An 83,044-nucleotide genomic window follows, 5' to 3' on the forward strand; every position below is an offset into this window, starting at 1 on the left:
GAATGGCCTCCGGGGGGTGTCAAGGACGGGAGGAACACCCGTGAGCCCGAACCCGCCGCCACCCGACCAGCCGTCCGGCCCGCCCGAGGGCCCGGCCGGGCCGCCGTCCGGACCGCTCTCCGGCCCTCCCTCCAGCCCGCCGCCGTCCGGCGGCCGACCGGGCGATTCCAGTCCGACCTCCTACCCCTCGGGCCCGCCGTCCGGACCGACCTCCGGCCCGGGCGCCCACCCGGGCGGGGCCGGTGGCACCGGGGGGCCGCCCAGCGGTCCGCGGACGGTGGTCACGGGCGGCGGAGGCGGCGGCGAGCACCGGCGCACTCCGTGGTGGCGCAACCCGCGCACCGTCCTGCCGGCCGGTATCGCGGCGGTGGTGCTCGGCGTCGTCCTCGGCCTGGTGCTCAGCGCCGGGTCCGGCGGCACGGCGGCGGCCCAGCCGGTCGCGCTGCAGCCGGCCGGCTCCGCCGGGCAGGACCCGTTCACCGGCTCGGTCGCCCAACAGGGCGCGAGCCCGAGCGCCGGCTACAGCTCGGCCGCAGCGCCCACAGGCGGCACCCGCAGCGGCGGCGACGCGGGCCTCTACGGCGGCACCATGAACGTCTCCAGCTGCGACGTCCCCAAACTGAGCGGATTCCTCTCCGCCAACCCGGACAAGGCCAAGGCCTGGGCCGGGGTCGAGGGCATCCAGCCCAACGAGATCGACGCCTACCTGAAGAGCCTCACCCCGGTGCTGCTGCGGGCCGACACCCGGGTCACCAACCACGGCTTCAGCAACGGCCAGGCCACCGCGTACCAGGCCGTCCTGCAGACCGGCACCGCCGTGCTGATCGATTCGCACGGTGTGCCGCGAGTCCGCTGCGCCTGCGGCAACCCGCTGACGCCGCCGACCGGCGCGCCCGCCTCGTACCAGGGGCAGCCCTGGTCCGGCTTCAACGGGCAGCAGGTGGTCACGGTGACGCCCGCCCCGGCGCCGATCGAGGTGGTCGTGCTGGTGGACGCGAACGGCACCCCGTTCGGCCGGCCGACCGGCGGCACGGGCGGCGACACCACCCACGTGCCGACGATGCCGCCCTCCTCGCCGTCCTCGGGTTCGACCTCCGGCTCGCCGTCCAGCGGCTCGCCGTCCTCGGGGACACCGTCGAGCGGCACCCCGTCGAGCGGCACCCCGTCCTCCGGCAGCCCGAGCTCGGGGCCGTCGGGCTCGGAGTCCGGCTCGCCCTCGGCCCCGTCCTCGGCCCCGTCGGGCTCGGAGCCCGGCTCGCCCTCGGCCCCGTCCTCGGCTCCCTCCTCGGCCCCGTCCTCGGTGTACTCCTCCGCCCCGCAGAGCGCCCAGTCGGCACCGGCCTCCGCCCCGGTGTCCTGACCGCGACGACCCCGCCGGGCACCGACCGCCGTGTCGGTGCCCGGCGGTAGGTTCCGCGGCATGGGATTCACCGGAAACCTCACCGTCGCCCGCTCGCACACCCCGCTGGCCGAGAGCTCCGCCGTCCGCGCGAGCGGGGCCCTCCCGCAGCAGTCGGCGCAGGCCGGGGCATGGCAGTTCCTGGCGACGTCCGGGGAGGACGTGCGGGCCGCAGCCCTCGCGGCGGAGACGGCCGGGCCGGTGGTGAGTGCGTTCGTCCTCGAGCCGAAGGGCCCGCCGGTGCCGAAAGGGAGGAGCGAGGGAGCGCAGCGACGGAACGACGACCGTCGGCGCCGGGTACAGAGGGCCCGGAGGCGAGCAGACAAATCAGACAGCGACTTCGCCGTGGTCGAGGCGTTCGACGCCGACGGGCCGACCTGGACGTGCGTGCTCTCGCCCGAGACGGCGCTGGACTACGACTGCCCTCAGGACTGGATCGGCGAGCCCGCCGAGACCGCCCGCACCGCGGCCGACTGGGCCGCCGCCCACGGCCTGACGGCCGACCACGCAGCCCTCGCCGCCGTCCTCGCCGCCGAGAGCGACCCGTTCGCCGAGGACCTCGTCCTGGAGCTGTTCGCCGCCCTCGGCCTCCCTTTCGGTACTCCCGCCGCCACCTGACCGTCGGCGCGCCCCGCGGGGGCGACCGGCTGGTAGCTTCGGGGCGCATGGAGAGCACGCAGAGTACGCAGGGCACCGCAGAGTCCGTCCGAGCCGCGCTGGACGGCTGGGGAGTGCCCTACGGGTGGGTGGAGATCGACCCGGAGTTCGCCGACACCGCGCAGTTCTGCGAGCGGTACGGCTTCACCCTGGAGGACTCGGTCAACTGCATCCTCGTGGTGGGCAAGACCGAGCCGCGCCGCTACGCCGCCTGCCTCGTCCAGGCCACCCGGCGGCTGGACGTCAACCGGGCCGTCAAGAAGCTGCTCGGCGCCCGCCGGGTGTCCTTCGCGAGCGCCGAGGAGACCGTCGAGCTGACCGGTATGCAGGTCGGCGGGGTGACGCCGGTGGCGCTGCCGCCGGGGATGCCGGTGTACGTGGACGCGCCGGTGCTGGAGCGCGCCGAGATCGTCCTCGGCGGCGGTGACCGGGCCGGCAAGCTGCTCGTCGCCCCGGAGGCCCTGCTCGCCCACCTCCCGGGCGCCGAGGTCGTCGACGGACTGTCCACCGCCCCGCCGGTCTGACACCGGGCCGGACGCCGCGGCCGGGGGACGGGGGGAACCTGGACGGAACGTCCAGCGCGGCCCCCTTGCGCCACTCCATTTCGTCTCCTGCCAAACCGCGGTTCGGGCGCACAGAATGTGCGTCACGCCGAACGAAGGAAGTGCAGATGGGGACGGAACCGACGGAATCGGGCGCCGGTGCGCCGTTCCCGGGTGCGCCGCTCGCCGGAGTGCTCGTCGCGGACTTCGGGCGGGTGCTCGCGGCCCCGTACGCCACGATGCTGCTCGCCGACCTCGGCGCGGACGTGGTCAAGGTCGAACGCCCCGACGGCGGCGACGACACCCGCGCCTGGGGCCCGCCCTACGCTCCGGACGGGCAGGCCACCTACTACCTGTCGGTCAACCGCAACAAGCGCTCACTCACCCTCGACCTGCGCGAGGAGGCCGGTCGCCGCCGGGCCCTCGAACTCGCCCGCCGCGCCGACGTGGTGGTGGAGAACTTCCGCCCCGGCACCATGGCCCGGCACGGCCTCGCGTACGAGGACGTGCACGCCGTCAACCCGCGCGCCGTGTACTGCTCGATCACCGGCTTCGGCACCGGCGAGGGCGCCGCGCTGCCCGGCTACGACCTGCTGATCCAGGCCGTCGGCGGGTTGATGAGCGTCACCGGACCGGGGCCCGGCCAGCCCGTGAAGGCCGGGGTCGCCCTGGTCGACGTCCTCACCGGCCTGCACGCCGCCGTCGGCATCCTCGCCGCCCTGCGCGAGCGCGACACCACCGGCCGCGGCCAGCTCGTCGAGGTCAACCTGCTCTCCACGCTGCTGTCCAGCCTGGTCAACCAGTCCGCCGGCTACACCCTGGCCGGCGCCGTCCCCGGCATCCTCGGCAACCGCCACCCGTCCATCGCCCCGTACGAGGTGTTCCGCGCCGCCGACCGGCCGCTGGTGGTCGCGGTCGGCAACGACCGCCAGTTCGGCGCGCTGTGCCGCGGCGTGGACGCCCCAGACCTCGCCGACGACCCGCGCTTCACCACCAACGCCGACCGGGTCGCGCACGTCGACGAACTCGCCGAGGAGATCGGCCGGCGGCTCAAGGAGCGCACCGCCGCCGCCTGGTTCGAGCACCTCACCCCGCTCGGCGTCCCCTGCGGCCCGGTCAACGACGTCGCCGGCGCCTTCGGACTCGCCGAACGCCTCGGACTCGCCCCGCGCACCGACCAGGGCCTGCCCGCCAACCCGATCGGCCTCTCCCGCACCCCGCCCGCCTACCGCCTGGCCCCGCCGCGGCTCGGCGAGCACACCGACGAACTCCTCGCCTGGCTCGACGCACCCCACCACCCCACGAACGGAGACACCCCGTGACCGGCCCGATGAAGGACCCGCTCGACCTGCTCGACATCCCGTCGCTGCTCACCGACGAGGAGCGCGAGATCCAGGCCACCGTGGCCCGCTTCCTCGCCGACCACGTCCGCCCCAACCTCGCCGAATGGTTCGAGAACGCGCACTTCCCGCGGGAGATCGCCCCCGAACTCGGCAAGCTCGGCGTCCTCGGCATGCATCTGGAGGGCTACGGCTGCGCCGGCACGAACGCGGTCGCCTACGGCCTGGCCTGCCTGGAGCTGGAGGCCGCCGACTCCGGCTTCCGCAGCTTCGTCTCCGTCCAGGGCTCGCTCGCCATGTACTCCATCCACCGCTACGGCTCCGAGGAGCAGAAGCGGGAGTGGCTGCCGCGGATGGCCGCCGGCGAGGCGATCGGCTGCTTCGGCCTGACCGAGCCGGACTTCGGCTCCAACCCGGCCGGCATGCGCACCAAGGCCGTCCGCGACGGCGACGACTGGATCCTCAACGGCGCCAAGATGTGGATCACCAACGGCGCCATCGCGGACATCGCCACCGTCTGGGCCTCGACCGAGGAGGGCATCCGCGGCTTCCTCGTCCCGCGCGGCACCCCCGGCTTCGAGACCCGCGAGATCAAGCAGAAGCTCTCGCTGCGCGCCTCCACCACCGCCGAGCTGAGCTTCGCGGACGTCCGGCTGCCCGCCTCCGCGCAGCTGCCCGGGGCACGCGGGCTCGGCGCCCCGCTGGGCTGCCTCAACGAGGCGCGTTTCGGCATCCTCTTCGGCGCGGTCGGTGCCGCCCGCGACTGCCTGCAGACCGCGCTGGCGTACGGCGCCGACCGGATCCAGTTCGACCGGCCGATCAGCGGCTTCCAGCTCACCCAGCAGAAGTTCGCCGACATGGCCGTCTCGCTCAACAACGCAGCCCTGCTCGCCGTCCACCTCGGCCGGCTCAAGGAGCAGGGCCGGATCCGCCCAGAGCAGGTCAGCACCGGCAAGCTCAACAACGTCCGCGAGGCGATCGCCATCGCCCGCGAGTGCCGCACGATCCTCGGCGCCAACGGCATCTCGCTGGACTACTCGCCGCTGCGCCACGCCAACAACCTGGAGTCCGTCCTCACCTACGAGGGCACCAGCGAGATCCACACCCTCGTCATCGGCCAGGCCCTCACCGGCATCCCCGCCTACCGCTGACGCCGCCCCCATGTGCCGGTAGGTCTCAGCCCAGGAAGGCGCGCAGCAGGGCGGCCGTGGCGGCCAGGTGCTCCTCGGTCGCCCGCCGCGCGCCGTCGGCGTCACCTGCCAGGATCGCGTCCACCATGCCGCGGTGCTGGTGGGCGGCGTGGTCGATGTTCCGCTCCAGCATCGGGATGGCGTTGAGCAGGTCGTTCAGCCGCATCCGGGCCTCGGCGATCGCGGTGGCCAGCGAGCGCGAGCCGGTGAGTTCGGCGATCGCCAGGTGGAAGCGGGAATCCAGGCGCCGGTACTCCTCCGGCGGGGCCTGCTCCAGCTCGGTCAGCCGCCGCTGCAGGTAGGCGCGCTGCTCGGCGGTGAGGCTGCGGCGGGCGGCCGTCTCCGCGGCGCCGGCCTCCAGGACGAGCCGGTAGGTGAGTGCGTCCTCGAGCTCCTCGCCGAGGTCGCTGGCGGCCCGGCGCAGCTCGGCGACGTCCGGCGGCGGCATCCGGTAGGTGACGAAGGTGCCGCCGTAGCGGCCGCGGCGGGACTCCACGGCGCCCGCCTGCTGCAGGGAACGGATCGCCTCGCGCAGGGTCTCGCGGCCGACGCCGAGCCGGGCGGCGAGGTCGCGTTCGGCGGGCAGCCGGTCGCCGTGGCCGAAGACGCCCAGCTTGATGGCCTGCAGCAGCCGTTCGACGGTCTCCTCGAAGGCGTTGCCCGTCCGGACGGGCCGGAAGATCGCCCCCGCCTGCCAGTCGATCCCTGCCTCGTCCACGCGGGCATCGTACCCACGGCCCTCCGCCCGGAGGTGAGCGGGCGACAGAACAGCCCGGAGGTGAGCGGGCGACAGAACTGCGCGCCCCTCTTGACGTGCCCCGAACCCAGGGTGAACGATGCTGCCCACTCAATGGTCTGTTTCCGGGCCATTGAGCGTTCGGAGGGCGCACCCACACCGCTGTGGCTGCGCGCGCGTCCAGGCCCGCCTCACTCCCCAGGGGTGCCCATGTCCGCCGACCCCACACCCGACCCCGCCGCGCACCACACTCCCGCACCCGTGTTTCCGGCGCCGTCCGAGTCGGTTTCGGCCGACGAACAGCGGCTGCACGAGCTCGGCTACGCCCAGGAGCTGGCCCGCTCGATGTCCGGCTTCTCCAACTTCGCCGTCTCCTTCTCCATCGTCTCGATCCTCTCCGGCTGCCTGACCCTGTACGGGATGGGCATGAACACCGGCGGCCCCGCGATGATCGTCTGGGGCTGGCCGCTGGTCGGCCTGCTCACCCTGTGCGTGGGCCTGGCGATGGCCGAGATCTGTTCCAGCTACCCGACCGCCGGCGGCCTCTACTACTGGTCCGCCAAGCTGGCCCGCAGCCGGGCCGCCGCCTGGTCCTGGTTCACCGGCTGGTTCAACTTCCTCGGCCAGGTCGCGGTGACCGCCGGCGTCGACTACGGCGCCGCGTTCTTCACCAACGCCTTCCTCGCCCTGCAGTTCGGCTTCGAGGCCACGCCGGTGCACACCGTGGAGATCTTCGCGGTGATCCTGCTGCTGCACGGCCTGCTCAACACCCTCGGCGTGAAGCTGGTCGCCCGCCTCAACGACATCTCGGTCTGGTGGCACCTGATCGGCGTCACCGTCATCGTCGGCGCGCTCGCCGTCCTGCCCTCGAAGCACGCCTCCGCGTCCTTCGTCTTCACCGAGTTCGTCAACAAGACCGGTTTCACCAGCAACTTCTACGTCGCCATGCTGGGCCTGCTGCTCGCCCAGTACACCCTCACCGGCTACGACGCCTCCGCGCACATGACCGAGGAGACCCACGACGCCGCCCGCTCCGGGCCGCGCGGCATCGTCAACGCGATCACCGTCTCGCTGGTCGCCGGCTGGGTGCTGCTGCTCGGCATCACCTTCGCCATCCGCGACTACGAGGGCGCGCTCGGCGGCCCGACCGGCGTCCCGCCCGCGCAGATCTTCATCGACGCCATCGGCACCACCGGCGCCAAGGCGCTGCTGCTGATCGTCATCGGCGCCCAGTTCTTCTGCGGCATGGCCTCCGTCACCGCCAACTCCCGGATGATCTACGCCTTCTCCCGGGACGGCGCACTGCCGGGCTCCGCCCTCTGGCACCGCATCTCGCCGCGCACCCACACCCCCGTCAACGCGGTCTGGCTCGCCACCGGCAGCGCCCTGCTGCTCGGCCTGCCCGCGCTGTGGAACTCCACCGCCTACACCGCGGTCACCTCCATCTCGGTGATCGGCCTGTACATCTCGTACGTCATCCCGACATTCCTCAGACTGCGCCAGGGTGACGCCTTCCAGCGCGGCCCCTGGCATCTGGGCCGCTGGAGCAGGATCATCGGGACCGTCGCGGTCGGCTGGACGGCCGTGATCACCGTGCTGTTCATGCTGCCCACCGTCAGCCCCGTCACCGCCGTCAGCTTCAACTACACGCCCGTCGCGGTCAGCGTCGTCCTCGGCTTCGCAGGCCTGTGGTGGCTGGTCTCCGCCAGGCACTGGTTCACCGGCCCCAAGGTCCACGGCACGCCCGAGGAACTCGCCGCCCTCGAAGCCGAACTGGAGATCCGATGAGCAGCCCCCGGCTCACCCTCGACCGGCTGCGCGAGCTGGTCGCCGACGGCAGCGTGGACACCGTCGTCCTCGCCATCACCGACATGCAGGGCCGCCTGCAGGGCAAGCGCCTCGCCGCCGAGTACTTCCTCACCGACGTCGTCCCCGGCGCCGCCGAGGGCTGCGGCTACCTGCTCGCCGTCGACACCGACATGAACACCGTGGACGGCTACGCCGTCTCCTCCTGGGAGAGCGGCTACGGCGACCTCGTCCTCGCCCCCGACCTCGCCACCCTGCGCATGGTGCCCTGGCACCCGGCCACCGCCATGGTCCAGTGCGACGTCCGGCACCACGACGGCCGCCCGGTCACCGTCTCCCCGCGGCAGGTGCTGCGCCGCCAGCTGGAACGCCTCGCCGGCTACGGCTGGCAGGCGTACGCCGGCACCGAACTCGAGTTCATCGTCTTCCGCGACAGCTACGAACAGGCCTGGGAGCGTGCCTACCACGGCCTCACCCCGGCCAACCAGTACAACGTCGACTACTCGATCCTCGGCACCGCCCGCATCGAACCCCTGCTGCGCCGGCTGCGCAACGAGATGGCCGGCGCCGGCCTCACCGTGGAGTCCGCCAAGGGCGAGTGCAACCTCGGCCAGCACGAGATCGCCTTCAAGTACGCCGACGCCCTCACCACCTGCGACAACCACGCCGTCTACAAGACCGGTGCCAAGGAGATCGCCGCCCAGGAGGGCTGCAGCCTCACCTTCATGGCCAAGTACGACGAGCGCGAGGGCAACTCCTGCCACATCCACCTCAGCCTGCGCGACGCGGCCGGCACCCCGGTGATGGCCGGCGACGGCCCGTACGGCTTCTCCCGCACCATGGAGCACTTCCTCGCCGGGCAGCTCGCGTGCCTGCGCGAGTTCGCGCTGCTGCTCGCACCCACCGTCAACTCCTACAAGCGGTACGTGCCGGGCAGCTTCGCGCCCACCGCGATCGCCTGGGGCCGCGACAACCGCACCTGCGCGCTGCGGGTGGTCGGCCACGGCTCCTCGCTCCGCTTCGAGAACCGCGTCCCCGGCGGCGACGTCAATCCCTACCTGGCGGTCGCCGCACTGATCGCCGCCGGCCTGCACGGCATCGAGCACCAGCTCGAACTGGAGCCGGAGTTCACCGGCAACGCGTACGCCTCCGACGCCCCCCGGGTGCCCGCCACGCTGCGCGACGCGGTGGACGCCTTCGAGGGCAGCGAGGCCGCCACCGAGGCCTTCGGCAAGGACGTCGTCCGGCACTACGCCCACGCCGGCCGGGTCGAACTCGCCGCCTACGACCGGGCGGTGACCGACTGGGAGCGGCGCCGCGGATTCGAGCGGCTGTGAGCACCCTGCACCACCGCCCGCTGATCGGCATCACCAGCTACCAGGAGGAGGCCGCCTGGTCGGTGTGGCAGCAGCGCGCCTCGCTCGTCCCGCAGACCTACGTCGACGCGGTCTCCCGGGCCGGCGGCACACCCGTCCTGCTGCCCCCGCAGCCCGGCGGCGCCGGCCGGCTGGTCGACGCGCTCGACGGGCTGGTCCTCGCCGGCGGCTCCGACATCGACCCGGCCCGGTACGGCGCCGCCGCCGACCCGCGCACGGGGGAGCCCCACCGGCCCCGCGACGCCTGGGAGTCCGAGGTGCTGGAGGCGGCCCTGGAGCGGGACCTGCCGCTGCTCGGCGTCTGCCGCGGCATGCAGCTGCTCAACGTGGCGCTCGGCGGCACCCTCCTCCAGCACCTCCCCGACGGCAGCCACCAGCACGTCCCGGCGGAGTACGTGCGGCAGCCCGTCCGCATCCGGCCGGGCAGCCGGACGGCCGCCGTCCTCGGCGACCACACCAAGGTCAACTGCTACCACCACCAGGCCGTCGCCCGCCTCGGCACCGGCCTGCACCCCACCGCCTGGAGCGCCGACGAGACCGTCGAGGCCGTCGAACTCCCCGGCCACCGCTTCGCGCTGGGCGTCCAGTGGCACCCCGAGACCGACCCCGACGACCTCCGCCTCTTCGAGGCACTCGTGCACGCGGCGGGCGGCGCCCCCGGAGGCGCGGGCAGCACCCCGAGCATTGTTCCTCCACCGGACAAGGAGCCCTTCTGATGACCGACCCCGACCGCTACCAGGTGGTCAACCCGGCGACGGAGGAGGTGATCACCACCGTCGACATGGCCGGCCTCGCGGAGACGGACGCCGCGATCGCGAGGGCCAGGGCGGCGTTCGAGCCGTGGCGGCGCCTCGCCCCGGCGGACCGGGCCCGCCTGCTGCGGGCGTTCGCCGCGGCGGTGGACGCCGACCGCGAGCACCTGGCCGCCCTGGAGGTCGCCAACGCCGGGCACACCATCGGCAACGCCCGCTGGGAGGCGGGCAACGCCCGCGACGTCATCGAGTACTACGCCGCCGCGCCCGAGCGGCTGTTCGGCCGGCAGATCCCGGTGGCCGGCGGCATCGACGTGACGTTCAAGGAGCCGCTGGGCGTCGTCGGCATCATCGTGCCGTGGAACTTCCCGATGCCGATCGCCGCCTGGGGCCTCGCCCCGGCCCTCGCGGCGGGCAACACGGTCGTCCTGAAGCCCGCCGAGCTCACCCCGCTGACCGCGCTGCGGCTCGGTGAACTCGCCCTGCAGGCCGGCATTCCGGAGGGCGTGCTGGAGGTCCTGCCCGGCCGCGGCCCGGTGGTCGGGCAGCGCTTCGTGACCCACCCGGACGTCCGCAAGGTGGTGTTCACCGGTTCCACCCGGGTCGGCAAGGAGATCATGGCGGGCTGCGCGGCCCAGGTGAAGCCGGTGACCCTGGAGCTGGGCGGCAAGAGCGCCAACATCGTCTTCGCCGACGCCGATCTGGCGAAGGCCGCCGCCACCGCGCCGTACGCAGTGTTCGACAACGCGGGGCAGGACTGCTGCGCGCGCTCCCGGATCCTGGTCGAGGAGTCCGCGTACGAGGACTTCCTGGCGCTGCTGGAGCCGGCCGTCCGCGGGGTGCGGGTCGGCGACCCGGCGGACGAGAAGACCGAGATGGGGCCGCTGATCTCGGCCGCGCACCGCGAGCGGGTGGCCTCGTACGTGACGGCGGCGGCGTTCACCGGCAGCGCGCCGGAGGGGCCGGGCTTCTGGTACCCGCCGACGGTGCTGGCGCCCGTGCGGCACGACGACCGGGCCTTCACCGAGGAGATCTTCGGCCCGGTGGTGGCGGTGGTGCCGTTCCGCGGCGAGGCGGACGCGGTGCGGATCGCCAACGCCACCGACTACGGGCTGTCCGGCTCGATCTGGACGAGGGACGTGGGCCGGGCCCTGCGGGTCGCCCGCGGCGTGGAGGCGGGCAACCTGTCCGTCAACTCGCACTCCTCGGTGCGCTACTCGACGCCGTTCGGCGGATTCAAGCAGTCCGGCCTGGGCCGCGAGCTCGGCCCGGACGCCCTCGACGCTTTCACCGAGACCAAGAACGTCTTCATCTCCACGGAGGAGTGACCAGCATGACCAAGCGACTGGACGGCCGGGTGGCGGTCATCACCGGAGCGGGCAGCGGCATCGGCCTGGCCACCGCGCGGCGCTTCGCCGCGGAGGGCGCCAAGGTCGTCTGCGTGGACCTCGACGAGGAGACCGGCGCCAAGGCCGCCAACGAGGTCGGCGGCCTCTTCGTGCGGGCCGACGTCACCGACGAGGACGCGGTGCGCGGCATGTACGAGCGGGCGGTCGAGGAGTACGGCAGCCTGGACATCGCCTTCAACAACGCGGGCATCTCCCCGCCGGACGACGACTCCATCCTCACCACCGGCCTGGAGGCGTGGAAGCGCGTCCAGGACGTCAACCTGACCAGCGTCTACCTGTGCTGCAAGTACGCGATCCCGCACATGCAGCGGCAGGGCAAGGGCTCGATCATCAACACCGCCTCCTTCGTGGCGGTGATGGGCGCGGCGACCTCGCAGATCTCCTACTCCGCGTCCAAGGGCGGGGTGCTGGCGATGTCCCGGGAGCTGGGCGTGCAGTTCGCCCGCGAGGGCATCCGGATCAACGCGCTCTGCCCGGGGCCGGTCAACACCCCGCTGCTGCAGGAGCTGTTCGCCAAGGACCCGGAGCGGGCCGCCCGCCGCCTGGTGCACATCCCGCTCGGCCGGTTCGCCGAGCCGGAGGAGATCGCCGCCGCGGTGGCCTTCCTGGCCAGCGACGACTCCTCGTTCATGACCGCCAACACCTTCCTGGTGGACGGCGGCATCTCCGGCGCCTACGTCACCCCGCAGTAGACCGACCACGGCGGCGGCCGGGCGGCCCGAGGAGAGGGGTGCCGCCCGGCCGCCGCCGCATCCACGGGTCGGTACGGGGTCAGGAGGACGACTCCCCGCCGACCGCGAGGCCGAGGCCGTAGCCGGCGGCGTCGCCGCCCACCGCGAAGGCCGCACCCTCGGCGGAGTACGCGTCGCCGCCCACCGCGAGGGCGCCCTCGACGAGCGCCTCGGCGTCGCCGCCGACCGCGAGGGCGCCGCCCTCGACGGCGCTGGCGTCGCCGCCGACGGACAGTGCGCCGTGGGCGGAGGCCGTTCCGGCGGCACCGAGGACGGCGAGGCCGGAGATGAGTGCGGCGGTGGTGAACCTGGCAAGGCTGGAGCGCATGAGTCCTCCTGGTCGGAAAGCCGGACGGCACCGATCGTCCGTCCCGCCACCGCCCGCGTACGAACCGACACGGCTCTGTCACCCGCCCGCCTCACCTCGACGGAGCAGCCCTTCGCCCGACCGGGGGAAGGGCTGCGAAGGCACTCGGGCGCCCCTATCGGCCCGCCGAGTGCCGGTGGCGACGGATGCGGGGGAGGTGGAGCGACGGGCGCCGGATCAGCGGCCGGCGCCCGGGGGCAGTTCCAGCTCGAACCACACCACCTTGCCGTCCTTGGTGGCCCGGACTCCCCAGCGGTGCGCCAGTTCGTTGACCAGGTGCATGCCGCGGCCGCCCTCGTCCTCGGCGCGGGCCCGCCGCAGCCGCGGCTCCTGCCGGTCCCGGTCGGCGACCTCCACGGTGAGCACCTGGTTGCGGAACATCCGCAGTTGCACGGGGGCTCCCGCGTGCACCAGGGCGTTGGTGATGAGTTCGCTGGTCAGCAGCTCGACCATGTCGGTGAGCCCGGTCAGCCCCCACTCGGTGAGCGTCTCGCGGGCGAAGCGCCGGGCGTGCCGGACCATGGCGCGGTCCCCGGCGAGGGTGAGGGTGGCGAGCCGGTCGCCGCCGATCGGCCGGGAGTGCGCCATGATCACGGCGATGTCGTCCTGCCCGGCGGCGGCGCCGAGGGCGGCCAGTACGGCGTCGCAGGTCTGCTCCAGCGAGTCGCGGCGTTCGGCGACGGTGCGGCGCAGCAGTTCGATGCCCTCGTCGAGGTCGCGGCCGCGGCGCTCGACGAGTCCGTCGGTGTAGAGGACCAGGATGGCGTCCTCGTCGAGGGTGGTGTGCACGGATTCGAAGGGCACGCCGCCGACGCCGAGCGGGGCGCCCGGGGGCAGCTCCAGCAGTTCGGTGGAGCCGTCGGAGCGGGCGATCACCGGCGGCAGGTGGCCGGCGGTGGCGGCGGTGCAGATCCGGTCGACCGGGTCGAAGAGCACGCAGACGCAGGTGGCGAACTGGCTCTCGCCGATCGCCGCGGCCGCGTCGTCGAGGCGGCGCAGCACCCGGGCCGGGTCCATCTCCAAGGTGATCAGGGTGCGGGCGACGGTGCGCAGCTGGCCCATGGTGGCGGCGGCCCGGATGCCGTGGCCCATCACGTCGCCGACGATCAGGGCGACCCGGCCGCCGCTGAGCGGCACCACGTCGAACCAGTCGCCGCCGACCTCGCTGATGACGCTGCTGGGCAGGTAGCGGTGGGCGATCTCCAGGCCGGGGGTGCGGTGCACGTCCTGCGGGAGGAGGCTGCGCTGCAGGGTGAGCGCGGTGTCCCGCTCGCGCCGGTAGATCCGGGCGTTGTCGATGCAGACGGCGGCCCGGGCGGCGAGTTCCTCGGCGAGCGCCACGTCGGCGTGGGTGAAGGCCTCCGGGTTGCGGGTGCGGACGAACTCGACGCCGCCGAGCACGGTGCCGCGGGCCAGCAGCGGCACCATCAGGTACGAGTGGACACCGGCGTCCAGGCTGGGGGCGATCCGGTCGGGGTGGGCGACGATCCGGCGCAGTGCCTGCTCGTCGACGTGCGGGACGAGGATGGAGCGGCCGGTGCGCAGGCTCTGCGCGTACAGCTGCGCGGAGCGGGAGCCGCCGCCGACCGGGTCCGCGGCGCCGATCATCTTGCCTTCCTCGTCGATCTCGCCGACGGCGACGGCCCGCAGCATCACCGAGCCGTCCCGCGGCACCGGTTCCGGCTCGTCGCCCTCCAGGACGGACTCCAGCAGGTCGACGGTGACGAAGTCGGCGAACCGGGGGAGCACCACGTCGATCAGCTCCTGCGCGGTGCGCTGCAGGTCGAGGGTGGTGCCGATCCGGGTGGAGGCCTCGTTCAGCAGGGCGAGGCGGGCCTGGGCGGCGCCGGCCGCCTCCAGGGCCCGCTGCCGCTGCTCGGCGGCGTCCCGCTCGCGGGTGTACAGCAGGGCGTTGTCGATGGAGACGGCGGCGCGGGCGGCGAGCTCCCCGGCGAGGCGTAGGTCCTCCTCGTCGTAGGGGCGTTCGGTGACGCTGCGGTAGAAGGTGGCGATGCCGACGGCGGCCCCGCGGGCGATCAGCGGCACCACCATGACCGAGCGGACCCGCTGTTCGCGGACGGCGGCGGCCCGCTCCGGGTCGTCGTTGAACCAGTTGAGCGTCGGCTCGTCGAGGTGCGGCAGCAGCACCGGGCGGCGGTGGGCGAGCACCCAGGCGTACGGCGTCGACGGGTGGAAGCGGTGCACGCTGCCGACCGGGGAGACCGGGCTCATGCCGCTGCCGGGCACGGTGTGGAAGGCCATCCGGCGCAGCACGGCGGAGCGGTCCGCGCGGCCGGGGCCGCCGGTCTCGGCGCCGCGCACCAGGGCGTCCAGGACTTCGACGACGACGGTGTCGGCGAGCCGGGGGCTGGCGGTCTCGGCGAGTTCGCGGGCGGTCTGGGTGAGGTCGAGGGTGGTGCCGATCCGCGCCGAGGCGGCGTTGACCAGGGCGAGCCGCTCCTGGGCGGCCCGGGCCTCGGTGAGGGCCTGCTCGCGGGCCTGCGCGGTCTGCTGCTGGCGCAGGTAGAGCCGGGCGTTGTCGATGGCGACGGCGGCCCGGGAGGCGAGTTCGTCGCCGAGGGTGCTGTCCTCCGGGCCGAAGCCCTCCCGGTCGGGGCTGCGGGAGTACACCACCATGCCGAGGACGGTGCCGCGGGCGACCAGCGGGGCGACCCGCACCGGCCGCGGGCGGTCGTCGAGGTAGCTGCGGACGCGTTCGGTCAGCGCCTCGTCGGCGAGCAGCGGCAGGTCCCAGTTGGGGGCGACGACCGTCCGGCCGGAGGTGAGGACCTGCTCGTAGACCGAGCCGGGCGGCACCCGGTAGACGGCCTCGGTGGGCAGGTCGGCGATCGGGTGCTCCGGGTCGGCGGTGGCGACGGCGAGGCGGCGCACCCGCAGCCCGTCGTCCACGGCGGCCGCGTCGGTGCCGGAGACGAGGTGTTCCAGGGCGAAGACGCCGACCGCGTCGGCGAGCCTCGGCACGATCACCTCGGCGAGCTCCCGGGCGGTCTGGCGCAGGTCCAGGGTGGTGCCGATGGAGGCGGTGGCGTCGGCGAGCACGGTGAGGCGTTCGCGGGCGAGGGCGGCGGCGTGCTCGGCCCGGTAGCGCTCGGTGACGTCGACGATGGTCGAGCTGACGCCGAGCACGTGCCCGCCGGGCTCCTCCAGCCGGAAGTACGAGGCGGACCAGGCGTGGTCGTGGGTGGGGTCGCCGGGGGTGCGGCCGTGCGAGCGGGAGTCGACGACCGGCGGGCCGCCCTCCAGCACCTTGCGCATGACGGCCTCGACCTCGCGGCCGTTGATGCCGGGCAGCACCTCGGTGACCCGCCTCCCCAGGTGCTCGGCGACCGGGAGGCCGTTGATCCGGGCGAGGGCGTCGTTCAGCCGGACGAAGCGCAGCTCCGGGTCGTAGACGGCCATGCCGACCGGGGACTGGGTGAAGAAGCCGTCCAAGACGGCGAGGTCGGCCTGCAGCCGGCGCAGCGTGGTCACGTCGGAGGCGACGGCCAGCACCAGGGGATGCCCGTCGGGGCCGTTGATCGGGTGGGTGCGGAACTCGAGGTTCACGTGGTGGCCCTCGCGGTGCTTGACCGGGAACACCCCGGACCAGGCGCGGCCGCTGAGGATGTGATCGAACAGGACCAGCACGTCCTCGCGCTGCTCCTCGGTGATCAGCAGGTTCGCCGCGAACTCGCCGACGGCCTCCTCGGTGCTGTAACCGAGCAGCGTCTCGGCGTCCCGGCTCCAGTGCAGGATGCGCCCGTCGTCGGCGATGAGTGCGGTGGCGATCGGCACCATGAGCAGCCCGTCCTGGGCAGGCCGGACGGGCCCCTCCGAAGCCGTTTCCCGGCGGTTCGGCGGGCTCGTGCCCTGCTCGGGATCGTCCATGCCAGGCACCGTCCAGGAGATCGGCGTTCCGCCCTGCCATCCTCCCATGGCTGCCGGAGCCCGCACAGAGGAGCGCACGGGGCCGGGGCACGCCCCGGGCCGCCCGGGGGTACGGGCGGGGCCGATAGGGTTCGCACGGTGAGACGCAGGTCAGGCATCCCGGCGAGCCCGCTGCCGCAGCGGGACGGCATCGACGCGGTCCGGCTCCGGCTGCCCCCGGACGGGCCGTGGCCGACCGTCCGCGGCTACCTCCTGGAGCGTTACGGCCGGGCGATCGGCCCCGCGCGGGTCGAGACGATGCTGCGCGAGGGCGTCTTCGTCACCACCGGGGGCCCGCTCACCGCGGACACGGCCTACCGGCCGGGGGAGTTCGTCTGGTTCCACCGCGAGCTGGAGCCGGAGACGCCGGTGCCCTTCGAGGTGGAGGTGCTGTACCGGGACGAGCGGATCGTGGTCGTCGACAAGCCGCACTTCCTGTCCACCACCCCGCGCGGCCGCCATGTCACCGAGACGGCCCTCGCCCGGCTGCGCCGCGACCTCGGTCTGCCAGGCCTCGGCCCGGCGCACCGCCTGGACCGGCTGACCGCCGGGCTGGTGCTGTTCGTCGCCCGCCCCGAGCTGCGCGGCGCCTACCAGGGGCTGTTCGAGCGCCGCGCGGTCCGCAAGGAGTACGAGGCGATCGCCGGGTACGACCCGCAGCGGCCGCTGCCCGCCACCGTCCGCAGCCGGATCGTCAAGGAGCGGGGCGAGCTCGCCGCCCGCGAGGTCGAGGGCGAACCCAACAGCGAGAGCCGGATCGAACTCGCGGAGCACCGCGACGGGCTCGGCCGCTACCGCCTCCACCCGCACACCGGCCGCACCCACCAGCTGCGGCTGCACATGGCCTCGCTCGGCCTGCCGATCCTCGGCGACCCGCTCTACCCGCAGGTGCTCGCCGAGCCCGCCCCGGACGACTTCCGCCGTCCGCTCCAACTGCTGGGCGCAGTGCTGGAGTTCACCGACCCGGTGAGCAAGCGTCCGCTGCGCTTCGACAGCCGCCGCACCCTCCGCGCCTGGACGTCCCGCCCCTCCTGGGAGGCCGGAGCCTAGCGCAGGGCGCTCGACCGGTCGCGCCCCCGGGTGAACCGCTGTCAGAGATCCTCTGCGGCGAGCGCCCGCACCGTCGCGACGGTGTCCGCCTCGGCCGCGGTCTTGTCCTCCCGGTAGCGGATCACCCGGGCGAAGCGCAGGGCCAGCCCCGCCGGGTACCGCGGGCTGCGCTGCAGCCCGTCGAAGGCGACCTCCACCACCAGCTCCGGCCGCACCCGCACGTCGTACGCGCCGCGGCCGGTCTCCCGGGCCAGCAGCTCTCGGGTCTGCCAGGCCAGCAGTTCGTCGGTGAGGCCCTTGAAGGTCTTGCCGAGCATCACCCACTCCGGCAGCCCCTCCTCGCCGCCGGAACGCGCCCCCAGGTGCAGGTTGCTCAGGTAGCCCTGCCGCCGCCCGGTGCCCCATTCGGCGGCGAGCACCACCAGGTCCAGGGTGTGGTGCGGCTTCACCTTGATCCACCCCGCGCCGCGCCGGCCGGCCTCGTACGCCGCCGCCGGGTCCTTGACCACCACGCCCTCGTGGCCGTGGCCGAGGGCACCGTCCAGGAAGGCGGCGGCCTCCGCGGGGTCGGCGGTGACCAGCCGCGGCACCCGCAGGGCGCCGTCCACCAGGCCGGCCAGTGCGGCCCAGCGCCGCTCACCCGGCTCGTCGATCAGGTCGGTGCCGTCCAGGTGCAGCAGGTCGAAGAAGTACGGGTGCAGCGGCACCTCGGCGCGCAGCCGCTGCGGGTCCTGCCGGGAGGCGGTGCGGGCGGCCGTCACCTGGAAGGGCCGCGGCCGCCCGTCCGGGCCCAGGGCGATCGCCTCGCCGTCCAGGACGGCCGAGCGGACGGGCAGCGCCAGTGCGGCCTCGACGAGCTCCGGGACGCGCGCGGTGATGTCGTCCAGGCTGCGGGTGAACACCCCGACCTCGCCGCCGTCCCGGTGCACCTGCACCCTGATGCCGTCCAGCTTCCACTCCAGGACCGCCGGGGAGACCTTCGCCAGCGCCTCCGCGACGCCCGGCGCGGAGGAGGCCAGCATCGGCCGCACCGGCCGGCCCACCTCCAGCCCGAACGCGGCCAGCGCCGAGGCACCGCCGGTCAGCGCGGCCTCCGTGACGGCCCGCGCCGAGCCGCGGAACATCAGCGCCCGCCGCACCGCGGCCGCGGGCACCCCGGCGGCCTTCGCCACCGCCTCGGCCATCACGCCGTCCAGCGCGCCCTGCCGCAGCTCGCCGACCAGCACCCCGCGCAGCAGCCGCTGCTCCGCCCCGGTGGCCCGCCCGAACAGGCCGTCCAGCAGCTCCCGCCGGGCGGTCTGCGCACCGCGCCCGTGCACCGCGGCCAGCTCCGCCAGCAGCCCCTCCGTCTCGGCGACGCCGAGCGAGGGCCCGGCGGCCGGGTCCGGCAGCTCGCGCAGCGCCGCGTACCCGACGCCGACCCGCATCCGGCGGGACTCACCGGACAGCAGGGCGGCGGCGGCCGGGCCGTCCTGCGGACCCAGCTCCCGCAGGCAGTCGGCCAGCAGGGCGATCTTCGCGGTCCGGCCGGGCTCGGCGGCGACCGCCTCCGACACCCGGGCGACTCGTTCCAGCACGGCGGGCTCCCGTCCCGAGGGGGCGACTGCCTGCCATCCTGCCCCGGTCAGCCGCCCAGCGGCACGGTGACGCCGGTCAGGGTGTCGTGGCTGCGGGCCGCGTCGAAGACGCCCGTGAGGTCCGGGTGCCGGCCGACCACGGTGTGCGCCAGTGCCAGCTCCGCGGGCTCCAGACGGCGGGTCAGCCCGACGTGCGGGGCCCAGCGGCCCGGCAGGTAGTGCGGGTCGGGCTGCTCGGCGCCGTCCAGCAGCAGCCACACCCGGCGGTGCAGGTCGACCAGCTCGAAGGTCGGCACCAGCGACCAGCTCAGCACCCGCCGCCGGCTGCGCGCCGAGAACGACAGCAGCCCGGTCAGCCGCACCGGCAGCGGCAGCGCCTCGGCCATCAGCTCGCCCACCGCGTCCAGCGCGCCGTCGGGCGCGGCCCCGCAGGCGGCCAGCGTCAGGTGCGGCCGGTGCCCGGGGTGGGTGTTGCGGGCCAGGCTCGGCACCCCGGCCCCGGAGAGCTGCTGCCAGACCTCCCGCACCGCCGCGTCGAGGGCGGGCGCGCAGGTCAGCTCGACGGTCTGCATGCGCCCACGCTACGGGCCGGCCCGCACGCCCCCGCCGACGGGGGTTCACCGCGGCGGCCGCCCAACGCGGGCGTCCCGCGGCCCGCCGGGCGACCATGCGAGGGTGACCACCAGCGAGACCAGCCCGCCGGCCGCGGCCGCCGCGCCGCCCGTCCTGGACCGGCGGCAGCGCAACGTCGTCTTCGTCACGATCATGCTCGGCATGCTGCTCGCCGCGCTCGACCAGACCATCGTCGGCACCGCGCTGCCGACCATCGTCTCGGACCTGGGCGGCGCCGAGCACATGTCCTGGGTGGTCACCTCCTACCTGCTCGCCGAGACCGTGACCACGGCGCTGGTCGGCAAGTTCGGCGACCTGTTCGGCCGCAAGCTGGTCTTCCAGGTCTCCGCGATCGTCTTCATCACCGGCTCCTTCCTGTGCGGCCTGGCGACGAACATGTCGCTGCTGATCGCCTGGCGGGCCATGCAGGGCGTCGGCGCCGGCGGTCTGATGGTCACCTCGATGGCGCTGATCGCCGACGTCATCCCGCTGCGCGAGCGCGGCAAGTACCAGGGCGCGATCGGCGCCGTGTTCGGCGTCGCCACCGTGGTCGGGCCGCTGCTCGGCGGCCTGTTCACCGACCACCTGACCTGGCGCTGGGCGTTCTACGTCAACGTGCCGATCGCGATCGTCGTGGTCGTGGCCGCCGCCCGGACGATCCCCTCCGTCCGCTCCGCCGGCCGCCCGGTCATCGACTACCTCGGCATCGGGCTGGTCGCCGTCGGCTCCAGCGCCGTGATCCTGGCGACCAGCTGGGGCGGCAACGAGTACGCCTGGAGCTCGCCGGTGATCATCGGCCTGTTCGCGGGCGGCGCCGTCGCGCTCGGGCTGTTCTGCTGGGCGGAGACCCGCGCGGCCGAACCGATGCTGCCGATGCGGCTGTTCCGCAACCCGGTGTTCTCGGTCTGCTCGGTGCTCAGCTTCATCGTCGGCTTCGCCATGCTCGGCGCGATGACCTTCCTGCCGACCTTCCTGCAGTACGTCGACGGCGACTCGGCGACCGTCTCCGGCGTGCGGACCCTCCCGATGGTCTTCGGTCTGCTGGTCGCCTCGGTCTTCAGCGGCACCGTGGTCAGCCGCACCGGCCGCTACCGGATCTTCCCGATCGTCGGCTCCGCCGTCATGGCCGTCGGCCTCTACCTGCTGTCGCTGATGGACGCCGACACCCTGAGCTGGCTGCAGTCGCTGTACATGCTCGTCCTCGGCGCCGGCATCGGCCTGTGCATGCAGGTGCTCACCATCGCCGTCCAGAACACCGTCGACTACGCCGACCTCGGCACCGCCACCTCCGGCGTCACCTTCTTCCGCACCCTCGGCAGCTCCTTCGGCACCGCCGTCTTCGGCACCATCTACACCAACACCCTCGGCGACCGCCTCGCCGAGGGGATCGCCGCCTCGGCGAGCCTCACCGGAGCCGACCCGGCCGCCCTGGCGCGCGCCGCCGAGAACCCGAAGGCGCTGCACGAACTGCCCGCCGACCAGGCCGCCCCGATCGTCGACGCGTACGCCGACGCCCTGCACACCGTCTTCCTGTGGACGGTGCCGGTCGCCGCGATCGGCTTCGTCGTCGCGCTCTTCCTCAAGCAGGTGAAGCTCCGCGACTCCACCCGCGCCACCTCCACCGACATGGGGGAGGGCTTCGCCCAGCCGGTCTCCGGGGACTCCGCGCGGGTGCTCGAACTCTCCGTCGCCACCATCATCCGCAGCACCGACCTGGAGACCGCCCGGCGGATCGTCGACGGGTCCGGGACGCGGCTGGACATGGCCCAGGCCTGGGCGGTCATGCAGGTCGAACTCTTCACCCGCACCGTCGGCCACTCCTCCCTGGCGCTGATCGCGGCCCGCCGGAGGCTCCCGCCGGAGGTGCTCGAACCGGTCTTCACCCGTGCCGTCACCGAGGGCTGGCTCTCCCGGGTCAACGGCTACTACATGCACACCGAGGCCGGGCAGGTGGAGGCCGGGAAGATCAGCCACGCCTGGGCCCGGTGGCTCTACGAACAGCTGGAACGGGAGGCCGGCCGCCCCCGCAGCGCCGAATTCCGCGCTGCTGTCGACACCATCGCCAAACGCCTCATCGCCGAAGACCTCACCGAAGGCCTCCCCGCCCGCCAACTGAACCGGTAGGGGAAGCCGACAGGCCGCGGGTCGCCCTACGGGTCAACCCACACCCCTGTGGGAACCACCCCGGCTCAACGGAGGGTCGCGGCGAGGAGGGCGACGTCGTCGTCGGCGGTGGGGGAGAGGCCAGTGAGGACGGCGTCCAGGAGTTGTTCGCCGCCGGCGTCGCGGGGCAGCCGCAGGCGGGTCAGGCGGGCCAGCGAGGCGTCGATGGGTTCGCTGCGGCGTTCGACCAGGCCGTCGGTGTAGAGCAGCAGGTGGTGGCCGGGCGGGCACTGGGCGGTGACCTCGGGGAAGCCGCCGAAGCCGGTGGCCAGGGGTGGTCCGGGTTCGACCGCGAGCAGTCGGACGGAGCCGTCCGGGGCGATCAGGGCGGGCGGCAGGTGTCCGGCGCTGGCGAAGGTGCAGACGCCGGTCTCCGGGGACATCACCACCGCCAGGCAGGTGGCGGGGCGGCCGGCGGCCAGCGGTGCGGTCAGCCGGTCCATCCGGTCGAGGATGCGGCCGGGCGGCAGGTTGCCGGAGGCGATCATCCGCAGCATGGCCTGGTAGTGGCTCATCTCGACGGCGGCTTCCAGGCTGTGCCCCATCACGTCGCCGATCGCCAGCAGCGTGGTGCCGTCGGGCCGCGCCACGGTCTCGTACCAGTCGCCGCCGACCAGGGCGCTGGCGCCGGCCGGCCGGTAGCGGAAGGCGACCTCCAGGCCGGGGTGCGGGGCACCCGGTTCGGCGAGCAGGGCCCGCTGCAGGTCCAGGGCGATGCCGTGTTCGCGGGTGAAGCGGCGGGCGTTGTCGATGCTGACGGCGGCCCGCAGCGCGAGGTCGGCGACCACCACCGCGTCCTCCTGGGTGAACAGCGGCGAGGAGCCGGCCCGGATCAGGGTGACGGTGCCGAGCGGACGGCCGCGGGCCACCAGCGGCGCGACCATGCCGGAGTGGACGCCTGCGCGGCGCAGTGCCGCCAGCCGGTCGGGGCTCGCCGCGGCCCGGCCGAGCCGGGCGTCGGAGGGGAGGTTCTCCACCACGGGCCGGCCGGTCTCCAGGGCCCGCCGGGTGGCGGAGCCGGGCTGGTGGTCGATGTACTCGCCGGCCTTGCCGAGGGCCCGTGCACACTCCTCCAGTTCCGGGACGGAGACCAGCGAGGCCCGGCGCAGTCGCAGGTGCCGGCGCGAGGCGTGCAGGGCGGGTGCGTCCTCGGAGGGCGGCAGGACGTCCACCGAGGCGATGTCGCCGAGTTCGGGGACGAGGAAGCGGGCGAGTTCCACGCAGGTGGTGTCCATATCGAGGGTGGTGCCGATCATGGTGGAGGCGCTGTCCAACATGGCGAGCCGCTCGCGGGCGCGTTCCAGTTCGTGCTGCTGCTGCCGGGAGGCGGTGACCTCGAGCACGATCCCCGCGAGGCCGACGATCCGGCCGTCGACCTCCAGCCGGTGGTAGGCGCCGTGGAAGTAGCGGCGGGCGAGCGGCGAGGGCACCCGGGTCTGCCCGCTGGAGGTGGTCTCCCGCGGGATGCCGTCCGCGAGGACGGCCCGCAGCACGTCGGTGCGCGCGTCGATGCCCGGCACGATCTCGGCGATGGTGCGGCCGATGTGCTCCTCGGCGGGCACGCCGTTCATCCGGGCGAGGGAGGAGTTGACGTACAGGTACCGCAGGTCGGTGTCGAGGACGCCGACCGCGCCCGGGGTGCCCTCCAGCAGTTCACGGAGCGGGGACGGCAGGCTGCGCCACACACCGTCGTCGGCCATGGCGTCACCGCCTTCCCGCAGCACGTCCGCCCTCCATCGTCGCGGGCGCGGCAGGCGGCTGCATCCGCACGGGCGTCGGACCGCGCACCGATTGCCCCGGCGGCTGTGCCCCGCCGCCGCGGGCCCCGGCCGACTTGCCGCCCGCCCGTGCGCTGACAAGGTGGGAGAGCGAGCCCTTGCCCGAGAGGGGAGCACCCGTGCAGGCGAACGACCGCGACCGCACCGACGCCGCGCTGCTGGAGGCGCTGTTCACCCGCGCCCCGGCCGGGCTGTTCGTACTCGACCCGGAGCTGCGCGTGGTGCGTTTCAACACCGCGGCCCGCGGCATGCGCGGCCTGCCCCCGGACGCCGTGGTGGGCCGGACGGTCGAGGAGTTCGCCCCCGGCTTCCCGCACGAGAAGCTGACCGAGATCGCCCGGGCCGTCCTGGCCACCGGCAACTCGGTGCGCCGCCTCGAGGTCTCCGGGACCGTCCCGCACGACCCGGAGCGCCGGATGGTGGCCTCGCTGTCGATGTTCCGGCTGAGTGCTCCCGGCGGGCGGGTGCTCGGCCTCGCCGTGATGGCCGAGGACATCACCGAACAGCAGGCCAACGCCGAACGGCTGGCGATCCTGAACGACGCGCAGCGGCTGATCGGCTCCACCCTGGACGCCACCGCGACGGCGGGCGAACTCGCCGAGGTGGCGGTCGGCCGCTTCGCGAACACCGTGATCGTCGACCTGCTGGACGACGTCCTGCGCGGCCGGCGCCTGCCGCCGGGCCCGGTGCCCGCCGACATGCCGCTGCGCCGGGCCGTGCTCCGCTCCACACAGGAGTTCAGCAGTTCGGTGCCGACCGGGTCGCTCACCTCGCTGATCTTCCCGACCGTGCTCACCCAGAGCATGCACGACCACCGGCCACGGCTGATCGCCCGCCTCGCCGCCGACGACCCGCTGATGGTCGCCGACCCGGCGCGCGCCCGCCGGCTGGCCGAGGCAGGCGCCCGCTCGCTGGTCGTCGTGCCGCTCACCGTGCACGGCACCGCGCTCGGCCTCGCCGTCTTCATCCGCTCCGTCGCCGAGGCCCCCTTCGACGAGAAGGACCTCGAACTCGCGACCGAGCTGGCCGACCGGACGGCGCTCAGTGTCCACCGGGCCTGGCAGTACCTGCACGAGCGGAACATCGCCACCGCGCTGCAGCGCCGCCTGCTGCCCGTCCGGCCGCCCGAGCTGCCCGCCGTCGACACCGCCTACCTGCACCTGTCCGGGGACGCCGACGCCGACTGGTTCGACGTCGTCCCGCTCTCCGGCGGCCGGGTCGCCCTCGTCTGCGGAACGGTCACCGGACGCGGCGTGGAGGCGGCCGCCACCATGGGCCAGCTGCGCACCGTGGTGCAGACCCTGGCCCGCCAGGACCTGCCGGCCGACGAACTGCTCGGCGTCCTCGACGAGACGGTGCGCCGGCTGGCCGAGGAGACCGTGCCCGAACCGGGCGAGCCGCAGGTCGCCGCGAGCTGCCTCTACCTCGTCTACGACCCGGTCACCGGCCGCTGCAGCGCGGCCGCCGCCGGCCACCCGCCGCTGATGCCGATCGCCCGCAACGGCGGCCTGCTCGACTTCGACGTGCCGGTCGGCCCCGCGCTCGGCCGCGGTGGCGGGGAGGGCTACGAGGCCGTCGCCGTCGAACTGCCGGAGGGCAGCCTGCTGGCGCTGTACACCCGTGGCCTGACGGCGGGCGCCGACGGCACCGGCCAGGGCGACCGGGACCGGCTGCGGAGGCTGCTCGCCCATCCTGACCGCAGCCTGCGCGAACTGTGCGACGACGTCGCGTACGCCGCCGTGCCGCACCGGCTCGACGAGGACGCCCTGCTGCTGCTCGCCCGCACCAGGATCTTCGGCAGTGACCGGGTCGCGATCTGGACGCTCCCGGCCGACCCCGCGGTGGTCTCCACCGCCCGCACCCTGGTCTCCCAGCAGCTCGCCGCCTGGGGGCTGCACGGGGTCGCCGACGACACCGAACTGATCGTCAGCGAGCTCGTCACCAACGCCATCCGGTACGGCAAGGGCCCCGTCCGGCTGCGGCTGATCCGCGACCGCGGCCTGCTCTGCGAGGTCACCGACAGCAACTCCGCCGCGCCCCACATGCGGCTGGCCCGGACCGGCGACGAGGGCGGCCGCGGCCTCTTCCTGGTGATGCACCTGAGCCGTCGCTGGGGCACCCGGTACGGGGAGCGCGGCAAGACCGTGTGGGCCGAGCAGCCCCTGGTGGCAGGGGTTGAGCGAGCCGCAACCATCGCATGATCGACTCGTTGGATGATCAGCAGTCCAACCGGGCTGCCGACCGTACCGACAGCCACCGGAGCCCCCGCCCATGGACCGCCAGACCCCGCGCCGCCGCGCGTCGCGGCCCGCCGACCGCCGCACCGCCGCAGCGCCCGAGGGCGGCGTGCAGAGCGACGCGGAGGAGGTCCTGGTCGTCAACTACCGTCGCCTCGCCCGGATCGCCTACCTGGTGCTGCCCGCCGGGGCGGACCGGCGGCGGCGCCTGCTGCGCGCCCACGCCGTCACCCAACGCGCCCTGTCCGGCCCGCCCTGGAGCGCCGCCGGGCGCCGCCCCGCCGAGGAGCTCTACGAGGACCTGCGGGACCGCGTGGTGCGGCGCGCCCTGGCCGCCGCCCGCCGCCCCGGCGACCGCGCCCTGCGGGTCCTGCCCCAGGTCCGGGGCCTGCGCCTGACCACCGCGGACGGCGACCTCGCCGCCCTCGCCCTCGACCGGACGCTCGCCGCGCTCACCCCCGCCGGCCGGGCCGCCTACGCCCTGCACGCCGTCGACGGACTGCGGCCCTCCGAGGTCGCCGCGGTGCTCGTCCGCGCCGGCGAGACCAGACCCGACCGGGCCCGGCGGGAGGCCGCCGCCGTCCCGGACGACCTCGCCGGGCACTGGGACGGCGAACGCTTCGACCCGTGCCTCGTCCGCGTCCGGCCCGGCGACCTGATCCGCCGCCGCCGGGCCGCCCGGCTGGCCGCCGCCGCCCTGCTGCTCCTGCCCGTCGCCGCCGGGGCCGGCCTGGTGGTCCGGGAGTCCCGGGCGCCCGCACTCCGGCTGCCCTCCCCGGACGGCACAGCGGCCACCACCGACCCCGCCGGACCGGTCCGGGTGGACGCCGCACCGTCCGGCTGACCGTCCGCGCCGGGCACGCGGCCGCCGACCGCTCGGTGCAGGACCGGACCCTGGCCGTCGACCGCCCGGGCCCGGAGCGTCCCTCGGTCGGGGGCGTCCGCGGCGACGGCACGGTGGTCCGCCCGCTGCCCTGATCCCGCCCCGGGTGCCGGCCTCACCCGCCCGGCCGCCACGGCGGGCCGCCGCTCCCCGCCCCGCGTACGGTCGTCGCGACACCGGCGGACCGACGACGGGAGGCGCACGTGGCGACCACCGGCCTGCCGGACCGGGCACCTCCGGCGGTCCCGCCCGGCCGGACGGAGACCCGCGGCGGCCCCGTACACGCCGCACTCACCGGCGCCGGCGCCGGGCTGCTGGTGGTGCTCGCGATCACCGTCGGCAGCCGCGGGCTGCGCGGCCTGGACTCCGACCTGGTGCCCTACGCGGTCGTCACCGTCGTCCTCGCCTGGGTCCTGGCGCACCGCGGCGCGGACCGCATCGCCGCCGGCGCGGGCCGGCTGCTGCGGTGGGCCCGGCACCCGTCCCGCCCGCGCCTCCGCCTCCACCGGCGCCCCGGACCACGACCCTCGCCGGCCGGCCGGCTGGTGATCTGGGGCTCCGCGGCGGCCGCAGCCGTCGCTCTCCCGCTCGGCTGGGGCTGGTTCGCCGTCGGCGCCGTCGGCACGTACGGGCCGGGTCAGCGGCTGCGGCTGCACGGCCGGGACGTCCTCGGCTACACCCGGGACGGCCTCCCCGGCCTGCTCGTCCGCCACTGGCTCGACCTGGCCGCCCTCGTGGTGCTCGCCGGCTGCGCAGGGCTCCTGCAGTGGCGGCGCGAGGGGCGGGACGACCCGGGACGGCGCAGCGCCCGCGACGTGGTGCTGCTCGCGGCACCGGCCGCCGTCGCCGCCACCGGCCTGCTGCTCACCGCCTCGGAGGTGGTCCTCGGCGGCGGCGGCCACCGGTTCCTGTCGGTGCTCCACCTGGTCTCCCTGGTGGCCGCAGTGGCGCTGCTGCCGTACGGCGGGTACCGCCGGATCCTCCGCGGCCGGGCCCGTACGGCCGAGGAGCGTCCCGCTCGCGAGGCGGAGGTGCCGAGCCCGTGGTGACCGGCAAGGACCTCCCCACCCGCCGCGACTGCCTGCGCGTCGCCGCCACCGTCTCCGGCGGACTCGCCACCGGCACCGCCCTGGTCGCCGCCGGCGCCCTGCCGCGTCGCGGCGACGGCACCGCCGTCCCCGTCCGGATCGCCGACCGGATCGCCCGCGGCCAGGCCGTCGCCTTCGCCTACCCCGGCCCCGAGGACCGCGCCCTGGCCGTCCGGCTCGCCGACGGCACACTCGTCGGCCGCTCCGCCGTCTGCACCCACCTCGCCTGCGCCCTGGTGCACCGCCCCGGGCACGGGCCCGACGGCGACCTCCACTGCCCGTGCCACGGCGGCGGGTTCGACGTCCGGACGGGTGAGGTCACCGGCGGGCCGCCGCCCCGCGCGCTGCCGAAGGTCCTGCTCACCGAGGACGCTCGCGGCGCGGTCTGGGCGGTCGGCACCGCACGCCCCGGCGAGGACGAGCGGGCGGGCCTCTGCCGCGGCCTGCGCGCACGCGACCCGGACACCGCAGACCGGATCGGCTGCGAGCCGTGAGCGCGCCCGGGGAGAGCGGCGGGACCGGACCGGAGCCGCCGCGGCCCGCCCGGCGCCGGGTGGTGCTCGCCGGCGTCCTGGTGGCCTTCCAGGTCTGGGCGCTGGCCGCAGCCGCCGACGCCCGGGCGGAGGGCGGCACCACGGCCGTCCGGTGGTGGACCGGCCTCTCCGCGCTCGCCTTCCTCGCCGTCCTGGCGTCCTGGCGCAGGGCCGGGCGCCGTTGGAGCCGGGCGGTGCAGGGGCGCGGGGATAGGCTGATCACGGCCCGGCAGCCACCGGAGAGGAGCGGACGGCCGTGCAGATCACCAAGGACACCCGCCTGTGCATGTCGCTCGCGGCCCGGCCCGGCAACTTCGGGACGCGTTTCCACAACTACCTGTACGGCGAACTCGGCCTGGACTACGTCTACAAGGCCTTCACCACCGACGACCTGCCCGCCGCCATCGGCGGAGTGCGGGCGCTCGGCATCCGCGGCTGCGCGATCTCCATGCCCTTCAAGGAGGACGTGATCCCGCTCGTGGACGAGGTGGCGCCGTCCGCCGCCGCCCTCCGCTCGGTGAACACCCTGGTCAACGACGGCGGCCGGCTGACCGCCCACAACACCGACTACACCGCGATCCGGCTGCTGCTGGAGAGCCGGAAGGTGCCGGCCGGGGCCGACTTCGTCCTGCGCGGCAGCGGTGGCATGGCGAAGGCCGTCGCCGGTGCCCTGCACGACGCCGGCTTCCGGCAGGGCACGGTCGTCGCCCGCAACCCGCAGGCCGGGCGGGAGCTCGCCGACCGGTACGGGTTCGACTGGCGGCCGGACGCCGGCGGCCTGCAGGCGGCGCTGCTGGTGAACGCGACGCCGATCGGCATGGCGGGCGGGCCCGAGGCCGAGGACCTGGCCTTCGCGGAGGAGGCCGTCCGCGCCGCCGGCACCGTCTTCGAGGTGGTCGCGCTGCCGGTGGAGACCCCGCTCGTCCGCGCCGCCCGGGCGGCGGGCACACCCGTGATCACGGGGGTCGAGGTGCTGGTGCTGCAGGCCCTGGAGCAGTTCGAGCTGTACACCGGCATCCGCCCGGACGAGGAGCTGGTGGCTCGCGCCGCCGCGCACGCCCGCGGCTGATCGCGCCGGGCCGCCTGCCGGGTCGGGCCGGGTCCGGGGCGCGGGTTCGGGAGGCGGGGGCGGGTGGCGGTCCCCCTCGGGGTATAACTGCAGCGTGACCACCGATCTGCCACCGTCGACCAGACCCGTGACGCTGGAACACGTCGCGAAGGTGGCCGGCGTGTCCCGAGCGACCGTGTCCCGCGTGGTGAACGGCAAGTCCACCGTCGATCCCGAGCTCCGCCGGATCGTCGAGGAGGCCGTCGCCGCCACCAACTACGTGCCGAACTCCGCCGCCCGCTCGCTCGTCACCCGGCGCACCAACTCGGTGGCCCTGGTGGTCTCCGAGGCGGAGCGGCGCAACCAGCCGCTGGACCCGTTCGTCGGGCGGATGTTCACCGACCCGCACTTCGGCCGGGTGGTGAGCGGCGTCATCCAGGTGCTGCGCCCGCAGGGCATGCAGATGGTGCTGATGCTGGCGGACGACGCCGAGTCGCGCAGCCAACTGCTCGGCTACCTGCGGCAGGGCCACGTCGACGGCGTCATCCTGATCTCCTCCAACGCCGCCGACCCGCTGCCGGCCTGGCTCACCGAGGCCCGCATCCCGGCGGTGCAGGCGTCCAGGCCCGCCTCGTCCAGCTCGATCGCGTACGTGGACGTGGACCAGCGGGAGGGCGTCCGGCTGGCGGTCGACCACCTGGTGGGGCTGGGGCGGAAGCGGATCGCGACGATCACCGGCCCGCTGGACATGCCCGCCAGCCAGGAGCGGCTGACCGGCTTCCGCGAGGCGCTGGCCGCGCACGGCCACGGCGAGGGCGTGTACGTGGAGGGCGACTTCACGCAGGACGGCGGCGCGGCGGCGATGCGGGTGCTGCTGGAGCGGGCGCCCGACCTGGACGCGGTGTTCATCGCCTCGGACCTGATGGCCCTCGGCGCGTTGCCGGTGCTCTCGCGCAGCGGGCGGCGGGTGCCCGAGGACGTCGCGGTGGTGGGCTTCGACGACAGCAGTGCGGCGCTCGCCTGCGACCCGCAGCTGACCACGGTGCGGCAGCCGGTCGAGGACATGGCGGCCGAGATGGCGCGGCTGGTGCTGCGTCAGATCGCGGAGCCGGCCAAGACGATGCCGATGGTGGTCTTCCGGCCGTCACTGGTGATCCGCCAGTCCGCCTGAGCCGAGGCAGCCCGCGTAAGGGCGTGTGGGGGTACCTCCGCACGCCCTGTCGGCCTGCGCGTGGAGAGCGTTTTCTCATCTGGGCGTAGCTGGCAGGCGCACGCCCATTGACACGGAGGACGTCGCCGAGCGTGCCGGGGTCTCCCGGGCCACCGCCTCCCGGGTGGTCAGCGGCTCCCACCCGGTCAGTGAGCGGCGCCGGTCCGCCGTGCTGCGCGCCGTCGCCGACCTGCGGTACGTGCCCAACCAGGCCGCCCGCTCCCTGGTGAGCCGCCGCACCGGCTCGTACGCCCTGGTGTTGCCGGAGGGGATGGGGCAGGTCTTCTCGGAGGGCTTCTTCCCCACCCTGATCCGCGGTGCCACGGCCGAACTCGAGGAGTCCGACGAACAGTTGGTCATCCTGCTGGCCGGCTCCGCGGCCGGCCGGCGGCGGATCGAGCAGTACGCGCGGGGCGGGCACGTGGACGGCGTGGTGCTCGCCTCGGTGCACGACCGCGATCCGCTGCCCGGCCTGCTGGCAGGCACCGGCATCCCCGTGGTGTGCAGCGAACGCTCCTACGGTGGGCTGCAGTTGCCCTACATCGGGGTGGACAACGCGGGCGGTGCGGCTGCCGCCGTCCGGTACCTGAAGAAGATCGGCCGGACCCGGATCGCCACCGTCGCCGGGCCCTCCTCCGCCCCGGCGGGGCAGGACCGGCTGGCCGCCTACCTGCGCGAGATCTCCCGGGTGCACCGCCGTCCGCTGGTCGCCGAGGCCGACTTCACCGTCGAAGGCGGCCGGGCGGCGGCCGCCCGGCTGCTGGCGGAGGAGCCGCGGATCGACGGCCTGTTCGCCGCCTCCGACCAGATGGCGCTGGGCGCGCTCGACGCCCTTCGGCGGGCCGGCCGCCGGGTGCCCGAGGACGTGGCCGTGGTCGGCTTCGACGACGTCGACTGCGCCCGCCTCGCCGAGCCCGCGCTCACCACCGTGCACCAGCCGATCGAGCAGCTCGGCCGCCAACTCGTCCGCCTGGTGCAGCGGTTGGCAGCCGGGGAGGAGGCCGGACCGGCGCTGGTGCTGCCCACCGCCCTGGTCGTGCGCGATTCCGCCTGACCGGCCACCCGACCCCCGCCCGAGGACGGCCATGGACCACCCCCGGCCCCGCAGGCCGACGGCGCGCGGACCGCCGTGCGCGGGCCCGCCCCCACCGATGCACCGTCGTTCAGACTCCGCACCACCCCACCCAGCTGGAGTTCCCCATGACAACGGCACCACCGCACGTCCTGTCGCGCGTGCCGCGCCCCCGGCGGGCGCTGCCCTGGCTGCTGACGGCCCTGCTGCTCGCCGTCGGCGCCCTGCTCGTCCCGTTCGCCCCCGCGGCCCCCGCGGCGGAGAGCCTGCTCTCCCAGGGCAAGGCCGTCACCGCCTCCTCCACCGAGAACGGCGTGGCCTTCCCCGCCTGGGCCGCCGTCGACGGCAATGCCGGCACCCGCTGGTCGAGCGCCTTCGCCGATCCGCAGTGGCTCCAGGTCGACCTGGGCGCCACCGCCACCGTCAGCCGTGTCGTCCTGCAGTGGGAGGCCGCCTACGCGACCGGCTTCAAGCTGCAGACCTCCGCCGACGGCACCACCTGGACGGACGTCTACAGCACCGCCGCAGGCACCGGCGGCACCCAGAACCTCACCGTAAACGGCACCGGCCGCTACGTCCGGATGTACGGCACCGCCCGGGCCACCCAGTACGGCTACTCGCTCTGGGAGTTCCAGGTGTACGGCACCCCCGGCGGCGGCACGGGCGGCGGCGATGTCCAACTCTCGTACAACAAACCGGCCGTGGCCTCCAGCAGCCAGAACGACGGCGGCTGCGGCAACTGCACGCCGGGGAAGGCCGTGGACCAGGACCCGGCCACCCGCTGGGCCACCGCCGCCTGGAGCGACCCGGCCTGGATCTACATCGACCTCGGCGCCACCGCCACCGTCCACAAGGTGATCCTGCAGTGGGACCCGGCCTACGCCACCGCGTACAGGCTGCAGGTCTCCAGCGACGCCGCCAACTGGACGGACATCTACTCCACCACCACCGGCAAGGGCTTCAAGGAGACCATCACCAACCTGAACGGCACCGGCCGCTACGTCCGGATGTACGGCACCGCCCGGGCCACCCAGTACGGCTACTCGCTCTGGGAGTTCCAGGTGTTCGGCACCGGCGGCAACCCCGTCACCCCGCCGCCGCTGCCGCCGAACCCGACCTTCCCGGCCGGCCGGCTGGTCTTCAGCGACGAGTTCAACGGCCCGAACGGCACCGCGCCGGACGCCGGCAAGTGGACCACCGACCCCGGCCCGGGCGTCAACAACGAGCTGGAGTACTACACCACCGGCAACAAGAACCTCTTCCAGGACGGCACCGGCAACCTGGTGATCGAGGCCCGCAAGGAGGTCACCCCCGGCTCGTCCTGCCCGCGGGACCCGCTCTCCGGCAGCACCACCTGCCAGTACACCTCCGGCCGGATCAACACCTCCGGCCACTTCGACTTCACCTACGGCCACGCCGAGGCCCGGATCAAGGTGACCGGTACCCAGGGCCTCTGGCCGGCCTTCTGGATGCTCGGCTCCAACTTCAAGTCCGGTACCCCGTGGCCGTACTCGGGTGAGATCGACATCATGGAGCACGTGGGCAAGGTCGCCGACACGGTGTACTCCACGCTGCACGCGCCCGCCTACAACGGCGCGGGCGGGTACGGCTCGCCGTACACCCTGGCGGGCACCGACTTCGCCGGCGCCTTCCACACCTACGCGGTGGACTGGGACTCCGCCCACATGACGTTCTACGTGGACGGCAACGCCTTCTTCACCGTGGACCGCACCGCCCTGGAGGCGACCCGCGGCCCGTGGGTGTACGACCACCCGTTCTACCTGATCCTCAACAACGCGGTGGGCGGCGACTGGCCGGGCGCCCCGGACGCCTCGACCGTGTTCCCGCAGAAGATGCTCGTGGACTACGTCCGCGTCTACCAGTAGCGGGAGTCGCCGCCGGCCGGGTGCCCCGTGCGGAGCACCCGGCCGGCGGTACCGCTGTGCGCGCCGGTCGGGGTGGTCAGGGCCGGTAGACGCGGCCCGGCTCCGGGGCCGCGGGGGCGAGGAGCTGGGAGACCGTCACCACCGTGTAGCCGCGGCGGTGGAGTTCGGCGAGGATGCCCGGGACGGCCGGGACGGTGCCCGGGTAGATGTCGTGCAGCAGGATGATCCCGTCGCGGCGGACCTGGTCGAGGACGCGCTGCTGGATCAGCGCGGAGTCGTCGGTGTCGTAGTCCTTGGCGGTGACGCTCCACAGCACCTGGGCGACGCCGAGTTCGGCGCAGATCCGGGACACCTCGTCGTCGGTGCGGCCCTGCGGCGGGCGCATCAGGACGGGCCGCCTGCCGGTGATCCGCTCCACCGCGTCCTGGGTGCGGGATATCTCGGCGCGCGCCTCCGCGGACGGGATCTCGGTGAGGATGCGGTGCGTCCAGGTGTGGTTGGCCGGTTCGTGGCCCTCGGCGACGATGCGGCGGACGGTGTCGGGGTGCTCCACCACGTGGTTCTTGCCGAGCATGAAGAAGGTCGCGTGCGCGTTCTCCCGCTTGAGGATGTCGAGCAGCCCCGGCGTGTACTCGCTCGGCCCGGCGTCGAAGGTGAGGGCCACACAGGTGGCCTTGCGGCAGTCGACGCCCTGGACGGCGGTGTCCTGGGAGACCGCCGACGCCCGGTCGCGGGCCGCCCGCGGGGCGGTGGTCTCGTACGAGGCGCAGCCGCCCAGCGACAGGGCCATGGCGGCCGCCATGGCGAGCGCTGGTGCGGTACGCCTACGAACCATGCTGCTGCCGAACGGCATCGAGCCCCCTCCCCGTGGCCACGCCGCCGGTCGGAGGCGTGTTCGAGGAGACTCTAAACGACCTTGCATACCTGGTATGCGGCAGGGTCGTTGTGCTCAGGCCATCCAGAAGAAGACCGCGGTCATCCGCTTGTCCTCCGTCGTGCTGCCCCAGTAGCCGGTCGCCGTGTGGATGATGTTGGCGCTGTACAGCAGCAGCCGGTTGAAGCGGTGCGGGACGCGGACGTCCTCGACGAAGGCGTCGGCGGGCACGAAGCGGGTGCCGAGCGCATCGACCAGGTTGTTGTGCGGGGCGGCCACGATGTTGCCGCCCAGCGCCCCGCCCGGGAGCTGCTGGCGGTAGAAGCTGGTGCCGCAGTCCTTCGGCGCCTCGGGGTTGAGGTAGAGCACCGCGGCGTAGCGGCACACCGCGCGCGAGTCGGTGTGCGGGCGCGGCTCGCACTCGTCCTTGCCGACCACCTGGATGCAGTTGTGGTTCACGGTGGCGCCGGCCGGCCCGGTCTCCGCCCAGATCCGGCGTGCACCGGTCGCCTTCGTCACCAGGCCCTCGACGTGGGCGAGTTCGTCCGGTGTCAGGCCCGGCATGGTGCGCATGCCCGGCCAGGTCTCGGGCTTGTGCGGGTAGCCCCGGCTCCAGTCGTCGCGGGCCAGGCAGCGGGCCCGGACGGCTTCGGCGTCGGGGAGCACGTCGTCGATGACCCAGTAGTCGCGGCCGCGGGTCGGCTTGCGATAGGGCAGGACCGGGAGCACCGGCGTCCGGGGGAGGGGTGACATGGCCCCGACGGTAGCCAGGCCGGTCGGTGCCTCTCGCCCGTGATCAGGTCAATTGTGCGTCAAGGCATGGCCAAGGCGGCCGGTGCCGGTGCCGGTGCCGGGCTCGTGGCCTGCGGCGCGCCGAAGTGCGCGACGTAGTGCCAGACCCGCTTGAGGTCCTGCGGGTGGTACCGGCCGCTGCGCTCGGCGTCGCCGATGATCCGTGCGTCCAGCAGGCCGTCCTCGGCGATCTCCTCGCCCAGGGCGACGAACTCCGGTCCGCGGAAGTCCGGACGGCGGCGCAGCACGTCGACGGTGATCCGGAACCCCGGGTGCCACTCGAGCGGGCAGGGCAGCCGGCGGGCGTCCTCCTCGACCTGCGTGCCGCGGTAGCAGGAGTCCAGGACGAGGGCCTCCACGTCGCGGTCCAGCCGGACCGGGCCGTGCAGGTGCGCCTCGATGTGGCCGTCCAGCGGGCCGAGATCCTCGCGTTCGGCCAGGGGCAGCAGGGCGAAGCGGCCGGCGACGCCGAAGTCCTCCGGCTCGGTGCAGCTGTCGGGGTAGCAGAAGGTGGCCCGCTCGACCGTGTCCGCGGTCAGCCGGAGGTAGGAGGAGCCGAACCGGGGTGCGCCGCCGCCGGGCAGGCCGCGGAAGTCCACGGCGCCGTAGACCGGGCGCTCGTGGCCCGGGGCGTCGTCGTAGGCGCCGCCGAACATCCGGCTCTCCCAGCGCCATCGGTCGCCTCCGGGGTGGGCGGAGAGGCTGCCGGCCCCCGTGCCGGTGACGAACTGCGAGCGGTAGAGGCCCTCTTCGGCCAGCCCGTGCAGGACGGGCCGGCCGCGCGCCGTCCGGTCCGGGTGGAAGTTCAGCGTCAGGCGCAGCCGGGGGTCGATCGGGCCGCCCGTCGAGCGCGCCGTGACATGGCGCAGGGCACGTTGCTGCGGGGTGTCCTCGATGTCGGGGCTCATCGCCGCAGTCTGCCGGAGCCGCAGGCGGCAGCGCATCCGGATTCGGGCGGGGTGACCCCGAGCGTCGGCGGCCGGCACGGCGTTGCGTCAGAACAGCCAGCGGGCGAAGACGACGGAGCCGAGGACGGTGAGGCCGAGGAGGGCCAGGACGGCGAGCACGGCCACCGTGGCGCAGGAGAAGAACACGAGGTCGAAGGACCCGTCCTCCTCCAGGACGGTGCCGTCCGCGTCGCGGAGTTCGTCGCGGGCCTCCTTGGCGTCGTACCAGCCGACCGGGTAGCCCGCCAGGGCGGTGGCGGCTTCGCGGACCTCGATCAGCCGGGTGCGGGCGGTCTCCGTCGGGGCGTCGGACTCCGGGCCGCGCCAGGCAAGGGCGATCATCCGGGCGAGCGGGTCGGCGTAGCGCTCCTCGAAGGCCGCGGTCTCCGCCGGGTCGCGGTCCTCGTCCAGGTACGTCCAGCGGCCGGCCTCGGCGGGCTCGCCGTACAGCCGGTACACCTCGGCCAGCCGGCGGCGCGCCGTCAGGTCGGCGGGGCGGCTCCCGACCAGGCCGCGCAGGCGCTGGCGGGCGACGGGTATCCGGCCGGCGCGGAGGTCCGCGTCGGCCCTGGTGAGGGCGGTTTCGACGGTCATCGGAGCATGGTCGGGGCTGCCGCAACCGCAGGTCAAGGCGGTTTCCGCCGGGGGAGGGGCCGCTCAGGCGCCCGCGGACGGGAGGAAGCCCTCCAGCAGCGGGACGAGCAGCCGGGTCCTCCGCATGACGTCCATGTGGGTGGTGCGCGGCAGGACGGCCAGCCGGGCGTCCGGGATCAGCTCGTACATCTCCACCGCGTGGTCGAGGCGGACGAAGTCGTGGTCGCCGACGACCAGCAGGGTGGGTGCCGCCAGGCGGCGCAGCGCCTCGGCCGGCCAGCCCTCGAAGGCGCCGACCGCGCCCGAGGCCTTGGCGGCGAAGTCGTCGAAGTGGTCCGGCTCGGGGGAGACCGCGAGGTGGGCCTCGCGCATCTCGGCGAAGTCCCGTTCGGTGGGCATCCGGGTGGAGCCGGGGTGGAGTTCGGAGCGGCGGATCTCGTCGTGGTAGCCGTCGGGGCGGTAGTTGGTGGAGGCGAGGACGAGGTGGTCCACCCGGGCCGGGTGGCTGATCGCCAGCTCCAGTGCGACGTAGCCGCCGAGGCTGAAGCCGAGCAGGTCGGCCCGTTCGATGCCGAGGTGGTCGAGCAGCCCGAGGACGTCCTCGGCGAGGTGGCCGATGCGGAACTCGCGGTCGCTGTCGGCGGTGTGTCCGTGGCCCTGGAGCTCGGGTGCGATCACCCGGCGGCCGGGCGGGAGCGCCGTGATCAGGGCGCCGAAGGCCATCTCGGCGGTCAGCAGGCCGCCGTGCAGGGCGACCAGCGGCCGCCCGTCGGCGGGGCCGTGCTCCTCGTAGTACAGGTCGATCCCGTTGACGTGCAGGTGGCGGCCGGCGGTCACGAGTCCTCCTGGCTGGGGCGGCGTTCCGCTCCAGTCTGGGCCGCCGGACCGCCGCCGCCCGGGAGGAGCGACGGCCCGGCGAGCCGCGGGTGGGCCGGGTACCCCCGGCGCCCCCGAACCGGACCCGGTCACTCCGAATGTCAGTGGCGGTCGAGATGATGTTCGACATGAAGGACGCAGCCGCCCTGGCCACCCATGCCGCCTATGCCGATGCCGTCGCCACCGCCGTGCAGGCGGCCGCGGCCTACTACGCCGACGGCGCCACGCCGCTGGGCGACGACGAGTACGACGCGCTGCTGCGCTCGATCGAGGCCTACGAGCAGGCCAACCCCGGTGAGGCGCTGCCCGACTCGCCGACCGGCAAGGTCGCCGGCGGCGCCGCGGTCGGCGACGTCCCGCACTCGGTGCCCATGCTCAGCCTGGACAACGTCTTCTCCGGCGAGGAGCTGGAGGCCTGGGCGGCCGGCCTGGAGCGCCGGCTCGGCCGGCCGGTCGACGGCTGGTGCGTCGAGCCCAAGCTCGACGGCCTGGCCGTGGCCGCCCGCTACCGCGCAGGCCGCCTCGTCCGCCTGATCACCCGCGGCGACGGCCTGGCCGGCGAGGACATCGGCCACGCCGCCGACGCCGTCCTCGGCCTTCCGCAGACCCTCGCCGAGCCGCTCGACATCGAACTGCGCGGCGAAGTCCTCCTGACGCAGAGCCAGTTCGAGAAGGCCAACGAGGTGCGGACGGCGCACGGCGCCACCCCCTTCGCCAACCCCCGCAACGGCGCCGCCGGCACCCTGCGGGCCAAGGACCGCCCGTACCGGATCGAGCTCACCTTCTTCGCCTACGGCGCGATCGGTCTCGACGGCCTCGGCCACAGCGAGATCCTCGAGCGGCTCGCCGCCCTCGGCGCCAACACCGCCGCCAGCACTGCCGCCATCCCCGCCCGCTGCGCCGGCGTCGCCGAGGTGCAGCAGCGGATCGACGCGATCGCCGCCCTGCGTGCCGCCCTGCCCTTCGGCATCGACGGCATCGTGGTGAAGGCCGACGCCGCCGCCGACCAGGAGCAGGCCGGCGCGGGCTCCCGGGCGCCGCGTTGGGCCGTCGCCTACAAGCTGCCCGCCGTGCACAAGGTCACCCGGCTGCTCGGCGTCGAGTGGAACGTCGGCCGCACCGGCGTGATCGCCCCGCGCGCCGTCCTGGAGCCGGTCGAGGTCGACGGCGTCACCATCACCTACGCCACCCTGCACAACCCGGCCGACATCACCCGTCGCGGCCTGCTGATCGGCGACCAGGTCTTCGTCCACCGCGCCGGGGACGTCATCCCGCGGGTCGAGGCGCCGCTCGTCGACCAGCGCACCGGCGACGAGCAGCCGATCGAGTTCCCCGCCGCCTGCCCGCGCTGCGGCGACGCCATCGACACCTCGCAGCAGCGGTGGCGCTGCGTCCGCGGCCGGGGCTGCCAGGCCGTCGCCTCCATCCGGTACGCCGTCGGGCGCGACCAGCTCGACGTCGAGGGCCTCGGCGGCACCCGCGCCGTCCAGCTGGTCGAGGCCGGCCTGGTCGTCGACCCCGCCGACCTGTTCGCGCTGACCCGCGAGCAGCTGCTCACCCTCGACCGGATGGGCGACACCAGCGCCGACAACCTGATCGCCGCCATCGAGGAGGCCAGGACGCGCCCGCTCAACCGGGTGTTCTGCGCACTCGGCGTGCTCGGCACCGGCCGCTCCATGTCCCGCCGCATCGCCGCCCACTTCGGCAGCATGGCCGCCATCCGCGCCGCCGACGCCGAGGCCCTCGCCGAGGTCGACGGCATCGGCCCCGACAAGGCCGCCGTGATCGTCACCGAACTCGTCGAACTCGCCCCCGTCCTGGACAAGCTGGCGGCCCACGGCGTCGGCACCGCCGAGACCCCGCCCGCCGCCGCAGTCGCCGCCACCGGGGAGGCCGCAGGCCCGCTCGCCGGCGAAGCCGTCGTGGTCACCGGCAGCATGACCGGGCCGCTCGCCGAGCTCAGCCGCAACCAGATCAACGAACTGATCGAGCGGGCCGGTGGCAAGGCCTCGTCCTCCGTCTCCAAGCGGACCACCCTGCTGGTGGCCGGGGAGAAGGCGGGCTCCAAGCGGGCGAAGGCCGAGGAGCTGGGCATCCGGGTGCTGTCGCCGGAGGGCCTGGCGGAGCTGGTGGGGGCGCTGCTGGTGTGAGGGTGCGGCGTGGCCGCGGGCTGTTGGCTCCGGGCCCGGGCCGCCTGGAAGCCTGAGTCCCGGGGCCCCGGGTCCTGTGAATCCTGAGGCCGAACGGGTGGCCGGGCCGGCCGATGGCGGACACGGCAGGGTGAGGAAGCAGGGGTGGGCGGCCGGCGTGCACAGGGTGCAGGTCGGCGGCCCTGCGCGGCTGATGTTCGGCTCGGGTTGGCCGGTCTGCACCCTGGCCGCCCCTACGACGAAGTCCTCACCCTCACCGTGGAGTTGATCGCGCACCTTGCCTCGGCGGAACGGCAGGCGGTGCTCGCCGGGGCAGCCGTCCGCAGCTACCGGCTCGGCGGCGGTTCCCTGTCGCACTGAAGGCGCCGCCCACCCTTCGGGGACGCCGCCGTTCCGCCGTACGGAGCAGCCGCCGGGGTGGTGCCCGCCGCCAGCCCGGCCGGCTCGCGCCGTGGGGTATGACCCGTACTCAGACCGCGCTGCTGTGCGCGGCCACGCTGTTCGCAGCCACGCTGCAGACCACCGCCGGGGCTGCCACCGCCGCACCCTCCGGCGGCCGCGACCGGCAGACCTGCGAGGCCACCCCCGGACCGCTCCGCGGCCCGGCCCGCCGGATCGACCGCATCGTGCGCGAGACGATGGAGGAGTTCGACCTCAAGTCCGTGCTGTTCAAGGTGACGGAGGACGGCCGCGAGATCGTCACCGGCGCCCGCGGGGAGTCGATGACGAGCGTCCCCGCCGAGCCCGGCATGCACTTCCGTTCCGGTCCGGTGGCCATCGCCGTGTCGGCCACCAAGGGGCCCGGCTCGCCGGACCAGAACAACGCGCAGGTCGCCGCCGAGCGCATCTCCGAACTGCTCGCCCCGGAGAACCCGTTGGTCCTCGCCTGATTCCTCCCGTCCCCGCACCGCCCCCTGCTGCCCGTGCACTGCCCCGCCACCCCGTCCGCACCGGCCGGCCCCGTCGAAGGGGTCGGCCGGAGGCGGTTCAGGACCCGTACCGATGGGTAACCCGGCTCTGCCGACGCCTCGTTGGCATGCATCCGCCACTCTCGAACCCCGGGCAGGCCCGATGATCCGGCACCTCCTCCGCACCGCGCTGCTGCTCCCCCTGGTCGCCGCCCTGGCGACCGCACCGGCCGGCCCCGCCGGTGCTGCGCCCGCAGCGTCCGAACTGCCCGCCGCCACCGCACAGTCGGCCGGCTGGGCGGCCCCGCTCTCCACCCGCGGCCGCGACATCGTCGACGCCGACGGCCGGAAGTTCCAGCTCCGGGCCGGCAACTGGGACGGCGCACAGGGCTCGTGGAACGGATCGGGCGACAAGGCGGACCCGGCCAACCACCACAGCGGACAGGACTCCCACGGCATCCCGCTCGGCCTCGACCGCACACCCCTGCCCGCGCTGCTCGCCGACTTCCACCGGCTCGGCCTCAACAGCATCCGGCTGCCCTTCTCCAACGAGATGATCCGCACCACCGCACCGGTGCCGGACGCGGCCGTCGCCGCCAACCCCGCGCTGCGCGGCCTCACCCCGCTCGGGGTCTACGACGCCGTGGTGCGCGCCCTCACCGCCGACGGATTCGCCGTGATCCTCAACAACCACACCAACACCACCCGTTGGTGCTGCGGCCTGGACGGCAACGAGCGCTGGAACAGCAGCCAGTCCACCCGCCAGTGGGAGGACGACTGGGTGTTCATGGCCCGCCGCTACCGCGACGACAAGCGGGTGGTCGGCGCCGACCTCTACAACGAGGTCCGCCGTGACTACCTCGACGACCCCAACTGGGGCCTCGGCGACGCCCACGACTGGTACACCGCCGCCCAGCGCGCCGGCGACCGCATCCTCACCGAGGGCAGCCCCGACCTGCTGATCGTGGTCGAGGGCATCAACTGGACGGGCATCCCCGCCGACGGCCTGCCGCACGGCCGCCCCACCCTCGCACCCGTCCGCACCCTCTCGCACACCCTGGTCGCCTCGCACAAACTCGTCTACTCCGCCCACTTCTACGGCTACACCGGCCCGCACCACAGCGGCGCCACCGGCCTCGGCGAGACCCACGACGCCCGCTACCAGGACCTCACCCGCGACGAGCTGTACCGCGTCCTCGACGAACAGGCCCTCTACGTCGCCGCCGGGACCGGACAGCACTTCACCGCCCCCGTCTGGATCAGCGAGTTCGGCATCGGCGCCGACGAGGGCGCGGCCGCACCGCGCGCCTGGTTCGGCAACTTCACCGACCGGCTCGCCGCCCTCGGCACCGACTTCGCCTACTGGCCCCTCGTCGGCTGGAACGACCCCGGACGCGGCGACAGTTGGGCCCTGCTCCGGTACGACTCCGCAGGCCGCCGCTCGGGCGTGCTGGACGGCACCGACTGGCGCGCCGCCGGCTGGAACCGCCTCACCGCCGCACCCGCCCCGAACGGGCCGGTACCGCCCGCCGACGCCTGGCACATGCTGAGCACCGACCACGCCGACGCCGTGCAGTCCCTGCGCGTCCGCGCCGTGGGCGACTGGGACGGCGGAGCCCGCAAGGCCGTCTGCCCCGACGGCGAACGCCTCACCGGCCTCGCCCACACCGGCGGACGCGGCCTGTGCACCGACACCGCCACCGCCGGCGACCTCCGGGCCGCCACCGGGGAGGCCGTCGTCGTCCGCGACGAACGCAACGTCCCCGCCGGCGGCGACTGGGCCTCCGGATACACCAAGTTCCAGTGCGCCCAGGGCCAGTTCCTGATCGGCTACAGCCTCCGCGGCGCCCGCGTCTCCGCCGCCCTCTGCGCCCAGGCCCGCAGTCCCCTCGGCACCGCCGGGCGCACCGTCTGGTTCGACCGCGGCGACAACCGCCCCGCCGGCAACCCCGGCGGCGAGTACGCGTACGGTGCCTACAAGGGCCAGTGCAGCCCCGGCGAATACGCCGCCGGCATCGCCTTCACCACCCGCATCGGTTCCTCCGGCACCCCCGACGCCCTCCTCTGCCGCCCCCTGGCCTGAGCATCCCGCGCCTCGAGCACAATGCAGGGGCAGGGGCGGACGGACTTCGGAAAGGTGCGGTGTGGTCCGGGAGAGCGACATCGGATGGCTGTGCGGCCTCGTCGGCCGGGCGGAGCCGGACGAGGGCTGGGAGCGGGACGAGCACGTCCGGTACCGGCTGTACCAGGAGTGCCTGGCGGCCTGCACGGCCGGGACCGAGGCGGCGATCGTGGAGATCGTCGTGCGGGACCCGGACCGCGGGATGGCCGAGTCCACTCTGGTCCGGTACGTCGACGGGCTGGCGCCCGACTGCGGATCGGCCGACTCCTTCGCCGACCGGGTGCAGGGGATCGCGGCGCGGGCCGGGGGATTCGACTTCCTGCAGACGCGGATCGCGCACTGGAAGCTCGTCAAGCGGGCCGACACCGACCCCGCCGGTGTGCTCCCCGAGATCCTGGCGGGCACCCACTGGCTCCAGCGGAAGACCGTGGAGACCTCGCGGTCGCGCCGGGTCCTGACCGCCTTGGCCGAGGACGGGGGCAGCAGGAAGGTCAGGAACGCGGCCGCCGAGCGGCTCCGCAGGGAGTCCCCCGACGGGTGGGTGCCGTAGGGCCCGGCCCACCCCGGTCCGGTCAGGTGGGGAAGCCGAGGTGGACGTGGTCGTGGTGGGCGTCGTCGGTGAAGTACTGGCGGGGTGCGGTGCCGCCGCCGAGTTGGCGGGGGCCGCCGATGTTGTAGGCGCCGAGGGCGGCGGCGTCCCGCATGAAGCCGTCCACCAGGGCGTGCGGGGTGGCAGGGTCGACCACGGCGTGGTCGTCGATCTGCCAGACGTCGACGGCCCGGCCCCGGGTGTGGTCGCTCGTGCGGGAGGTCTCGAACACATTGACCGGGTGGCCGCTGCGGAGCACCGTCACCGCGAAGGTGTACTTCGCCGCGAGCGCCAGCATCGCCTCGAGCACGCTGTCGTGGACGGCGCCGCCGCGGACGTCGGCGATCGCCGCGAACGGCAGCCGGATGCGCGGCTCGGCCAGCACCCGCTGCGCCGCGTCGGAGATCCGTGCCGCGGGCGGCACGGGCTCGGCCGGGTGCAGGGCGGTGACGTTCCACCGGGGCTGGGCCCGGACGAGGCGGACGTCGACCGTGGTGCCGCCGGCCGCGGCCGTGGTCCACTGCCGGCAGACGACCATGACGCTCGCGGAGTCGGGCTGGTAGCCGCCCCACTGCGCGTTCACGATCTGCAGGGCGGCCGCCGCGCCGGGCCCGAGCAGCGGTCCGGCCTGTTCGACCAGCGAGGGGTCGAGGCCGAGCGCCGCGACCCGCTTGCGGGCGGCGTCCGTGCCCTGTTCGCCGGGCGGCCAGGCGCCGATCGTCTCGATCAGTTCCACGGCCCGCAGCTTGACCTCGGGATGGTTCTCGCCCGGCCCGGGCTGCCAGGGCGTGGTCGCGGGCAGCCCGGCCGCCGACGGCGAGGACGGCGCGGAGGAGGGCGAGGCGGACGGCGACCCGGGTGTGCCGGGGCCCGCGACCGTCCCGGCCCGGCTCGTGCAGGCGCCCGCCAGGGCTCCGGCGAGGCCCAGCAGCACGGCTCGCCGCGGCAGGACGTGGCCCGGCGGTGCGGGCCGGCGGCTCGGGGCGTCCACCGCTCCACGGTAAGGCCGCGGCGGGCCCCGCACCCTGCGGGAGCACCCGGGCCCGGCCGCAGGATCCGGACGCGTCCTCGCGCACGACCAGGACCGTCAGTACCGGACGGCCGCGCTCGCCCCGCTCTCCCGGCCGCAGCGGTCCACCGCCGTGGCCGTGTACCGGCCCGCGGCGGCCACCGGGAGCGGTCGGCCGGCGTCCGCGGCCGGGAGGACCGCCGCCAGGGTGCCGGCCGTGCGGCCGTGTGCCTGCGGGTGGTGGTAGAGCGCGTACCGGAAGGGCGGCCGGGTGCCGGGGCCGGAGGAGAGGAGCAGGCCGGCGTCGGAGGCGGTGAGCCGCGGGGGAGACGGCGGCGTGCCGCCGGCCAGGCGGGGGAGCAGCGGGCCGAGGGCGGGCCGGCGCCAGTGGTCGGCGGCGAGCCGGGCGACCGCGCCGATCGGGTCGGCGCGCAGGTTGCGGGCGCTGAACAGGATGTCGCCGCCGATCTGCGGCAGTTCGGCGTTGAGGGCGAGGTGCCGGGAGAGTTCGGCCGGGTCCTGCCAGGCCTCGGCCTGCCCGGGGGCGCCCGCGCGGTAGGCGGACTGGCCGATCCACAGCAGGGTGTCGCGGCCGGCGGTCTGTGCGGCCCACCAGCGGGCCAGGGTGCGGTAGTCGGCCTGCGGGTGCCCGATGTGCCAGTACAGCTGCGGGGCGACGTAGTCGAGCAGGCCGTCGCGCACCCAGCCGAGCGAGTCGGCGTGCAGGCCGTCGTACGACTGGAACGCCGAGGTGGCCGATCCGGCCGGGTCGGTGGCGGCGTTGCGCCAGACCCCGAACGGGCTGACCCCGAACGCCGCCTCGGGGCGCACCGCCCGTACCAGGTCGCGCAGTTCGCGGATCAGCAGGTCTACGTTGCGCCTGCGCCAGGCGGCCCGGTCGGTGGAGCCGGCGCCGTACGCGGCGAAGGAGGCGTCGTCGGCGAACGGCTCCCCGCCCGTCGGGTAGGGGTAGAAGTAGTCGTCGAGGTGGACGCCGTCGACCTGGTAGCGGGCCACCGCGTCCAGGACCGCCTGCTCGACGAAGGCGCGGGCCGCGGGGACGCCCGGGTCGTAGTAGAGCCGGCCGCCGTGGGCGACCGTCCACTCGGGGTGGCTGCGGGCCGGGTGGTGCGGGGCGAGCCGGTCGGGGTCGGCGTGCAGGGCCACCCGGTAGGGGTTGAACCAGGCGTGGAAGGCGATGCCGCGGGCGTGGGCGGCGTCCACCAGGAAGCGCAGGACGTCCCAGCCGGGGTCGAGCCCCGGGGTGCCGGTCAGCCAGTGCGACCACGGCTCGAAGGGCGACGGCCAGAACGCGTCCGCGGTCGGTCGCACCTGCACGAACACCGCGTTGACGCCGAGCGCCGCGGCGGCGTCCAGCAGCCCGGTGTACGCGCTGCGCAGCCGGTCCTCGGGCAGGCCGGGGGCGGGCGGCCAGTCCATGTGCTCGACCGAGGCGATCCACAGGCCGCGCAGCTGCCGCTCCGGCGTGTCCGCGGCCCGGGCGGCCGGGCCGGGAGCGGCGGCGGCCAGGGCGAGCGCACCGCAGCCGCCCAGGAACAGCCGACGGGACGGACGCAGCGGCATGGGGGCTCCCGGGGGCGCGAAGGTACCGCCACTGTCCCTCCCGCCGTCGACACAGGGGCGGCGGCGCACCGCTGGCATCCTCCGCACGGGGGAATTGCCGGGTGAATCGTCGGCCCCGCGGCGCCATCGACCACTTCTGACGGCCTGTCGGGGACAGAGTGGTCACCGGCTCCACTCCTCGGGAGGCAACACCGTGCTCACCCTTCCGGTCCGGCTGCTGTCGGTGCCGCTCGCCGTCGCGCTCGCCGCCCTGCTGCCGGCCGGGCCGGCCCCCGCCGGGTCGCCGCGGACCACGGCGGAGGCCCGGAGCCTCGGCTCCGACCTGGACGGGCTGCTCGCCGACGTCCGCCTCGCCGGGGCGCAGGTGTCCGCGCTGGTCGCCGACGCCGCCACCGGCGAGGTGCTGTACCAGCGTTCGCCCGGGGCGCTGATGCTGCCCGCCTCCACGCTCAAGACGGTGACCGCGGCGGCCGCCCTCGACCTGCTCGGCCCGGGCCACCGCTTCACCACCGAGGTGCTCGCCGCCGGCCCGCGCACCGGCGGGCGGATCGACGGCGACCTGGTGCTCCGCGGCGGCGGCGACCCGACACTGCTCCCGGCCGACCTGGACGCCCTGGCGGCGCGGGTCGCCGGGGCCGGTGTCACCGAGGTGGGCGGCGCGCTGCTGGCCGACGCGAGCCGCTGGGACGGCGTGCCGCTCGGCCCCAGCTGGGCCTGGGACGACCAGGCGGCGTACTACAGCCCGCAGATCTCCGCGCTCACCCTCACCACCGACACCGACTACGACCCCGGCACGGTACGGGTGGTCCTGACGCCCGGCGAGGCCGCCGGCCGGCCCGCGGCGGTGCGGGTCGTCCCGGCGGAGGCGCCGGTGAGGTTCACCGGGCAGGTGGCCACCGGCGCGGCCGGCGGCGCCCGGACGGCCGCCGTCGACCGTACGCCCGGCGGCAACGAACTCCTGCTCTCCGGCAGTGTCCCGGCCGGCGGCGGCGCGAGCGAGGAGTGGATCGCGGTGGACCGCCCGGCGCTGGTCGCGGGTGCGGTGTTCGCCGCCGCGCTCGCCCGGCACGGGGTCACCGTGCGCGGGCAGCTCGCCGAGGGCCGGGCGCCCGCGGGCGCCGCCGTGCTCGCCGGCCACGACTCGGCGCCGCTCGCCGACCTGATGGCGCCCTTCCTGAAGCTCAGCAACAACGGCATCGCCGAGCACCTGGTCAAGGAGATCGGCAAGGTCCGGGCGGAGAGCGGCAGTTGGGCGGCCGGCACGGACCAGGTGCGCGGCTTCCTGCAGCGCGCCGGGCTGGAGCCCACCGGGGCCCGGCAGGTGGACGGCTCCGGGCTTTCCCGGCACAACCTGCTGACCACCGGGCGGCTCACCGCCCTGTTGCAGTTCGCCCGCAAGCAGCCGTGGTTCGACACCTGGTACCGGGCGCTGCCGGTGGCCGGCGACGCCCGCCGCGCGGTCGGCGGCACCCTCGCCAACCGGATGCGCGGCACCGCCGCGGAGGGCAGGGTGCACGCCAAGACCGGCTCCATGACCGGCGTGGACGCACTGGCCGGCTACGTGGAGCGGGCCGACGGCCGCACCCTCGCCTTCGCCGTCCTGGTCAACAACTTCAACGGCACCGGGCCACGTCCGGTGATCGACGCCTTCGCCGTCCGGCTCGCCGGCGACGACGGCGCCGCGCTGCGGACGGCACCCGCCGCACCCGGCCCCGTCCGGGACTGGGAGACCGCCTGCCTCACGGACGCCGGGTGCTGACCGCCCGCGCCCTGCGCCTGCCGGCCGCCGCGCTGGCGCTGGCCGTGCTGGCGTCGGCCGCCGGCTGCGTCCGCCGCGGCGACGAGGACCTCGGGCCCGTCCCGGACGTGCCCGGCGGCGAGTACACCGTCGCCCTCACCGAACCCGACCACCTCACCCCCGGCCGCACCACCAGCAGCTACTCGCTGCAGGTGATCCAGGGCCTCTTCGACACCCCGGTCGCCCTGGACCCGGCCGACGGCCACGCCGTCCCGCTGGCCGCCGAGTCGCTGACCACCGACGACCAGCGGGTGTGGACGCTCAGGTTCCGGCCCGGTGCGGTCTTCCACAACGGCGAGCCGGTCACCGCGGCCAGCTACGCCGCCGCCTGGAACGCCGCCGCGTACGGCCCCAACGGCTGGGAGGCCAACGGGTACTTCAGCCAGATCGACGGCTACGCCGCCCTCAACCCGGCGGACGGCGCCGAGCCCGCCACCGACCGGCTCTCCGGCCTCGAGGTGGTGGACGACACCACCCTCAAGGTCACGCTGGGCGCACCCTTCAGCCAGTTCCCGATGCTGCTGGCCTTCCCCGCCTTCGCCCCGCTGCCGAAGGCGGCCTTCGACGACCCCGCCGGGTACGACCTCCACCCGGTCGGCAACGGCCCGTTCGCGATGGACGGCGACTGGCGGCACCACCAGCGGATCGACCTGCGCCGGGCCGGCGGCTACACCGGCCTGCGCCCGCCGACGGCCGACGCCGTGCACTTCCGGATCTTCACCAGCAAGGACACCGCCTTCACCGAACTCCGGGCCGGCCACGTCGACTTCATGGCCAGTGTGCCGCCCGCCCGGGCCTACGAGGCGAAGCGCACCTTCGGTCGGCGGTACTCGGTGCGGCCCAGCGGCACCATGGACTACCTCGGCCTGCCGCTCTGGGACCCGCGGTATGCCAAGCCGGAGCTGCGGCAGGCCATTTCGATGGCGATCGACCGCAAGGGCATCACCCGGGCCATCTTCAACGAGGTCTTCGCGCCCGCCGACTCGCTGGTCGCCGCGATGATCCCCGGCCACCGGGCGGGCGCCTGCGGCGAGACCTGCACCTACCGGCCGGAGCGTGCCAAGGAGCTGTTCGACAAGGCCGGCGGCTTCACCGGAACGCTGGAGCTGTACTTCGCCAACTCCGACCCCACCTACGAGCAGTGGATGACCGCGGTCGCCAACGAGCTCAAGCAGAACCTGGGCATCCGCGACGTCGCCTTCCGCAAGATGTCCGGCGCCGACCTCGGCCCCATCCTCAACGGCCGCAAGGCGACCGGCCCGTACCGGCAGAACTGGGTGGTCGACTACCCCAGCGTGCAGAACTACCTCGCCGGGCTGCTCGGCCCCAACAACCGTTCCGGCTGGTCCGACCCGGCCTTCGACGAGGCGCTCGCCCTCGGCAACGCGGCCCCGACCGCCGCCGAGTCCGAGGAGCACTACCACCAGGCCGAGTCCATCGCGCTCAAGGCCCTGCCGCTGATCCCGCTCTGGAACTGGCAGGACCAGACCGCCTGGAGCAGCCGGATCGGCAACGTCCTCGTCGACCCGTACGTCGCCGGGCTGCACCTGGAGAAGGTGACCGTGCGGCACTGACCCAGCCCTGACCACCGTCGCAACCACACGATCCGGGGGCGCCCGCCGATGGGCCGATACATCGCCCGCCGCCTGCTGTACGCCGTTCCCGTACTGCTGGCGACCACCTTCCTGATCCACGCCATGGTCTTCGTCCTGCCCGGCGACCCGATCCAGGGCCTGGCCGGCGACCGGCCCGTGCCGCCCGCCGTCCTCGCCGAACTGCACCACCGCTACCACCTCGACGACCCGCTGGTCGTCCAGTACGCCAAGTACCTCGGCGGCCTGCTGACCGGCGACCTCGGCCGGACCTTCACCGGGGAGCCGGTCGCCGACGCCCTCACCGGCCGCTGGCAGGTCACCCTGCGGCTCGGCCTCACCGCCTGGTTCCTGGAGACCGTCCTCGGCATCGCCCTCGGTGTGTGGGCCGCGCTGCGCAAGGGCCGCTGGGCGGACAACGCGGTGCTCGCCGGCACCACCCTGGTGATCGCCGTCCCCGTCTACATCGTCGGCTACCTCGCCCAGCTCCTGCTCGGCGTACGGCTCGGCTGGTTCCCGATCTCCGGTACCGAGGACGGCTGGCCCACTGCCTACCTGCTGCCCGGCCTGGTCCTGGCCTCCTTCGGCGTCGCCTACGTCGCCCGGCTCACCCGGGCCTCCCTGCTGGAGAACCTGCGCGCCGACTACGTGCGCACGGCCGGCGCCAAGGGCCTGCCCAGGTGGCGGGTGATCGTCCGGCACACCCTGCGCAACTCGCTGATCCCGGTGGTCACCTTCCTCGGCGTCGAACTCGGCTCGCTGATGGCCGGCGCGGTCGTCACCGAGTACGTCTTCAACCTGCCCGGCATCGGCCAACAGGTCTTCCAGGCCATCCAGTTGCGCGAGGGCCCGACCGTGGTCGGCATCACCACCGCCCTGGTGCTGGTCTACTGCCTCGCCAACCTGCTGGTCGACGTCCTGTACGGCCTGCTCGACCCGAGGATCCGCCATGACCGGTAGCCCGCCCGCGCCGCCGCCCGCACCCGCACCGCCGGCCCCCGCCCCGACCCGGGACCTCCTGCTGCCGCCCAAGCGGCGCCCCGGCCGCGGCGAATCCCCCTCCGCGAGCGCCTGGCGCGACCTGCGCACCCGGCCGCTCGTCCTCGCCTGCACCGGTGTCCTGCTGCTGATGGCCCTGATGGCGGCCTTCCCAAAGCCCTTCATCGCGGTGCTCACCCACGACAGCGGCCGCTGCGAACTCTCCGACTCCCGGGTCGGTCCCAGCCTCGACCACCCCTTCGGCTTCGACCTGCAGGGCTGCGACTACCTCGGGCAGGTCGTCCGGGGCAGCCGCCCCTCCCTGGTCATCGGGATCGTGGTGACCGCCGGTGCGCTGCTGCTGTCCGTCGTCCTCGGCCTGCTGGCCGGCTTCTACGGCGGCTGGGTGGACGGCCTGGTCTCCCGGGTCACCGACGTCTTCTTCGGCCTGCCGTTCGTGCTCGGCGCCACCGTCGTCCTGGTCGCCTTCCCCGACCACGGGCTCGGCGCGATGACCCTCGTCCTGGTCGCGCTCGGCTGGACGACCATGACCCGGGTGATGCGCGCCCAGGTCATCGGCCTCAAGGACGCCGACTACGTGCAGGCCGCCCGCTCCACCGGCGCCCGACCGCTGCGCCTGATGACCCGGCACCTGCTGCCGAACGCGGTGACCCCGGTGGTCGTGGTCGCCATGCTCAATGTCGGAAACGTCATCTCCGGTGAGGCCACGCTGGACTTCCTCGGCGTCGGACTGCAGTACCCTGCCCTCTCCTGGGGTCTGCAACTCAACGCGGCCCAGGCGTACTTCCTCGACTTCCCGCACCTGCTCGCCTTCCCCGCGCTGTTCCTGTCGGCGACCGTGCTGAGCTTCATCCTGCTCGGCGACGCCGTCCGGGACGCGTACGACCCGAAGCTGAAGTGAGGCCCGCATGCCGACCCCTCCCCGCACCCGCACGGTGCCGGCGGCCCTGCGCCCGGGCGACCGGGTCGCCGTCGCCGCACCCGCCGGGCCGCCCGACCCCGACCTGCTCGACCGCGGCACCGCCCTGCTCGCCTCCTGGGGCCTGGAGGTGACCGTGCTGCCGCACGTCCGCGACAGCTACCTCGGCCACCTGGCAGGCCGCGACGAGGACCGCGCCGCCGACCTCACCGCCGCCTGCACCGACCCCGGCATCCGCGCCGTCCTCTGCGCCCGCGGCGGCTACGGCACCCAGCGCATGGTCGACCTGGTGGACTGGCAGGCGATCGCGGCCGCACCGGCGCCCGCCCTGCTGGTCGGCTCCAGCGACATCACCGCCCTGCACGAGGCCTTCGCCGCCCGGCTCGGCACCACCACCCTGCACGCCCCGATGCCCGCCACCGGCGCCCTGGTCGACCGCCCGGAGAGCGCCGACCACCTGCGCACCGTGCTCTTCGAGCCCGAGAAGGCCACCGAACTGCCGCTCACCGGCGAGGTGCTGGTCCCCGGCACCGCCCGCGGCCGGCTCGCCGGCGGCAACGCCAGCCTGCTCGCCGCCTCCGTCGGCACCCCCACCGCACTGCCGCCGGACGGCTGCCTGCTGCTCCTGGAGGAGACCGGCGAGGAGCCCTACCGGCTGGACCGCATCCTCACCCAGCTCACCCGCTCCGGCACGCTGGCCCGGGCGGCCGGCATCGTCCTCGGCGACTTCACCGACTGCGGGCCCGAGGACGAGGTCCGCGCGGTGCTCGCCGACCGGCTCGGCGGCCTCGGCATCCCCGTCGCCGCCGGTCTGCCCGCCGGGCACGGGCAGCTCCAGCTGACCGTGCCGCTCGGCATCCGGGCCGAACTCGGCAAAGGCGTGCTCACCCTGCTGGAGCCGCCGCTCGCCCCGCGCGACGGCCGCGGCCGCCCGACCGCCGAGGAGGCCGCGTGCGCGTCCTGATCTCCGCCGACATGGAGGGCGCCACCGGCACCACCTGGCCGGAGGACGTCGAACCCGGTGCCCCCGCCTGGCGGCGGATGCGCCGCCTGCTCACCGCGGACGTCAACGCCTGCATCGCCGGCCTGTTCGCCGGCGGAGCCGAGGAGGTGCTGGTCAACGAGGCCCACGAGACCCAGCGCAACGTCCTGCTGGAGGAACTCGACCCGCGGGCCCGGCTGCTGGTCGGCCGCCACAAGCCGCTCGGGATGATGCAGGGCGTCCAGGACGCCGACGCCGTGGTCTTCCTCGGCTACCACACCGGCGCCGGCGAGCCCGGCGTCCTCGCCCACACCTACCTGGGCGCCGGCCTCACCGGCTTCCGGATCGACGGCGAGGGAGCCGACGAGGGCCGGATGAACGCGCTGACCGCCGCCGAGCACGGCGTGCCGGTCATCCTGGTCACCGGCGACGACCGCACCTGCGAGGCCGCCGCGGTCTGGGCACCCGAGGCGCGTACGGCCGCCGTCAAGGAGTGCGTCAGCCGGTACGCGGCGATCTGCCTGCCGCCGGAGCGCAGCACCGCCCTGATCCGCGAACGGGCCGAACTCGCCATGCGCGACCACCGGATGCTCGGCCGCCCCGAACCGGTCACCGGTCCGCACCGCTTCGAGATCGACTTCCACGCCACCCACCAGGCCGAGGCCGTCGCAGCCGTTCCCACCGTGGAACTGCTCGGCCCGCGTACCGTCGGATACACCGCACCCGGGGCCACCCGGGCCGCCCGCACCTTCAAGGTCTGCACCGTCGTCGCACGGGCGGCCGCCGAACAGCACTACGGCTGACCGCGGCCGTGCAGCAGTGGCCGCGCATCCGCGGCTGCGCACCAGCGGTCGTGCACGACAGGAGGACCCGTGACCGTGACCCCGCAGGCGCTCGACACCGAGGTGGCCGGCCTCTGCCGCGACCTGCTGCGCATCGACACCGTCAACCCGGGCGACGGCAGCGGCCCCGGTGAGCGCGAGGCCGCCGAGTACGTCGCCGCCCGGCTCGCCGAGGCCGGGCTCGACCCGCTGCTCACGGAGTCCGCGCCGCGCCGCACCAGCGTGCTCGCCCGGGTCGCCGGCACCGACCCCTCGCTGCCGCCGCTGCTCGTCCACGGCCACCTCGACACCGTGCCCTTCGACGCCGCCGACTGGACGCACCACCCGCTCTCCGGGGAGGAGGCGGACGGCTGCCTGTGGGGCCGCGGGGCGGTGGACATGAAGGGCACCCTCGCCATGACGCTGGCGCTGGTCCGCGGCTGGTCCCGCAGCGGGCGGCGGCCGCGCCGCGACCTGGTGCTGGCCTTCCTGGCCGACGAGGAGTCCACCGGGGAGTACGGCGCCCGCTTCGCGGTGGACCGGCACCGCGAGTGGTTCGACGGCGTGACCGAGGCGATCGGCGAGTCCGGCGGGTACTCGGTGCCGGCCGGGCAACAACGGCTCTACCCGGTCGCGGTGGGCGAGCGCTGCACCGCGTGGATGCGGCTGACCGCCACCGGCACCGCCGGCCACGGCTCCCGCGGCGGCGCCGACAACGCCGTCGCCACCCTGGTGCACGGGCTGTCCCGGCTGGCCGCCCACCCCTGGCCGACCCGGCTGACGCCGCCGGTGGAGGCGCTGCTCGCCGAACTCGAGCGCGTCCTCGGCACCGTGATCGACCGGGGGCGACTGGAGGCGGAGGCCGTCCGACTGGGGCGTGCCGGCGGGCTGTTCGCGCACACCGTCCGCAACTCGGCCGTGCCGACGGTGCTGCAGGCCGGGCAGAAGGTGAACGTGATCCCCGGCAGCGCCTCCGCCCAGGTCGACGGCCGGTTCCTGCCCGGCACCCGCGAGGAGTACCTGGAGACCGTCGAGCGGCTGCTGGGCCCGCGGGTGGCAAGGGAGTTCATCAACCTGGAGGAGGCCGTCGCCGCCGATCACACCGGCCCGGCCTTCGCCGCGATGGCCGACGCCCTGCGCGCCGAGGACCCGGCCGCCCGGCCCGTGCCGTACCTGATGTCCGGCGGCACCGACGCCAAGACCTTCAACCGGCTGGGCATCGCCTGCTACGGCTTCGCACCGCTGCTGCTCGACCCGGAACTCGACTACCCGCGGATGTTCCACGGAGTGGACGAACGGGTGTCGGCCTCCGGACTCGCCTTCGGGGTACGAGTACTGGACCGCTTCCTCGGCGAGTACTGAGGGGTCGCCACAAGGGGCGCGGGGAACTGCGCAATTCGGATGCGGTTGTCGCTGCAGCACGGGCCGAGCCGGGGTCTGTACGGTGGCCCACATCCGAATTGCGCAGTTCCGCCCCCAGCCTTCGGCCGGGAGGTGCCCCCAGCGCCCCTGAGTGAACTACCCCTCAGCGACGGCTGCTTTCTCGCGGGTGTGGGCAGGTGCGCTGCCCGTCTGCGGGCCGGCGGCGGCCTTCCGGGCTGCGGCGTCCGGCACGGTGAAGGCGTACAGGCCGGTGGCCACCGCGATCGCGGCAAGCACCAGGTAGGCCGACCGGTAGGCTTCCAGCGGCGGGTGGGCCTGCGCGGGCCCGCCGGCGCCGAGCACCAGGACGGTGGTCACCACGGCCGGCGCCAGTGCATTGCCGGTCTGCCGGACGACCGTGTTGAGAGTGGCCGCATGGGCGACGTCCGCCGGGGCGACGGTGCTGAACGAGGCGATCGTGGTGGGTACGAAGACCCCGCCCATCGCCAGGCCGAGCAGGAACATGTAGCCGCGGAACGCCCACAGGCTCGTCCCCCCGTCGGCCGCGGCGAACAGCAGCAGCACCCCGGCGACGCCCAGCATGCCGGTGCCGATGATCACCCGCGGCCCGACCCTCGAGTACACCGCGCCGACCAGCTGCATGGTGAGGAGCACCCCGAAGGCCTCGGTGAAGGTGGTGCTGCCGCTGTCCAGCGCCGAACCGCCGCGGGCCTCCTGGATGTAGATCGGGCCGAGGAACATCGCGCCCATGATGGGCACGTAGCCGACCAGGCTGATCAGGTTGGTGTCGCGGAACAGCCGGTCGCGGAACAGCCGCAGCCGCAGAATCGGTTCGGCGACCCGCAGTTCGACGGTCACCGCCACGGTGAGCAGCACCGCGCCGGCCGCCAGTGCACCCAGCACCGGCGGCTGCGACCAGCCGAGTTCCGGCCCGGTGCAGACCCCGTACATCAGGGTGGCGGTGCCGGCGGCGCAGAGCAGCAGGCCGGGCAGGTCGAGCCGGCCCGCGGCGTGGTCCCGGTGCTCGGCGAGGAAGGCCACGCCGAAGAGGACGGCCAGGGCGCCGAAGGGCACGTTGACGTAGAACACCCAGCGCCAGGACAGGCCGGTCACCAGCAGGCCGCCGAGCAGCGGGGCCAGCGCCGGGGCGATCTGCTGCGGAATGATCAGCAGCCGGGCGAGGCGCACCTGCTCGGCCTGGCTGAAGGTGCGGAACAGCAGCGCCTGCGAGGTCGGCATCAGCAGGCCGGCGGCGAGGCCCTGCAGGGCGCGGGCGGCGACCAGGGCGGTGAGGTTCGGGGCGGCCCCGCACAGACCGGAGGCCGCGGTGAAGGCGCCCAGGGAGAGCAGCAGCATGCGGCGGCCGCCGTGGCGCTCCACGAGCCAGGCGGACGCGGGGATCATCATGCCCAGGCAGACCGGGTAGACCACGACGACGCCGGTCAGCGCGGCCGGGGTCAGGTGGAACTGCCGGGCGATGCTGGGCAGGGCGACGGTGGTGATCGCACCGTCGACGATGCAGATGAACGTGGTCAGGACGGTCATGATGGGCACGACGTGGCGCTGGCTCAGGCGGGTGCTCATAGAAACTGAGCATACTCACTATGATGGTGCTCATAAAGACGCAAGGGATGGGGACGGCACGGCATGGCAGCACAGGGACAGGCCCCCGGGCGCAACTTCGGCAGCAGCGACGTCCTCGTGGACGAGCTCTTCGCCACCACCCAGCGGCTGCGCGCCTTCGTGGACGGCAGGCTCCGCGAGCACGGCGCCTCCGTGTCGCGGCTGCGCACCCTCCGGGTACTCGCCCGCGCCGGTGAACCGCTGCGCATGCGGGATCTCGCCGAACTCGTCGGCAACGCCCCCCGCACCACCACCACCATCGTCGACAGCCTGGAGCGGGACGGTCTGGTCGAGCGGGTGCGCCATCCCGAGGACCGCCGCGCCTTCCTGCTGACCCTCACCGAGGAGGGGATCCGTCGCCACCGCGAGGCCGAGGAACTGGACCGCGAGGCCCTCACCGCCGCCACCGGCACCCTCGAGCCCGCCGAACGCGAACAGCTGCGCGCCCTCCTCGCCCGCATCCGCACCGCCGTCGGGGAGGAGGCGGCCGCAGCCGGCACGGACGGGTGAACCGCCGTCCCGCGGACGGCAACCCGGCGCGTGATCCGGGTATCGGACGGGTGAAAGGACGGGCCCGGCCGTCAGGTCGGCCGATCTTCCTGCCGAAGGGGTTCGTGACCGGAAGGAGGGGATCACCTCGCGTTATGTCCTGCTGGGCCTCGGCTTCGTCTCCGCCCTCGCCCTCGTCCTCTTCCTCGCTGCGGCGCGGGTCGGCACCCGCAGCGAGGAGGAGGACGAACAGGAGCCGTAGGGGCTGATCGATTCGGTTGCCCCCGGCGCCCCTTGACGGTTGCCCCTCATCGCCGGGGGCGGCCCTCGCGTTGGTGGCGGCCGGGGGTGGTCCCGAAGGCGCGGCGGAAGGCTTCCACGAAGGCGCTCGGTGAGGACCAGCCGCAGGCCGTCGCCACCGAGGTCACCGACCGGCCCGCCGCCAGCAGGGTCAGTGCGTGGTGCAGCCGCAGCTGTGCCCGCCACTGCGGGAAGCTCATTCCCGTCTCGCGGCGGAACAGCCGGCTCAGCGTGCGCTCGGACGCCCCGACGGCCGAGCCCAGTTCGGCGAGGCTCCGGCCGTCGGCCGGGTCCGCGGCGAGCAGGCCGGCCAGGTCGCGAAGGCGCGGGTCGGCGGGGGTGGGCAGCCGCAGTCCGAGGGCGGGCGCCCGGCGCAGCTGGTCCAGGGCGACCTGCTCCAGGGCACCGGCCTGTTCGCCCTGCGGCGGCTCAGGCCCGCTGAGGACCTCGACCACCTCCCACAGCAGTGCCGACACCGCGAGCACCGCAGGCTCGGTCAGGCCGAGCGGGTTGACCTCGGCGGGGAAGCCGAGGCTGCGCAATTCGCTGGGCCCGTGGGCCCGGTGGGCGTGCGCGACGCCGGCCGGCACCCACACCCCGCGGTGGGCGGGCACCGCCCAGCTGCCCTGCTCGGTCGACACCTCCAGCACGCCCCGGCCGGGACAGATCAGTTGGTTGACGGTGTGGAAGTGCCAGTCGATGCGCTCGCGGTGGGCCAGCGGGCGGCGGGTCGGTCCGTGCAGATCCTGGCGGGTTGTCGACACGGATCGGCAGACTATCGGAAGCCCGTACCCCCGCCCTCCGGCCAGGATGGTGACGTCAACGAACGTATGGGGAGGCGCAGATGACGCTCGAGGACGGCGCACGCCGGACAGCCGGCACGGCGGCCCACGCGCCGCCACGGCCCGGGGGCGACGGAACCGGCGGTGTTTGGCGCCGGATGCGCCTGTGGGGCACCGCCCACGCCGTGGACGACTTCTACCAGGGGCTGGTGCCCGCGGTGGTGCCGTACTTCGCGCTGGACCGCGGCTACGACTACGTCGCCGTCGGCGGGCTCACCCTGGCTGCGACGATCGGGAGTTCGGTGCCGCAGCCGGCGATCGGGCTGGCCGTCGACCGCTGGCGGCTCGGCGGGCTCGCCGCCGCGGGGGTGGCGCTGGCCGGGGTCGGCCTCGGTCTGTCGGGGCTGGTGGAGTCGTACGCCGCGGCCTGGCTGCTGGTCCTGCTGTCGGGGATCGGCGTGGCGATGTTCCACCCGGCGGCCGGGCGGTCGGCGCGGGAGGCGGCGGGCGGGAGCACGACGGCGATGAGCGTGTTCGCGGCGGGCGGCAGTGTCGGCTTCTTCCTGGCACCGGTGCTGGCCACGCCCGTGCTGGCGGCCTGGGGAGTCCGGTCGACGGTGCTGTTCGTGCCGCCGGCGCTGCTGACGGGCTGGGTGCTGCTGCGCCACCGGCGGCGGCAGCGGGCGGCAGCGCCGGCCCGGGCACAGGCTCCGGCGGGGCCGGACCGCTGGCCGCCGTTCCTGGTGCTGACCGGGGTGGGGGTGGTGCGCTCGGTCGTCTTCTTCGGGGTGAGCACCTTCCTGGAGCTGCACTGGCTGCGCGACCTGCACGCCTCGCACGCCGTGGCGGGGGCGGCGCTGGCGGGCTTCCTGGGCGGCGGCGTCGCCGGGACCCTGCTGGGAGGGCGGATCGCGGACCGGATCGGCGCGGTGGCCGCGGTGCGGCTGGGTACGGCGCTCACCGTTCCGGCGCTGGCCGGCCTGTGGCTGGCTCCGGGCGCCGTCGCCCCGCTGGTCTTCGCGGTGCTCACCGGGCTGGCGCTGAACGTGCCCTTCGCGGTGCTGGTGAAGCTCGGCCAGGACTACCTGCCGGGGCGCCCGGGCACCGCGGCCGGGGTCACCCTCGGGCTGGCGCTGAGTGCGGGCGGGCTGAGTGCGCCGCTGCTGGGTGCGGTCGCGCAGGACCACGGCACGCAGGGGGTGCTGGCAGTGCTCTGCGCGGTGCCGCTGGCGGCGCTGGCACTGGCCCACCTGCTGGTCGAGCCCGGTGGGGGCCCGGTCGGCCGGGTCAGGCGACGTGGCAGAGCTTGACCACGGAGACCCGGTGCAGGTCGATCGCGAGCGGGGTGTGCCGGCGGTGCCGGCGGGCGTCCTCGGACTCGGCCCGGGCGAGCGCCTCGGCGAGTGCGTGCTCGGCCTCGTGCGCGTCGACGATGAAGAGGTGGACGCCGCCGTCGGGCGTGCCGTCCGGCCCGGTGTCACCGGAGTCGTGCGGAATCTCCACACGCCAGCGGAACAGATGCGGCGCGGCCGGCCTGGACCTCTTGGTCATCGGCGTGCTTCCTCTCCCGTGCGGACGTGACGGGCGTTGGAGCTCCGTGGCGTTCGGGACCTTTGTGCGGTTCGTATCACCGTATGGGGGTGAAATATGTCCGTCAAGAGGACGAGATGTGCAGTAAATATTCCGTTCGGCGGATAAATGCGGGGTGACCCCGGTACGGTGCTTGTATGAGCGACCTCCACGAGTCGGCCGCCCTGTCCGCCCGGCGGCTGCGCACCCGCACCGCCCTGCTCGCCGTCCTCGCAGAGTACGGCGCCCTCAGCCGCGCCGACCTCGGCCGGCTCACCGGCCTGTCGCGGTCCGCCGTCAGCAGCGCGGTCGCCGACCTGCGCGCCGAGGGTGCCGTCACCGAGCAGCCCGCCCCGTCCCCCGTCGCGGCCGGGCGCGGGCGGCCCGCCGCGGTCGTCGCGCTCAGCCGCGACACCGGACTCGTCCTCGGCCTCGACCTGGGGCACTCGCACATCACCGCCGCGGTCGGCACCGGCGAGGGCACCGTCCTGGGGGAGGCCACCGCCCACCTCGACATCGACGACCACCCGGAGCAGGCGCTCGACACGGCGGCCGACCTGGCCGCCGAGGCTGTCCGGCAGGCCGGCTGCGAGCCCGGGACGATCGGTGCGGCCGCGGCGGGGCTCCCCGCCGCCATGGACCTGCGCACCCGGACGGTCCGGTCGCCCACCGTCCTCGCCAAGTGGATCGGCCTCGACCCGGCCGCCGAGCTCGGCCGCCGCCTCGGCATCCCCGTGGCCGTCGCCAACGACGCCGAGATGGGTGCCCGCGGCGAGCGCGCCCTGGGCGCCGGGCGCGGCTTCGGCGATCTGATCTACGTCAAGGCCTCGCACGGTGTCGGCAGCGGCCTCGTCCTCGGCGGCCAGGTGTACCGCGGCGCCCTCGGGCTCGCCGGCGAGATCGGGCACATCCAGCTGCCCGGTGCGACCAATTGGTGTCGCTGCGGCAACCGCGGCTGCCTGGAGACGGTCGTCTCCGTCCAGGAGGTCCGGCGCCGGCTCACCCATGTGCTGGCCATCACCGACCGCGGGGCGGTGTCCGCCGAGATCCCGCCGCTGGCCGAGCTGGGCGCCCGCCCGGCGGCCGCCCGGGTGATCACCGATGCGGGGCGCACCCTCGGCCGCGTCCTGGCGGACCTGGTCAACTGCCTCAACCCGGCCGCGATCATCATCGGCGGGGAGCTCGGCCAGGCCGGTGCCCCGCTGGTCGCCGGTGTCCGCGAGTCCGTCGACCGCTACGCCCAGCCCGCCGTCGCCGAGGCGGTGGAGATCCTGTCCGGCTCGCTGGGCGTCCGCGCCGAGCTGCACGGCGCCCTGGTCACCGCGGCGGAGAGCCGCCGCTCGGCCGCCTGAGGGCGGCCTGCCCCGCACGGGGTGCGGTGCGGGCCGGGTGCGGGGCGGCCGGTGTCCGCGGCCGTTCCGGTGGGCCCGCCCGGCCCCGATGGCGGCCGGGGTGGGGTCGGGCGGGAGCTGGTGCGCCTCGGGTCAGGGGCAGGTCTTCCAGGCCAGGTGGTAGACCGTGTTGATGTCCCCGTCGGTGGAGTCCATCGTCATGAAGCTGGTGGTCTTGTTCGGGTCCGAGGTACCCGCGTTGACCCGCAGCTCGGTGTTGATGTTGAAGTTCCGCTGCTCGCCGCAGGGTGCGTACACCAGGGCGGCGACGTCCACCGAGTCGGTGGCCTGCCAGCTGTCGTCGACCGGTCCGGTGAAGCGGTGGTTGCTGGTGGTGGTCTGCGCGGAGCCCTGGAAGTAGTAGCTGGCCTTCTGCAGGCCGGTGGCGCCGCGCTCCAGGTGGGCGAAGCCGCGGTAGTCGGCGGAGGCGATCGCGTAGGTGAAGCCCTGCGGCACGTGCACGTTCAGGTTGAGCTGGCAGTTCTTGCGGTAGTCGGTCGGCTTGGAGCCGACGCCGACCTGGGCCAGGTACTGGCTGTAGGTGATCGTGAAGGCCGTGTTGTCGGGTGAGACCGCGACCGCGGCGGTGCCGGCGGGACAGCCCGAGCCGTTGACCGTCGCCACGTTGATCACGATCTTGTCCGGCGGCGGCGGGGTGGTCCACGGGCCGGCGGGCGAGGCGGCCGCGGCCCCGGGGGCGGTGACCAGTGAGGCGGCGGCGCCGACGGCGACGAGCATGCGAACGATCAAGACGGGTCCTTCCGATCGTGCACCGGCCGCCGGACGGGTTGTCCGTCCGGCGGTTTGTCGCGTACATGTCACCATGATTGCGGCCCCGCGTACAGGGGGCTGACGACGCTCCGTCAGGAAAGCCTTACGGATCGTCGCACTCCGGAACTCCTCGCCGACCGCCGGAACCGCCGCCGCACACCGCCCGACTACCTGCTCCGGGCCGGCAGCGGCCGGCCCCAGCACCACGGACCACCGGGAGAGTTCCATGCGTTCTCGCACGCTGTACGGCCTGGCCGCCGCCCTTGCCCTGCTCGCCACCGCCTGCTCCGGCGGCAGCGGCACCGCACCCGCGGGCACGGCCGCACCGGCAGCCCCGGCCGCGAGCGGATTCCCCGTCAGGACGGCCGACTGCGCCGGGGCCGAGACCGTCTTCGACGCCCCGCCGAGCCGCATCGTCACGAGCAACGCCGCCGCCCTCGAGATGCTGCTGCAGCTCGGCGCCGGCGACCGGGTGATCGGCACCGGCTTCCCGCCGGGCGCCGGCACCGTGCCCGCCCCGCTCGCCGACCGGGCCGCCGCCGTCCCCGTCCTCGGACGCACCGTCATCGCCAAGGAGAAGCTCCTCGGCTCCGGCGCCGACCTCTACGTCGACACCTTCGCCGACATGGGCGCCATGGGCGGGGCCATGGGGGCCGCGCCGACCGAGCAGGAGTTCGCCGCCGCCGGCATCAAGCACGTCCGGCTGCACTCCACCGCCTGCGCCGACCGGCTGAAGGGCCCGCAGCAGGACCTCGCCGAGGTCGAGGCCGACATCCGCAGGCTCGGCGCCGTCACCGGCACCGCCGCCCGCGCCGAGGAACTCGTCGCCGGCATGGAGCGCACCGTCGGCGCGGTCCGCACCGCCCTCGCGGCCGTCCCCGCCGACCGCCGGCCCTCCTACTTCTTCTTCGACGCCGACGCCGGCACCAAGCAGCCGATGGCCGCCTGCGGGCGCCAGGTCGCCAACGCCGTCATCACCCTCGCCGGCGCGCGCAACGTCTTCGCCGGCTGCGAGGGCACCTTCAAGCCGGTCTCCTGGGAGGACGTGGTCGCCGCCGACCCGGACTGGATCCAGCTCGGCGTCCGCAACCGCGGCAACGAGGCGGAGACCCGCAAGGCGTACGAACAGGCCGAGGCCTTCCTGCGCGACTTCCCCGCCACCAAGGGGCTCAGGGCCGTCCGCGAGGGGCATTTCGTCCGGATCGGCTCCGAGGTCACCACCATCGCCGGTGTCCGCAACGCCGACACCGTGCGGGAGATCGCCCGAACCGTCCACCCCGGCCTCGCCGTGGACGGCCGCTAGATGAAGGCCCCCACCGTCACCCCCGCGGCCGGTGGCCGCGCCGCCGTCCGGGCCGGCGTGGCGGCCGCCGTCCTCGCCCTCGCGCTGGCCGTCTCGCTCACCCTCGCCGTCTCGCTCGGCGCCGTCCACGTCCCGCCCGGCGAGGTGTGGACCGTCCTCGCCCGGCGCCTGTCCGGGCAGCCGCCCGAACCCGGCACCCGGGACCTCATCGTCTGGCAACTGCGCACCCCACGCGCCCTGTTGGCCGCCCTGGTCGGGGCCGGCCTGGGGCTGGTCGGCACCGCCGTGCAGGCACTCGTCCGCAACCCGCTCGCCGACCCCTACCTGCTCGGCATCTCCTCCGGCGCCACCCTGGGCGCCGTCGCGGCCACCGTGCTCGGCGCGGGCGCCGGCCTCGGCATCGGCCTCTCCGGCGCCGCGTTCGCCGGCGCCCTCACCGCCTTCGCCCTGGTCTGGGCGCTCGCCCGCCGCGGCGGCGGCTTCGCCCCGCTGCGCCTGGTGCTGGCCGGCATCGGCATCGGCCAGTTCCTCTCCGGTTTCACCAGCTTCCTCGTCCTGCAGGCGGGGGACGAACAGCGCACCCGAGGCGTGCTGTTCTGGCTGATGGGCAGCCTCGGCGGCACCACCTGGAGCCAACTCGCCCTGCCCGCGGCCGCCGTGGCGCTCGGTGCGATCGTCCTGCAGGCCCGCGCCCGCGCCCTGAACGCCCTGCTCGTCGGCGAGGAGACCGCCGCCGGCCTCGGCGTGGACACCGTCCGGCTGCGCCGCGAACTCTTCGCCGTCACCAGCCTGCTGACCGGCACCATGGTCGCCGTCTCCGGGGCGATCGGCTTCGTCGGCCTGCTCGTCCCGCACGTCTGCCGGCTGCTGGTCGGCGCGGACCACCGGCGGCTGCTGCCGCTCGCCGCACTCGCCGGCGCCGTCCTGCTCACCGCGGTCGACACCCTCGCCCGCACCGCCCTGCCCGCCCAGGAGGTGCCGATCGGCGTGGTCACCGCCCTGCTCGGCGCACCCGTCCTGCTGTACCTGCTCGACCGGCGGGGGGAGCACCGATGAGGATCGACGTCGAGGACCTGACCGTCGCCCTGGCCGGGCGGGACGTCCTGTGCGGAGCCCGGCTGGTCGCCGCCGAGGGCGAGATCGCGGGCCTGGTCGGGCCGAACGGCAGCGGCAAGTCCACCCTGCTGTGCACCGTGTACCGGCACCTGCGGCCGCGCGCCGGACGGGTGCTGCTGGCAGGCCGGGACGTCCGGTCGCTGACCGCGGCCACGGCAGCCCGGCACATCGCCGCGCTGCCCCAGGAGCGCGGCACGGAGACGGAGTTCACCGTCCGCGAGATGGTCGCCATGGGACGCTCCCCCTACCAGCGGGCCTTCGCCGGGGAGTCCGCCGCCGACCGGGCCCTGGTCACCGCCGCCCTCGCCGAGGTCGGCCTGCAGGGGCACGGGGCGCGGCCGTTCGCCGCCCTCTCCGGCGGCGAGCGCCAACGCGTCCTGCTCGCCCGGGCGTTCGCCCAGCAGCCGGACGTCCTGGTGCTGGACGAGCCGACCAACCACCTCGACGTGCAGCACCAGATCGAGCTGCTCGCCCTGCTCCGCGCCCGGCGCCGCACCACCCTCATCTCGCTGCACGACCTCAACGCCGCGGCCTCGCTCTGCGACCGGCTGCACGTGCTGCACCGCGGCGCCGTGGTGGCCTCCGGGCCGCCGCGCGAGGTGCTCACCCCCGAGCTGCTCGCCGAGGTCTTCGGCGTCCGCGCGGCGGTGGTCGACCACCCGCTGACCGGCGATCCGCTGATCGCCTTCGACCACCGCGGGGCGGACGGCCGGTGAGCACCGTGCGGGCGGCGGCGGGCGCAAGCCGGCCCTGATGCTCTTCGTGCGAGGCCTGCGCGCCGGCCTCGGGTGACCGGGCCCGCACGTGGTCCGGTCGCCGCATCCCGCGGCTTCGGGCGTTCCTGCGGCCGTACCGGGTGGGCGATGCCCTGCTGGGCATCGGCTGCGGCACCGCCGTGCACGTCGCCCCGCCGTGCACGGCGCCCTGGCCGGCGCACTTCCCGCGCACCGGGTCCCGGATCTCAGCACTCCTCGAAGTGGCTGGGGCGGCCGTCCCGCAGGACGGGCCGGCCGCGCCGCTCCGCCACCGCCCGGTGCACCAACTCCCGTCCGCCGTCGGCGCGCAGCAGCACACAGGAGTGCCAGGGCGTGGTCCAGGCGTCCGCGGCGTCGAGCAGCCGCAGACCGAACTTCTCCGCGCCCGGCCGCTGCGGATGGATGGACAGCCGCACCGCCCGCGGATGGTGCTCCTCGATCAGCGCGCCCCAGGCCCGGCTGCGCTGCACCACCCCGTACGCGCGGCGGCGGCAGGCGCGCTGCAGCGCGGATCTGCTGCCGGTGAAGCCGACCGTGTCGTCCAGCAGGAAGCGGGTGATCCCCCGGTACAGGGCGAGGGTGTCCGGGTCGGTGCGGACCTCGGCCCGCAGCTCCTCCAGGCCGGGCGCGTAACGCTCGTGCACCAGCGCCCGTTTGGCGTCGTACGGCAGGTCGCCGAGGACGTCCCGCAGGTCGAAGAGGGAGAGCCGGTGCAGGCCCTCGCGGCGGATCACGGCGGCGAGTTCGTCGGCGTAGGCGTCGATGTGCGCGTCCGGTACCTGGACGAGGTCGCCGAAGACGTGGCCGTCCGAGCAGATCACCATCCGCGCGCCCGGCGGGTGGACCTCCTCCACCGCGGCGCACAGCCCGTCGAGGAAGGCCAGGGAGAGCCGTTCGCCCTCGTCCGGCAGGTGCCCGAGCACCTTGGCTGGGCTCGGCGACTTGCACGGGAATCCCGGCAGGGTGAGGACGACGGGCTCCCCGGCGGCCACGAAGCCGGCGATCCGCCGGAGTTGGGCCGGGAAGGCCGCGGCCGGCAGGCTGCCGGCGCCGTCCGCGGCACGGCGGTGCGGGAGCATCAGCTCCAGGACGGCGGCGCTGGTGCGGGCGACCGAGGGCGGGGCGAGGGGTGCGGTGAGGGTGCCGGCGGGCGGCATGCGGGACTCCACGGGACGGTGCGGTGCAGGCGGTGACGGGCGGTGCGGGTCTTGCGGATCGGGGCTCAGAGGCGGCGGTCGTACGCCACCGGCAGCGACCCGGTGCCGCGGGCGAGCACGGCGGGGATCCACTCCAGGTCGTCCAGGTCGCCGGCCGGCCGCAGCCCGGGCAGCCGGGTCAGCAGGGTGCCGAGCGCGATCTGCAGCTGGGCCCTGGCGAGCGCCGCGCCCGGGCAGAAGTGGACGCCGTGGCCGAAGGCCAGGTGGGCGTTGGGGGAGCGGCCGAGGTCGAGCGCGTCGGCGTCCGGGAACTGCGTCCCGTCGCGGCCCGCGGCGGCCAGCGAGACGATCACCGAGTCGCCGGCCGGGATACGGGTGCCGTGCAGGTCGCTGTCGGTGGCGAAGAACCGCCAGGTGGTGAGCTCGAACGCGCCGTCGTGGCGCAGCAGTTCCTCCACCGCCCGGGGCAGCAGGGCGGGCTCGGCGCGGAGCCTCTCCAGCTGGCCGGGGTGCCGTAGCAGGGCCACCAGCATGGTGGAGATCTGGTTGGTGACCGGCTCCTGACCGGCGACGAGGAGCTGGAACACCATCGAGTCCAGCTCCGGGCGGGTCAGTTCGCCCGCGTCGTGCGCGGCGACCAGCCGGGCGAGCAGGCCCGGGCCGTCCGGGCCGCCGTACTGTGCGGCACGCCGGTCGGCGACCACCTCGGCGATGTACGCCTCCAGGCCGCGCAGCCGTGCCTCGTACGCCGGGCGGCCCGGGTCCTGCGGCCCGACCGGCTGCACGACCTTGCCCCAGTCCCGGTCGAACCGGTCGGCCAGGGCGGGCGGCAGGCCGATGGCCTCGGCCAGCACCCGGAACGGGTAGCGGGCCGCGAACCCGGCCACCAGGTCGGCCCCGCCCGTGGCGGGGAGTTCGTCGACCAGGGCGTCGGCGAGCTCCTGCAGACGGGGGCGGAGCGCCTCCACCCGGCGCGGCGCGAAGGCGTCCGCGACCAGGGCGCGCAGGGCGGTGTGCCGGGGCGGGTCCTGGTGCAGCAGGTGCACCTGCAGCCGGGAGTGCTGCGGCTCCGGCATGATCGAGGCGAGCCGGCGCCAATCGGCGTTGCCCAGGGCATGGTTCTTGCCGAGCCGCGGGTCGGAGAGGGTCTTCCGGGCGGCCCGGTAGCCGGTCACCAGCCAGGCGGTGATGCCGGACGGGAACCGCACGCGGTGCACCGGCCCGGCCTCGCGCATCCGGCGGTACAGCGGGTACGGGTCCCGTTTGAACTCCCGCCCGTACAGCGGAACGGGATCGGGCAGGGCGGCGCCCCCGGAGAACGGGCAGACGGGTCCGGATGCGGTCATGAGGTGTCCTTGCGGTCGGTGAACTGACGTGGGATCAGGCATGGTTGCGGCCGGTGGCGGCGAGCAGGACGGCGGCGGCGCCGACGCAGGCCGCCGCCGTCGCCAGCCCTCCGCGGACGCCTCCGGCCGCGGCGGCGGCCGTGGCCAGCGCGGGCCCCACGGCGAAGCCCAGGCTGCGGGCGAGCTGGACGACCGAGCCGGCGGAGCCCAGCCGGCCGGGCGGGGCGGACTGCAGCGCCAGGGCCTGCACCGGGCCGCCGTACAGGCCCATGCCGCAGCCCGCGACCGCCAGGCGCCACGCGCTGTCGGCCGGCGCCCCGGAGCCACCCAGCAGGAGCAGCAGCCCGGCCGCCGTCACCGCAGCGCCCGCAACGGCCGTACGGCGCGTGCCGAGTCGTCCGGCGAGCCGCCCGCCCGCCTGCCCCGCCAGGCCCATCGCGAGCGGGAAGCACAGCATGGTGAGGCCGGTGGCGGTCGCACTCACCCCGGCGTCCCGCTGGAGGTGCAGGGCGAGCAGGTACTGCATGCCGGCGACGCCCGCGGCCAGCGCCGTGACGGTGCCGTGCACCGGCGACAGCACCGCCGCGGCGGCCCGCCCGGCCGGCCGCCGCAGCCACACCGCGGCCAGGACGGCCGCGGAGATCAGGAGCACCGCAAGGCCGAACCGGCCGGGCGACAGCGTCAGCACCAGCAGCACCGCCGCCACCGCGCCGCCGGAGAGCGCGGCATCGACCAGGGCCGCCCCAGGGCTCGGCTTCGAGGGCAGACGGGTGCCGGAGCCGGGGCGCGGGGAATTCTGCGATTCGGATGCGGGCCCGTCGTACGGCCCGTGGCCGGGAGGCGCGGCCTTCCGGACCGTCCACAGCGCGGCCGCGCAGACGGGCAGTGCCGGCAGGAACACCGCCCGCCAACCCACCGCGTCCAGCAGCGGCCCGCCGAGCGCCGGCCCGGAGACCGCGCCCAGTGGGCCGAGCGTGGCCGGAACGCTCAACGCCCGTGCCCGCAGGGCGGGTCGGACCGCCCGCGCGGCCACCACCGGCATCAGGACGAACACCAGCGCACCGAACACGCCCTGCCCCGCCCGCGCCGCGATCAGCCAGCCCGCCCCGGGCGCCAGGGCGGCCGCAGTTCCGCCGGCCGCGAAGCCGACCACCGCCAGCTGCACCGCGGCACGCTGTCCGAAACCGTCCAGCCACCGGCCGGCCGGCAGCAACAGGGCCACCACCGGGAGCTGGTAGGCGAGTGCGGCCCACTGCGCCGTCCGCTCCGGCACGGCGAGGTCCCGTGCGATCGACGGCAGCGCCAGGTTGACCGCATTCATGTCCAGCAGCGCGGCGAACGACAGCAGCCCCGACACCGCCACCAGACCCCAGCGGTCCTGCTGCGGCGGGGCTGCAGGGTCGGCCGTGCCGGTCATTCGCGGGTCCTTCCGGGGTGGGGCGGGCACCGCCGGCCGGCGATGCCCGCCCCACCAGTCGGACGCAACCGGCAGGCGGTTCCCGAACACCCGGACCAATTCCGGCTGCGCGCCCGACGCCCGGGAGGTCAGCCCGCGGCGCCCGCCGGGACCTCGATCCCGGGCACACCGCCCGCGGTCTCTGCCTCCCGCAGCAGGCCCACCAGTTGCTCCCGCGCCCTGGCCACCCGTGAGCGCACGGTGCCGATCGGGCAGCCCGCGACCGCGGCCGCCTCCCCGTAGCTCATCCCGACCACCTGGGTCAGCACGAAGGCCTCGCGACGCTGTTCGGGCACCCGTGCCAGCAGGTCGCCCAGCGCGATCCCGTCCTCGAACCCGGCGGTCGCCCGCGGTTGTTGGCGCTCCGCGGCCTCCTCCCAGTCCGGCAGTGCGGCGTGCTGAGGACGGACGGCGGCGCTGCGGTAGCGGTCCACCACCGTCCGCCGGGCGATCGACAGCAGCCATGTCCGGGCGGAGGAACGCCCCGCGAAGCCGGGCAGGCTGCGCAGCGCCCGCAGGAACGTCTCCTGCGCCAGGTCGTCCGCGGCATCCGTGCCCGCGAGGTGCGCCACGAACCGCCACACGTCGCGCTGGGTGGCCCGGACGAAGGCCTCCACGTCCTCCGCCCGGCCGAGCCGCGCCGCCAGGGCGAGTTCCGTCAGTCGGACGTCATCCACGGCGCACCGCCCGCCTCGCGCAGTCTCCCGGTGCGAACGGTGCTACCGCCCGCACCGCACCGTGCGGGAGCATGGGCGGATGACCTGTGCCGACTACCGCGCGGCGGCGTCCGCGCAGCTCGATGGCGAAGCACCCGCGACGGACGGCGGACCGCACTGCGCCGACTGCGCCGACTGGCTGGCCGCAGCCCACCGGCTGCAGGCCCTGACGCGGGCCGCACCCGGCCCCACCGAGGACTGGACGCGGCAGCTGCTCGGCAGCCTCGGCATCGCGACGGGCGGGGGCGGGACGGGCGGGAGCGGGACGGACAAGAGTTCTCATGAGGGTTCCTGACGGCAGGAAGGAGCGCGCGGCGCCACCTCACGGGCGCGCCGCCGACGGTCACCGGCCGACGGCACCCCGCCCCGGGGCGCGCCGAACCGCGCCGCACGGCCGCGGACTTCACCGCGGCGACGGCACTCCCGGAGCGCACCGGCCGGTCGGGGCACACGCCGGCCCGGCCACTGCCCCTCCCGGCGGACGGCACCGGGAGCTCAGCGGCAACCGGCCCGCTGCCGCAGCGGGGGACGACCCCGGGGGCGGCGGGCTGTTCAGACGGCCGGCAGCAGCGCCGGCGGACCCCGTCTGACCACCGCGTGCGCCAGCGCCGGCCGCCGGGGCCGACGCGCACTGCGCACCGCCGGGCGGACCGCCCGCGGCGCCTCCGGCCGGTACGGCGAGAGCAGCAGCACCAGCGGCGCGAGGACATCGGCCAGCGTCCGGAGGACGGCGGCCGTCGCGGCCAGCGCGGCCTCCCCGCGCCACAGCAGCAGCGAGCAGGCGAACGCCGCCAGCAGGTGCGCGGCAACCATCCCGGCCGACATGCCGTGCAGCAGGCCGGACGAGCCGGCCGCGGCCGCGTGGTGCCCCGCGTGCGCGGAACTTCCGGCCGCACCGAGCAGCGCCGGGTCCAGCCCGGCCGCCTGCGCCAGCTGCACCGGATCGACCCCGGCCGGGGCCTCGCCGTGCACGCACAGCAGCAGGCGCAGCAGGTCCGCGGACGGTGGTGCAGGCGCGGGCGACGTCCGTTCGAACAGCAGGTGCAGCGCGGCCTGGGCGGTGATCATCCAGGCGGCGACCGGGCCGAGCCCGCGCCGCCGCCCCGCCGGCACCCAGGTGCCGGCGGCCGTCCCCGCGACCGCGAGCCCGAGCACTCCCGGCCGCACCTCGCCGCCGGAGACGGCACAGTGCCCGGCCGCGGCCAGCGCCACGCACACGGTGGCGAAGACCGCGACACGCAGGAGGCGGAGCTGACAGACGATCACAGTGCCCCCATCGTCGCATCCCCCCACCACCAGGCCTCGACCACCCCCGGACACCACGGCTGCCGGGCATGCCGCCCAGGGGCCCGCGTCCCCGGGTGGCCCGAAGTCCGATCGGGCACTCCCCGGTCGCCCGGGGCCCGGTGCGGTGCCGCTCGGGTCAGGCCGCGCTGCCGGTGTCGGCGGCGTCGGCCTGGTGGAGCAGCAGGGCGGCGAGCCGGCGGGCCTCGGCGGGTGTCAGGGAGGCCCAGACCTCGGTGGTGCCGTGCGGCTCGGGAACGGTGTGCAGGACGACCCGCCCGCCGCCGGTGGGAAGGGCGCCGGGTGCCAGCGGGGAGACGGCGATCGTCCGGGCGCACGAGGTGTGCAGGAGTTGCGGTGGGGCGCTGCGACGGGTGTCGGTCGGCACGGTGTCCTCCGGTGGTCCCGGCCCGCCGTCGGGTGCCGGGCCGCGGCCTCCAGCGGACCGCGGGCGGCCCCGGCCGGACCAGGGCCGCCGGGCCCGCCGTACGTCCCTGCCCGGGTACTGCCCGGCCGCCGCCCGGCCCGGCCGGGTCGACGGGCCTTCCGGCGGCCGGTACCGGGCCGTTGGGCCCTGTCCCGGGCGGCCGCCGGAGGCGCACGCTCGGAGTACCGACGGAACCCGGCGGCAAGGAGAGATCACCATGATCCAGCCAGGCCCCACCCCGGACGAGCTGCGCGCTCTGGCCGCCGCCGGCGGCGCCGCTCCTTCCCTGCACAACAGCCAGCCGTGGCGTTTCCGGCCGAGCGCGGACCTGCGCCGGCTGGAGGTGTTCGCGGACTACCGGCGGGCCGTTCCGGTCACCGACCCGGACGGCCGGGCGCTGCACATCTCGGTCGGCGCCGCCCTGTTCAACCTGCGGGTGGCCGCGGTCCAGCTCGGGCGCGACCCCGTGGTCCGGATGACTCCCGGCAGCGCCGGCCGTGACCCGCTGGCCGTCGTCGACCTGTCGGCTCGCCGTCCGGCCGACGCTCCGCCGCCGTTCGGCCGGGACCTCTACCCGGCGCTGTTCCGGCGGCACTCCAGCCGCGAGCCGTTCACCAACCGGGACGTCCCGGAGGCGGTGCTCGGCGAACTCGCCGCCGCAGCCCGGGCGGAGGGCGCGGCGATGGCGGTCCTCGAGGAGGCCGGCGTGCGGCGCGTCCTCGACCTCACGGCGGAGGCCGAGGCGCGGATCGCCGCGGACGTGGCTCGGCAGGCCGAGACCCGTTCCTGGCTGCGCCCCGAGGCGCCCGCCGTGGACGGCATCCCGGCCGCGGCCCTCGGCCCGCAGGACCACGACGCCCGGGTGCCGATGCGCAGCTTCACCGGCCGGCCGCCCGGCCCCGCCACGCTGCCCCAGCCGCCCACCGCCCGCTTCGAGGCGCTGCCGCAGCTGGCCACCCTGACCACCCACGGCGACCGCCCGGCGGACTGGCTGCGGGCCGGGCAGGCGATGGAACGGGTCTGGCTGCTCGCCACCCTGTACGGCCTGCGGCTCTCGGTCCTCCACCAGGCGGTGGAGTGGCCGGACACCCGCCCGCTGCTCCGCGACCCCGAGGAGGGCCCCGGCCACGTGCAGCTCGTCCTCCGCTGCGGTTACGGCCCGCCCGGCCCGGCCACCCCGCGCCGCCCGGTCGACGACATCCTCGACCTCCCGCCCGGGTACTGAGCCCGGACCGCACCGCGGTCGGGAAGGCTGCACGAGCCGCCGCACCGGACCACGATGGAGGGAGGAGGAGCCCGCGGCGGGAGGAGTCGAACGATGCACCGGCGCACCCGCGAACCGGCGACCGCCCGGCCGGCGGTGCTCCTCGGGCTCGCCGTGGAGGCGGTACGCCGCGCATCCGACGCGGCGCTCGCGGCTCCCGGCACCCCGGGTCCGTCCGGCGTCGGGCCCGCCCCGGCCGGTGAAGGTCCGGCGGACGCCGCCCTGGCCGAGGCCGAGCGGGCCCTGCAGCCGCTGGAGTCCGCGATCGAGGAGGACGCCGCCGCGCTGCTCGCCCGCCACGACCCCGAGCCGCGCGGCACCGGGGCGCTGCTCGCCGAGGTCCACCTGGGCGCGGACGTCCAGCAGCTGGCCGAACTCGCCCGCCGGATCGGGGAGATCGCCTGGGTGCGCCGCTCCCGCGGCCCGCTGCCGGAGGACCTGCGGGCCGTCCTGCGACCGACGGCCTCACTAGCCCTCGCCATGCTGGACCGGGCCGCCGGAGCCCTGCGCGAGCCCCGCGGCGAACGCCTCGCCTGCCTGGAGGACGACGCCGCCGATCTGGACCGCCGGCAGGCCCTGCTGTACGGACGGCTGCTCGCCGCCGACCCGCCCGCGGAGCGCGCCGACCTGGTCGACGCCGTCCTGCTGTGCGGCTACTACCGGCGCTGCGCGGACCTCGCCCGCTCCGCCGCGCGCCACGCGGACCTCTTCACCGACACGGAGTGACCGTTTCCACCCCAGGGGTGCCGGCCGTGCTGCGGACGGACCAGGCGCGGTGACGGCCGCCCCGGGGCGTCGTTGCGCAGCCCATGAAGAAGATCACCGCGCTCTGCGCGCTCACCCTCACCGCCCTCGCCCCGGCTGCCCCCGCGCAGGCCGACATCGACAGCAACTTCGGCGGCGGCGTCAACGCCGCCAACCTCTGGAACTTCACGGCCGCCGCGGTCTGCCTCCAGGAGCTGGCCGTGGTGCCCGTCCTGGGCGACTTGGTCGGCGACCACGTCAACAACTGCAGCAACGGCAACGTCATCGACCACTCCGGCCGGGTCGGCGGCCTGACCCCGAAGGAGGCGGCGCCCGACACGCACTGACGACCGGTCACGGGAGCCCGGCCGCGGCCGTGGCATCCCGCAGCCGGCGGGCGGCGGCATCGTCGACGACGGTGCCGCCGTGGGCGATCAGCAGCCCGGCGAGTTCGGGGTCGGCGGGGTCGACGGCCAGCAGCCCGTCCGGCACGAGGGCGGCCAGCAGGTCGGCCACCGCCCGTGCGTAGGCCGTGGAGGCGGTGGCCGGGACGGCGGAGGCCAGGTCGCCGGCGCCGATCACCAGGACGCCGCCGACCGTGCGCTCGGTGGCGGGAACGGCCGGTTCGACGGTGCGCCCGTCGGCGTCGCAGGCCAGGTCGACCACGACCGAGCCGGGGCGCAGCGACCGCACGGCCGCGGTGTCGATCGGCATGGGCACCGATTCACTGCTGCTGATGACCACGTCGAAGCGCGACAGCACGGCCCCGCGCCGCCGTACGTCCCAGGAGCCGAGCGGCAGTACGAAGCCGCCCTGGGCGGCGATCGCGGCCTGTGCGGCCCGGCCGGCGGCGTACGCGTGGACGGTGGCACCGAGCCGGCGCGCCGTGTCGATCGCCCGCAGCCCGGCCGGGCCTGCGCCCAGCACCAGGACGAGCGCGGGTTCGGCAACGCCGCCGGCCAGTTCCCGGCCGAGCCGGTCCGCGGCCAGCAGGACGGCCTTGTACCCGGCCAGTGCCGCCTGGCCGCAGCCCGCGTCGTACCGTCCGGCCGGCGCGCCGGGCATCCCGGGCAGCGGCGGGGGATCGGTGCCGATCAGGGTGAGCCCGGCGTCCGCCCAGCGCCGGACGAGGTGCGGGACCTGCCCGGCCCGCAGCAGGCAGAGCAGCAGCTGTCCCCAGTGCAGCCGGTCGACGGTCTCCGCGGGCGGCCGGCGCACCGCGGCCAGGACGTCCGCACGGGCCGGCAACTCCCCGGCGGGAACGATCTCGGCCCCCGCCGCCGTGTACGCCGCATCCGGGAAACCCGCGGCGGCGCCGGCACCCGTCTCGACCAGCACGCGCACACCCAGCTCGCGGACGGCCGGCACCGAGCGCGGCACGAGCGCCACCCGCCGCTCACCCGGAAGGGATTCGCGGCACACCCCCAGCACCACGGCCGACATCGCCACTCACCGACCTGCCCATGTCTACGACCAGTATCCACTGTTTGCGGGCCCGGGCGGCCGGGCCGGAGACTGGACGTGCTCGGGTTCCCCGCTGGGAGGCGGTCGTGGCAGCACCGGCTTGGCAGTTCTGGGTGGACCGCGGGGGCACCTTCACCGATGTCGTCGCCCGGCGGCCGGACGGCCGCATCCTCACCTGCAAGGTCCTCTCCGAGGACCGCCGGCACCGGGACCCGGCCGTGCAGGGCATTCGCACCCTGCTCGGCCTCGGCCCCGAGGAGCCGCTCGACGGGGTGCCGATCGACACCGTCCGGATGGGCACCACGGTCGCCACCAACGCCCTGCTGACCCGCAGCGGCGAGCGCACCGCCCTGGTGGTCACCCGCGGCTTCGGCGACGCCCTGCGGATCGGCTACCAGAACCGCCCGCACATCTTCGCCCGCGAGATCCTCCTGCCCGAGCTGCTGCACGAGCGGGTGATCGAGGTGGACGAGCGGATCACCGCCGACGGCACCGTGCTCCGCCCGCCCGACCTGGACGCACTCGCCGAACAACTGGAGGCCGCACACCGGGACGGCATCCGCTCGGTCGCTGTCGCCCTGCTGCACAGCCACCTGCACCCGGAGCACGAGCAGGCCGTCGGCGCGGCCGTCCGGCGCGCGGGCTTTCCGCACCTGTCGCTCTCCAGCGAGGTGAGCCCGCTGATGAAGCTGGTGCCGCGCGGCGACACCACCGTGCTGGACGCCTACCTCTCGCCGGTGCTGCGCCGTTACGTCGAGCAGGTCGGGGACAAGCTGCACGGGGTGCGGCTGATGTTCATGCAGTCCAACGGCGGGCTCGCCGAGGCCGGGCACTTCCGCGGCAAGGACGCCGTGCTCTCCGGCCCGGCCGGCGGCATCGTCGGCATGGCCCGGATGTCCGAACTCGCGGGCCACGACCGGGTGATCGGCTTCGACATGGGCGGCACCTCCACCGACGTGTCGCACTACGCGGGCGCCTACGAGCGGGTGTTCACCACCCAGGTCGCCGGCGTCCGGCTGCGCGCCCCGATGCTGGCCATCCACACGGTGGCCGCGGGCGGCGGCTCGGTGCTGCACTTCGACGGCAGCCGCTACCGGGTCGGCCCGGACTCCGCCGGCGCCGTGCCGGGACCGGTCTGCTACCGCGGCGGCGGCCCGCTCACCGTCACCGACGCCAACCTGATGCTCGGCCGCATCCAACCCGCCCACTTCCCCGCGGTGTTCGGCCCGGACGGTGATCAGCCGCTCGACCTGGACGCCGTCCGGCAGGCCTTCACCGACCGCAGCGCGGAGATCCGCGAACACACCGGGGACGACCGCAGCCCCGAGGAGGTCGCCGCCGGCTACCTGCGGATCGCCGTCGCCAACATCGCCAACGCGGTCAAACGGGTCTCCGTCCAACAGGGCCACGACGTCACCCGGTACGCGCTGACCACTTTCGGCGGCGCGGGCGGCCAGCACGCCTGCGCGGTCGCCGACGCCCTCGGCATCCGCACCGTGATCGTCCCGCCGATGGCCGGCGTGCTGTCCGCCCTCGGCATCGGGCTCGCCGACACCGCCGTGCTGCGCGAACAGTCCGTGGAAGCCGCGCTGGAACCCGCCGCGATGCCCCGGATCGACGCGCTGGCCGAGGAGCTGACCAGGGCCGCGCGCGACGAACTGCTCGCCGAGGGCGTGCCCGCCGACCGCATCCGCACCACCTGCCGCGCCCACCTCCGCTACGACGGCACCGACACCGCCGTCCCCGTGGAACTCGCCGGGCCGAAGGCCATGACCGAGGCCTTCGAGGACGGACACCGCGCGCTCTACTCCTTCCTGATGGACCGTCCGATCGTCGTCGAGTCCCTCGCCGTGGAGGCCACCGGCCTCACCGAACAGCCCGACCTCACCCCGCTCGGCGCAGCCGGGGGCGAGGACCCTGCCCACGAGGGGCCTGCCGGCGAAGCGCCCGCCGGCGAGGAGCCCGCCGGAGAGCCCGAGCAGGTCCGGCTGTGGAGCGACGGGACGTGGCACGAGGCCGCGCTGCTCCGGCGCGAACTCCTGCACCCCGGGCAGACGGTGGCCGGGCCGGCGGTGATCGCCGAAGCGGGCTCCACCACCGTGGTGGACACCGGCTGGCAGGCCGCCGCAGGCCCGCTCGGCCACCTCCTGATGGAACGCACCGCCGCACCCGCCGAGGCCGACGCCACCGCCGAGGCGGACCCGGTGCTGCTGGAGGTCTTCAACAACCTCTTCATGGCCATCGCCCAACAGATGGGCGCCCGGCTGGAGTCCACCGCGCAGTCGGTCAACATCAAGGAACGGCTGGACTTCTCCTGCGCCCTCTTCGACCCGGACGGCAACCTGGTCGCCAACGCCCCGCACATCCCCGTCCACCTCGGCTCGATGGGCACCACCGTCAAGGAGGTGCTGCGCCGCCGTCGCGGCTCGATCCGGCCCGGCGACGCGTACGCCGTCAACGACCCCTACCACGGGGGCACGCACCTGCCGGACATCACCGTGGTCACCCCGGTCTTCGACGGCGAGGGCGAGGAGATCCTGTTCTTCGTCGCCTCCCGCGGCCACCACGCCGAGATCGGCGGGCTGACCCCCGGCTCCATGCCGGCCGCCAGCCGCCGGATCGAGGAGGAGGGCGTCCTCTTCGACGACTGGCTGCTCGTCGAGGACGGCCGGCTGCGCGAGGCCGAGACGCGGCAGCTGCTCGCCTCCGCGGCCCACCCCTCGCGCAACCCGGACGCCAACCTCGCCGACCTGCGCGCCCAGATCGCCGCCAACCGCAAGGGGGTCGAGGAGGTCGGCGCGATGATCGACCACTTCGGGCGGGACGTCGTCCAGGCGTACATGCGGCACGTCCAGGACAACGCCGCCGAGGCCGTCCGCCGGGTGGTCGACCGGCTGGAGGAGGGCGAGTACCGCTACGAGACGGACTCCGGGGCGGTGATCGCCGTCCGGGTCTCCGTCGACCGCGAACACCGCACCGCCACCGTCGACTTCACCGGCAGCTCGGCACAGCTCCCCGGCAACCTGAACGCTCCCTCGGCCGTGGTCACCGCCGCCGTCCTGTACGTCTTCCGCACCCTGGTGGCCGACGACATCCCGCTCAACGACGGCTGCCTGCGCCCGCTGCGGATCGTCGTGCCGCCCGGGTCGATGCTGGCACCCGAGCACCCGGCGGCCGTGGTCGCCGGGAACGTGGAGACCTCGCAGGCCCTGGTCGGCGCCCTGTACGCGGCGCTCGGCGTGCAGGCCGAGGGCTCCGGCACGATGAACAACGTGAGTTTCGGCAACCGCCGCCACCAGTACTACGAGACCCTCGGCTCGGGCTCCGGAGCGGGGGACGGCTTCGACGGCGCCTCCGTCGTCCAGACCCACATGACCAACTCCCGCCTCACCGACCCGGAGGTGCTGGAGTGGCGGCTGCCGGTGCTGCTGGAGGAGTACGCGGTGCGGCCGGGCAGCGGCGGCGCGGGGCGCTGGCGCGGTGGCGACGGGGCCGTCCGCCGGGTGCGGTTCCGCGAGCCGATGACCGTCAGCCTGCTCACCGGCCACCGCCGCGTCCCCCCGTACGGCCTGGCGGGCGGAGAACCCGGTGCCCTGGGCACCAACCGGATCGAACGCGCCGACGGTACCGTCCAGCACCTGGCCGGCTGCGACTCGGCCGAGGTCGCCGCCGACGACGTCCTGGTCATCGAAACCCCCGGCGGAGGCGGCTACGGCTCGCCCTCGACGGCAGCCCCATAGGGACGCGTGGGGGTACCTCCCGGCCGAAGGCCGGGGGAGAACTGCGCAATCCGGATGCGGGCCACCGTGCAAATCACGGTTCGGCCGGGGAGGTGTCCCCACGCGCCCCTGAGGGGCTCTCAGGCCCCCGCGGGGGCGAGGAGGTGGCGCAGGGAGCGGTTGTGGCGGCGGAGCCAGGCGCGGTAGGCGGGGTTGACGCTGGCCAGGTCGAGGTAGGCCCGCCGGAGGTCGGTGTAGAGGTCGTCGAGCACCTGGCCGCCGACCGCGCCGGGCCGCCAGGTGAGCAGCAGCCGTACGGCGAACGGGTCGCCCTGTACCGGTCGTAGTACGGTGCCCGGCCCGGGCGGTGAGGTCGGCTGGCAGGGGCGCACCGCTTCGCCGGAGGCGACGAGTTCGGCGGCGGTCGCGTTGTCGCGGACCTGGACGACCCGCGGGTCGAGCCCGGCCTCGGCGAACACCCGCCGCAGCGCCGCGTATTCGTGGTCGGCGGTGGGGTCGACCATCCAGGTGTCCTTGGCCAGGTCGGCGAGCCGGACGACGGACTGGGCGGCGGCCGGGTGCCCCTCGGACAGGGCGACGAACTGCGGTTCGCGGGCCATCAGGACGCGCTGTGCGGCGCCGGCCGGCAGCCGCAGCGGGAAGCCCTCGCTCTCGTGGACGAAGGCGACGTCCAACTGGTCGGCGGCGACCATGTGCAGCAGGGCGATGGCCGATATGTCGATGTGGATGGTGGTGTCGGTGTCCGGGAGGCGGTCGTGGACGCGGCGCAGCCAGGCGGCGACGGCGCGGCTGCCGACGCTGCCGATCCGCAGGCGTCTCCGTCCGGTGCCGGCGGCCTCCTCGCGGGCGGCGGCGAGGAGGGCGTCCATGCCGCTGATGACGGGTCTGGCCCGGGAGAGCACCGAGTGGCCGAGCGGGGTGGGCCGACTGCCGGTCTGCTCGCGGGTGAACAGCCTTCCGCCGATGGCCCGTTCGATGCGGTGCAGCTGGGTGGTGAGGGAGGGCTGGGTCATGCCGAGCCGGCGGGCGGCCTTCCGTACGCTGCCGGTGTCCGCGATCGCGCACAGTACACGCAGGTGTCTGACGTCGAGCTCCACTACGGGAGCATAACCAGGCACCCTCGATCCGCCAAGTGCATGTCAAGATTTGCTCACGGAACGTCAAAGATCTTCACTGCCAGGGGTATTGCACGGTGCTATCACCGGTTGGCATCTCCGCGCCCCCGATCCGCTGGCTCAAGCTCGGTGCATCAACCGTCACCGTGTCCCGCGGCCTCCCCACGGCCCGGGACCCGCGAATGGAGTCCCCCACATGAAACGCTCCATGACCGTGCTCGCCGCTGCCCTCGGCCTCGCCCTCGCCGGTGCCACCGCCGCGACGCCCGCCTCGGCGGCCCCTGCCGTCCAGCAGGGCTTCCAGGGCTACACCGGCACGGCCCACGCCGGCACGGCCGCCGAGGAGGCCGGCAACAAGGCGTTCTACGAGGCCGTGATGAAGTCGGCGCTGGCCAAGCAGGCCGCCCACCCCTACCTCAAGGCCGTCACCGTCACCTACGACGCCAGCCGGGCGCCCTCCTTCTCGACCGTGATCTCCCGCAGCGCGCAGATCTGGAACAGCTCGGTGAGCAACGTCCAGCTGCGCTCCGGCAGCAACGCCGACTTCCGCTACTACGAGGGCAACGACTCCCGCGGCTCCTACGCCAGCACCGACGGCCACGGCCGCGGCTACATCTTCCTCGACTACGCGCAGAACCGGCAGTACAACTCGCTCCGGGTCACCGCGCACGAGACCGGCCACGTGCTCGGCCTGCCCGACCACTACTCCGGCCCGTGCAGCGAGCTGATGTCCGGCGGCGGCCCCGGCACCTCCTGCACCAACCCCTACCCGAACTCGGCCGAGAAGCGCCGGGTCAACACCCTCTGGGCGAACGGCTTCGCCGCGGTCGGCTGACGACCGCGCGGCGCGCCGACGGCCCGGCCCCGTGCGGGGGCCGGGCCGTTACTCGCCTGCTGGGGCGGCCCTGCTCAGTGGCGGCCGCCGAGCGTGAACAGCAGGATCACGAAGCCGGCGAACAGATGCGTGCCCGCGATGTAGATCGAGGCGCGGATCAGCATCGCCCTGCGCTTGTTCTTCTCGTCGCGGACTGCCTCGCTCACTGCCGTGCTCCCGGTGTCTGGGCGTACCTGCCCGTCCATTGTGCACGGCCGCCCCGCACCGCCCGTCGGGCGGCCCCGCCCGGTCAGGGTGCCGAGCCGAAGTCCTGCGTCCACCACGGGCCGCCCTCGCCCAGGTGCACCCCGACGCCCAGGTCGGTGAAGCCGCAGTTGAGGATGTTCGCCTTGTGTCCGGGGCTGTTCATCCAGCTCTTCATCACGTCCGCGGCGTCGCGCTGACCGGCGGCGATGTTCTCGCCCCAGCTGCTCCACTTGTAGCCCGCCGCGTCGATCCGCGGCTGCGGGCCCTGGCCGTCCGGGTTGGTGTGGTCGAAGAAGTTCCGCGCCGCCATGTCGTCCGAGTGGCGCTGCGCCGCGAGCTCCAGCTTGGCGTCGGACTTCACCGGGGTGCAGCCGACCTTGCTGCGCTCCTGGTTGACCAGCTGGACCACCTGCTGCTTGATGCTGAGCGTCGTCGGGGCCGGGCTGGCGCTCTTCGAACGGGTCGGCGTCGGCTTGGGCGTCGTCGGGGTGGGCGTGGGCGTGGGGGTGGGCGACGGGCTGGCGGACGGCGAGGGGGAGGCCGTCGGCGACGGGGTGGGCGTGGGGGAGGGCGGTGCCTCGCTGGAGAGGGCGGCCTGCACCTGCACGGACGGGACGGGCGGCTCGGCGGTCGTCCGGCCGCCGGGGCTCGGCATGGCGACGGCGATGACCGCGGCCGTGGCGGCGGTCACCGCGACCGTGCCGCCGACCGCCAGTGGCATCCTCGGCCGGGCGCTGGCGCCGCGGTGCGCGCCGCGGCCACCGCCCCGCCGGTGCGAACGCGGCAGCGAGCCGTGGTGCGACACGGTGCCGGTCGACGGCGCGGGGGCCGGCGGAGCCGCGGCCGGTGAGAGGTAGGCGCCCAGTGCGCCGAGGTCGCCCGCCGACACCGGCACCATGGCCAGGCCGGCCAGCAGCCCCTCGGCCGGGAACAGGCCGCTCCAGTGGCGCGAGCAGATCGCGCACTCGCGGGCGTGCCGGGCTATCCGCTTGCGCCACAGCGCGCTCGGCACGCCGTCCCAGCGCATGGTGAGCTCCGAGAGCGTCCCGCACCGGTCGGCCACCGCCAGTGCGCGGACGACGACGCGGGCCGTCTCCAGCTGGCCCTTCATCCGCTGCACCCGCACGGCGGCGTGCTGCGGCGGCAGCTCCAGCGCGGAGGCCAGCTCGCCGCGGGTCAGCTCGCCGGCCGCCTCCAGCCACCACAGGGCGAGCAGCTCGCGGTCGGCCTCGTCGAGCCAGCGGGTCGCTTCGGCCACCTCGCGGCGCTGCCCGGACAGGCCGAGCCGGACGATGGTGAGGTCGACGAAGTCCGCCCCCGGATCGGCGACGTCGTACGCGTCGCTCAGCCCGGCGCCCGCCGCACCCGCCTGTATTCGCTCGTGGTGGCGCCGGCGGATCTGGTTCATCGCGATGGCCACCAGCCACGAGCGGAACCCGGCCGGGTCGCGCAGGCCGTGCAGGCCGTCCATGGCTCTGAGCAGGGTCTCCTGCACGACGTCGTCGGTGTCGGAGTGGCCGCCCAGTGCCCGGCCGACGATGTTGTAGAGCAGAGGCAGGTGCCCGCTGATCAGCTCGTCCGTGGCGCGCTGGTCGCCGGCCCGGGCCTGCACGACCAGCAGTGCTGCGCGGTCACTGTCCATGGCGGTCCACCTTCTCGGTCGGGCCGGTGTGCGGCCCCGTGCTGTGCTGCTGTCGTACTGGGAGATCGTTCCGCGGGCTCCGGATAACGAAAATCGCACCGGATTTCTGTACGAGGCGCCGGGCAGCTGTGCGGTGGACAGTAGCCGACCGCGCAACCGGGCCGCACCCGCCGGACGCGCCCGTTGTGGCCTGCGGGAAAAACTCGCTCGCGCCGGGCGGCCGGCTCCGTCACCCTGGCGCGATGACGGATTCCCTGGTGAGCACGGCTGCGGCGGGCGCTGCGGCAGGTCTGGGCGTGGCGATGCCCCTGGGCGCGGTCGGCGTCCTGCTGCTGCAGGAGGGCGGCCGCGGTCTGCGCCAGGGGGCGAGCGCGGCGACTGCGGTCGCCCTGGTGGACTTCGTGTACGCAGCGGTCGCCGTCCTGGTCGGTCCGAGGCTGGTCGGTCTGCTCGGCGGCGGCGAGGGTTGGGTGCGGCTGGTGGCCGCCGCGGTGCTGGTGGCGATCGCGGTCCGCGGCCTGCTGTCGCTGCGCGGCGGGTCGGCCCCCGGGGCCGCGTCCGCACCGGCCGAGGGCGGCTCGGCCCGGCGCTCCTTCGTCCGCTTCGCACTGCTGACCCTGGTCAACCCGACGACGGCGCTCTACTTCACCGCGCTCACCGCGGCCCGCGGTGCGGCGGCCGCAGGTACGGCCGTGGCCGTCGTCTTCGCCTGTGCGGTGTTCGCGGCCTCCCTGGTCTGGCAGCAGCTGCTCGCCGCGGCCGGCGCGTTCGCCGGGACGCGGCTGACCGTCCGGACCAGGCGCGTCACGTACGCGCTCGGCTACGGGCTGGTGCTCTGCTTCGCCGTCCGGCTGGCCTGGCCGAAGGGCTGACCGGGCACTCCGGGACGGGGCTCGATCCGGGCGCTGTGGTCCGGGCCACAGGATGGGCCGGCCGGTGTCCGGCTTCGTTGGGCGCTCCGTGGTCGACCGGTCGACACCGTGTCGACCGTGTGGCCCGGATCACCGGCCGATCTGCGTGATCCGGCTCACCGGAGCCGCCCGCCGACGGGCCGGAATCCGCTCTAAATCGCGCCCGGCGGAGTCGCCCCGGAAGATCGATACGGCCGGTAACGGTGTCCTGACCTGCTGGTTTGTGGTCGAACCTTGTTTCGTGGGTGGTGGGTCCCTACCTTCGAAACCAGTGCGGCGGACCGCCTGGC

General features: G+C 74.9%; 72 protein-coding genes. 45 read left to right on the forward strand and 27 right to left on the reverse strand.

Annotation, left to right across the window (positions count from 1 at the left end; translation table 11 throughout):
- The first annotated feature begins 40 nt into the window (after positions 1-40).
- From AB0M03_RS13070 to AB0M03_RS13090, 5 genes are all read left to right on the forward strand, one after another.
- On the forward strand, positions 41-1,360 hold the full coding sequence (locus AB0M03_RS13070; RefSeq protein ID WP_363491465.1) for a DUF6777 domain-containing protein: 1,320 nt from the start codon (positions 41-43) through the stop codon (positions 1,358-1,360).
- Positions 1,361-1,420: 60 nt separating this feature from the next.
- Positions 1,421-2,017, forward strand: coding sequence for a hypothetical protein (locus AB0M03_RS13075; protein ID WP_363491466.1), 597 nt, complete (start codon positions 1,421-1,423; stop codon positions 2,015-2,017).
- 47 nt (positions 2,018-2,064) lie between these two features.
- Positions 2,065-2,580: a YbaK/EbsC family protein gene (locus AB0M03_RS13080; RefSeq protein WP_363491467.1), complete on the forward strand. Its 516-nt coding sequence runs from the start codon at positions 2,065-2,067 to the stop codon at positions 2,578-2,580.
- Between the two features lie 146 nt (positions 2,581-2,726).
- A complete protein-coding gene (locus AB0M03_RS13085) occupies positions 2,727-3,920 on the forward strand; it encodes a CoA transferase (RefSeq protein ID WP_363491468.1) in 1,194 nt (397 codons plus the stop codon).
- 8 nt (positions 3,921-3,928) lie between these two features.
- Positions 3,929-5,089 carry an acyl-CoA dehydrogenase family protein gene (locus AB0M03_RS13090; protein ID WP_363491535.1) on the forward strand — a complete coding sequence of 387 codons (1,161 nt, stop codon included), beginning with the start codon at positions 3,929-3,931 and terminating at the stop codon, positions 5,087-5,089.
- Between the two features lie 25 nt (positions 5,090-5,114).
- Here the strand turns inward: AB0M03_RS13090 and AB0M03_RS13095 are convergent, their stop codons facing one another.
- A complete protein-coding gene (locus tag AB0M03_RS13095) occupies positions 5,115-5,846 on the reverse strand; it encodes an FCD domain-containing protein (protein ID WP_363491469.1) in 732 nt (243 codons plus the stop codon).
- A 228-nt stretch (positions 5,847-6,074) separates the two neighbouring features.
- On the opposite strand from AB0M03_RS13095, the gene AB0M03_RS13100 reads away from it, so the two are divergent.
- The 5 genes from AB0M03_RS13100 to AB0M03_RS13120 are packed head-to-tail and all read left to right on the forward strand — an operon-like array spanning position 6,075 to position 11,899.
- Positions 6,075-7,652, forward strand: a complete 1,578-nt coding sequence (locus AB0M03_RS13100) for an amino acid permease (protein WP_363491470.1) — start codon at positions 6,075-6,077, stop codon at positions 7,650-7,652.
- Positions 7,649-9,007: a glutamine synthetase family protein gene (locus tag AB0M03_RS13105; protein WP_363491471.1), complete on the forward strand. Its 1,359-nt coding sequence runs from the start codon at positions 7,649-7,651 to the stop codon at positions 9,005-9,007. Before AB0M03_RS13100 ends, AB0M03_RS13105 begins: the two co-directional genes overlap by 4 nt.
- A complete protein-coding gene (locus AB0M03_RS13110; protein ID WP_363491472.1) occupies positions 9,004-9,762 on the forward strand; it encodes a gamma-glutamyl-gamma-aminobutyrate hydrolase family protein in 759 nt (252 codons plus the stop codon). Before AB0M03_RS13105 ends, AB0M03_RS13110 begins: the two co-directional genes overlap by 4 nt.
- Complete coding sequence (locus tag AB0M03_RS13115; protein WP_363491473.1) at positions 9,762-11,126, forward strand: aldehyde dehydrogenase family protein; 1,365 nt, start codon at positions 9,762-9,764, stop codon at positions 11,124-11,126. Before AB0M03_RS13110 ends, AB0M03_RS13115 begins: the two co-directional genes overlap by 1 nt.
- 5 nt (positions 11,127-11,131) lie before the next feature.
- The gene (locus AB0M03_RS13120) at positions 11,132-11,899 is read left to right on the forward strand and encodes a 3-oxoacyl-ACP reductase (RefSeq protein ID WP_363491474.1); all 768 of its coding nucleotides are present in this window, start codon (positions 11,132-11,134) and stop codon (positions 11,897-11,899) included.
- A 79-nt stretch (positions 11,900-11,978) separates the two neighbouring features.
- Here the strand turns inward: AB0M03_RS13120 and AB0M03_RS13125 are convergent, their stop codons facing one another.
- Entirely contained in the window at positions 11,979-12,266 is a 288-nt protein-coding gene (locus AB0M03_RS13125) for a hypothetical protein (RefSeq protein ID WP_363491475.1), read from the reverse strand.
- A gap of 216 nt (positions 12,267-12,482) precedes the next feature.
- The gene (locus AB0M03_RS13130) at positions 12,483-16,193 is read right to left on the reverse strand and encodes a SpoIIE family protein phosphatase (RefSeq protein WP_363491476.1); all 3,711 of its coding nucleotides are present in this window, start codon (positions 16,191-16,193) and stop codon (positions 12,483-12,485) included.
- 138 nt (positions 16,194-16,331) lie between these two features.
- Here AB0M03_RS13130 and AB0M03_RS13135 point away from each other — a divergent pair, with 138 nt between their 5' ends.
- Positions 16,332-17,282, forward strand: a complete 951-nt coding sequence (locus tag AB0M03_RS13135; protein WP_363491477.1) for an RluA family pseudouridine synthase — start codon at positions 16,332-16,334, stop codon at positions 17,280-17,282.
- Positions 17,283-17,323: 41 nt separating this feature from the next.
- Here AB0M03_RS13135 and AB0M03_RS13140 read toward each other — a convergent pair whose 3' ends face one another.
- Together AB0M03_RS13140 and AB0M03_RS13145 are read right to left on the reverse strand one after the other, a co-directional pair.
- A complete protein-coding gene (locus AB0M03_RS13140) occupies positions 17,324-18,859 on the reverse strand; it encodes an ATP-dependent DNA ligase (protein ID WP_363491478.1) in 1,536 nt (511 codons plus the stop codon).
- 47 nt (positions 18,860-18,906) lie between these two features.
- Positions 18,907-19,431: a 2'-5' RNA ligase family protein gene (locus AB0M03_RS13145; RefSeq protein WP_363491479.1), complete on the reverse strand. Its 525-nt coding sequence runs from the start codon at positions 19,429-19,431 to the stop codon at positions 18,907-18,909.
- 103 nt (positions 19,432-19,534) lie between these two features.
- On the opposite strand from AB0M03_RS13145, the gene AB0M03_RS13150 reads away from it, so the two are divergent.
- Complete coding sequence (locus AB0M03_RS13150) at positions 19,535-21,595, forward strand: MDR family MFS transporter (RefSeq protein WP_363491480.1); 2,061 nt, start codon at positions 19,535-19,537, stop codon at positions 21,593-21,595.
- Between the two features lie 65 nt (positions 21,596-21,660).
- Here AB0M03_RS13150 and AB0M03_RS13155 read toward each other — a convergent pair whose 3' ends face one another.
- Entirely contained in the window at positions 21,661-23,334 is a 1,674-nt protein-coding gene (locus AB0M03_RS13155) for a SpoIIE family protein phosphatase (protein ID WP_363491481.1), read from the reverse strand.
- Between the two features lie 197 nt (positions 23,335-23,531).
- Here AB0M03_RS13155 and AB0M03_RS13160 point away from each other — a divergent pair, with 197 nt between their 5' ends.
- From AB0M03_RS13160 to AB0M03_RS13195, 8 genes are all read left to right on the forward strand, one after another.
- Positions 23,532-25,613, forward strand: coding sequence for a SpoIIE family protein phosphatase (locus AB0M03_RS13160; RefSeq protein WP_363491482.1), 2,082 nt, complete (start codon positions 23,532-23,534; stop codon positions 25,611-25,613).
- A gap of 70 nt (positions 25,614-25,683) precedes the next feature.
- Positions 25,684-26,493, forward strand: coding sequence for a hypothetical protein (locus tag AB0M03_RS13165; protein ID WP_363491483.1), 810 nt, complete (start codon positions 25,684-25,686; stop codon positions 26,491-26,493).
- 242 nt (positions 26,494-26,735) lie between these two features.
- Positions 26,736-27,581, forward strand: coding sequence for a hypothetical protein (locus tag AB0M03_RS13170; protein WP_363491484.1), 846 nt, complete (start codon positions 26,736-26,738; stop codon positions 27,579-27,581).
- Complete coding sequence (locus AB0M03_RS13175) at positions 27,575-28,114, forward strand: Rieske (2Fe-2S) protein (RefSeq protein WP_363491485.1); 540 nt, start codon at positions 27,575-27,577, stop codon at positions 28,112-28,114. The genes AB0M03_RS13170 and AB0M03_RS13175 overlap by 7 nt, the downstream gene beginning before the upstream one ends.
- Positions 28,115-28,409: 295 nt before the next feature.
- Positions 28,410-29,222 carry a shikimate 5-dehydrogenase gene (locus AB0M03_RS13180; RefSeq protein WP_363491486.1) on the forward strand — a complete coding sequence of 271 codons (813 nt, stop codon included), beginning with the start codon at positions 28,410-28,412 and terminating at the stop codon, positions 29,220-29,222.
- 94 nt (positions 29,223-29,316) lie between these two features.
- Positions 29,317-30,372: a LacI family DNA-binding transcriptional regulator gene (locus AB0M03_RS13185; RefSeq protein ID WP_363491487.1), complete on the forward strand. Its 1,056-nt coding sequence runs from the start codon at positions 29,317-29,319 to the stop codon at positions 30,370-30,372.
- Between the two features lie 25 nt (positions 30,373-30,397).
- The gene (locus AB0M03_RS13190) at positions 30,398-31,465 is read left to right on the forward strand and encodes a LacI family DNA-binding transcriptional regulator (RefSeq protein WP_363491488.1); all 1,068 of its coding nucleotides are present in this window, start codon (positions 30,398-30,400) and stop codon (positions 31,463-31,465) included.
- 146 nt (positions 31,466-31,611) lie between these two features.
- Positions 31,612-33,369: a discoidin domain-containing protein gene (locus tag AB0M03_RS13195; RefSeq protein ID WP_363491489.1), complete on the forward strand. Its 1,758-nt coding sequence runs from the start codon at positions 31,612-31,614 to the stop codon at positions 33,367-33,369.
- A gap of 76 nt (positions 33,370-33,445) precedes the next feature.
- Here AB0M03_RS13195 and AB0M03_RS13200 read toward each other — a convergent pair whose 3' ends face one another.
- From AB0M03_RS13200 to AB0M03_RS13220, 5 genes are all read right to left on the reverse strand, one after another.
- The gene (locus tag AB0M03_RS13200; protein ID WP_363491490.1) at positions 33,446-34,204 is read right to left on the reverse strand and encodes a polysaccharide deacetylase family protein; all 759 of its coding nucleotides are present in this window, start codon (positions 34,202-34,204) and stop codon (positions 33,446-33,448) included.
- A 114-nt stretch (positions 34,205-34,318) separates the two neighbouring features.
- A complete protein-coding gene (locus AB0M03_RS13205) occupies positions 34,319-34,996 on the reverse strand; it encodes a DUF6445 family protein (protein WP_363491491.1) in 678 nt (225 codons plus the stop codon).
- Between the two features lie 59 nt (positions 34,997-35,055).
- Positions 35,056-35,943 carry a DUF3626 domain-containing protein gene (locus tag AB0M03_RS13210; RefSeq protein ID WP_363491492.1) on the reverse strand — a complete coding sequence of 296 codons (888 nt, stop codon included), beginning with the start codon at positions 35,941-35,943 and terminating at the stop codon, positions 35,056-35,058.
- A gap of 87 nt (positions 35,944-36,030) precedes the next feature.
- Entirely contained in the window at positions 36,031-36,576 is a 546-nt protein-coding gene (locus AB0M03_RS13215) for a DUF6584 family protein (protein WP_363491493.1), read from the reverse strand.
- A gap of 63 nt (positions 36,577-36,639) precedes the next feature.
- Complete coding sequence (locus AB0M03_RS13220) at positions 36,640-37,413, reverse strand: alpha/beta fold hydrolase (protein WP_363491494.1); 774 nt, start codon at positions 37,411-37,413, stop codon at positions 36,640-36,642.
- 158 nt (positions 37,414-37,571) lie between these two features.
- Between AB0M03_RS13220 and ligA the strand changes: the two genes are divergently transcribed.
- From ligA to AB0M03_RS13245, 5 genes are all read left to right on the forward strand, one after another.
- Positions 37,572-39,602 (forward strand): NAD-dependent DNA ligase LigA, encoded by a 2,031-nt coding sequence (gene ligA / locus AB0M03_RS13225; protein ID WP_363491536.1) that lies wholly within the window; start codon positions 37,572-37,574, stop codon positions 39,600-39,602.
- A gap of 207 nt (positions 39,603-39,809) precedes the next feature.
- A complete protein-coding gene (locus AB0M03_RS13230; protein ID WP_363491495.1) occupies positions 39,810-39,962 on the forward strand; it encodes a hypothetical protein in 153 nt (50 codons plus the stop codon).
- 98 nt (positions 39,963-40,060) lie between these two features.
- Positions 40,061-40,492: a hypothetical protein gene (locus AB0M03_RS13235; protein ID WP_363491496.1), complete on the forward strand. Its 432-nt coding sequence runs from the start codon at positions 40,061-40,063 to the stop codon at positions 40,490-40,492.
- A 181-nt stretch (positions 40,493-40,673) separates the two neighbouring features.
- Positions 40,674-42,593: a cellulase family glycosylhydrolase gene (locus tag AB0M03_RS13240; protein ID WP_363491497.1), complete on the forward strand. Its 1,920-nt coding sequence runs from the start codon at positions 40,674-40,676 to the stop codon at positions 42,591-42,593.
- Positions 42,594-42,654: 61 nt separating this feature from the next.
- On the forward strand, positions 42,655-43,182 hold the full coding sequence (locus AB0M03_RS13245) for a hypothetical protein (protein WP_363491498.1): 528 nt from the start codon (positions 42,655-42,657) through the stop codon (positions 43,180-43,182).
- A 22-nt stretch (positions 43,183-43,204) separates the two neighbouring features.
- On the opposite strand, the gene AB0M03_RS13250 is transcribed toward AB0M03_RS13245, so the two are convergent.
- Both AB0M03_RS13250 and AB0M03_RS13255 read right to left on the reverse strand, forming a co-directional pair.
- The gene (locus tag AB0M03_RS13250) at positions 43,205-44,212 is read right to left on the reverse strand and encodes a hypothetical protein (RefSeq protein WP_363491499.1); all 1,008 of its coding nucleotides are present in this window, start codon (positions 44,210-44,212) and stop codon (positions 43,205-43,207) included.
- A 96-nt stretch (positions 44,213-44,308) separates the two neighbouring features.
- A complete protein-coding gene (locus AB0M03_RS13255; protein WP_363491500.1) occupies positions 44,309-45,814 on the reverse strand; it encodes a family 10 glycosylhydrolase in 1,506 nt (501 codons plus the stop codon).
- A gap of 193 nt (positions 45,815-46,007) precedes the next feature.
- Here AB0M03_RS13255 and dacB point away from each other — a divergent pair, with 193 nt between their 5' ends.
- From dacB to AB0M03_RS13290, 7 genes are all read left to right on the forward strand, one after another.
- Positions 46,008-47,573: a D-alanyl-D-alanine carboxypeptidase/D-alanyl-D-alanine-endopeptidase gene (gene dacB, locus AB0M03_RS13260; protein WP_363491501.1), complete on the forward strand. Its 1,566-nt coding sequence runs from the start codon at positions 46,008-46,010 to the stop codon at positions 47,571-47,573.
- The gene (locus tag AB0M03_RS13265; RefSeq protein ID WP_363491502.1) at positions 47,567-49,186 is read left to right on the forward strand and encodes an ABC transporter substrate-binding protein; all 1,620 of its coding nucleotides are present in this window, start codon (positions 47,567-47,569) and stop codon (positions 49,184-49,186) included. Before dacB ends, AB0M03_RS13265 begins: the two co-directional genes overlap by 7 nt.
- 48 nt (positions 49,187-49,234) lie before the next feature.
- Positions 49,235-50,164, forward strand: coding sequence for an ABC transporter permease (locus AB0M03_RS13270; RefSeq protein ID WP_363491503.1), 930 nt, complete (start codon positions 49,235-49,237; stop codon positions 50,162-50,164).
- On the forward strand, positions 50,154-51,104 hold the full coding sequence (locus AB0M03_RS13275; protein ID WP_363491504.1) for an ABC transporter permease: 951 nt from the start codon (positions 50,154-50,156) through the stop codon (positions 51,102-51,104). The genes AB0M03_RS13270 and AB0M03_RS13275 overlap by 11 nt, the downstream gene beginning before the upstream one ends.
- A gap of 7 nt (positions 51,105-51,111) precedes the next feature.
- The gene (locus AB0M03_RS13280) at positions 51,112-52,086 is read left to right on the forward strand and encodes an LD-carboxypeptidase (protein ID WP_363491505.1); all 975 of its coding nucleotides are present in this window, start codon (positions 51,112-51,114) and stop codon (positions 52,084-52,086) included.
- Complete coding sequence (locus tag AB0M03_RS13285; RefSeq protein ID WP_363491506.1) at positions 52,074-52,907, forward strand: M55 family metallopeptidase; 834 nt, start codon at positions 52,074-52,076, stop codon at positions 52,905-52,907. Before AB0M03_RS13280 ends, AB0M03_RS13285 begins: the two co-directional genes overlap by 13 nt.
- Positions 52,908-52,976: 69 nt before the next feature.
- Complete coding sequence (locus AB0M03_RS13290; RefSeq protein ID WP_363491507.1) at positions 52,977-54,287, forward strand: M20/M25/M40 family metallo-hydrolase; 1,311 nt, start codon at positions 52,977-52,979, stop codon at positions 54,285-54,287.
- 156 nt (positions 54,288-54,443) lie between these two features.
- Here the strand turns inward: AB0M03_RS13290 and AB0M03_RS13295 are convergent, their stop codons facing one another.
- Positions 54,444-55,892, reverse strand: a complete 1,449-nt coding sequence (locus AB0M03_RS13295) for a DHA2 family efflux MFS transporter permease subunit (protein ID WP_363491508.1) — start codon at positions 55,890-55,892, stop codon at positions 54,444-54,446.
- Between the two features lie 63 nt (positions 55,893-55,955).
- Here AB0M03_RS13295 and AB0M03_RS13300 point away from each other — a divergent pair, with 63 nt between their 5' ends.
- The gene (locus AB0M03_RS13300; protein ID WP_363491509.1) at positions 55,956-56,441 is read left to right on the forward strand and encodes a MarR family transcriptional regulator; all 486 of its coding nucleotides are present in this window, start codon (positions 55,956-55,958) and stop codon (positions 56,439-56,441) included.
- A 287-nt stretch (positions 56,442-56,728) separates the two neighbouring features.
- Here AB0M03_RS13300 and AB0M03_RS13305 read toward each other — a convergent pair whose 3' ends face one another.
- Complete coding sequence (locus tag AB0M03_RS13305; RefSeq protein ID WP_363491510.1) at positions 56,729-57,484, reverse strand: helix-turn-helix transcriptional regulator; 756 nt, start codon at positions 57,482-57,484, stop codon at positions 56,729-56,731.
- An 80-nt stretch (positions 57,485-57,564) separates the two neighbouring features.
- Here AB0M03_RS13305 and AB0M03_RS13310 point away from each other — a divergent pair, with 80 nt between their 5' ends.
- Positions 57,565-58,812, forward strand: coding sequence for an MFS transporter (locus tag AB0M03_RS13310; protein WP_363491511.1), 1,248 nt, complete (start codon positions 57,565-57,567; stop codon positions 58,810-58,812).
- On the opposite strand, the gene AB0M03_RS13315 is transcribed toward AB0M03_RS13310, so the two are convergent.
- Positions 58,790-59,053 carry a hypothetical protein gene (locus AB0M03_RS13315; RefSeq protein WP_363491512.1) on the reverse strand — a complete coding sequence of 88 codons (264 nt, stop codon included), beginning with the start codon at positions 59,051-59,053 and terminating at the stop codon, positions 58,790-58,792. The genes AB0M03_RS13310 and AB0M03_RS13315 overlap by 23 nt on opposite strands.
- A 176-nt stretch (positions 59,054-59,229) precedes the next feature.
- On the opposite strand from AB0M03_RS13315, the gene AB0M03_RS13320 reads away from it, so the two are divergent.
- On the forward strand, positions 59,230-60,423 hold the full coding sequence (locus AB0M03_RS13320) for an ROK family transcriptional regulator (protein WP_363491513.1): 1,194 nt from the start codon (positions 59,230-59,232) through the stop codon (positions 60,421-60,423).
- A gap of 132 nt (positions 60,424-60,555) precedes the next feature.
- Here AB0M03_RS13320 and AB0M03_RS13325 read toward each other — a convergent pair whose 3' ends face one another.
- Complete coding sequence (locus AB0M03_RS13325) at positions 60,556-61,209, reverse strand: DUF4360 domain-containing protein (protein ID WP_363491537.1); 654 nt, start codon at positions 61,207-61,209, stop codon at positions 60,556-60,558.
- 250 nt (positions 61,210-61,459) lie between these two features.
- On the opposite strand from AB0M03_RS13325, the gene AB0M03_RS13330 reads away from it, so the two are divergent.
- The 3 genes from AB0M03_RS13330 to AB0M03_RS13340 are packed head-to-tail and all read left to right on the forward strand — an operon-like array spanning position 61,460 to position 64,368.
- A complete protein-coding gene (locus AB0M03_RS13330; protein ID WP_363491514.1) occupies positions 61,460-62,536 on the forward strand; it encodes an ABC transporter substrate-binding protein in 1,077 nt (358 codons plus the stop codon).
- Positions 62,537-63,592: an iron ABC transporter permease gene (locus tag AB0M03_RS13335; RefSeq protein WP_363491515.1), complete on the forward strand. Its 1,056-nt coding sequence runs from the start codon at positions 62,537-62,539 to the stop codon at positions 63,590-63,592. It abuts the gene before it with no gap.
- The gene (locus AB0M03_RS13340; protein WP_363491516.1) at positions 63,589-64,368 is read left to right on the forward strand and encodes an ABC transporter ATP-binding protein; all 780 of its coding nucleotides are present in this window, start codon (positions 63,589-63,591) and stop codon (positions 64,366-64,368) included. Before AB0M03_RS13335 ends, AB0M03_RS13340 begins: the two co-directional genes overlap by 4 nt.
- A gap of 245 nt (positions 64,369-64,613) precedes the next feature.
- Here the strand turns inward: AB0M03_RS13340 and AB0M03_RS13345 are convergent, their stop codons facing one another.
- From AB0M03_RS13345 to AB0M03_RS13360, 4 genes are all read right to left on the reverse strand, one after another.
- Positions 64,614-65,564, reverse strand: a complete 951-nt coding sequence (locus AB0M03_RS13345; RefSeq protein WP_363491517.1) for an isocyanide synthase family protein — start codon at positions 65,562-65,564, stop codon at positions 64,614-64,616.
- Positions 65,565-65,629: 65 nt separating this feature from the next.
- On the reverse strand, positions 65,630-66,910 hold the full coding sequence (locus AB0M03_RS13350; protein WP_363491518.1) for a cytochrome P450: 1,281 nt from the start codon (positions 66,908-66,910) through the stop codon (positions 65,630-65,632).
- Positions 66,911-66,944: 34 nt separating this feature from the next.
- Complete coding sequence (locus tag AB0M03_RS13355) at positions 66,945-68,327, reverse strand: MFS transporter (RefSeq protein ID WP_363491519.1); 1,383 nt, start codon at positions 68,325-68,327, stop codon at positions 66,945-66,947.
- A 128-nt stretch (positions 68,328-68,455) separates the two neighbouring features.
- Positions 68,456-69,043 (reverse strand): sigma-70 family RNA polymerase sigma factor, encoded by a 588-nt coding sequence (locus AB0M03_RS13360; protein WP_363491520.1) that lies wholly within the window; start codon positions 69,041-69,043, stop codon positions 68,456-68,458.
- A gap of 79 nt (positions 69,044-69,122) precedes the next feature.
- On the opposite strand from AB0M03_RS13360, the gene AB0M03_RS13365 reads away from it, so the two are divergent.
- Positions 69,123-69,377: a hypothetical protein gene (locus AB0M03_RS13365; RefSeq protein ID WP_363491521.1), complete on the forward strand. Its 255-nt coding sequence runs from the start codon at positions 69,123-69,125 to the stop codon at positions 69,375-69,377.
- Between the two features lie 257 nt (positions 69,378-69,634).
- On the opposite strand, the gene AB0M03_RS13370 is transcribed toward AB0M03_RS13365, so the two are convergent.
- Together AB0M03_RS13370 and AB0M03_RS13375 are read right to left on the reverse strand one after the other, a co-directional pair.
- The gene (locus AB0M03_RS13370) at positions 69,635-70,348 is read right to left on the reverse strand and encodes a hypothetical protein (protein ID WP_363491522.1); all 714 of its coding nucleotides are present in this window, start codon (positions 70,346-70,348) and stop codon (positions 69,635-69,637) included.
- A gap of 157 nt (positions 70,349-70,505) precedes the next feature.
- Positions 70,506-70,754, reverse strand: a complete 249-nt coding sequence (locus tag AB0M03_RS13375; protein ID WP_363491523.1) for a hypothetical protein — start codon at positions 70,752-70,754, stop codon at positions 70,506-70,508.
- A gap of 256 nt (positions 70,755-71,010) precedes the next feature.
- Here AB0M03_RS13375 and AB0M03_RS13380 point away from each other — a divergent pair, with 256 nt between their 5' ends.
- The 3 genes from AB0M03_RS13380 (at position 71,011) to AB0M03_RS13390 (ending at position 73,148) form a co-directional block, all read left to right on the forward strand.
- Entirely contained in the window at positions 71,011-72,018 is a 1,008-nt protein-coding gene (locus AB0M03_RS13380; protein WP_363491524.1) for a hypothetical protein, read from the forward strand.
- A gap of 93 nt (positions 72,019-72,111) precedes the next feature.
- Complete coding sequence (locus AB0M03_RS13385; RefSeq protein ID WP_363491525.1) at positions 72,112-72,783, forward strand: hypothetical protein; 672 nt, start codon at positions 72,112-72,114, stop codon at positions 72,781-72,783.
- Positions 72,784-72,866: 83 nt separating this feature from the next.
- Complete coding sequence (locus AB0M03_RS13390) at positions 72,867-73,148, forward strand: hypothetical protein (RefSeq protein ID WP_363491526.1); 282 nt, start codon at positions 72,867-72,869, stop codon at positions 73,146-73,148.
- 7 nt (positions 73,149-73,155) lie between these two features.
- Here AB0M03_RS13390 and AB0M03_RS13395 read toward each other — a convergent pair whose 3' ends face one another.
- Complete coding sequence (locus AB0M03_RS13395; RefSeq protein ID WP_363491538.1) at positions 73,156-74,244, reverse strand: NAD(P) transhydrogenase subunit alpha; 1,089 nt, start codon at positions 74,242-74,244, stop codon at positions 73,156-73,158.
- 107 nt (positions 74,245-74,351) lie between these two features.
- Between AB0M03_RS13395 and AB0M03_RS13400 the strand changes: the two genes are divergently transcribed.
- Complete coding sequence (locus AB0M03_RS13400) at positions 74,352-78,005, forward strand: hydantoinase B/oxoprolinase family protein (protein WP_363491527.1); 3,654 nt, start codon at positions 74,352-74,354, stop codon at positions 78,003-78,005.
- A 119-nt stretch (positions 78,006-78,124) separates the two neighbouring features.
- Here the strand turns inward: AB0M03_RS13400 and AB0M03_RS13405 are convergent, their stop codons facing one another.
- Positions 78,125-79,102, reverse strand: a complete 978-nt coding sequence (locus AB0M03_RS13405; protein WP_363491528.1) for a LysR family transcriptional regulator — start codon at positions 79,100-79,102, stop codon at positions 78,125-78,127.
- Between the two features lie 214 nt (positions 79,103-79,316).
- Here AB0M03_RS13405 and snpA point away from each other — a divergent pair, with 214 nt between their 5' ends.
- Entirely contained in the window at positions 79,317-79,955 is a 639-nt protein-coding gene (snpA, locus tag AB0M03_RS13410) for a snapalysin (protein WP_363491529.1), read from the forward strand.
- Positions 79,956-80,029: 74 nt separating this feature from the next.
- Here snpA and AB0M03_RS13415 read toward each other — a convergent pair whose 3' ends face one another.
- Entirely contained in the window at positions 80,030-80,161 is a 132-nt protein-coding gene (locus AB0M03_RS13415) for a DUF6126 family protein (protein WP_363491530.1), read from the reverse strand.
- Positions 80,162-80,244: 83 nt separating this feature from the next.
- Positions 80,245-81,843 carry a sigma-70 family RNA polymerase sigma factor gene (locus AB0M03_RS13420; protein ID WP_363491531.1) on the reverse strand — a complete coding sequence of 533 codons (1,599 nt, stop codon included), beginning with the start codon at positions 81,841-81,843 and terminating at the stop codon, positions 80,245-80,247.
- A 242-nt stretch (positions 81,844-82,085) separates the two neighbouring features.
- On the opposite strand from AB0M03_RS13420, the gene AB0M03_RS13425 reads away from it, so the two are divergent.
- Complete coding sequence (locus AB0M03_RS13425) at positions 82,086-82,715, forward strand: LysE family transporter (protein WP_363491532.1); 630 nt, start codon at positions 82,086-82,088, stop codon at positions 82,713-82,715.
- Positions 82,716-83,044: the final 329 nt, after the last annotated feature.

The sequence above is a fragment of the Kitasatospora sp. NPDC051914 genome, assembly GCF_040680995.1.
Lineage (GTDB): Bacteria > Actinomycetota > Actinomycetes > Streptomycetales > Streptomycetaceae > Kitasatospora.

What these genes read in the sequence shown, in the direction of transcription:
- AB0M03_RS13075 (WP_363491466.1), top strand. Translation starts at nt 1,421, where the DNA reads ATGGGATTCACCGGAAACCTCACCGTCGCCCGCTCGCACACCCCGCTG.
- AB0M03_RS13080 (WP_363491467.1), top strand. Translation starts at nt 2,065, where the DNA reads ATGGAGAGCACGCAGAGTACGCAGGGCACCGCAGAGTCCGTCCGAGCC.
- AB0M03_RS13085 (WP_363491468.1), top strand. Translation starts at nt 2,727, where the DNA reads ATGGGGACGGAACCGACGGAATCGGGCGCCGGTGCGCCGTTCCCGGGT.
- AB0M03_RS13090 (WP_363491535.1), top strand. Translation starts at nt 3,929, where the DNA reads ATGAAGGACCCGCTCGACCTGCTCGACATCCCGTCGCTGCTCACCGAC.
- AB0M03_RS13100 (WP_363491470.1), top strand. Translation starts at nt 6,075, where the DNA reads ATGTCCGCCGACCCCACACCCGACCCCGCCGCGCACCACACTCCCGCA.
- AB0M03_RS13105 (WP_363491471.1), top strand. Translation starts at nt 7,649, where the DNA reads ATGAGCAGCCCCCGGCTCACCCTCGACCGGCTGCGCGAGCTGGTCGCC.
- AB0M03_RS13115 (WP_363491473.1), top strand. Translation starts at nt 9,762, where the DNA reads ATGACCGACCCCGACCGCTACCAGGTGGTCAACCCGGCGACGGAGGAG.
- AB0M03_RS13120 (WP_363491474.1), top strand. Translation starts at nt 11,132, where the DNA reads ATGACCAAGCGACTGGACGGCCGGGTGGCGGTCATCACCGGAGCGGGC.
- AB0M03_RS13125 (WP_363491475.1), bottom strand. Translation starts at nt 12,266, where the DNA reads ATGCGCTCCAGCCTTGCCAGGTTCACCACCGCCGCACTCATCTCCGGC.
- AB0M03_RS13130 (WP_363491476.1), bottom strand. Translation starts at nt 16,193, where the DNA reads ATGGACGATCCCGAGCAGGGCACGAGCCCGCCGAACCGCCGGGAAACG.
- AB0M03_RS13145 (WP_363491479.1), bottom strand. Translation starts at nt 19,431, where the DNA reads ATGCAGACCGTCGAGCTGACCTGCGCGCCCGCCCTCGACGCGGCGGTG.
- AB0M03_RS13155 (WP_363491481.1), bottom strand. Translation starts at nt 23,334, where the DNA reads ATGGCCGACGACGGTGTGTGGCGCAGCCTGCCGTCCCCGCTCCGTGAA.
- AB0M03_RS13165 (WP_363491483.1), top strand. Translation starts at nt 25,684, where the DNA reads ATGGACCGCCAGACCCCGCGCCGCCGCGCGTCGCGGCCCGCCGACCGC.
- AB0M03_RS13195 (WP_363491489.1), top strand. Translation starts at nt 31,612, where the DNA reads ATGACAACGGCACCACCGCACGTCCTGTCGCGCGTGCCGCGCCCCCGG.
- AB0M03_RS13200 (WP_363491490.1), bottom strand. Translation starts at nt 34,204, where the DNA reads ATGGTTCGTAGGCGTACCGCACCAGCGCTCGCCATGGCGGCCGCCATG.
- AB0M03_RS13205 (WP_363491491.1), bottom strand. Translation starts at nt 34,996, where the DNA reads ATGTCACCCCTCCCCCGGACGCCGGTGCTCCCGGTCCTGCCCTATCGC.
- AB0M03_RS13210 (WP_363491492.1), bottom strand. Translation starts at nt 35,943, where the DNA reads ATGAGCCCCGACATCGAGGACACCCCGCAGCAACGTGCCCTGCGCCAT.
- AB0M03_RS13215 (WP_363491493.1), bottom strand. Translation starts at nt 36,576, where the DNA reads ATGACCGTCGAAACCGCCCTCACCAGGGCCGACGCGGACCTCCGCGCC.
- ligA (WP_363491536.1), top strand. Translation starts at nt 37,572, where the DNA reads ATGTTCGACATGAAGGACGCAGCCGCCCTGGCCACCCATGCCGCCTAT.
- AB0M03_RS13235 (WP_363491496.1), top strand. Translation starts at nt 40,061, where the DNA reads ATGACCCGTACTCAGACCGCGCTGCTGTGCGCGGCCACGCTGTTCGCA.
- AB0M03_RS13240 (WP_363491497.1), top strand. Translation starts at nt 40,674, where the DNA reads ATGATCCGGCACCTCCTCCGCACCGCGCTGCTGCTCCCCCTGGTCGCC.
- AB0M03_RS13255 (WP_363491500.1), bottom strand. Translation starts at nt 45,814, where the DNA reads ATGCCGCTGCGTCCGTCCCGTCGGCTGTTCCTGGGCGGCTGCGGTGCG.
- AB0M03_RS13270 (WP_363491503.1), top strand. Translation starts at nt 49,235, where the DNA reads ATGGGCCGATACATCGCCCGCCGCCTGCTGTACGCCGTTCCCGTACTG.
- AB0M03_RS13275 (WP_363491504.1), top strand. Translation starts at nt 50,154, where the DNA reads ATGACCGGTAGCCCGCCCGCGCCGCCGCCCGCACCCGCACCGCCGGCC.
- AB0M03_RS13280 (WP_363491505.1), top strand. Translation starts at nt 51,112, where the DNA reads ATGCCGACCCCTCCCCGCACCCGCACGGTGCCGGCGGCCCTGCGCCCG.
- AB0M03_RS13295 (WP_363491508.1), bottom strand. Translation starts at nt 55,892, where the DNA reads ATGAGCACCCGCCTGAGCCAGCGCCACGTCGTGCCCATCATGACCGTC.
- AB0M03_RS13300 (WP_363491509.1), top strand. Translation starts at nt 55,956, where the DNA reads ATGGCAGCACAGGGACAGGCCCCCGGGCGCAACTTCGGCAGCAGCGAC.
- AB0M03_RS13310 (WP_363491511.1), top strand. Translation starts at nt 57,565, where the DNA reads ATGACGCTCGAGGACGGCGCACGCCGGACAGCCGGCACGGCGGCCCAC.
- AB0M03_RS13315 (WP_363491512.1), bottom strand. Translation starts at nt 59,053, where the DNA reads ATGACCAAGAGGTCCAGGCCGGCCGCGCCGCATCTGTTCCGCTGGCGT.
- AB0M03_RS13320 (WP_363491513.1), top strand. Translation starts at nt 59,230, where the DNA reads ATGAGCGACCTCCACGAGTCGGCCGCCCTGTCCGCCCGGCGGCTGCGC.
- AB0M03_RS13330 (WP_363491514.1), top strand. Translation starts at nt 61,460, where the DNA reads ATGCGTTCTCGCACGCTGTACGGCCTGGCCGCCGCCCTTGCCCTGCTC.
- AB0M03_RS13335 (WP_363491515.1), top strand. Translation starts at nt 62,537, where the DNA reads ATGAAGGCCCCCACCGTCACCCCCGCGGCCGGTGGCCGCGCCGCCGTC.
- AB0M03_RS13340 (WP_363491516.1), top strand. Translation starts at nt 63,589, where the DNA reads ATGAGGATCGACGTCGAGGACCTGACCGTCGCCCTGGCCGGGCGGGAC.
- AB0M03_RS13345 (WP_363491517.1), bottom strand. Translation starts at nt 65,564, where the DNA reads ATGCCGCCCGCCGGCACCCTCACCGCACCCCTCGCCCCGCCCTCGGTC.
- AB0M03_RS13350 (WP_363491518.1), bottom strand. Translation starts at nt 66,910, where the DNA reads ATGACCGCATCCGGACCCGTCTGCCCGTTCTCCGGGGGCGCCGCCCTG.
- AB0M03_RS13355 (WP_363491519.1), bottom strand. Translation starts at nt 68,327, where the DNA reads ATGACCGGCACGGCCGACCCTGCAGCCCCGCCGCAGCAGGACCGCTGG.
- AB0M03_RS13365 (WP_363491521.1), top strand. Translation starts at nt 69,123, where the DNA reads ATGACCTGTGCCGACTACCGCGCGGCGGCGTCCGCGCAGCTCGATGGC.
- AB0M03_RS13380 (WP_363491524.1), top strand. Translation starts at nt 71,011, where the DNA reads ATGATCCAGCCAGGCCCCACCCCGGACGAGCTGCGCGCTCTGGCCGCC.
- AB0M03_RS13385 (WP_363491525.1), top strand. Translation starts at nt 72,112, where the DNA reads ATGCACCGGCGCACCCGCGAACCGGCGACCGCCCGGCCGGCGGTGCTC.
- AB0M03_RS13390 (WP_363491526.1), top strand. Translation starts at nt 72,867, where the DNA reads ATGAAGAAGATCACCGCGCTCTGCGCGCTCACCCTCACCGCCCTCGCC.
- AB0M03_RS13395 (WP_363491538.1), bottom strand. Translation starts at nt 74,244, where the DNA reads ATGTCGGCCGTGGTGCTGGGGGTGTGCCGCGAATCCCTTCCGGGTGAG.
- snpA (WP_363491529.1), top strand. Translation starts at nt 79,317, where the DNA reads ATGAAACGCTCCATGACCGTGCTCGCCGCTGCCCTCGGCCTCGCCCTC.
- AB0M03_RS13420 (WP_363491531.1), bottom strand. Translation starts at nt 81,843, where the DNA reads ATGGACAGTGACCGCGCAGCACTGCTGGTCGTGCAGGCCCGGGCCGGC.
- AB0M03_RS13425 (WP_363491532.1), top strand. Translation starts at nt 82,086, where the DNA reads ATGACGGATTCCCTGGTGAGCACGGCTGCGGCGGGCGCTGCGGCAGGT.